The 115,343-nt window shown below is 71.7% G+C and carries 90 protein-coding genes and 1 riboswitch (1 of these 91 running past the window's edge); of the genes, 57 read left to right on the top strand and 33 right to left on the bottom strand.

Annotated elements, in window-relative coordinates:
* The 4 genes from glgB to ACIRQ7_RS01395 form a co-directional block, all read right to left on the bottom strand.
* Positions 1-991, bottom strand: partial view of a 1,4-alpha-glucan branching enzyme gene (glgB, locus tag ACIRQ7_RS01410; protein ID WP_404259039.1) — the 5' portion only. Its footprint begins 1,463 nt before the window's first position; only the first 991 of its 2,454 coding nucleotides appear in the window; its start codon is at positions 989-991; its stop codon lies beyond the left edge, outside the window.
* Between the two features lie 224 nt (positions 992-1,215).
* On the bottom strand, positions 1,216-2,697 hold the full coding sequence (locus ACIRQ7_RS01405; RefSeq protein WP_404259038.1) for a maltokinase: 1,482 nt from the start codon (positions 2,695-2,697) through the stop codon (positions 1,216-1,218).
* 321 nt (positions 2,698-3,018) lie between these two features.
* Positions 3,019-4,740, bottom strand: a complete 1,722-nt coding sequence (gene treS, locus ACIRQ7_RS01400) for a maltose alpha-D-glucosyltransferase (protein ID WP_403666639.1) — start codon at positions 4,738-4,740, stop codon at positions 3,019-3,021.
* Positions 4,737-6,740, bottom strand: coding sequence for an alpha-1,4-glucan--maltose-1-phosphate maltosyltransferase (locus ACIRQ7_RS01395; protein ID WP_404259036.1), 2,004 nt, complete (start codon positions 6,738-6,740; stop codon positions 4,737-4,739). The genes treS and ACIRQ7_RS01395 overlap by 4 nt, the downstream gene beginning before the upstream one ends.
* A gap of 534 nt (positions 6,741-7,274) precedes the next feature.
* Here ACIRQ7_RS01395 and glgP point away from each other — a divergent pair.
* Positions 7,275-9,971 (top strand): alpha-glucan family phosphorylase, encoded by a 2,697-nt coding sequence (glgP, locus tag ACIRQ7_RS01390; RefSeq protein WP_404259034.1) that lies wholly within the window; start codon positions 7,275-7,277, stop codon positions 9,969-9,971.
* A 149-nt stretch (positions 9,972-10,120) separates the two neighbouring features.
* On the opposite strand, the gene ACIRQ7_RS01385 is transcribed toward glgP, so the two are convergent.
* The 5 genes from ACIRQ7_RS01385 to glgX form a co-directional block, all read right to left on the bottom strand.
* Positions 10,121-11,755, bottom strand: coding sequence for a M4 family metallopeptidase (locus ACIRQ7_RS01385; protein ID WP_401463182.1), 1,635 nt, complete (start codon positions 11,753-11,755; stop codon positions 10,121-10,123).
* 276 nt (positions 11,756-12,031) lie between these two features.
* Positions 12,032-14,302 (bottom strand): M4 family metallopeptidase, encoded by a 2,271-nt coding sequence (locus ACIRQ7_RS01380; RefSeq protein ID WP_404259032.1) that lies wholly within the window; start codon positions 14,300-14,302, stop codon positions 12,032-12,034.
* 747 nt (positions 14,303-15,049) lie between these two features.
* Positions 15,050-16,963, bottom strand: a complete 1,914-nt coding sequence (locus tag ACIRQ7_RS01375; protein WP_404259030.1) for an ABC transporter ATP-binding protein — start codon at positions 16,961-16,963, stop codon at positions 15,050-15,052.
* Positions 16,960-19,092, bottom strand: a complete 2,133-nt coding sequence (locus ACIRQ7_RS01370; protein ID WP_404259029.1) for an ABC transporter transmembrane domain-containing protein — start codon at positions 19,090-19,092, stop codon at positions 16,960-16,962. The genes ACIRQ7_RS01375 and ACIRQ7_RS01370 overlap by 4 nt, the downstream gene beginning before the upstream one ends.
* A 130-nt stretch (positions 19,093-19,222) precedes the next feature.
* Positions 19,223-21,583, bottom strand: coding sequence for a glycogen debranching protein GlgX (gene glgX, locus ACIRQ7_RS01365; protein ID WP_404260044.1), 2,361 nt, complete (start codon positions 21,581-21,583; stop codon positions 19,223-19,225).
* Between the two features lie 296 nt (positions 21,584-21,879).
* Between glgX and ACIRQ7_RS01360 the strand changes: the two genes are divergently transcribed.
* The 7 genes from ACIRQ7_RS01360 to ACIRQ7_RS01330 all read left to right on the top strand — a co-directional run bounded on the left by ACIRQ7_RS01360 (position 21,880) and on the right by ACIRQ7_RS01330 (position 28,953).
* Positions 21,880-23,199, top strand: coding sequence for an Ig-like domain-containing protein (locus ACIRQ7_RS01360; protein WP_404259027.1), 1,320 nt, complete (start codon positions 21,880-21,882; stop codon positions 23,197-23,199).
* 215 nt (positions 23,200-23,414) lie between these two features.
* A complete protein-coding gene (locus tag ACIRQ7_RS01355) occupies positions 23,415-24,656 on the top strand; it encodes an Ig-like domain-containing protein (protein WP_404259026.1) in 1,242 nt (413 codons plus the stop codon).
* A gap of 89 nt (positions 24,657-24,745) precedes the next feature.
* The gene (locus ACIRQ7_RS01350) at positions 24,746-25,513 is read left to right on the top strand and encodes an enoyl-CoA hydratase/isomerase family protein (protein WP_404259024.1); all 768 of its coding nucleotides are present in this window, start codon (positions 24,746-24,748) and stop codon (positions 25,511-25,513) included.
* A 274-nt stretch (positions 25,514-25,787) separates the two neighbouring features.
* The gene (locus ACIRQ7_RS01345; RefSeq protein WP_404259022.1) at positions 25,788-26,327 is read left to right on the top strand and encodes an ATP-binding protein; all 540 of its coding nucleotides are present in this window, start codon (positions 25,788-25,790) and stop codon (positions 26,325-26,327) included.
* A 518-nt stretch (positions 26,328-26,845) separates the two neighbouring features.
* Entirely contained in the window at positions 26,846-27,256 is a 411-nt protein-coding gene (locus ACIRQ7_RS01340) for a hypothetical protein (RefSeq protein ID WP_404259020.1), read from the top strand.
* Between the two features lie 54 nt (positions 27,257-27,310).
* On the top strand, positions 27,311-28,102 hold the full coding sequence (locus tag ACIRQ7_RS01335) for a DsbA family protein (protein ID WP_404259019.1): 792 nt from the start codon (positions 27,311-27,313) through the stop codon (positions 28,100-28,102).
* Positions 28,099-28,953 (top strand): cytochrome c biogenesis CcdA family protein, encoded by an 855-nt coding sequence (locus ACIRQ7_RS01330; protein WP_404259018.1) that lies wholly within the window; start codon positions 28,099-28,101, stop codon positions 28,951-28,953. Before ACIRQ7_RS01335 ends, ACIRQ7_RS01330 begins: the two co-directional genes overlap by 4 nt.
* A 127-nt stretch (positions 28,954-29,080) precedes the next feature.
* On the opposite strand, the gene ACIRQ7_RS01325 is transcribed toward ACIRQ7_RS01330, so the two are convergent.
* From ACIRQ7_RS01325 to ACIRQ7_RS01305, 5 genes are all read right to left on the bottom strand, one after another.
* Entirely contained in the window at positions 29,081-30,406 is a 1,326-nt protein-coding gene (locus ACIRQ7_RS01325; RefSeq protein WP_404259017.1) for a deoxyguanosinetriphosphate triphosphohydrolase family protein, read from the bottom strand.
* 94 nt (positions 30,407-30,500) lie between these two features.
* Positions 30,501-30,854, bottom strand: coding sequence for a hypothetical protein (locus tag ACIRQ7_RS01320; RefSeq protein ID WP_404259016.1), 354 nt, complete (start codon positions 30,852-30,854; stop codon positions 30,501-30,503).
* Positions 30,855-31,021: 167 nt separating this feature from the next.
* The gene (gene nadE, locus ACIRQ7_RS01315; RefSeq protein WP_404259015.1) at positions 31,022-31,852 is read right to left on the bottom strand and encodes an ammonia-dependent NAD(+) synthetase; all 831 of its coding nucleotides are present in this window, start codon (positions 31,850-31,852) and stop codon (positions 31,022-31,024) included.
* A 95-nt stretch (positions 31,853-31,947) separates the two neighbouring features.
* A complete protein-coding gene (locus ACIRQ7_RS01310; RefSeq protein WP_401463210.1) occupies positions 31,948-32,502 on the bottom strand; it encodes a GH25 family lysozyme in 555 nt (184 codons plus the stop codon).
* 305 nt (positions 32,503-32,807) lie between these two features.
* Positions 32,808-34,034 (bottom strand): glycosyltransferase family 4 protein, encoded by a 1,227-nt coding sequence (locus ACIRQ7_RS01305; RefSeq protein WP_404260042.1) that lies wholly within the window; start codon positions 34,032-34,034, stop codon positions 32,808-32,810.
* 289 nt (positions 34,035-34,323) lie between these two features.
* On the opposite strand from ACIRQ7_RS01305, the gene ACIRQ7_RS01300 reads away from it, so the two are divergent.
* Both ACIRQ7_RS01300 and ACIRQ7_RS01295 read left to right on the top strand, forming a co-directional pair.
* Positions 34,324-35,109 (top strand): response regulator transcription factor, encoded by a 786-nt coding sequence (locus tag ACIRQ7_RS01300; RefSeq protein WP_404259013.1) that lies wholly within the window; start codon positions 34,324-34,326, stop codon positions 35,107-35,109.
* Position 35,110: 1 nt separating this feature from the next.
* Positions 35,111-36,691 (top strand): sensor histidine kinase, encoded by a 1,581-nt coding sequence (locus tag ACIRQ7_RS01295; protein ID WP_404259012.1) that lies wholly within the window; start codon positions 35,111-35,113, stop codon positions 36,689-36,691.
* Between the two features lie 388 nt (positions 36,692-37,079).
* On the opposite strand, the gene ACIRQ7_RS01290 is transcribed toward ACIRQ7_RS01295, so the two are convergent.
* Entirely contained in the window at positions 37,080-38,075 is a 996-nt protein-coding gene (locus tag ACIRQ7_RS01290) for a M56 family metallopeptidase (protein ID WP_404259010.1), read from the bottom strand.
* Positions 38,072-38,536 carry a BlaI/MecI/CopY family transcriptional regulator gene (locus ACIRQ7_RS01285; protein WP_404259008.1) on the bottom strand — a complete coding sequence of 155 codons (465 nt, stop codon included), beginning with the start codon at positions 38,534-38,536 and terminating at the stop codon, positions 38,072-38,074. The genes ACIRQ7_RS01290 and ACIRQ7_RS01285 overlap by 4 nt, the downstream gene beginning before the upstream one ends.
* Positions 38,537-38,769: 233 nt before the next feature.
* Between ACIRQ7_RS01285 and ACIRQ7_RS01280 the strand changes: the two genes are divergently transcribed.
* From ACIRQ7_RS01280 to ACIRQ7_RS01270, 3 genes are all read left to right on the top strand, one after another.
* Positions 38,770-39,381, top strand: a complete 612-nt coding sequence (locus ACIRQ7_RS01280) for a phosphatase PAP2 family protein (RefSeq protein ID WP_404259006.1) — start codon at positions 38,770-38,772, stop codon at positions 39,379-39,381.
* Positions 39,382-39,416: 35 nt separating this feature from the next.
* Entirely contained in the window at positions 39,417-40,127 is a 711-nt protein-coding gene (locus ACIRQ7_RS01275; RefSeq protein ID WP_404259004.1) for a phosphatase PAP2 family protein, read from the top strand.
* Positions 40,128-40,337: 210 nt separating this feature from the next.
* Positions 40,338-40,628: a hypothetical protein gene (locus ACIRQ7_RS01270; RefSeq protein ID WP_404259002.1), complete on the top strand. Its 291-nt coding sequence runs from the start codon at positions 40,338-40,340 to the stop codon at positions 40,626-40,628.
* A gap of 56 nt (positions 40,629-40,684) precedes the next feature.
* On the opposite strand, the gene ACIRQ7_RS01265 is transcribed toward ACIRQ7_RS01270, so the two are convergent.
* The 4 genes from ACIRQ7_RS01265 to gcvT all read right to left on the bottom strand — a co-directional run bounded on the left by ACIRQ7_RS01265 (position 40,685) and on the right by gcvT (position 45,598).
* Entirely contained in the window at positions 40,685-42,067 is a 1,383-nt protein-coding gene (locus ACIRQ7_RS01265; RefSeq protein WP_404259000.1) for an L-serine ammonia-lyase, read from the bottom strand.
* Between the two features lie 594 nt (positions 42,068-42,661).
* Entirely contained in the window at positions 42,662-43,921 is a 1,260-nt protein-coding gene (glyA, locus tag ACIRQ7_RS01260) for a serine hydroxymethyltransferase (RefSeq protein ID WP_401463228.1), read from the bottom strand.
* A gap of 73 nt (positions 43,922-43,994) precedes the next feature.
* On the bottom strand, positions 43,995-44,372 hold the full coding sequence (gcvH, locus tag ACIRQ7_RS01255; RefSeq protein WP_401463230.1) for a glycine cleavage system protein GcvH: 378 nt from the start codon (positions 44,370-44,372) through the stop codon (positions 43,995-43,997).
* Positions 44,373-44,470: 98 nt separating this feature from the next.
* On the bottom strand, positions 44,471-45,598 hold the full coding sequence (gcvT, locus tag ACIRQ7_RS01250; protein ID WP_404258998.1) for a glycine cleavage system aminomethyltransferase GcvT: 1,128 nt from the start codon (positions 45,596-45,598) through the stop codon (positions 44,471-44,473).
* 157 nt (positions 45,599-45,755) lie between these two features.
* A riboswitch (glycine riboswitch) is annotated at positions 45,756-45,851 on the bottom strand.
* 544 nt (positions 45,852-46,395) lie between these two features.
* On the opposite strand from gcvT, the gene ACIRQ7_RS01245 reads away from it, so the two are divergent.
* The 9 genes from ACIRQ7_RS01245 (at position 46,396) to ACIRQ7_RS01205 (ending at position 56,909) form a co-directional block, all read left to right on the top strand.
* Positions 46,396-46,983 (top strand): AAA family ATPase, encoded by a 588-nt coding sequence (locus tag ACIRQ7_RS01245; RefSeq protein ID WP_404258996.1) that lies wholly within the window; start codon positions 46,396-46,398, stop codon positions 46,981-46,983.
* 149 nt (positions 46,984-47,132) lie between these two features.
* Positions 47,133-47,942, top strand: a complete 810-nt coding sequence (locus ACIRQ7_RS01240; RefSeq protein WP_401463236.1) for an enhanced serine sensitivity protein SseB — start codon at positions 47,133-47,135, stop codon at positions 47,940-47,942.
* 60 nt (positions 47,943-48,002) lie between these two features.
* Positions 48,003-48,800: an enhanced serine sensitivity protein SseB C-terminal domain-containing protein gene (locus ACIRQ7_RS01235; RefSeq protein WP_401463238.1), complete on the top strand. Its 798-nt coding sequence runs from the start codon at positions 48,003-48,005 to the stop codon at positions 48,798-48,800.
* A gap of 384 nt (positions 48,801-49,184) precedes the next feature.
* Positions 49,185-50,183, top strand: a complete 999-nt coding sequence (locus tag ACIRQ7_RS01230) for an ABC transporter permease (protein WP_401463240.1) — start codon at positions 49,185-49,187, stop codon at positions 50,181-50,183.
* 42 nt (positions 50,184-50,225) lie between these two features.
* Positions 50,226-51,974 carry an ABC transporter substrate-binding protein gene (locus ACIRQ7_RS01225; protein WP_401463242.1) on the top strand — a complete coding sequence of 583 codons (1,749 nt, stop codon included), beginning with the start codon at positions 50,226-50,228 and terminating at the stop codon, positions 51,972-51,974.
* 95 nt (positions 51,975-52,069) lie between these two features.
* Complete coding sequence (locus ACIRQ7_RS01220) at positions 52,070-53,080, top strand: ABC transporter permease (protein ID WP_401463244.1); 1,011 nt, start codon at positions 52,070-52,072, stop codon at positions 53,078-53,080.
* Positions 53,077-54,255 (top strand): ABC transporter ATP-binding protein, encoded by a 1,179-nt coding sequence (locus tag ACIRQ7_RS01215; RefSeq protein ID WP_404258993.1) that lies wholly within the window; start codon positions 53,077-53,079, stop codon positions 54,253-54,255. The genes ACIRQ7_RS01220 and ACIRQ7_RS01215 overlap by 4 nt, the downstream gene beginning before the upstream one ends.
* A complete protein-coding gene (locus ACIRQ7_RS01210) occupies positions 54,252-55,400 on the top strand; it encodes an ABC transporter ATP-binding protein (protein WP_404258992.1) in 1,149 nt (382 codons plus the stop codon). The genes ACIRQ7_RS01215 and ACIRQ7_RS01210 overlap by 4 nt, the downstream gene beginning before the upstream one ends.
* Positions 55,401-55,499: 99 nt before the next feature.
* Positions 55,500-56,909: a M1 family metallopeptidase gene (locus ACIRQ7_RS01205; RefSeq protein ID WP_404258990.1), complete on the top strand. Its 1,410-nt coding sequence runs from the start codon at positions 55,500-55,502 to the stop codon at positions 56,907-56,909.
* A gap of 28 nt (positions 56,910-56,937) precedes the next feature.
* Here the strand turns inward: ACIRQ7_RS01205 and ACIRQ7_RS01200 are convergent, their stop codons facing one another.
* Complete coding sequence (locus tag ACIRQ7_RS01200) at positions 56,938-57,564, bottom strand: trimeric intracellular cation channel family protein (protein WP_404258988.1); 627 nt, start codon at positions 57,562-57,564, stop codon at positions 56,938-56,940.
* A gap of 95 nt (positions 57,565-57,659) precedes the next feature.
* Between ACIRQ7_RS01200 and ACIRQ7_RS01195 the strand changes: the two genes are divergently transcribed.
* On the top strand, positions 57,660-58,508 hold the full coding sequence (locus ACIRQ7_RS01195) for a thioesterase family protein (protein ID WP_401463254.1): 849 nt from the start codon (positions 57,660-57,662) through the stop codon (positions 58,506-58,508).
* 24 nt (positions 58,509-58,532) lie between these two features.
* Here ACIRQ7_RS01195 and ACIRQ7_RS01190 read toward each other — a convergent pair whose 3' ends face one another.
* Positions 58,533-59,369, bottom strand: a complete 837-nt coding sequence (locus ACIRQ7_RS01190) for an alpha/beta fold hydrolase (protein ID WP_401463799.1) — start codon at positions 59,367-59,369, stop codon at positions 58,533-58,535.
* 229 nt (positions 59,370-59,598) lie between these two features.
* On the opposite strand from ACIRQ7_RS01190, the gene ACIRQ7_RS01185 reads away from it, so the two are divergent.
* Together ACIRQ7_RS01185 and ACIRQ7_RS01180 are read left to right on the top strand one after the other, a co-directional pair.
* Complete coding sequence (locus tag ACIRQ7_RS01185; protein WP_404258986.1) at positions 59,599-60,768, top strand: cysteine desulfurase family protein; 1,170 nt, start codon at positions 59,599-59,601, stop codon at positions 60,766-60,768.
* Between the two features lie 80 nt (positions 60,769-60,848).
* Entirely contained in the window at positions 60,849-61,628 is a 780-nt protein-coding gene (locus tag ACIRQ7_RS01180; RefSeq protein WP_404258985.1) for a GIDE domain-containing protein, read from the top strand.
* A 12-nt stretch (positions 61,629-61,640) separates the two neighbouring features.
* Here the strand turns inward: ACIRQ7_RS01180 and ACIRQ7_RS01175 are convergent, their stop codons facing one another.
* Positions 61,641-62,369, bottom strand: a complete 729-nt coding sequence (locus ACIRQ7_RS01175; protein WP_404258983.1) for an N-acetylmuramoyl-L-alanine amidase — start codon at positions 62,367-62,369, stop codon at positions 61,641-61,643.
* A 54-nt stretch (positions 62,370-62,423) separates the two neighbouring features.
* On the opposite strand from ACIRQ7_RS01175, the gene mnmA reads away from it, so the two are divergent.
* Complete coding sequence (gene mnmA / locus ACIRQ7_RS01170; protein ID WP_401463262.1) at positions 62,424-63,560, top strand: tRNA 2-thiouridine(34) synthase MnmA; 1,137 nt, start codon at positions 62,424-62,426, stop codon at positions 63,558-63,560.
* Between the two features lie 52 nt (positions 63,561-63,612).
* On the opposite strand, the gene ACIRQ7_RS01165 is transcribed toward mnmA, so the two are convergent.
* The 5 genes from ACIRQ7_RS01165 to ACIRQ7_RS01145 form a co-directional block, all read right to left on the bottom strand.
* Positions 63,613-63,771 carry a hypothetical protein gene (locus tag ACIRQ7_RS01165; RefSeq protein WP_404258981.1) on the bottom strand — a complete coding sequence of 53 codons (159 nt, stop codon included), beginning with the start codon at positions 63,769-63,771 and terminating at the stop codon, positions 63,613-63,615.
* A 102-nt stretch (positions 63,772-63,873) separates the two neighbouring features.
* Complete coding sequence (locus tag ACIRQ7_RS01160; RefSeq protein ID WP_404258979.1) at positions 63,874-64,176, bottom strand: hypothetical protein; 303 nt, start codon at positions 64,174-64,176, stop codon at positions 63,874-63,876.
* 235 nt (positions 64,177-64,411) lie between these two features.
* A complete protein-coding gene (locus ACIRQ7_RS01155) occupies positions 64,412-65,218 on the bottom strand; it encodes a hypothetical protein (RefSeq protein WP_404258977.1) in 807 nt (268 codons plus the stop codon).
* 287 nt (positions 65,219-65,505) lie between these two features.
* Positions 65,506-65,760 carry a DUF397 domain-containing protein gene (locus tag ACIRQ7_RS01150; RefSeq protein WP_404258975.1) on the bottom strand — a complete coding sequence of 85 codons (255 nt, stop codon included), beginning with the start codon at positions 65,758-65,760 and terminating at the stop codon, positions 65,506-65,508.
* Positions 65,757-66,572 (bottom strand): Scr1 family TA system antitoxin-like transcriptional regulator, encoded by an 816-nt coding sequence (locus ACIRQ7_RS01145; protein ID WP_404258973.1) that lies wholly within the window; start codon positions 66,570-66,572, stop codon positions 65,757-65,759. The genes ACIRQ7_RS01150 and ACIRQ7_RS01145 overlap by 4 nt, the downstream gene beginning before the upstream one ends.
* An 87-nt stretch (positions 66,573-66,659) precedes the next feature.
* Between ACIRQ7_RS01145 and ACIRQ7_RS01140 the strand changes: the two genes are divergently transcribed.
* The 3 genes from ACIRQ7_RS01140 (at position 66,660) to ACIRQ7_RS01130 (ending at position 68,755) form a co-directional block, all read left to right on the top strand.
* Positions 66,660-66,947, top strand: a complete 288-nt coding sequence (locus tag ACIRQ7_RS01140; RefSeq protein ID WP_403666562.1) for a hypothetical protein — start codon at positions 66,660-66,662, stop codon at positions 66,945-66,947.
* A 147-nt stretch (positions 66,948-67,094) separates the two neighbouring features.
* A complete protein-coding gene (locus tag ACIRQ7_RS01135) occupies positions 67,095-67,919 on the top strand; it encodes a VC0807 family protein (protein WP_404258971.1) in 825 nt (274 codons plus the stop codon).
* A 113-nt stretch (positions 67,920-68,032) separates the two neighbouring features.
* Positions 68,033-68,755 (top strand): Clp protease N-terminal domain-containing protein, encoded by a 723-nt coding sequence (locus tag ACIRQ7_RS01130; protein WP_404258969.1) that lies wholly within the window; start codon positions 68,033-68,035, stop codon positions 68,753-68,755.
* Between the two features lie 81 nt (positions 68,756-68,836).
* Here ACIRQ7_RS01130 and ACIRQ7_RS01125 read toward each other — a convergent pair whose 3' ends face one another.
* Positions 68,837-69,565, bottom strand: coding sequence for a hypothetical protein (locus ACIRQ7_RS01125; RefSeq protein WP_404258967.1), 729 nt, complete (start codon positions 69,563-69,565; stop codon positions 68,837-68,839).
* Between the two features lie 248 nt (positions 69,566-69,813).
* Between ACIRQ7_RS01125 and gdhA the strand changes: the two genes are divergently transcribed.
* The 18 genes from gdhA (at position 69,814) to ACIRQ7_RS01035 (ending at position 95,485) form a co-directional block, all read left to right on the top strand.
* Complete coding sequence (gene gdhA, locus ACIRQ7_RS01120) at positions 69,814-71,190, top strand: NADP-specific glutamate dehydrogenase (RefSeq protein WP_404258966.1); 1,377 nt, start codon at positions 69,814-69,816, stop codon at positions 71,188-71,190.
* A gap of 489 nt (positions 71,191-71,679) precedes the next feature.
* Positions 71,680-72,222 carry a TIGR00730 family Rossman fold protein gene (locus ACIRQ7_RS01115; RefSeq protein ID WP_401463284.1) on the top strand — a complete coding sequence of 181 codons (543 nt, stop codon included), beginning with the start codon at positions 71,680-71,682 and terminating at the stop codon, positions 72,220-72,222.
* A 131-nt stretch (positions 72,223-72,353) separates the two neighbouring features.
* Positions 72,354-73,043, top strand: a complete 690-nt coding sequence (locus tag ACIRQ7_RS01110; protein ID WP_401463286.1) for an SDR family oxidoreductase — start codon at positions 72,354-72,356, stop codon at positions 73,041-73,043.
* A gap of 69 nt (positions 73,044-73,112) precedes the next feature.
* Positions 73,113-73,565, top strand: coding sequence for a MarR family winged helix-turn-helix transcriptional regulator (locus tag ACIRQ7_RS01105; protein ID WP_404258963.1), 453 nt, complete (start codon positions 73,113-73,115; stop codon positions 73,563-73,565).
* A gap of 185 nt (positions 73,566-73,750) precedes the next feature.
* On the top strand, positions 73,751-75,184 hold the full coding sequence (locus tag ACIRQ7_RS01100) for an MFS transporter (RefSeq protein ID WP_404258961.1): 1,434 nt from the start codon (positions 73,751-73,753) through the stop codon (positions 75,182-75,184).
* Positions 75,185-75,374: 190 nt separating this feature from the next.
* Positions 75,375-76,388, top strand: a complete 1,014-nt coding sequence (locus ACIRQ7_RS01095) for a methionine synthase (RefSeq protein ID WP_404258959.1) — start codon at positions 75,375-75,377, stop codon at positions 76,386-76,388.
* Positions 76,389-76,419: 31 nt separating this feature from the next.
* Complete coding sequence (gene ligA / locus ACIRQ7_RS01090) at positions 76,420-78,636, top strand: NAD-dependent DNA ligase LigA (RefSeq protein WP_404260040.1); 2,217 nt, start codon at positions 76,420-76,422, stop codon at positions 78,634-78,636.
* Between the two features lie 156 nt (positions 78,637-78,792).
* Positions 78,793-80,910, top strand: a complete 2,118-nt coding sequence (locus ACIRQ7_RS01085; RefSeq protein ID WP_401463294.1) for a putative bifunctional diguanylate cyclase/phosphodiesterase — start codon at positions 78,793-78,795, stop codon at positions 80,908-80,910.
* A gap of 350 nt (positions 80,911-81,260) precedes the next feature.
* Positions 81,261-81,557, top strand: coding sequence for an Asp-tRNA(Asn)/Glu-tRNA(Gln) amidotransferase subunit GatC (gatC, locus tag ACIRQ7_RS01080; RefSeq protein ID WP_030258164.1), 297 nt, complete (start codon positions 81,261-81,263; stop codon positions 81,555-81,557).
* A 98-nt stretch (positions 81,558-81,655) separates the two neighbouring features.
* Positions 81,656-83,149: an Asp-tRNA(Asn)/Glu-tRNA(Gln) amidotransferase subunit GatA gene (gatA, locus tag ACIRQ7_RS01075; protein ID WP_401463297.1), complete on the top strand. Its 1,494-nt coding sequence runs from the start codon at positions 81,656-81,658 to the stop codon at positions 83,147-83,149.
* A gap of 5 nt (positions 83,150-83,154) precedes the next feature.
* Positions 83,155-83,388: a hypothetical protein gene (locus tag ACIRQ7_RS01070; RefSeq protein WP_401463803.1), complete on the top strand. Its 234-nt coding sequence runs from the start codon at positions 83,155-83,157 to the stop codon at positions 83,386-83,388.
* A gap of 16 nt (positions 83,389-83,404) precedes the next feature.
* Positions 83,405-84,913 (top strand): Asp-tRNA(Asn)/Glu-tRNA(Gln) amidotransferase subunit GatB, encoded by a 1,509-nt coding sequence (gatB, locus tag ACIRQ7_RS01065; protein WP_404258957.1) that lies wholly within the window; start codon positions 83,405-83,407, stop codon positions 84,911-84,913.
* Positions 84,914-85,093: 180 nt separating this feature from the next.
* Positions 85,094-85,993, top strand: coding sequence for an LLM class F420-dependent oxidoreductase (locus ACIRQ7_RS01060; protein WP_404258955.1), 900 nt, complete (start codon positions 85,094-85,096; stop codon positions 85,991-85,993).
* 276 nt (positions 85,994-86,269) lie between these two features.
* Positions 86,270-88,384 carry a phosphocholine-specific phospholipase C gene (locus tag ACIRQ7_RS01055; protein ID WP_404258954.1) on the top strand — a complete coding sequence of 705 codons (2,115 nt, stop codon included), beginning with the start codon at positions 86,270-86,272 and terminating at the stop codon, positions 88,382-88,384.
* A gap of 232 nt (positions 88,385-88,616) precedes the next feature.
* On the top strand, positions 88,617-90,896 hold the full coding sequence (locus ACIRQ7_RS01050) for an MMPL family transporter (protein ID WP_404258953.1): 2,280 nt from the start codon (positions 88,617-88,619) through the stop codon (positions 90,894-90,896).
* A 106-nt stretch (positions 90,897-91,002) separates the two neighbouring features.
* Positions 91,003-91,668, top strand: a complete 666-nt coding sequence (locus ACIRQ7_RS01045; RefSeq protein ID WP_404258951.1) for a hypothetical protein — start codon at positions 91,003-91,005, stop codon at positions 91,666-91,668.
* Positions 91,669-92,049: 381 nt separating this feature from the next.
* Entirely contained in the window at positions 92,050-92,241 is a 192-nt protein-coding gene (locus ACIRQ7_RS01040; protein ID WP_404258949.1) for a hypothetical protein, read from the top strand.
* A 124-nt stretch (positions 92,242-92,365) separates the two neighbouring features.
* Positions 92,366-95,485, top strand: coding sequence for a helix-turn-helix transcriptional regulator (locus ACIRQ7_RS01035; RefSeq protein ID WP_404258947.1), 3,120 nt, complete (start codon positions 92,366-92,368; stop codon positions 95,483-95,485).
* Positions 95,486-95,504: 19 nt separating this feature from the next.
* On the opposite strand, the gene ACIRQ7_RS01030 is transcribed toward ACIRQ7_RS01035, so the two are convergent.
* The 3 genes from ACIRQ7_RS01030 to ACIRQ7_RS01020 form a co-directional block, all read right to left on the bottom strand.
* Positions 95,505-95,693 carry a DUF6191 domain-containing protein gene (locus tag ACIRQ7_RS01030; RefSeq protein WP_404258945.1) on the bottom strand — a complete coding sequence of 63 codons (189 nt, stop codon included), beginning with the start codon at positions 95,691-95,693 and terminating at the stop codon, positions 95,505-95,507.
* Positions 95,694-95,759: 66 nt separating this feature from the next.
* Positions 95,760-96,947, bottom strand: a complete 1,188-nt coding sequence (locus ACIRQ7_RS01025) for a PQQ-dependent sugar dehydrogenase (RefSeq protein ID WP_404258943.1) — start codon at positions 96,945-96,947, stop codon at positions 95,760-95,762.
* Positions 96,948-97,216: 269 nt separating this feature from the next.
* Positions 97,217-98,254 carry an aldo/keto reductase gene (locus ACIRQ7_RS01020; RefSeq protein WP_404258941.1) on the bottom strand — a complete coding sequence of 346 codons (1,038 nt, stop codon included), beginning with the start codon at positions 98,252-98,254 and terminating at the stop codon, positions 97,217-97,219.
* An 89-nt stretch (positions 98,255-98,343) separates the two neighbouring features.
* Between ACIRQ7_RS01020 and ACIRQ7_RS01015 the strand changes: the two genes are divergently transcribed.
* The 8 genes from ACIRQ7_RS01015 to ACIRQ7_RS00980 all read left to right on the top strand — a co-directional run bounded on the left by ACIRQ7_RS01015 (position 98,344) and on the right by ACIRQ7_RS00980 (position 110,498).
* Positions 98,344-99,306 carry a 2-hydroxyacid dehydrogenase gene (locus tag ACIRQ7_RS01015; protein ID WP_401463319.1) on the top strand — a complete coding sequence of 321 codons (963 nt, stop codon included), beginning with the start codon at positions 98,344-98,346 and terminating at the stop codon, positions 99,304-99,306.
* 304 nt (positions 99,307-99,610) lie between these two features.
* A complete protein-coding gene (locus ACIRQ7_RS01010; RefSeq protein WP_404258939.1) occupies positions 99,611-102,553 on the top strand; it encodes a putative bifunctional diguanylate cyclase/phosphodiesterase in 2,943 nt (980 codons plus the stop codon).
* A 210-nt stretch (positions 102,554-102,763) separates the two neighbouring features.
* Positions 102,764-104,632 carry an acetolactate synthase large subunit gene (locus ACIRQ7_RS01005; protein ID WP_404258937.1) on the top strand — a complete coding sequence of 623 codons (1,869 nt, stop codon included), beginning with the start codon at positions 102,764-102,766 and terminating at the stop codon, positions 104,630-104,632.
* Between the two features lie 44 nt (positions 104,633-104,676).
* Positions 104,677-105,201, top strand: a complete 525-nt coding sequence (gene ilvN, locus ACIRQ7_RS01000; protein WP_401463325.1) for an acetolactate synthase small subunit — start codon at positions 104,677-104,679, stop codon at positions 105,199-105,201.
* Between the two features lie 149 nt (positions 105,202-105,350).
* Positions 105,351-106,349 carry a ketol-acid reductoisomerase gene (gene ilvC / locus ACIRQ7_RS00995; protein WP_401463327.1) on the top strand — a complete coding sequence of 333 codons (999 nt, stop codon included), beginning with the start codon at positions 105,351-105,353 and terminating at the stop codon, positions 106,347-106,349.
* A gap of 233 nt (positions 106,350-106,582) precedes the next feature.
* The gene (serA, locus tag ACIRQ7_RS00990) at positions 106,583-108,175 is read left to right on the top strand and encodes a phosphoglycerate dehydrogenase (RefSeq protein ID WP_401463329.1); all 1,593 of its coding nucleotides are present in this window, start codon (positions 106,583-106,585) and stop codon (positions 108,173-108,175) included.
* 290 nt (positions 108,176-108,465) lie between these two features.
* A complete protein-coding gene (locus ACIRQ7_RS00985) occupies positions 108,466-109,506 on the top strand; it encodes a PRC and DUF2382 domain-containing protein (RefSeq protein ID WP_404258936.1) in 1,041 nt (346 codons plus the stop codon).
* Between the two features lie 380 nt (positions 109,507-109,886).
* Complete coding sequence (locus ACIRQ7_RS00980; RefSeq protein ID WP_404258935.1) at positions 109,887-110,498, top strand: TetR/AcrR family transcriptional regulator; 612 nt, start codon at positions 109,887-109,889, stop codon at positions 110,496-110,498.
* 448 nt (positions 110,499-110,946) lie between these two features.
* Here ACIRQ7_RS00980 and ACIRQ7_RS00975 read toward each other — a convergent pair whose 3' ends face one another.
* Positions 110,947-112,329, bottom strand: a complete 1,383-nt coding sequence (locus tag ACIRQ7_RS00975) for a PucR family transcriptional regulator (RefSeq protein WP_404260037.1) — start codon at positions 112,327-112,329, stop codon at positions 110,947-110,949.
* 258 nt (positions 112,330-112,587) lie between these two features.
* Here ACIRQ7_RS00975 and ACIRQ7_RS00970 point away from each other — a divergent pair, with 258 nt between their 5' ends.
* Together ACIRQ7_RS00970 and pruA are read left to right on the top strand one after the other, a co-directional pair.
* Positions 112,588-113,514: a proline dehydrogenase family protein gene (locus tag ACIRQ7_RS00970; RefSeq protein ID WP_404258933.1), complete on the top strand. Its 927-nt coding sequence runs from the start codon at positions 112,588-112,590 to the stop codon at positions 113,512-113,514.
* Between the two features lie 50 nt (positions 113,515-113,564).
* Positions 113,565-115,196, top strand: coding sequence for an L-glutamate gamma-semialdehyde dehydrogenase (gene pruA, locus ACIRQ7_RS00965; protein WP_401463337.1), 1,632 nt, complete (start codon positions 113,565-113,567; stop codon positions 115,194-115,196).
* Positions 115,197-115,343 lie beyond the last annotated feature (147 nt).

Genomic DNA, 115,343 nt, shown 5'->3' with positions numbered 1-115,343 from the left:
AGAACGGCGCCTCGTGCACCGGGCGTTGGGCACGCCCCGCCATCCATTCGGCGTCCTGCCACCGGTAGTGCGTCTCGTGCACGATCGAGGCATTGGCGGGCGGGCACTCCGTACGCCGCGCCATCGGGTCGGCGCGCACGCTGTGCGAGCCGTCCGGCCGGGTGATCTCGAACTTGTACAGCTCGCCCTCGCCGACGGCGGGAAGGAAGAGCTCCCAGACGCCGGACGAGCCCAGCGAACGCATCGGATGCCCGGTGCCGTCCCAGTAGTTGAAGTTCCCGACGACCCGGACACCTTGCGCGTTGGGCGCCCAGAGGGTGAAGCGGGTGCCCGTCACCCCTTGGTGGTCCATGGTCCGGGCACCGAGCGCGTGCCACAGCTGCTCGTGCCGGCCCTCCGCCAGCAGATGCAGATCCAGTTCGCCCAGCGCGGGCAGGAAGCGGTAGGGGTCGCGCACGGTGACGGTGGTGTCGTCGTACTCGACCTGCAGCTCGTACTCCGGGATCGTGCGCAGCGGCAGCACCCCGGCGAACAGCCCGTCGCCCTCCGCGTGCAGGCCCGCGCTCAGCCCCTTGGCCAGCACCGTCACGCTCCTCGCACAGGGCCGCAGCACCCGGATGAGCAGCCCGCCGCGTACGGGATGGGCGCCGAGCAGTCCGTGCGGATCGTGGTGCGCCCCGCCGAGCAGCCGCCCGCGGTCCTCGGCGCTGAGCGGCGGCGCGGCCCGCACCCCGCGACTGCCGCCCTTCGGCTGCGCCGCCCGGGGCCGGGCCTGCTCGGCCGTGCGCGCGGGGGCGGCGGCCGCGGCCCGCGGCGCGGGCGGCCGTGGGGACGACGCCGCGGGGGCGGCGGCCGTGGTGTCCACCACCGTCTCGGCCCCCGTCGGCGCGGGCGGGTCCGGGACGGCAGCTCCCGCCGTGGGTTCGTCGGTCGTGTCCGGGGCGGGCACGGGATCGGGGGTGGTGCGGCGGGACGGCGGACGGGCGGTCACGAGAGGAGCCTCCTCGGGGCGGCGGGCATCGGTCGGTTCGGTCGGATCGAAGCGGGCGGTGCGGGACGGTGCGGAGGTGCGGCGTCGGCATCACAGGGCCGTGCGCCGGCGTCGGTATCAGGGCTCCGTGCGCGGTGCGGGCCGGGGGCAGAAATGCCGGTGCCCACGGCCGCGCCGGGACGGCGGCACCCTCGGTGACGCGAACGGCCCCCGGCCGCGCGCCCTCACCGGCCATCGGCCCCGGGGCCCCCCGGGTCCCCGCCGGCGGGCCCCGCGGCCAGCCGGCGGATCGCGGCCATCGGGACCGGCAGCCAGTCCGGCCGGTGCCGGGCCTCGTAGAGCACCTCGTAGACGGCCTTGTCGGTCTCGTACGCGCGCATCAGCTCCGGAGCCGAGCGCGGGTCGAGACCGCCGGCCTCGGCGTAGCCCAGGCAGTAGGCGGCGCGGGTGCGCCGGGCCCACTCCAGCGACCAGGGGTCACCGCCGGCCGGGCCGCTGCGCGCCGCGTAGTCGAAGGACCGCAGCATCGCGGCGACATCGCGCACCGCGGGCTGCGGCTGCCGCCGTTCGGCCAGCGGCCGGGCCGGTTCGCCCTCGAAGTCGATCAGCGACCAGCGGCCCTCGCCGGCGGAGCGCAGCGTCTGGCCCAGGTGCAGATCGCCGTGGATGCGCTGGGCGGCCCAGCTGCGGCCGTCATGGCCGACCGCGGCGAGCGCGTCGAAGGCGGACCGCAGCCGGGAACGGTAGGGCTGGAGTACGGGCACGGCGCGGGCGGTGGCGTCCAGCCGTTCGTTCATCTGCCCGGCGATGGCCTCCAGCTGCGGGCGGCGCAGCGCGGTGACCGGCAGGGTCTGCGCGAGCGCGGTGTGCACCTCCGCGGTGGCGTGGCCGAGGGCCCGCGCCGAGCCGGTGAAGTCGGCGCGTACGGCCAGCGCGTTGAGGGCCAGCTGCCAGCCGTCCGCCGAGCCCGGCAGGAAGGGCTGGAGGACGCCCAGCGTGCTCGCCTCACCGCCGCTGTCGGGGGCCGCCGACTCGAACCACGCGGCGGGCGCAGGCACCCGCGCGCACTTGGCGTCGGCGAGTGCGCGCGGCAGCTCCAGGTCCGGGTTGACGCCGGGTTCGATCCGCCGGAAGACCTTCAGAATGAACGTATCTCCATAGACGATGGAGGAGTTCGACTGCTCGACGGCGATCGGCCGGGCGGGCAGCCCGGAGGGGATGTCGAGGTCGCCGTCGCGGCGGAAGCGCAGCGTGCCGAGCCGGCCCGGCATCCGCAGCCGCTCCAGCAGCAGCCCGCACAGCCGGCCGTCCAGCAGCGCGTCGTAGACGGTGCGGCCGCGCAGCGGGCCGCCTGTCGGCCGGCCGATCGCGGCGGGCGCCAGCTGCGGGGGGAGCGCGGGGTGCACTCCGAGCAGGAGTTGGTAGCAGTCGCCCGCACCCGCCTCGCGGCCCGCCGGCGCGGACTGCTGGGCGCGTACCAGCAGGTGCAGCAGGCCGGGTGTGCTGCCGTCGGAGGTGCAGGGCAGCAGTTCGGTCGCCGCGACCAGGCCGAAGCCGGTGATCAGCCGCCCCTTGCCGGCGAACCAGCGTTGGCGTGGCACCCATTCGGCGAGCAGGGGTGCCAGCGAGGACAGCAGGTCGGGTGCGGTGACGAGCGGGCGGTCGGGGGTGTTTCGGGTGGCACGGGTCGAGGCGGTGTCCGACATGGCGTCGCGTCCTTTCCCCGGGCACACGACAGGTTGCGCAAGTGTCCCGGAATGCGGCCTTGACTGTGCGGCGGCGCGGTGGGGGTACCCCCGGACGGAGTCCGGGGAGCGGCGGGCGAGTTCGTCCGTACGGCAGCGCCGTCGACGTGCGCGCTGCGCGGCCGTCCCCCGTGCCGGGCTCATCCCGCCCGTGTGCAGTAGGGAGACTGCCCGAGCGAAAGGTCGAAAAACGCCCGTACGCGCCCTGCGGCCGCGTACGGGCGGATTTCTTGCGGCCCGCGCCCGGGGTCGGGCGCGACGACGTGCCGGTGGCCGGCGTCTCTACGTGGCGTTCCGGCGCAGCCGGAACCAGTAGAAGCCGTGGCCGGCGAGCGTCAGCAGATACGGCAGTTCGCCGATGGCCGGGAAGCGGACACCGCCGATCAGCTCCACCGGATGGCGGCCGCTGAACGACTGGAGGTCCAACTCCGTGGGCTGGGCGAAGCGCGAGAAGTTGTGCACGCACAGCACCAGATCGTCGTCCGCGCCCTCGCCGGTCGCCGGTGCCTCCCGCAGGAAGGCCAGCACCGCCGGGTTGCTGGAGGGGAGTTCGGTGTAGCTGCCGAGCCCGAACGCCGGGTTCTGCTTGCGGATCTCGATCATCCGGCGGGTCCAGTGCAGCAGCGACGAGGGGGAACTCATCGCCGCTTCGACATTGGTGACCTGATATCCGTAGACGGGATCCATGATGGTCGGCAGCGAGAGTCGGCCGGGATCGCAGGAGGAGAAACCGGCGTTGCGGTCCGGCGTCCACTGCATCGGGGTGCGCACCGCGTCACGGTCGCCGAGCCAGATGTTGTCGCCCATACCGATCTCGTCGCCGTAATAGAGGATCGGCGAGCCGGGGAGGGAGAGCAGCAGGGCCGTGAAGAGTTCGATCTGATTGCGGTCGTTGTCCAGCAGGGGTGCCAGCCGCCGGCGGATGCCGATGTTCGCGCGCATCCGCGGGTCCTTGGCGTATTCCGCGTACATGTAGTCGCGTTCTTCGTCCGTGACCATTTCGAGGGTGAGCTCGTCGTGGTTCCGCAGGAAGATGCCCCACTGGCAGCCGGAGGGGATCGCGGGGGTCTTGGCGAGGATTTCCGAGACCGGATAGCGCGATTCGCGGCGCACCGCCATGAAGATCCGTGGCATGACCGGGAAATGAAAAGCCATATGGCATTCGTCGCCGCCGACGCCGTAGTCACCGAAGTAGTCGACGACGTCCTCGGGCCATTGGTTGGCCTCGGCGAGCAGCACGGTGTCCGGATAGTGCGCGTCGACCTCGGCCCGGACCCGCTTGAGGAATCCGTGCGAGCGTGGCAGGTTCTCGCAGTTGGTGCCCTCCTCGGCGTAGAGGTACGGCACCGCGTCCAGCCGGAAGCCGTCGATTCCCAGGTCGAGCCAGAAGCGCAGGGCGGAGATCATCTCCTCCTGCACCGTGGGGTTCTCGTAGTTGAGATCCGGCTGGTGGGAGAAGAAGCGGTGCCAGTAGTACTGCTTGCGCACCGGGTCGAAGGTCCAGTTGGAGGCCTCGGTGTCGACGAAGATGATCCGGGCGTCCGGATACTGCTTGTCGTCGTCGGCCCAGACGTAATAGTCGCCGTACGGCCCTTCGGGGTCCGTGCGGGATTCCTGGAACCACGGGTGCTGGTCGCTGGTGTGGTTCATCACCATGTCGATGATGACCCGCATGCCGCGTTGGTGGGCGGCGTCGACGAATTCCACGAAATCGGCCAGATCGCCGAATTCGGGGAGTACCGAGGTGTAGTCGGAGACGTCGTATCCGCCGTCCCTCAGGGGTGATTTGAAGAACGGCGGGAGCCAGAGGCAGTCCACCCCCAGCCATTGCAGATAGTCGAGTTTGGCGGTGATGCCCTTGAGGTCGCCGACGCCGTCGCCGTTGCTGTCCTGGAAGGAGCGCACCAGGACTTCGTAGAAGACGGCCCGTTTGAACCAGTCGGGATCGCGGTCCTTTGCCGGAGTGTCCTCGAACTTGTCGGGAACCGGCTCATTGACGATCAATTGGGTGACCCTCCGATCGGTGAGGACGGTCGCAGCGACAGCACATGAGCGGGCGCGGGGGAGCGGCCCGGCTCAAGGCGCACATAGTTGTCCCTGCCCCAGTGGTAGGTGTCGCCGGTGAGCTCGTCGCGCACCGGCAAGGAATCGTGCCGGCCGAGGCCGAGTTCCGGCATGTCCAACGACACCGTCGCTTCCTGGGTGTGGTGCGGGTCGAGGTTGACCACGGTGAGGACGACGTCGGCCGCGGGGCCGTGACCCGCGCGTTTGGAGTACGCGAGCACGGCGTCGTTGTCGGTGGGGTGGAAGTGCAGCGACCGCAGCTGCTGCAGGGCGGGGTGCCGGCGGCGGACCCGGTTGAGCGTGGTGATCAGCGGCGCGATGGTGCGGCCCTCGCGCGCCGCGGCGTCCCAGTCGCGGGGCTTGAGCTGGTACTTCTCGGAGTCCGCGTACTCCTCGCTGCCGTGCTGTACGGGTGTCGACTCGCACAGCTCGTATCCGGCGTAGACGCCCCACGTCGGGGAGAGGGTCGCGGCGAGGACGGCGCGAACCTCGAAAGCGGTGCGGCCGCCCGTCTGGAGGTAGTCGTGCAGGATGTCCGGGGTGTTCACGAAGAAGTTCGGCCGCAGGTGGGCGGCGCCGTCACCGGACAGCTCGGTGAGGTACTCGGTGAGTTCCTCCTTGGTGTTGCGCCAGGTGAAGTAGGTGTACGACTGCTGGAAGCCGACCTGGGCGAGGGTGTGCACCATCGCGGGGCGGGTGAACGCCTCGGCGAGGAAGAGCACGTCGGGGTCGGTGCGGTTGATGTCGCCGATCACCTTCTCCCAGAAGAACAACGGCTTGGTGTGCGGGTTGTCGACGCGGAAGATCCGTACGCCCTTGGCCATCCAGAAGCGCAGCAGCCGTTCCGTCTCCCGGATCAGGCCGCGCGGGTCGGCGTCGAAGGAAAGCGGATAGATGTCCTGGTACTTCTTCGGCGGGTTCTCGGCGTAGGCGATGGAGCCGTCCGCGCGGTGGTGGAACCACTGAGGGTGCTCGGTGACCCAGGGATGGTCGGGGGAGCACTGCAGCGCGAAGTCCAGGGCGACCTCCATGCGCAGGTCGCGGGCGGTCCTGACGAAGTGTGCGAAGTCGTCGAAGGTGCCCAGGTCCGGGTGCAGGGCGTCGTGGCCGCCGTCGGCGGAGCCGATCGCCCAGGGGGAGCCGACATCGCCGGGGCCGGCGGACAGCGCGTTGTTGGGGCCCTTGCGAAAGGCGGTGCCGATGGGGTGGACGGGTGGGAGGTAGACGACGTCGAAGCCCATGGCGGCGACGGCGGGCAGCCGTTCGGCTGCGGTGCGCAGGGTGCCGCTGACGGGGGTGCCGTCGTCGGCGGTGGTGGCGCCCTCGGAGCGCGGGAAGAGTTCGTACCACGAGCCGTAGAGGGCGCGGCGGCGCTCGACGTTCAGCGGCATCGGGCGGGAGACGGTGAGCAGTTCGCGCAGCGGATGGCGCGACAGCGCGTCGGTGACCTCGGGGGACAGGGCCACGGCCAGACGGGTGGCGGCGGGCAGCTGGGCGTCGCGCAGCGCGTCGACGGCGCTGAGCACCGACTCGCGGCCGTCGTTCTTGGGGACGTCGCCGGCCGCCCGTTCGTGCAGCGCCGCGCCCTCGGCGAGCACCAGCTCGGTGTCGATACCGGCCGGGATCTTGATGGCGGCGTGCCGTCGCCAGGTGGCGACGGGGTCGGACCAGGCCTCGACGGTGTACGTCCAGCGGCCCTCCACGTCCGGGGTGACCTCGGCGCTCCAGCGGTCGGTGCCGGGCCGCTGCTCCCGCATGGGGGTCCAGGGGCCGCAGCGGCCGGCGGGATTGCGCAGCACCACATTGGCGGCGACCGCGTCGTGCCCTTCGCGGAAGACGGTGGCCGAGACTTCGAAGGTCTCGTCCACCACCGCCTTCGCCGGGCGGCGGCCGCAATCGATCTGCGGGCGGATGTCCAGAACAGGGATGCGACCGATCATGGGCTCACCAAGGGCTTGAACAGCTTTGCGGCATTTGTCTGCTTTGCAGGGTTTGTCCTTTGTATCCGTTCCACGGCTGGGGGGCAGGGTGCGGGCATGGGGGCTCCTGTCCGCTTTCACTCGGTTGGCGGGATGCGGAGGGCCGAGTCGGGCGCGTACGGATCCGGTACGGGGTGCGGCGTGCGCAAGAGGCTTCCCTCGGGCGGGCGCCCGGAAATCCGGCGCCCGGTGAACTACCGGTGCGTCACCACGGCCCCGCCGTGATCTGCCGGACACACCGTCGAACACCCGTGGGCGAGGGCCGCGCTGCGGTGCCACGGTCGGCGTACACCTCCTCAACCCGGTTCGATCACAGCGGAGTTGTGGTGTGCGGTGGCTCCCGTGCCGTCGCCGGCCGAGCGGCGGCACACCGCAGCCTCTCGCCAGGAGGGAGTCCGTACAAGAGCGCATGAGGGGGTGGAATCAGCCATATCGCCCGACGCGTCGGTACGGCGTTCCCGGGCGACCGGGGCGCGGCGCCGCTACCGTCGAGGAGTGAAGGCCATCCGTCGTTTCACCGTGCGCCCCGTCCTTCCCGAATCCCTACGACCCCTCGGCGACCTGGCGCACAATCTGCGCTGGTCATGGCACCCCGAGACGCGTGAGCTGTTCCGGGCCGTCGACCCCGGGGGCCGTTCGCCCGCAGGCGACGACCCCGTACGGCTGCTCGCCGAGGTCAGCGCCGAACGGCTCGCCGAGCTGGCCGCGGACCCCGGCTTCCTGGCCCGGCTCACCACCGCCGCCGACGATCTGCGCGACTACCTCGACGGCCCGCGCTGGTACCAGAGCGAGGACCCGGCCGCCGGCGAGGGCGCCGGCCGGCCCGGGGCCATCGCCTACTTCTCGCCCGAATTCGGCATCACCGCCGCCCTGCCGCAGTACTCCGGCGGCCTCGGCATCCTCGCCGGCGACCACCTCAAGGCCGCCAGCGACCTCGGCGTTCCCCTGATCGGCGTAGGCCTCCTCTACCGGCACGGCTACTTCCGCCAGTCGCTGTCCCTGGAGGGCTGGCAGCAGGAGCACTACCCCGTCCTCGACCCGCACGAGCTGCCGCTCACGATGCTGCGCGAGGACGACGGCGCGCCCGCCCGGATGGTCCTCACCCTGCCGGGCGGCCGCCGGCTGCACGCCGCCGTCTGGCAGGCCCAGGTCGGCCGGGTCCCGCTGCTGCTGCTGGACTCCGACGTGGAGGAGAACGGCCCCGTGGAGCGCGAGGTCACCGACCGGCTCTACGGCGGCGGCAGCGAACACCGGCTGCTCCAGGAAATGCTGCTCGGCATCGGCGGCGTACGCGCCGTGCGCGCCTACTGCCGGATCAGCGGGCACCCCGCGCCCGAGGTCTTCCACACCAACGAGGGGCACGCCGGATTCCTCGGCCTGGAGCGGATCCGCGAACTGACCGACGGTGGAACGGAGTTCGGCGCCGCGCTGGAGTCCGTACGCGCCGGCACCGTCTTCACCACGCACACCCCCGTCCCGGCCGGTATCGACCGCTTCGAGCGCGAGCTGATCGCCCGCCACTTCGGCCCGGACGGCGAGCTGCCCGGCGTCGAGGCGGAACGCGTCCTCGCGCTCGGCACCGAGCCCACCGCCGACGACGAGGAGCCGGGCCTGTTCAACATGGCGGTGATGGGGCTGCGGCTGGCCCAGCGCGCCAACGGCGTGTCCACGCTGCACGGGCAGGTCAGCCGGGAGATGTTCGCCGGCCTGTGGCCCGGATTCGACGCCGACGAGGTGCCGATCACCTCCGTCACCAACGGGGTGCACGAGCCGACCTGGGTGGCGCCCGAGGTGCTGCGGCTCGGCGCGGGGCGGACCGGCGGCGGCCGCACCGACGGGTCAGGGCCGGGAATCCGCGACGCGGTGGCCCGGATCCCGGACTCGGCCCTCTGGGAACTGCGCCGCACGCTGCGCGAACAGCTGGTGACCGAGGTCCGCGAACGGCTCCGCGCCTCCTGGCTGCAGCGCGGGGCCGGCAGCGCGGAGCTCGGCTGGATCGACGGGGTGCTGTCCCCCGACGTCCTGACGATCGGGTTCGCCCGCCGGGTCCCCTCCTACAAGCGCCTCACCCTGATGCTGCGCGATCCCGACCGGCTGCGGGCGCTGCTGCTGCACCCGGAGCGGCCGGTCCAGATCGTGGTCGCCGGCAAGGCGCACCCCGCCGACGACGGCGGCAAGGGCCTCATCCAGGAGCTGGTCCGCTTCTCCGACGATCCCCGGGTCCGGCACCGCCTGGTCTTCCTGCCCGACTACGGCATGGCGATGGCCCGAAAGCTCTACCCCGGCTGCGACGTCTGGCTCAACAACCCGCTGCGGCCCCTGGAGGCCTGCGGCACGTCCGGCATGAAGGCGGCGCTGAACGGCGCGCTGAACCTGTCGGTACGGGACGGCTGGTGGGACGAGTGGTACGAGCCGGACTTCGGCTGGGTCATCCCCACCGCCGACGGCTCCGCCACCGACGAGGACCGGCGTGACGAACTGGAGGCGAACGCCCTCTACACCCTGCTGGAGCAGCAGATCGCGCCGCGCTTCTACGACCGCAGCGGCGGCGTCGTCGCTGCCGGGCCGGGGCGCGGCGGGCCGGGCCGGGGCGGTGGGTCCGCCGTGGCGACGCTGCCGCGCAGCTGGGTCGAGATGGTCCGCCGCACGCTGCTCACCCTGGGGCCCAAGGTCCTCGCGGGGCGCATGGTGCGGGAGTACGTCGAGCGGCTCTACACCCCGGCCGCACACGCCCATCGCGCGCTGACCCCGGACGCGGCGGCCGAACTGGCCGGATTCAAGGCGCGGTTGCGCGACGCCTGGCCGCAGGTCTCCGTCGGCCGTGTGGAGACCGGCGCCACGGAACCGGCCGGCGGCAGCGGCGAACTCGGCACCTCGTTGACGCTGCGGGTGCGGGTGACGCTCGGCGACCTCACCCCGGATGACGTCGAGGTGCAGGTCGTCGCGGGCCGGGTCGACGGCTCGGACCGGATCACCGACGCCACGGCCGTACCCCTCAAGCCGGCCGCCGGACCCGACCTCGCGGGCGCCCACCTCTACGAGGGCCCGCTCGCCCTGGACCGCACCGGCTCCTTCGGCTACACCGTCCGTGTCCTGCCCGCCCACCACCTGCTGGCCTCCGGGGCCGAACCGGGCCTGGTCGCGGTCCCGGCGGACGTGAGCGCACAGGCGCCGGGGGTGCTCTTGCGGTGACCCGTGGCGACCGTGCCCGCGCGGTGGGGTACAGCCGCGCCGCGGCCCGGGAGCACGAAAAGGGACGGTGCCCGGAGGAAAACCTCCGGGCACCGCCCTGTGTGGGGTGACGTCACCCCGTAGCGCTCACTGTGCTGCCGTGCCGGGTGTCACTTGACGGCGACGCCGGTCCACGCGGCCTCGACGCCCTTGACCTCGGGGCTGCCGGCCTTGTAGAGGTCGGTCGCGGCCTTGACGGTCGCCTCGCGGGCGGCCTTGTAGTCCGTGTCCGAGGTCATGTACTCGGTCAGGGCCTTGAACCAGATCTTCTCGGCCTTGTCCCGGCCGATGCCCTCGACCTTCTTGCCGTCAGCCGTCGGGCTGTCGTACTTCACGCCACCGATCTCCTTCGCGCCGCTGCCCTCGGACAGCAGGTAGAAGAAGTGGTTGGCGACACCCGAGGAGTAGTGCGGGTCGAGACCACCGGTGCTGGAGTCCCAGTTGTCCTGCGACTGGCCGTCCTTGCTGGGCTTGTCCATGTAGCGCAGCGGGGTGCCGTCACCGTTGATGTCGATCTTCTCGCCGATGAGGTAGTCGCCCGGGTCCTTGTCGTTCTTGGCGTAGAACTCGACCGAGGTACCGAAGATGTCCGAGGTGGCCTCGTTCAGGCCGCCGGACTCACCGCTGTAGGTGAGGTTGGCGGTGGCGGAGGTGACACCGTGCGACATCTCGTGCGCCGCGACGTCGATGGCGGTGAGCGGAGCCTTGTTGCCCTCACCGTCGCCGTACGTCATGCAGAAGCAGCTGTCGTCCCAGAAGGCGTTGACGTAGCTGTCGCCGTAGTGGACGCGCGAGGAGGCACCCTTGCCGTCGCCCTTGATGCCGCTGCGACCGTGCACCTCCTTGTAGTAGTCCCAGGTCTCGGCGGCACCGTAGTGGGCGTCGACGGCCGCGGTCTGCGGGTCGTCGGGCTTGCCGGTGCCCCACTTGTCGTCCTCGTCCGTGAAGGCCTTGCCGTCGCCGGACTCGCCGTTCTCCAGGTTGGTGGTCTTGTGACCACCGCGCTCCTTGTCGGTCAGCGTGTAACCGCTGCCCTCCTTGGTGGTGCCCAGGTCGACGGAGCCGCTGAACTCGCTCTCGCCCTTGCCGGTACGGATCTCGTCGTACTGGAAGAGCTTCTTGCCGCTGTTGGCGTCGGTGATGACGTGCAGCCGGCTGGGGGTGCCGTCCTTCTTGACGCCCTTGACGACGGTGTCGTACGCGAGCACCGGCTTGCCGGAGGCGGCCCAGACGACCTTCTTGGGCGCCTGTGCGTCGGCCTTCTTCGCGCCGATGGTCTTCGTCGCGGTGCCCTGCGCGGACGCCGAGGCGGCCTTCGGGGCGATCTTCGCGCTGGTGGAGGCGACCTTGATGCCCTGGTCCGCCGCCTTGGTGGTGCTCTTGATGGCGCCGCCCTTGGCGGTGTGCACGATCAAGTCGCCGCCCAGGACCGGGAGTCCGGCGTAGGTGCGGTCGTAGCGGGTGTGCGTGGTGCCGTTGGCGTCCTTGATGACGTCCTTGACGACCAGCTTCTCCTGCGAGCCGAGACCCAGCTCCTTGGCGGTCTGCGCCTTGGTGGCGCTCGCGTCGCGCAGCAGTTCCGCGCGGTGCGAGGCGCTGAGCTTCAGCGGCGTGCCGCTCTGCGCGGACGGCTGGTTGGTGGAGGCGCCTGCGGTGCTCGCCGTGATGCCGGCGGCCAGCATGGCTGCAGCGGCGACGACGACGGTTCCGGTGACGCGGGTCTTACGGGATATGCGGGGGGTCACGCGAGCTCCTTCAACTTTGCCAAGTGGTGGGGGTGCAAAGCGATGCGGGTGTGACGTGCGTCGGGAAGACTGCCATTCGAACGCGTGCATGTCAGGAGGGTGTTCACAGGTTGGCTGAAAATCGTCCGTAGAGAGAAGATCGTTGTTCGTTAAACGGAGTGGGGCGCCGCCCCCGAAGATCCGGGGACGACGCCCAACTCGCTATCTCAGCAGGTCAGTTGTGACAGGTGACCCGCCGCCTGCACACGCGGGTGACGCTTCGGTGCCGCCGTGGGCTCAGAAGGTGAGCTTCCAGCCGTTGATGTAGCCCGTGTCGCCCGAGTAGACATCCTGCACCCGCAGCTTCCAGGTGCCGCTCGCCGCCTTCGTCGAGGCATTGACCGTGTAGGTCGCCTTCACGTTGGCCGCGGAGTCGAAGGCGCTGGCGCCCTTCAGCCGGTAGGCCGTGCCGTCCGGGGCGAGCAGGTCCACCACCAGGTCACCGCGGTAGGTGTGGACGATGTCCACCGCCACCTTCAGCGCGCTCGGCGCATTGCCGCTGCGGCTGACGGTGACCGGCGAGGTGACCGCCGCGCCCGCGTCCGGGACCGGCACATCGTCGGCGTTCTCGAAGACACTGCCGCCGCCGGCCGGGTTGACCGTCCAGGTGAAGGTGGCGGTGCCGGTCTTCTTCGCCGCGTCCGTGACGGTGACCGTGACGCTCTTGCTACCGGTCGCCGTCGGCGTACCGGATATCAGGCCGGTGCTCGCGTTGACCGAAAGCCCCGCCGGCAGCCCGCTCGCCGCGTAGGACAGGGCGCCCGCCGTGCCGCTGCTCGCCTTGATCTGCAGGCTCGCCGGCTGGTTCACGGTGCTGGTCTGGCTGCCCGGGTTGGTGACGCTGACCGCACCGCTGTCCGGCACGCGGGAGCCGACGTTCACCGCCGCCCAGGTGTTGGCGACCGTGTTGTACGTCGCGCTGCCCTGACCGAAGAGGTCGGCCGCGGCCGACAGCGTGGCGGTGCGTGCCGCCGCGTAGTTGGTGTTGGCGCTCATGTACTGGCTGAGCGCCTTGAACCACACCTTCTCGGCGTTGGCCCGGCCGATGCCCGGGACGGGCAGGTTGTCGTAGGTCGGGCTGTCGTAGTGGACGCCGCCGATGTCCTTCGCGCCGCTGCCCTCGGACAGCAGGTAGAAGAAGTGGTTGGCGACACCCGAGGAGTAGTGGACGTCGACATTGCCGATGCCGGAGTACCAGTAGTCCTTGGACGCGCCGTCCTTGCTGGGCTTGTCCATGTAGCGCAGCGGGGTGCCGTCGCCGTTGATGTCGATCTTCTCGCCGATGAGGTAGTCACCCGCATCGGTGGCGTTGCCGGCGTTGAACTCCACGGCGCTGGCGAAGATGTCGCTGGTGCCCTCGTTGAGGCCGCCGGACTCACCGCTGTAGGTGAGGTTGGCGGTGGCGGAGGTGACGCCGTGCGTCATCTCGTGCGCCGCGACGTCGATGGACGTCAGCGGCGCCGCGTTGCCGCTGCCGTCGCCGTACGTCATGCAGAAGCAGCTGTCGTCCCAGAAGGCGTTGACGTAGTTGTTGCCGTAGTGCACCCGGCTGTAGGCGCCCACGCCGTCGCCCCTGATGCCGCTGCGACCGTGCACGTTCTTGTAGTAGTCCCAGGTCAGCGCCGCGCCGTAGTGGGCGTCCACGCCGGCCGTCTGGACGTTCTGCGGGGTGCCGTCGCCCCACACGTCGTCCGGGTCGGAGAACAGCGTCCCGGTACCGGACGAACCGTGGTTGAGGTTGTACGTCTTGTGGTTGCCGCGCCCGGTGTCGGTCAGCGTGTACGACGGCGCGGTGCCCAGCGTCACCTTGCCGCTGTACTCGCTGTTGCCGGTGCCGTTCTCGATCCCCTGGTACTCGAAGATCTTGGCGCCGGTCGTGGCGTCCGTGATGACGTGCAGCTCGTTGGGCGTGCCGTCCTTCTGCAGCCCCCCGACCACCGTCTCGTAGGCGAGCACCGGCTTGCCGTCGGCGACCCAGACCACCTTGCGGGGGGCCTTGTCGGCCTCGGTCTTCTTCGAGCCCTGCGCCTGGGCCGACTTGAGGGCCTTCGCCTCGGCCGCGGCGGGCTTGATCTTCGCGGTGGTGCCCGCGACCTTGAGCTGCGAGCGCACGGCCTTGGTGACGCCCCGGAGGGTGCCGGCCTTGCTCTCGTGCACCACGAGGTCGCCGCCGAGGACGGGCAGTCCGTCGTAGGTGCGCTCGTAGCGGGTGTGCGTACTGCCGTCGGCGTCCTTGGCGACGTCCTTGACGACGAGCTTCTCCTTGGCGCCGAGCCCCAGCCGTTGGGCGGTGGCGGCGGTGGTGGCGCCGGCCTTCCGTATCAGCTCCGCACGCTGGGACGGGGACAGCTTGGCCGGCAGCGCGCCGGGGTCGGGCGTGGCGTGCGTGGTGCCCGGCCGCGGGGCGGCGGCCGTGCCGGTGCCGGCCTGTACGCCGACTGCCAGCATCGCCGTGACGGCGACAAGTGCGCCGGTCGCTACGGCGCGTCTATGGGGGGTGCGTCTCACACTGGCTCCTTCTGCGGTGGCCGCGGGAGTGCTCGTGCGGCCGAGGGGGACCGGAAGGCGAAGTGCCGTCCGGGCAGAGCGAGGCAGAACACGGAACGTGTGGGGGGAGACGTACGCGGTGGAACGGTGGCGCGGATGGATCCGGCTGTCGCGGGGAGCGGTGCTGTGGGGTCCCAGCGGCGACTGCGGGGAAGAGTCCCACCATGGGCGGGCTGTTGTCAGGCTCCCTTCAACGAAATGGCCGGAATCCGTCCGTTGCGCGAAATCCGTGTCCGGAAGACGGACGAAATGGGGGTTTCAGGAGGGCTTCGGGGCCATCGGTGGAGAAGTGACGCGGCGGGGCGGGCGCGCGGCCGCCGGGAGACTCCGCGACGCCGTGGACACCGCGCACGGCCGAAGTGCTCCGGCCCACGCGCTGGATGAGACGCCGCGTAGGTGACGCGCCACCCGTATGTGACACGCCACCTGTGGGTGACGCGGGCCGCCCCGGTGGTCCGCTGACGGTGAGGGGCCCCTCCCGGCCGGGCTCGTGACAGCGCGCAGGACGCACGCGGCGACCGGGCCGATGCGGAGCGGGCGCCGGGCACCCGGCTGCCGGACGGGACGACCACCGGCAGCCGGTGGAGCTGGACGTGGAGCTGGACGTGGAGCTGGACGTGGAGTTGGATCTGCCCTGGCCCTCGCCCTGTCCCTGCCTCTGGCCCTGAACCCTGGACCTGCCGCCGGCATCGCGCACGCCGGACGGCGTCACCCCACGCTGGACCGCCACGCCTGATGTAGTTCGGCGAACCGCCCGCGGTCCGCGATGAGTTCGGCCGGCGGGCCGTCCTCGACCACCCGGCCGTCCGCCATCACCACGACCCGGTCGGCGATCTCGACCGTCGACAGGCGGTGTGCGATCACCACGGCCGTACGCCCGCGCAGCACGGTGTCCATGGCGCGCTGCACGGCACGCTCGCCGGGGATGTCCAGCGAGCTGGTCGCCTCGTCCAGGATGAGCACGGCGGGGTCGGCGAGCAGCGCCCTGGCGAAACCGACCAACTGGCGCTGACCCGCCGAGATCCGTCCGCCGCGCTTGCGGACATCGGTGTCGTAGCCGTCCGGCAGTGCCGCGATGAAGTCATGGGCGCCGATGGCCTTCGCGGCGCGCTCGATGTCCTCACGGGTGGCGGCCGGGCTGCCGAGGGCGATGTTCTCGGCGACGGTGCCGGAGAACAGGAACGCCTCCTGGGTGACCATCACGACGCCACGGCGCAGCTCGGCGGTGGACAGTGCCCGCAGATCGACGCCGTCGAGGAGGACCTCGCCCTCGGTCGGGTCGTAGAAGCGGGCCAGCAGCTTGGCGAGAGTGGACTTGCCGGCGCCGGTGGCGCCCACCACCGCGACCGTCGACCCGGCGGCGAGCCGCAGATCGAAGCGGGGCAGCACCTCGCCGCCCGTGCGGTAGGCGAAGCGGACGCCGCGGAAGTCGACCGCACGCCCCGGCCGCCCCGCGGCCACCGCCGGCAAGGCGAGCGGCTCGGCGGGCTCGGGGACGGTGGGCCGCTGGGCCAGCAGCCCGGCGATCTTCTCCAGTGAAGCGGCCGCGGACTCGTAGGAGTTGAGGAACATCCCCAGCCGGTCGATGGGGTCGTAGAGCCGGCGCAGATAGAGCACCGACGCGGCCAGCACGCCGAGCGCGAGCCCGCCGGAGGCCACGCGGTAGGCACCCCACAGCACGATCGCCGCGACCGCCGCATTGGCCACCAGGCGGGAGGAGACGACATAGCGCGCCATCTCCAGGGTGGCGTCGCCGTTGACCCGCTCGTGCCGGTGGTTCAGCCGGCCGAACGCCGCGTCGTTCGACCGCTCCCGGCGGAACGCCTGCACCGGGCGGATGCCGTTGACCGTCTCGGTGAACTTCACGATGACGGCGGCGATCGCCGTCGACTTCAGGCTGTAGACACGCGCGGAGCGGCGCCGGAAGGAGCGTACGAGCAGCGAGAGCGGGCCTGCGGAGACGATCGCGGCGGCGCCGAAGCCCCAGTCGAGATACATCAGGGTCGCAGTGATGTAGAGCATCGACAGCACGATCGTGATCAGCTCCTGCAGCCCCTCGTCGAGGAGTTCGCGCAGCGACTCCACGTCGGTGGTGGCCCGGGAGATCAGCCGGCCGGAGGTGTAGCGCTCGTGGAAGTCGAGGCTCAGCGCCTGCGCATGGCGGAAGATCCGGCCGCGGAGGTCGAGCAGGGTGTCCTGGCTGATCCGCGCCGCGTGGTGGATGAAGACGGCCTGCAGCCCGCCGGATGCCACGGCGCACAGCGCGGCCGCCGCCGCCACCGCGAGCAGCGGGCCGTGATCGCCGGCCCGCAGCGCCGGCACCGCCCGGTCGAGCGCGAACGCGACCAGCAGCGGACCTGCCTGGACGGCGGCCTGCTGGAGCAGCAGGACGACTGCCACCCGCCACACGCGCCGCCGGTGCGGAGACAGCAGCGAACGCAGGAGGGTGCCCGAGGCGCCCTTGGGGGTGGGCAGCACATCGCGGGCGAACGCCGTGTCCTCCGGCGGCTGCTCCTCGTCCGGCCGCGGGGAGGCCTGGGAGGCCTGGGAGGCCGGCCGGCCGCCGCCCGGCGCGCCGTGATCCTCGTCGTCGGCCGGCCGGCCGGTCGCGGTGGTGGTCACCGGGCGCCTCCTTCCTCGCCGGACATCAGTGCGGCGTATTCCGGGTTGTCCCGCAGCAGTTCGTGATGGGTGCCGACGGCCGCGATCCGGCCGCCGGACAGCAGCGCCACCCGGTCGGCGAGCAGGACGGTGGACGGCCGGTGGGCGACGACCAGGGCGGTGGTCGTCGCCAGCACCCGGCGCAGCGCGGCCTCCACCAGGGCCTCGGTGTGGACGTCCAGGGCGGAGAGCGGATCGTCGAGGATCAGGAAGCGCGGTCGGCCCACCACGGCGCGGGCCAGCGCGAGCCGCTGCCGCTGCCCGCCGGACAGGCTCAGGCCCTGCTCACCGACCTGGGTGGCGGCCCCGTCCGGCAGTGACGCCACGAAACCGTCGGCCTGCGCGATCTTCAACGCCCGCCGCAGATCGTCCTCCTGGGCCCGCTCGCGGCCCATCAGGACGTTCTCCGCCGCGGTGGCGGAGAACAGCGTCGGCTCCTCGAAGGCCACCGACACCAGCGCACGGGCCTCGTCCCGGCCCAGCGTCGCCAGATCCCGGCCGTCGAGGGTGATCCGGCCCGCGGTCGGGTCGTACAGCCGCGGGACCAGCGCGGTCAGGGTGGTCTTCCCGCTGCCCGTCGCGCCGACCAGGGCCATGGTCTCGCCGGCCCGGATCCGCAGATCGACGCCCCGCAGGGTCGGCACGGAGCCCTCGGCGGCATCGGGATAACGGAACTCGACGCCCTCGAAGACCAGGCCCGCTCCGTCGGGGGCGTCGTCGACAGCGCCGCCGGTGGCCGGCGCCCGCGCGATCGGTCCACTTGCGATCGGCTCGCCCGCGATCGGTCCACTTGCGATCGGCTCGCCCGCGATCGGTCCACTTGCGATCGGCTCACCCGTGACCGGACCTCTTGCGATCGGTTCACCCGTGACCGGTTCACCCGTGACCGGTTCACCCGTGACCGGTTCACCCGTGACCGGTTCACTCGCGATCGGCGCACCCGCGGCCGATGCGTCCGCGGCCGATGCGTCCGCGACAGATACGTCCCCGTCGGATGCGCTGTCCCTGTCCTTGTCCCGGTCCCCGTCCCGGTCCCCGGCCCGGTCCCCGTCCGTGTCCCTGTCCGTGTCGCGCAGCGCCGCTTCGTCCATGACCTCGAAGTAGCGGTCGGTGGCGGTCGCCGCGTCGTTGCTCATCGCCAGCAGGAAGCCGATCGAGTCCACCGGCCAGCGCAGCGCCAGCGCCGTCGACAGGAACGCGACAAGGGTGCCCGCGGACAGCCCGCCGTCGGCCACCTGGAGGGTGCCGAGCACCAGGGCCGCGGCGATGGCGATCTCCGGCAGGGCGGTCATCACGGCCCAGATCGCGGCCAGCAGCCGCGCCTTGCGCAGCTCGGTCGTGCGCAGCCGGTGCGTCAGCTCCTTGAAGGCGCGGGCCTGGCTGCGATGGCGCCCGAAGCCCTTGATGATGCGGATGCCGAGCACCGACTCCTCGACCACGGTCGTCAGATCGCCGACCTGGTCCTGGGCCCGCCGCGCCGCGACCGCGTACTTCGCCTCGAACACCGAGCACATCACCATCAACGGCAGCACCGGTGCCAGCATTACCAGCCCCAGGGACCACTCCTGGGCCAGCAGAATCCCGCAGCCCACCAGAATCGTCGTGCCGTTGACCAGCAGGAACGTCAGTGGAAAGGCGAGGAACATGCGCAGCAGCTGAAGGTCGGTGGTGGCGCGGGACAGCAACTGGCCGGAGGCCCAGCGGTCGTGGAAGGCGACGGGCAGCCGCTGGATGTGCCGATACAGCGCCTCGCGCATCGCCGCCTCGACACCCGCCAGCGGCCGCGCCACCAGCCAGCGCCGCAGCCCGAACAGCCCCGCCTCGGCGATCCCGAGCAGCAGCAGATATCCACCGCCCCGCCACACCCCGCCCGGATCGCGGTGCGCCACCGGGCCGTCCACCAGCCACTTGAGGACCAGCGGGATGACCAGCCCGATGCACGACGCGAGGACCGCCACGAACGCGGCCGTGGACAGCCGCGCCCGCACCGGGCGGACGAACGGCCACAGGCGCAACAGCGAGCGCACTGCGGAGTGTTGGGGCGGATCGGAGCGGTCGGTCGGTGTCGTCAGCTGCGCGGTATCGGCCATCACTCGCGAGCGTACGGCGCACCACTGACAATGCTCACGCGGTTTTCCCGAGCCGGGCCCGGCAGGGAGGGGCGGAGGCCGGAAAGCACCCCCGGCAGGCCGCTGCGGACCGCTCTCCGGCGGCCCCCGGTCACCCCGGCACCACGCGGAACAGCAGCACCGACCGCCCCGGCACGGTGATCGTGGCGCCGGCCGCGTGCCGCGCCACGGCCGCCTCGCGCGCCCCGTCCCGCCGCCCCAGCCCCTCCACGCCCTCCTCCAGGCTTTCGTTCAAGTGGCCTTCACCCAAGTCCCCTTCGCCCAAGCCGCTTTCCGTCGGTTCCCCCTCCCGCGAGGTGTCGATGAGGAGTTCGTACTCCCGCGCCCAGGGCGGGCCCGGGAGGGTGACGGGGCGGGGCCCGGCGTCGGCGTGCAGGACCGCGAGGAAGCTGTCGTCGACGATGCGGACGCCCTGCGCGTCGCGCTGGGAGATGTCGTTCCCGGAGAGGTACATGCCCAGGGTGGCGCCCGGGGCGTACCAGTCCGCCTCGGTCATCTCCGTCCCGCCCGCGGTGAACCAGGCCAGATCGCGCAGCCCGCCCTGTTCCTGCGGGCGGCCGGAGAAGAAGGCGCGGCGGCGCAGTACGGGGTGGGCGCGGCGCAGCGCGATGAGGCGGGTGGTGAGGTCGGCCAGCGGCCGCCACCGCGGGTCGTCCAGGAGCGACCAGTCGAGCCAACTGGTGTGGTTGTCCTGGCAGTAGGCGTTGTTGTTGCCGTGCTGGGTGCGGCCCATCTCGTCGCCGGCGACCAGCATCGGGACGCCGGTGGACAGCAGCAGGGTGGTGAGCAGGTTGCGGAGCTGGCGCCGGCGCAGCGCTCCGACGGCCGGGTCGTCGCTCTCTCCCTCGGCGCCGCAGTTCCAGGCGCGGTTGTCGTGCGTGCCGTCGCGGTTGTCCTCGCCGTTGTCGGTGTTCCGCTTGTTCTCGTAGGAGACCAGGTCGCGCAGCGTGAAGCCGTCATGGGCGGTGATGAAGTTGACGGAGGCGTACGGGCGGCGGCCGCCCCAGGCGTACAGGTCGCTCGATCCGGAGAGGCGGTAGCCGAGGTCGCGGACGTCGGGCTGGGCGCCGCGCCAGAAATCGCGCACGGTGTCGCGGTAGCGGTCGTTCCACTCCGTCCACAACGGCGGGAAGGCGCCGACCTGATAGCCCCCGGCGCCCACGTCCCAGGGTTCGGCGATCAGCTTCACGCGGCGCAGCACCGGGTCCTGGGCGATGACGGCGAGGAAGGGGGAGAGCATGTCGACGTCGTGCAGGGAGCGCGCGAGGGCGGCCGCGAGGTCGAAGCGGAAGCCGTCCACCCCCATTTCGGTGACCCAGTAGCGCAGGGAGTCGGTGATCAGGCGCAGCACCTGGGGCTGGACGACGTGCAGGGTGTTGCCGCACCCGGTGTAGTCGGCATAGCGGCGGGGGTCGTTCTGGAGGCGGTAGTAGCCGCGGTTGTCGATGCCCCTCAGGGAGAGGGTCGGTCCGAGTTCCCCGGCCTCGGCGGTGTGGTTGTAGACGACGTCGAGGATCACCTCGATGCCGGCGGCGTGCAGCGCCCGCACCATCCGTTTGAACTCGCCGACCTGCTGGCCCCGGGTGCCGGTGGCGGCGTATCCGGCGTGTGGCGCGAAGTAGCCGATGGAGTTGTAGCCCCAGTAGTTGCGCAGCCCCCGGCGTACGAGGTGGTCCTCGTGCGCGAACTGGTGGACGGGCAGCAGCTCGACGGCGGTGACGCCGAGCCGGGTGAGATGTTCCAGCGCGGCGGGGTGGGCCAGGCCGGCGTAGGTGCCGCGCAGCCGTTCGGGGATACCGGGGTGCCGCATCGTGAAGCCGCGCACATGGAGTTCGTAGAGGACGGAATCCGGCCAGGGGGTTTTGGGCCGGCGGTCGTCCCGCCATTCATCGTCGGCGTCCTCGCCGGCGCGGCCCCCGGGGCTCTGCCCGACGACGACGCCCTTGGGGACGTACGGCGCGGAGTCGCGGTCGTCGCGCACGGTGTCGGCGACCTGCTGATGCGGCCAGTCGCGGACATGCCCGTAGACCTCGGCGGGCAGTGCGGGCCCGCCGGCACCCTGCTGCGTGCCGCCGGTGCCGCCGGTGCCGCCGAAGTCGCCGTCCACCGCCCTGGCGTACGGGTCGAGCAGCAGCTTCGCCGGGTTCCAGCGGGCGCCGGTCCACGGGTCCCAGCGGCCGTGCACCCGGTAGCCGTAGCGCTGTCCCGGGCGTACGCCGGGCAGGAAGCCGTGCCAGATCTCATGGGTCAGTTCGGTCAGCTGATGGCGCGTCTCCCGTTCCTCGTCGTCGAACAGACAGATCTCGACGGCCTCGGCGCCGCCCGCCCACAGGGCGAAGTTGGTTCCGGCGGTGCCGTCGGGTCCGGTGCGGTACCGGGCCCCCAGGGGTGTCGGACTGCCGGGGCGGACGGCGGCGGGCGGGACGGGCATGCGCGGTGTCGTGGCGGGCATGCCGCTGCGGCCCGCCTGTCCGCTCCGGCCGTCCGGTCCGTCGGGCCCGTCCTGTACTGCCTCCTGCTCGGGTGCGCTCGACACCTGCCGGCCTCCTGCGGCTCATGGCTCGGTCGGGCGGCGGCCCGTGCGCACGGCGTCCCGGCCGTACGGATGTCCCCGCCCTCCCCGTTGTTCTTCCCGCAACCGGGGGCCGCCGCACGTTTCTGTCCGTGTGGGCGTGCACCGGCACTCCCAAGACATTCCGAGTCCTGACATACACCCTTACTGACGCACCATCAGTCACAATTCGGTGCATGACCGTCGATGAGAAGGACCCAGCGGGAGGCCGCGGACAAGGTGGCGCGGGCAACGGCGCCCACGGCGCGGCCGGCGGCCCGGCGGGCCCGGTGGCGTCCCGGGCACCGCGGCGGGCCCGCGCCGCCGTCGTGGCCGTCGCCGCACTCGCCCTGGCGGCTTCACTGGCCGGCTGCGGTTCCTCGGACGACTTCATGGGGGACAAGGCACCCTCCTCGGACGACGCGATCCAGGTCGTCCCGCGCGACGGCGCGCACGGCGTACGGCTGGGGGAGCGGTTCGAGGTCCGGGTCCCGGACGGCCGGCTGGAGCGGGTCGACGTCAGACGCTCAGGGGACAGCGGTCAGGAGCCCGTCGCCGGCCGGATCTCCCAGGACGGGATGAGCTGGCGCCCGGCGGCCGGCCCGCTCGAATTCGGTGCGAAATACACCGTGGACGCGGTGGCGCTGGACGGCTCGGGCAGCCGTTCCGCCCGCCACACCACCTTCACCACCCTCGTGCCCTCGGAACGCTTCATCGGGTACTTCACGCCGGAGAGCAACGCCACGGTCGGCACCGGCATGATCGTTTCGCTGGAGTTCAACCGCCCGATCGCCGACCGCGCGGCCGTCGAGCGCGGGATCTCGGTCACCGCCGACCCCGGCGTGGAGATCGCCCCCCACTGGTTCGGCCGCCGGCGGCTGGACTTCCGGCCCCGCGAACGCTGGAAGCCGGGCACCCACATCGCGGTGGACCTGCGGCTGCGCGATGTGAAGGCCGGCCCCCGCTCCTACGGGACCCAGCGCAAGACCGTCCACTACCGGGTCGGCCGGGACCAGGTCAGCACCATCGACGCCGCGGCGCACACCATGACCGTGGTCCGGGAGGGGAAGGCGCTGGCGACGCTGCCGGTCACCGCGGGCAACGCGGGCAACCCCACCTACAACGGGAGGATGGTCATCCTGGAGCGGCACTCGGTGACGCGGATGAACGGCTCCACCGTCGGCTTCACGAACAAGGCGGGCAAGGGCGAGTACGACATCCCGGATGTGCCGCACGCGATGCGCCTCACCGGGACGGGCACCTTCGTGCACGGCAACTACTGGGCGCAGCCGGAGATTTTCGGCGCCACCAACACCAGCCACGGCTGCGTCGGCCTGGAGGACGTCAAGGGCGGCCGCAATCCGCACACCCCGGCGAGCTGGCTGTTCCACCAGTCGATCGTCGGTGACACCGTGGAGGTGCGGAACTCGCCGGAGCGTGTGGTCGCAGCGGACAACGGCCTGGGTGGCTGGAACATGACGTGGCAGGCGTGGAAGAACGGCTCCGCGCTGAAGTGACCCGGCCGCCGGAAAGCTTCTATTCCTGGATATCCACGGGCGAACCGGCCTTCCTCCCCGGAGCCGTCCGCACGCCCCCCGCACTTGGGACTGAACGGTGACATCGGTGGGGAGTTCACTGTCACCGCGGTGTGGTTATCTAACGGCAAGCGCGCGGCCGTACGCGTCCGCGCGCGGGGGACCGCGGGCCGTTGCGAGGGGAAAAGGGGCCAGTCGTGAAGGTGCAGCCGATATCGGGGGAGCCGGTTCGCCGGCGGCGGTGGCCACGCGGCGGAGGACCGCTCGCGGTGCTGCTCGGCTCCATGCTTCTGCTGGTGACCGCGTGCGGTGGCGGTGACTCCGGGGACGGAAAGAAACCGGCCGGAAAGGCGGGGGCGGGCAAGTCCGCCTCGCAGGCCGCCGTGACGATAGCGCCCAAGCAGGGCGCGGACGACGTCGCCACCAGTGGCGCGCTGAAGGTGACCGCCCGCAAGGGCAAGCTCACGTCCGTCAAGGTCAAGGACGACAAGGGCAACGAGATCGGCGGGAAGATATCCGGTGACGGCGCGCTGTGGCAGCCGAGCGGCCACCTCGGCGCCTCGACGGAGTACAGCGTCGACGCCGTGGCGGTGGACGGTCAGGGCCGGGAGGCCGCCGAGCACTCCACCTTCACCACCCTCGTCCCCAAGAACACCTTCATCGGCCAGTACTCCCCGGAGAACGGCCAGAAGGTCGGCGTCGGGATGCCGGTCTCGATCCGCTTCACCCGTGGGATCACCGACCCCAAGGCCGTCGAGAAGGCCGTCAAGGTCACGGCGAAGCCGTCGGTCCCGATCGAGGGCCACTGGTTCGGCAACGACCGCCTCGACTTCCGCCCCGAGAAGTACTGGGCGGCGGGCACCAAGGTCACCCTCAAGCTCGATCTGAACGGCGTCCAGGGCCGCCCCGGCGTCTACGGCACGCAGACCAAGCAGGTCTCGTTCACCGTCGGCCGCAGCCAGGTGAGCACGGTCGACGCCCGGTCGAAGAAGATGACCGTCGTCCGGGACGGCAAGACGCTCAAGACCATCCCGATCACGGCCGGCGCCCCGGGCACCGAGACGTACAACGGCCGGATGGTGATCAGCGAGAAGCACCCGGTGACGCGGATGAACGGCGACACCGTCGGCTTCGGCGGCGAGTACGACATCAAGGACGTCCCGCACGCGATGCGGCTGAGTACCTCCGGCACGTTCATCCACGGCAACTACTGGTCGGGCAAACCGGCGTTCGGCGCGCAGAACGCCAGCCACGGCTGCGTCGGCCTGTTCGACCAGCGCGGCGGCGGCGACAGCTCCACCCCCGCGGCCTGGTTCTTCAACAACTCGCTGATCGGCGATGTCGTGATCGTCAAGAACTCGCACGACGAGACGATCCAGCCCGACAACGGCTTCAGCGACTGGAACCTCTCCTGGGACAGCTGGCGGGCCGACCAGTAGGGCGAGCGGAACCGGCAGGGCAGTGGGCCCGGTGCACTGTGACCAAGTGCACCGGGCCCCGGTCGTTAACGCGGACTAACCTTCCTGCCATGACTGTGAACTTCGAGGTCGCCGACGGCGTCGGCACCATCCGCCTGGACCGCCCGCCGATGAACGCGCTCGACATCGCCACCCAGGACCGGCTGCGCGAGCTCGCCGAGGAAGCCACCCGCCGCGACGACGTGCGCGCCGTCGTCATCTGGGGCGGCGAGAAGGTGTTCGCGGCCGGCGCGGACATCAAGGAAATGCAGGCCATGGACCACCCGGCCATGATCGTCCGCTCCAAGGCGCTGCAGGACTCGTTCACCGCCGTGGCCCGGATCCCCAAGCCGGTGGTTGCCGCGATCACCGGCTACGCGCTCGGTGGCGGCTGCGAGTTGGCGCTCTGCGCCGACTTCCGGATCGCGGCCGACAACGCCAAGCTCGGGCAGCCCGAGATCCTGCTCGGCCTCATCCCGGGCGCCGGCGGCACCCAGCGGCTGGCCCGCCTGGTGGGCCCGTCCAAGGCCAAGGACCTGATCTTCACCGGCCGCCATGTGAAGGCCGAGGAGGCGCTCTCCCTCGGTCTGGTCGACCGGGTGGTTCCGGCCGCCGAGGTGTACGAGCAGGCGCATGCGTGGGCGGCGCGGCTGGCGGCCGGTCCCGCGCTGGCGCTGCGTGCCGCGAAGGAGTCGGTCGACGCGGGCCTGGAGACGGACATCGACACCGGGCTGACGATTGAACGCAACTGGTTCGCGGGGCTGTTCGCGACCGAGGACCGGGAGACCGGGATGCGCAGCTTCGTCGAGGAGGGGCCGGGCAAGGCCAAGTTCCGCTGAAACAACTGGTGTTGACGGGGCGTATGGGGTTTGGTCGGTTGTCCATGCCCCGTGTGGGCGAATTGCGGAAAACTTCATCGCGCCTTAAGGCCACCTTGGCGCCCGCCTGTTCACGACGCCCGGTGATGCTTTATGAGCGGGAGGTCATCGCAGGTCAGGAGCGGGTTGCCGGAGGCCTGGCCACCTTTGGCAGGCCTCCGGCAGGGGGGCGGGAACCGCCGATTCCGGACGATGGATTCCGTTGGTCCGCCCCCGTGGGCGTCAAGTAGCGGCCATGATGGGGGGCATGGCGGGCCTCGAAGGAATGGAGCAGCCGTGGCCGCGGAGCGGCTCGGCCGCCGCACGCTGGGGGCTCCCGGGTGCGGACAGGGATGTGGTGCCGGCTCCGGCCGGACCGGTCTCAGCGGCACTCGATCTGATCGGTGACCCGACCCTCGACGAGGTCCTGCTGCCCTCGCGCCCCGAGTCCGCCGGCACCGCCCGCAGGCTGACCGCTTCGGTGCTGCTGCACCAGTGGGCCCTGTCCCCCCAGCTCGCCGAACACGCCGTACTGCTGGTCTCGGAGCTGGTGGGCAACGCCGTACGGCACACCGGCGCCCGGACGTTCGGGCTGCGGATGCTCCGCCGCCGCGGCTGGATCCGTATCGAGGTGCGCGATCCGTCGCGCGGCCTGCCGTGCCTGATGCCGGTTCAGGAGATGGACACCAGCGGGCGCGGCCTGTTCCTCGTGGACAAGCTCTCCGACCGCTGGGGCGTGGATCTGCTGCCGCGCGGCAAGACGACCTGGTTCGAGATGCGCATCACGGACCGCTGAACCGCCGACCGCTGATCCGCCGGCTGCTGATCCGCCGGCCAGCGGTCCGCCGCCCGCTTCTCCCGCCCTCGCCGCGCTTGCCGCGCGGCTCCGGAAACGGCACTGGGGCCCTCCCGCGGATGCGCGGGTCGGGCCCCATGGCCGACCACCGGCGGACGGAAGGGGTGTGTCCGCGGGGTCTGTACGACCTGGCCCGGGTCAATGGGGGGTCGATGGGTCCGACTATGGCAGGTCGGGTGGTCCACTGCCAAAGCGGCAAATACGGGCAGAGCGGCAGATAAGTCAATGAACCCGGTCGCGATCAAAGGTGAGCTGCGCCACCGACCTTACAAAGGTCGGTTAGCTACGCGATTCCTGTGATGGATGTGTGGGCTGGGTAAGGACACGGTGATCGTTCCCCGAAGGTGGGGGAGGGGCCCGCCGGCGCCCTGCGCACGGCAGGTCCGCGCCGCGCCCGCGCGCCCGGCGGTCCGTAGGATGGCGGGCGATGCTCGTGCCCGGGACCGAGGGGGAGGGAAATGCACCACGTGCGCCGGTCGGCCGCGATGACGCTGCTGCTGCTCCTCGCGGTCACCTTCGGGCCGATGCTGTGCCGGATCGGCGGCGATCAGGCATGGCTGGCGGGCCGCGCGGCGGCGACCGCCGCGGCCGCGCCCACGGCTTCCGCCTCCGACGGCCCGCCCCGTGCCGCCGCGGCGCCCCTCGCCGTGGCCGAGGCGCCGAAGAAGTGCTCGGGCCGGCACGCCCCCGGGCCCGGCGAATCCGTCCCGGTGCCCACCCCGCACCGCGGTGAACTGCTCGCCCCCGCCGACACCGGGCCCGCGCCGCTCGCCACCCACCTGGCGGGGCGGTTCGCGCTCGCCCGGCCACCGACGGGCAGCGCACCCGCCACCGACCACACCGCGCTCCTCCCCGTACTGCGGATTTAGGCCGGCCCCGTACCACCGGTCCGACCTTCCTCTCCGTACGTCTGGAGCTCCCGCATGCCCGTTTCCGCATCCCCCACCCGCAAACTGGCCGCCATCGGTGCGGTCATCGCCCTGGTCATCGCCGTGATCGCGATCGGCATCGCCGTCGGGAAGGCCGTCGAGGGCGGCCGTGGCACCGACGCGCCCGAGGCCGCCGCCTCCGTCCGGCCCGACGAGGACCCCGCCCAGCAGAAGATGTACGACGACCTCGCCCAGCAGACCTCCCGGCGCAAGGACGGCGACCCGCTGGCCATCGGCAAGAAGGACGCCCCGGTCGTGCTCGTCGAATACGCCGACTACCAGTGCTCGTTCTGCGGGCGCTTCACCCGGGAGACCCAACCGGCACTGATCAAGAAGTACGTCGACGCGGGCACCCTGCGCATCGAGTTCCGTAACTTCACCCTCTACGGCGCCGACTCCGAGCGGGCCGCCCGCGCCTCCTGGGCCGCAGGGCAGCAGGGCCGGTTCTGGCAGCTGCACGACGAGCTGTACGCCACGACCCGCAAGGGCGACGCGCTGGCCGAGGACAAGCTCGTCGGTATGGCGCGCACCAGTGGCGTCAAGGACATCGAGAAGTTCCGCAGTGAGATGAACGGCGCGGACGCCGGACGGGCGCTCAAGGAGGACCAGGGCGAGGGCTACCAGCTGGGTGTGCAGTCCACCCCGTCGTTCCTGGTCAACGGGCGGCCGGTGGCCGGCGCCCAGCCCACCGAGGTCTTCGAACAGGCCATCAGGGACGCGGCGGCGACCGCGGGCAAGAACGGCGGCGGCAAGGGCGGCGACGGCGGCAAGGGGGCCGGGAAGTGACCGACATCGGCTACCTCGCGGCCTTCCTCGGCGGTGCCCTCGCCCTGCTCAGCCCGTGCAGCGCACTGCTGCTGCCCGCGTTCTTCGCGTACTCCCTGGCCGACCCCGGCCGGCTGCTCGCCCGCACCGGCGTCTTCTACCTCGGGCTCGCCACCACGCTCGTCCCGCTCGGTGCGGCCAGTACGGCGGCCAGCCGGCTGTTCAACGGCCATCGCGAGCTGCTGATCGCGGTCGGCGGCTGGGTCGTCATCGCGATGGGCCTGGCGCAGATCCTGGGCCTGGGCTTCGCCTCCCGGCGCGCACAGGCCGCCGCGGCCCGGATCACCCCGCGCTCGGCCGTCTCCACCTTCCTGCTCGGCTGCGTCTACGGCCTCGCCGGCTTCTGCGCGGGCCCGATCCTCGGCGCGGTACTGACGGTGACGGCGGTCAGCGGCTCACCGGCGTACGGCGCCTCGATGCTCGCCGTCTACGCGCTGGGCATGGCGCTGCCGCTGTTCGTGCTGGCGCTGCTGTGGGACCGCTGCAAGCTCGGCACGCGGGGCTGGCTGCGGGGCCGTGAATTCACCCTCGGCATGCTGCGGCTGCACACCACCTCGGTGCTGTCCGGGGTGTTCTTCATCGGCATCGGGGTTCTCTTCCTGCTCTTCAACGGGACGAGCGCGCTGCCCGGAATCCTGGACGCGGACGCCGAGTTCCGGGTCGAGGAATGGGCGAAGCGGATAGGGAACGGCGTACCCGACTACGTCCTCATCGCGCTCGCGGCACTCGCGGTCGCCGTGGTGCTGGGCCGGATCGCCCTGCGGCCGGAGAAGAAGCCGCGGGACGAGCCGACGGGGCAGCCGCAGGACTGACGCGGGGAACTGACACGGAGAACTGACACGGAGAACTGACGCGGGGCGGGCGAGCGGGCAGGTGACGGGGCGGGCAGCGGCCGAGGAGGCTGTGCCCGGCCCGGCCCGGCCCCGCCCCGCCCCGCTCTCACAGCCACACGTTGTCGCTGACCGAGCCGAGGCCCGTACCGGACAGCCGGCGGTGCAGGGCCAGCGCCTGGTCCTCGGTGAGCGAGGCGACATGGTCGGCGGCGGCCCGTAGCCGGTCGCCGTGCAGCGCCAGCTCCTCGGCCCGGTCCGGCGGCAGCAGCTCGGGTGCGTCATGGCTCCAGCGCAGCAGCTCGCCGACCACCCGCCGGCTGCCGTGCTGCTGGGTGGCGAGCGCCGGGCGGTCGATGACGTAGCACCACACCAGCTCCTTGAGCAGATCGCAGGCGGCCCGCCGCTCGTCGGGGATCACCAGCCGCGCCCCGTAGCGGATCGCCGCGGCGCCGCCCACCTCCAGCTCGATGCCGCGGGTGAAGTACGAGATCAGGTCGGCGGTGCGGCGGTTGACCGCGACCGCGTCCTCATGGCTCCCGCTGTACGGGGCGTGCACCGCCAGCCGCTTGCCGATGTCCGCCATCAGCAGCAGCGCCGCCGCCCGGTCGAAGCTCTCGCCCGACCGCCCCCGCTTGGCCTCCACATAGTCCAGGAAGCGGCGGATCTCGCGTTCGGTGTCACCGCCCGCGGCGCCGGCCGGGGGGAACAGCGCGGCCAGCGGGATCAGGCCCGTACGGTAGAAGTCCTCCACGTCATGGCAGGCGTAGGTGACATCGTCCGCCCAGTCCATGACCTGCTCCTCGACGGGCACGGCGGTGTCGTCACGGCCGGCCCGCACCCAGGCGAACGCCTCGCGGTCGGCGACGTAGACGCCCCACTTCACATGCCGCGCCGGATCCTGGTCGACCGGCGCCCGCTCCCACGGGTACTTCGTGGAGGCGTCCAGGCAGGCGCGGGTCAGGTGCAGCCCGCGGTGGCCGGGGTATTTGTGGGCGGCGAGGAAGGTCAGCACCCGTAGGGTCTGCGCGTTGCCCTCGAAACTGTCCAGCACACCGTCGGCGAAATGCAGCTCGTCCATGGTGGCGCGCAGGGCCAGCTCGCCCGCGTGCCCGAAAGGCGGATGCCCGATGTCGTGGGCCATGCACGCCGCCTCGACGAGGGCCGGATTCGGGCCGCCGTATTTGCGCTCCAGCCGCTCCGCCATCCGCCGCCCGAGCTGGGCGACCTTCATGGAGTGGGTCAGCCGGGTGTGGTACGCGCCCAGCTCGGCGCTCGCCACCACCTGGCTCTTGCCGGCCAGCGCCCGCCACTGCGTCGAGTAGAGGATCCGGTCGACGTCGTGCTCGAAGCCGGACCGCTGCCCGTCGTCGGGCACCCGCCGCCGCAGGGAGTGCTGTTCGAGGTCCTCATCGCTGTATGTGGCAGGTCGCATGCGCGGATGCTACGTCCTGACGGGCGGACCCGGCCCCTGCGGACGGGTGCACTGGACCGCCGCCCCGCCCGCCACCGCCGCCCCGGCCGCCCGGCTACGCGCTCAGCCGGCGGCGGAGGTGCGGATGCAGGCGGGGGCGAGGATGCGGATGGGGGTGGTGGGCGTCCGCCCGGCGCCGGCGGTCGTTGCAGAGCAGGCACTTGCCGTAGCCCGGCGGCAGCGGGTCCTCCGGGTCGCCGTAGAGGGGGTCGACGGCGCCGTGCGGATGGTCGGCGCAGCCGGTCGGGCCGGTCTGTGCCCCCAGCGAACTGGCAGCGGTCAGCGCCTGCCGGAGGACGTCGACGAGCTGGTCTGCGTCCCGCCGGGTCGGCGCGGACTGCAGGGAGGAGGCAATGTCGGAGGCGGTGGTCAGCGCGGTCTGGAGTTCGCGCAGGCTTGCGTAACCCATGCCTCGGAGCGTAGGCGGCCCCACTGACAGTTGATCTTCCGATCGGACTTCGCGGCTTCCCATGGCCGCATGCATGCCCCCTCCCGCCCACGATGTAGCACCCGGAGGGTGACCGTCCCCTTGCCGGCGCATGACATGTCCGTGGGGAGGGGGCTGCACGGCCCGGCTCAGGGAGCGATCGGCAGGGCGCGCTTGTGGTCGGTGAGGCGGTAGCGGCGGACGATCGCCTCGAAGGCGGCCTCGCCGACCGGCTTGCCCTCCAGGAAGTCGTCGATCTGGTCGTAGCTCACGCCGAGCGCGTCCTCGTCGGGCTTGCCCGGGTCAAGCGTCTCCAGGTCGGCCGTCGGAACCTTCCCCACCAGCTCCGCCGGGGCGCCGAGCGCCGCGGAGACGGCCCGTACCCGGCGCTTGGTCAGGCCGGTGAGCGGCACGACATCGGCCGCGCCGTCGCCGAACTTCGTGAAGAAGCCGGAGACGGCCTCGGCGGCGTGGTCGGTGCCCACCACCAGACCCTCATGGGCGCCCGCGACCGCGTACTGCGCGATCATGCGCTGGCGGGCCTTGATGTTTCCCTGGACGAAATCCTGGTGATGGTCGTCGCGGAAGGTGACATCGGCGTCCATCGCCGCCTTGAGCGCCGCATCGCTCGCCGGGCGGATGTCGACGGTCAGCAGTCGGTCGGCGCGGATGAAGTCCACCGCCAGCTGCGCGTCCTTCTCGTCCGCCTGGACGCCGTACGGCAGCCGCATCGCGAAGAACGTCGCGTCGTGCCCGGCGGCGCGGGCCCGCTCCACGGCGAGCTGGCAGAGCCGGCCCGCGGTCGTGGAGTCGACGCCGCCGCTGATCCCGAGGACCAGGGCGCGCAGGCCCGTCGACGTCAGGCGCTCCGCGAGGAAGGCCACCCGGCGCTCGATCTCCTGCTCGGCGTCGAAGGACGCGGTCACCTGGAGATCCCGGGCGATCTCCTGCTGCAGGGCCTTGGACGCCGGGTCGGTCACGGCTGCTCCTTATGTCAGGTGTTCCGCACGCGGTCGTACCGTCGGGCTGACGGGCCGGGCGCACTGGTGATGCGGATGATGCTGGTGGGGAAACCTTATGACGGGTGCGCCCACTTCTTGAGGGCGGCCTTGCTCGCGAAGTCCGCCACGTTCTTGTCCAGGGGCGTCGAGGTGTACTGATGGATGCGCCACTTCGCCTTGATCCGCGGGTGCCCGGCGGAGACGTAGTCGGCGATCCACAGCCCGTCGGCGGCGTAGGACGTCGTGTCGTGGTTGAGCCAGAAATCGCGGTTGCAGTAGAGCATCACGCGGTGCGTGGGCCGCAGCTTCTTGACCTCCAGCAGGAACTGGTCCTTCTGCGCGTTGCTCGCGTACGTGCCGTCGCCGGTGCGCTCCCAGTCGGCGGCCAGGATGTCGCCCTGGACGGAGGCGCACTTCTCGACGAAGTACTTGGCCTGCGCGGCGATGTTCCCCGGCCACAGGAAGTGGTAGAAACCGACCACGCATCCCGCCTTGCGGGCCTTCGCCGCCTGCGCGGACTGGTGGGGGTTGATGTAGGAACGGCCCTCGGTCGCCTTGACGATCACGAAGTCCAACCCCGCCGTGGAGAACGAGGTGTTGTAGGAGCTGACATCGACACCATGCAGCATGCGCGGCCTCCTGCCGATCGGGCCTTTCGAAGTAGAAGCGTCATCTGCGTTCCAGCAGTTCAGCACGTTCACGTCCTGGGACGCCAGATCAGGGCGGTGAAGTTCCCTACGCCGAGGGCGTGTTGGTGACAGGAGGGGCCTGCGGGGTGCGGCCGTACGGCCGGTGCTGGTGCGGCGGGTGTGGCGCGTCGAGGGCCGTCTCTCAGGGCCTGCCGCGACGTCCTTTCGGCCGCCCGGAGCGCCGTGAGGGACGTCGCGGACACGCCTCGGCCAACCGCTTCACCGGCCTCTGCGAACGACAGCCCCTAGCCCAGCCTGCGGCGGCACCGTCGGAGCAGGCCCCGGGCGCCGGCGCGGGCCCGTCCGAGGGCGCGCCGCCAGGCCCTCCTCCGGCGCGTCGACCGCAGCTCCTGGAACAGGCGCGCGTAGCGCTCCGCGATCGGCTCCGGATCGTAGCGATGGGAGCTCTCCAGGGCGGTCTTGGCCATCAGCCGGCGGCCTTCGGGGTCCTCGATGAGGTCGATCAGGGCGCCGGCCAGCGCCCGCCCGTCCCCGCGCGGCACCAGCCGACCGTCCCTGCCGTCGTGGATGATCTCGGCCGGGCCGAGCGGGCAGTCGGTGCTGACGACCGGGACGCCGCAGCGCATCGCCTCGACGATCGTCATGCCGAACGATTCGGCGTCGGAGGCCGAGGCGACGATCGACGCCTTGGCGAACTCCGCCTCGATCGGCGAACGCGGCCCGGTCAGCTCGGCCTGTCCGGTGAGCCCGAGCCCGTCGATCAGCCCTTGGAGCCGGGCGCGCTCGGTGCCGCCGCCGTGGATGCGCAGCCGCCAGTCCGGATGCTTGGTGGCGACCGCCGAGAAGGCCTCGATGAGCAGGTCGAAGCGCTTGCCGCGGACCAGCCGCCCGGCCGCGGCGATCACCTTCGCGCTGCCGTCGGAGGGCGGGCCGTCCGCCGGCGGCACGATGTTGGGCACGGACAGCACCCGTACGCCGGGCAGCGGCATCCGGGCGCGGTAGACGGCGGCGTCCGCCTCGGTGGTCGTGACCAGTGCGTCCAACCCTCGGTAGTGGCCTGCGAGTTCGGCCCTCAGGCGCTTGCTGTGCGCATCGTGCCGCAGATGCTCCTGGGCGATCCGCAGGGCCCGGTGGCGGCCGAACCGCGCGAGGTAGGCATTGATGCCGGGCCGGGTCCCGATCAGCACATCCGCGTCGCTGGCCCGCAGGAACTCCGCGGCCCGGACGTCGACCAGGCGGCTGTACTGGTCGTGCCGCTTCTCGGCGGCGGGGAAGTCCAGCGCGGGCTCGCCGAAGCGCGGGTCCGCCATGTCGTCGCTGCCGACCCGGGTGTCGACCAGCGGCACCAGCCGGACCCGGGGGTCCATGGTGAAACGCGGGACCTCGCGATGCCGGAGCATCGAGACGATCTCCACGTCGTGCCGGTCGGCGAGCGCCGCGGCGAGGTTGAGGGTGGTGCGGATGGTGCCGCCGATGGCGTAGGCGTTGTGCAGCAGGAGGGTGATCTTCAGACGGGGCGTCCGGACGCGGTCCCCGCCCCTGCCCGTGCCCCCGCTCCCGTCGCCGTTCCCGTCCCCGTGCTTCGTGTCCCGCATGCTGGGTCTCCCCCTTGCCGTGCCAAGTCGTCGGTGCCGAGGGCCCCTTGCCGCGGTGATCGCCGCGGCCGGAACGTCCGGCACGGGGCAACGCTGTCGGCAAGGGGTAAGCCGAGGGCGTGCGCCGGGTGAGAGCCCGGTAAGAAAGCCACCGGCGAACCGCCCGCCCGCGCTCCCGCCGTCGTGACCTTGGCAGACTTGCCGGGTGACCTATGCCGTACTGCTCGCCGAGGACGACCGCCCCATCCGCACCGCCCTGGAGCGTGCGCTGACCTTGGAGGGGTACCGCGTCACGGCGGTGGCCGACGGGATCCAGGCGCTCGCCGCCGCACACCGCGAGCGGCCGGATGTGATCCTGCTGGACGTGATGATGCCGGGCATCGACGGTCTCCAGGTGTGCCAGGTGCTGCGTGCCGAGGAGGACCGCACCCCGATCCTCATGCTGACCGCCCGGGTCGGGACGGCGGACCGGATCGCCGGGCTGGACGCCGGGGCCGACGACTACGTCGTCAAGCCCTTCGAGGTCGAAGAGGTCTTCGCCCGGTTGCGGGCGCTGCTGCGGCGTACGGCGCCGGAGGCGGCGGCGGACGGCACGGGTGGCGCGGACGGCACGGAGGACGGCCTCGGGGCCGGCCCAGGGACCGGGGCCGGTGAGACGGGTGAGGAGTACGACGCGCGGCTGGCCGACAGCGGGGTCGTCGAGGCGGCCGATCTGCGGATCGACGGCCCCTCCCGCCGGGCCTGGCGCGGTACGCGTGAGCTGGAGCTGACCCGTACCGAATTCGAGTTGCTGGAACTCCTGGCGCGGAACGCCGGGATCGTCCTGGACCACTCGACGATCTACGACCGGATCTGGGGCTACGACTTCGGCCCCGGCTCGAAGAACCTCGCCGTGTACGTCGGCTACCTGCGGCGCAAGGTCGATGTGCCGGGCAGCCGGCCGCTGATCCACACGGTGCGCGGCATCGGCTACGTCCTCCGGGAGGACTGAGGTGTCCGGGCCCCGCGGCCGGTTCGGATCCTGGGCACGCCGGTGCGGCGGCCGGCCGGTCGCCTGGCTGCGGACCCGCAAGCCGGCCAGCCTGCGTACCGCCTTCGCGGTCACCTTCGCCACCTTGGCGGCGGCGGTGACCGTACTGGTCGGGTTCCTCAGTTATGACGCGGCGGCCAGGCTGGTCAGGGTGGATGAGAAGTCGGTGTTCTCGCAGGTCGTACGGGATCTGCGGACCCAGGTGCGGGAGAAGCCGTTCGGGCCGGCCGACTACGTGACGTCCGACCCCGACCACGACGGCCCCCGCGACGACCTCACCCGGCCCACCCGTACCAACGTCCAGGTGCTGGGCACCGGCGGCCGGATCGAAGACCCCGGGCGCCCGGCGCTCCCGGTGGGCGCCGAGGAACGCGGGACCGCGTCGGCGGCAGAGGCGGGCCGGGAGGCACAGCGGGAGGCCGAGGTCGGCGACGAGGAGTACCACGTCGCGACCGTGTCGCTCGGCGGCGGACGCGGCGCCGTCCAGGTCGCCCAGAAATTCAGCGAGACCGAGGACCTGCTCTCCGCCCTCCAGCAGCGCACCGCCCTGCTGGCGGCCGCGGTCATCGCCCTGTCCGGAGGCGCCGGCTGGTGGCTGGCGCGCCGGATCACCGGCCGGCTGGTCCGGCTCACCTCGGTCGCCGAGAGCGTGGCGGAGCACGGCCGGCTGGACGTCCCCGTCCCGGTCGCGGGCCGCGACGAGGTCGCCCGGCTGGGGCGGGCCTTCGACGACATGCTCGGCCGGCTGGCGAACTCCGTGCAGGACCAGCAGCGGCTCGTCCAGGACGCGGGCCACGAGCTGCGCACCCCGCTGACCTCGCTGCGGACGAACATCTCGCTGCTCAAGCGGTTCGAGGAACTGCCGCCGGACGCCCGCGAGGAACTCCTCGCCGACCTGGCGGGCGAGGCCAGGGAACTCACCGACCTGGTCAACGAGCTGGTCGACCTGGCGGCCGGACAGCGCGACGACGACCCGCTGGCCGAGGTGAACCTGGCCGACGTGGCGGAGAAGGCAGCGGCGTCGGCGCGGCGCCGCACGGGCCGGGAGATCGCCGTACGGACCGTCCGGCCGGCGGTGGTCGAGGGCCGCCCCGCCGCACTGCACCGGGCGCTGTCCAACCTCCTGGAGAACGCCGCCAAATTCGACGCGGGCGGCACGGAGCCGATCGAGGTCGTCGTCACCCGCGTCCGGGTGGAAGTCCTCGACCGGGGGCCCGGCATCGCTGACACGGACCTGACCCGGGTCTTCGACCGCTTCTACCGCGCCCCGGCCGCCCGCGGCCTGCCGGGCTCCGGGCTCGGCCTCGCCATCGTCCGCGAGATCGCCACCGCCCACGGCGGCCACGCCTTCGCCGCCCACCGGCCGGGCGGCGGCGCCACCCTCGGCTTCACCGTCGGCACGGGCAACGGCGCGGGCACGGCACCGGGGCCGACACCGGGGACGGCTCCGGGAGCGGAAACCGGCCCCGGACCGGCACCGGGATCAGGCCCCGGCGGAACGGACACGGGTGCGGGTACGGGCGGGGGCACGGGGAGGGGCTGACGGGGCGACGGGGTGACGGGTGACGGGTGGGGCGAGTTGGACGCGTGGGACGACTTGGACGCGTGGGACGGGCGCGGCGGTTGGGGATCGCCTGGGTCACACGGATCGCCTGGACCGTCTGGACCGTCTGGACCGTCTGGACCGCCGGATCGGGCGGGCCGGGGGCCGATTCGGTGGCCGTGGCCGCCCGGGTTGCGCCTCCACCTCGCCACGCGCGTCGCTCTGAGAGGCCTCACCCGGCCACGCGCGTCACCCGGCCACGCGTGGGACCTGCAAAGCCCGGCCACGCGCGGGACCTGGACGGGCTTCATCCGGCCACGCGTGGAACTGCACGCGCCTCCCCCGGCCACCCGTGGGACCTACGCCCGCCTCACCCGGGCGCTGTGCATCATCCGGGTACCTGCGTCACCCGGGCGCCTTGGGCGGACTCCACGTTGTCGTGCAGGTCGGCTGCGGCGTCCACGGCGGCGGCCGCGGAGAACGCGACACAGGCGAGCAGGGCGGCCGCGATCACCCGTCGGCCCTGGGAGCGGGCGCGTGTCGGCGGGTGGCTGTGGCCGTGGCCGGGGGGCGGGGCCAGGAGGGCCGCGACGCGGCGGGGGACGGGGCCGGCGGTCGCGGCGAGGACGCTGCCGGGGCGGTTCGGCGTCATGGCATGCGGAGCGGCGGCGAGGGCCGCGCGGCCGATGGCGCGGGCGGTGAGCCGCCGGTCGCCGACCCGCGACGCGGCCGATTCGTCGGCCCAGCGCTCCAGGGCGTACGCCAGCGGCTCGTGCAGGACGCGCAGGAGCGGATGGCAGGCGGCGGCCAGCGAGGCGGTGAGCAGGAAGAGGTGGTGCCGGCCCGCGAGATGGGCGCGCTCATGGGCGAACAGCGCCTCCCGCTCGGCGGCCGACAGCGCCCGCAGCATCCCGGCGGTGACCACCACCCGGCCGCCGCTGCCGGTGCGTCCCGGGAGGGCGTACGCGTCGGGGGCGGAGTGGGGGAGGACGCAGAGGCCGCCCGCCGTGGGGTGGGCGTCGGCGGCACGCCGGGCGCGGCGCAGCTCGGTGTGGTGGCGGTGGGTGCGCCGGGCGACGGTGGCGGCGCAGGCCGCCAGCAGGGCGCCCGCGGCGCACGCCACCGGGACCGTCACGGCCTGATAGCCGCCGGTGCCGCCGAGCAGCGCAAGGGAGAGGTGGCCGAGCGCGGCGACCGGGGGCAGCCGCAGCGCTCCGGCGGCCAGCAGCAGCCCGAGTGCCGCGGCCGTGCACCCGGCCAGGACGGCGGCGCAGCCCGTCAGCAGCCAGGCGGCGGCGTGCGGCGGCAGCGACTGCGCCAGCCGCCGCGCGGCGGGCACGGCGAGCAGCGGCATCAGCAGCGGGATCCACACGGCGAAGATCATGGGGCGGCATCCGGATCGGGCGGCGCGGCACCACCGGCGGGGCCCGAGCCGGCTCCGGCCGGACTCCCTGCCGCGCCCGCCCCGGCCTCCGCCTCCGCGCCGTCCAGCAGCGAGCGGAGCAGCCGCTCGTCCTCGGTCGAGAGCTGGGAGACGAAGCGGGCCAGCGCCGTGCCGCGGTCGTCCTGCTTGTCGAGTTCGCTGCGCATCCGGCGGGCGGTCAGCCCTGCCGAGTCCTGTATGGGGGAGTAGGCGAAGCCGCGGCCTGCCCGGGAGCGGGAGACGGCCCCTTTGTCGTGCAGCCGGGTGAGGATCGTCGTCACGGTCGTGCGGGCGAGCCGGCCGCCCAGGGCGTGCTGCACCCCGGCGGGGCTCAGCGGTTCCCCGGCCGCCCAGAGCGCCGCGAGGACGCTCGCCTCCAGCTCGCCCGCGGGGCGCCGCTGCACGGGTGGTGTGTCCGTCATCGAACGCCCTCCGCCGTTCCGTCGTCTACAGTTTCGTAGACCGTCTACGGGACTGTAGTCGGTAGGGCCGTCCGAGCGACAGGCCCGGAGTCCATTATGGGAGCGCCCGCCGACAGAGCTTGAGCCGCCGCAGAACCGCAGGTGAGGGCGCCCCCACCACACCGCCGCAGCACCCACCGACCTCGTCCACCCGCCCGGCACAGCCGCCGCACCCACCGCCTAGGAGAACCACAGTGAGCGTCCCAGCCTTCGGCGGAGCCTCGATCGACGGCGGCCTGTACACCTGGATCACCGGTCTCGCGCAGCACACCCCGCACACCCTCAACACCGTCATCTCCTACTGGACCGACTACGGACTGGTGCTCTTCGCGGCCCTGATGGTGCTCGGGTGGTGGCGGGCCCGGCGCTCCGGCGCGGGCGCCGGCGCGATGGCGATGGTGCTGGCCGTTCCCGTGGTCGTGGTGGTCGCGTACCTGGCCAACGACGTCATCAAGAGCTTCTTCGACGAACAGCGGCCCTGCCAGACGCTGCACACGGTCACCGTCGAGGCCTGCCCGGGCCTCGGCGACTGGTCGTTCCCGAGCAACCACTCGGCCATCGCGGCCGCCGCCGCCGTGGCCCTCGTCCTGTGCGGCAGCGGGCTCGGCCGGATCGCCGTGCCCGCCGCGCTCCTGATGGCCGCCTCCCGCATCTGGGTCGGCGCCCACTACCCCCACGACGTGCTCGTCGGCCTGCTCGTCGGCGTGGTCGTCGGATGGCCGCTGACCCTCCTCGCCCGCCGCGCCGCCCCCGCCGTCGAACGCGCCCGCGCCACGCGACTGCGCCCCCTGGTGGCTTCCAGGTGACGCCGACCGGACGGGGGGAGCGGTCCCGGCCGGCGGTGGCACCCCACCCGGCGGCACCGCCACGGGGCGGCCCCCGGCCCGCGCTGCTCGTCGCCCTCGCGGCCGTCTGCGCGGCGCTCTTCGCCGCCGCGGCCGTCGTCGTGGCCGTACGCCACGGCGCGCCCCTCGCCCCCGAACAGGCCGCCCACGACTGGTCGGCGGCACACCACGGTGAGCCGCTGCGCTCGCTGGCCCGTGCGCTCACCGCGACCGGCAGCGGCCCCGTTCCGTACGCGATGGCGGTGCTCGCCGGGCTGCTGGCCGCGCGCGGCACCCTCGGCCGGCTCCGCGCGGTGGCCTGCGCCGTGGTCGTTCTCGCGGTCGGCCAGGCGATCCGCTACGGCCTGATGGAACTGCTCGCCCGCCCCCGCCCGCCACAGGCCGACTGGGCGGGGCGGGCCTCCGGCTACTCCTTCCCCTCCGGCCACGCCACCACCGCCGCCCTGGCGGCCGGGCTGCTGGCCTGGGGTGTGCTGCACCGCGCCCGCCCCGGCACCGCCCGCACCTGGTGCGCGGTGCTCGCCCTGTGGGCCCTCGGCGTCGGCGTCACCCGCGTCTATCTGGGCGTCCACTGGCCGGGCGATGTGCTGGCCGGCTGGCTGCTGGCCACCGCGCTGCTCGCTCTGGCGCTGCTCGCGGAGCCGTTCGCCTTCCGCCACCCGGGGCCGCCCCGATCCCCCGACTCGCCCTCCACGCCCACCAGTTGACCCGACGCGCACCGCGCGTCCCCCGCCACACGCCCCCCTCACGGCGCACCCCGCCCCGCAGCGCGCCATGAATGGTTGACGATCGGACCAGGTCTTCCCCAAGTCCGCATGGACGCGGGTCGCACCGAGCAGCACTGTCCTGGACACCGGGGGCGGGCCGGCACAACGGGCGGCGCCACCGGTCGGCACACGCGCCACCAGGGGGACTCCATGGATCAACCGCTCGGCAACCCACGCATCCCACTCGCCCCACCGGGCCCGCACAGCCGCTGCGCCGCCGCCGTCGCCGAGGACCCGGTGCCCTGTGAGGGCCCGCACGACACCGCCACCATCGTGGACCGCCTCGGCAGGGAGGTGGCCGGCTGCGTCCAGCACTGCGCGCGTCTGCTGGCCGGTCTCGACGGGGCCCGCGTGCACCCCTTCGTCCCGGCGCACCATGCCCTGGACATCTACTCCCGGGCCCGCGAACTCCCGCCCTCCGCCTGGGAGATCGGCAGATAGCGCGAACGCCGGACGGGTGCGCCGGGGCCCGGCCCCGGGCGCACCCGTCCGCCTGCTCAGCACTCGATGATGTTCACGGCCAGTCCGCCGCGCGCCGTCTCCTTGTACTTGACGCTCATGTCGGCGCCGGTCTCCTTCATGGTCTTGATGACCTTGTCGAGGGAGACGTGGTGGCGGCCGTCGCCACGCAGCGCCATGCGGGCGGCGGTGATGGCCTTGACCGCCGCCATGCCGTTGCGCTCGATGCACGGGATCTGGACGAGTCCGCCGACGGGGTCGCAGGTCAGACCGAGGTTGTGCTCCATGCCGATCTCGGCGGCGTTCTCGACCTGCTCCGGGGAGCCGCCGAGCACTTCGGCCAGGCCGCCGGCCGCCATGGAGCAGGCGGAGCCGACCTCGCCCTGGCAGCCGACCTCCGCGCCGGAGATGGAGGCGTTCTCCTTGAAGAGCATGCCGATGGCGCCGGCGGCGAGCAGGAAGCGGACGACGCCTTCCTCGTCCGCGCCGGGCACGAAGTTGATGTAGTAGTGCAGGACGGCGGGGATGATGCCGGCCGCGCCGTTGGTGGGCGCGGTGACGACCCGGCCGCCGGCCGCGTTCTCCTCGTTGACGGACATCGCGTAGAGGGTGACCCACTCCATGGCGTGCGCGAGCGGGTCGCCGTCGGAGCGCAGCTGGCGGGCGGAGTTCGCGGCCCGGCGGCGCACCTTGAGGCCGCCGGGGAGGATGCCCTCCTGGGACATGCCGCGGCTCACACAGGCCTGCATGACCTGCCAGATCTCCAGCAGGCCGTCGTGGATCTCCTCTTCCGTACGCCAGGCCTTCTCGTTCTCCAGCATCAGCGCGGCGATGGACAGGCCGGTGTCCTGGGAGAGCCGCATCAGCTCGTCGCCGGTGCGGAAGGGGTACTTCAGGACGGTGTCGTCGAGGACGATGCGGTCCTCACCGACCGCGTCCTCGTCGACGACGAAGCCGCCGCCGACCGAGTAGTAGGTCTTCTCCAGGAGCGGGGCGCCGGTGCCGTCGTACGCGAAGAGGGTCATGCCGTTGGCGTGGTAGGGCAGGGCGCGGCGGCGGTGCAGGATCAGCTCGGTCGACTCGTCGAAGTCGATCTCGTGGGCGTCCCCTATTTCGGCGCCCATCAGCCGCAGCCGCTTGGCCGTGCGGATCCGCTCGACCTCGGCGTCCGCGTTCTCGACGTCGACGGTGCGGGGGGAGTGGCCCTCCAGGCCGAGGAGTACGGCCTTGGGGGTGCCGTGGCCGTGGCCGGTGGCACCGAGCGAGCCGAACAGTTCGGCGCGTACCGAGACCGTCTGCGCGAGGAGACCGTCCTTCTTGAGGCGTCCGACGAACATGCGGGCGGCACGCATCGGACCGACCGTGTGCGAGCTGGAGGGGCCGATGCCGATGGAGAAGAGGTCGAAGACGGAGATGGCCACGGTGGCGGACTCCCTTGTCTGCTCGTGGTGGACGGTGGAGCAATGGGGCAGGAGGTACGTTTCTGCGCCGACTGTCGAGCGTAACGCGGACCCGGCGCTGTGCCGTCGGACGGGAACCGTCGGGCGGCCGTCGTCGGGCGTAAGGGCAGGTGACGGCAGGGCTTCGGCTGCCGGGGTGTGGGGGCGGGTGACCCTTGGGGCCGGTGCGGCACGGGGCCGGACCCGGTCGGTCCCGGCCCGGCCCGGTGGGCGTCGTCACCGGCCCGTAGGGCCCGGAGGGAGCGGTCCCGGACGGCGGCCGGAGCGATGTCCGGGCCGCCGGGAAGGATGCCACGGCCGCCGGAATCGGGGCTGCCGGGCGCGGTGACCGGCGCCGTCCCGAGCCGGAAGGCGCTCGTCCACCGGGCGGGGGCGGCCTGCCGGCGCAGGCCGCCCCCGCCCTTCGAAGGGGAAAGGGACGGGGGTGCGGGCGGCAGGCCCGGAACCCACGGCCCCGGGCCCGCTCGTCCCCGGTCCGCCGGATGTCCGGCGGACCGGGCCCTCACGTCGTGCATCGCGTCACGTGACCCGGCTCACGCCGGACCGCGTCCCGTCTCAGAGCGACGGGTAGAGCGGGTGCTTGTCCGCCAGCGCGCTGACCCGGGCCTTGAGCGACTCGGTGTCGTAGGACGGCTTCAGCGCCTCGGCGATGATGTCGGCGACCTCGCGGAAGTCCTCCTCCTGGAAGCCGCGGGTGGCCAGCGCCGGGGTGCCGATCCGCAGGCCCGAGGTGACCATCGGGGGCCGCGGGTCGTTCGGGATGGCGTTGCGGTTGACCGTGATGCCGACCTCGTGGAGGCGGTCCTCGGCCTGCTGGCCGTCCAGCTCGCTGTTGCGCAGGTCCACCAGGACCAGGTGCACGTCGGTGCCGCCGGACAGGACGGACACGCCGACCTCGGTGACGTCCGGCTGGACGAGGCGCTCGGCGAGGATGCGGGCGCCGTCCAGGGTGCGCTGCTGGCGCTCCTTGAAGTCGTCGGACGCCGCGACCTTGAAGGACACCGCCTTCGCCGCGATGACGTGCTCCAGGGGGCCGCCCTGCTGGCCCGGGAAGACCGCCGAGTTGATCTTCTTGGCGAGTTCCTGGGTCGACAGGATCACACCGCCGCGCGGACCGCCGAGGGTCTTGTGCGTGGTGGTGGTGACGACGTGCGCGTGCGGCACGGGGGAGGGGTGCAGACCCGCGGCGACCAGACCGGCGAAGTGCGCCATGTCGACCATCAGGTAGGCGCCGACCTCGTCCGCGATCCGGCGGAACTCGGCGAAGTCCAGCTGGCGCGGGTACGCGGACCAGCCGGCCACGATCAGCTTCGGGCGGTGCTCCTTGGCGAGGCGCTCGACCTCTTCCATGTCGACCAGGTTCGACTTCTCGTCGACGTGGTAGGGCACCACGTTGTAGAGCTTGCCCGAGAAGTTGATCTTCATGCCGTGGGTCAGGTGCCCGCCGTGCGCGAGGTTCAGGCCCAGGATGGTGTCGCCCGGCTTGATCAGCGCGAACATCGCGGCGGCGTTGGCCTGCGCACCGGAGTGCGGCTGGACGTTCGCGGCCTCGGCGCCGAAGAGCGCCTTGATCCGGTCGATGGCGATCTGCTCGACGACGTCGACGTGCTCACAGCCGCCGTAGTAACGGCGGCCGGGGTAGCCCTCGGCGTACTTGTTGGTCAGGACCGAGCCCTGGGCCTCCATGACGGCGACCGGAGCGAAGTTCTCCGACGCGATCATTTCGAGGGTGGACTGCTGACGGTGGAGCTCGGCATCGACGGCGGCGGCGACGTCGGGGTCGAGATCATGGAGGGAGCTGTTGAGAAGCGACATGAGTCTTCCTGGAGAGGTCAGGGGGCGCGAAGCACTTCCCCGCGGGCGGTGGCGGGACGGCGGGCCGGGTGGCTCAGCCGGTGACGAAGGCGGCGTACTCGTCGGCCGAGAGCAGTTCGCCCGGCTCGCCCGAGATCTTCACCTTGAAGAGCCAACCGCCCTCGAACGGGGCGGAGTTCACCAGCGAGGGGTCGTTGCTGACGTCCTCGTTGATCTCGGTGATCTCGCCGTCCACAGGCGCGTAGAGATCACTGACCGACTTGGTCGACTCCAGCTCACCGCAGGTCTCGCCCGCGGTGACCGTGGTGCCGACCTCAGGAAGCTGCACGTAGACGACATCGCCGAGCGCGTTCGCCGCGTGCTCCGTGATGCCGACCGTCGAGACGCCGTCCTCGGCGACCGACAGCCACTCGTGCTCCTTGCTGTAGCGCAGCTGCTGGGGGTTGCTCATGGCTCGATTCTCCTGTACGCGAAGGGGTGATCGTGAAGGGGGTCTTGCACAGTGAGACGCGCGGTGCGTGCCGGGGCACGCCTGCCGCCCGTGTGGCGCTACTTCTGTCGCTTGTAGAACGGCAGCGCCACGACCTCGTACGGCTCATGGCTTCCACGGATGTCCACCGCGACACCCTCGGTGCCCGGTGTGGCGTAGGCGGCGTCGACGTACGCGATGGCGAGCGGCTTGCCGAGGGTGGGGGAGGGCGCACCGGAGGTGACCTCGCCGATGACGGTGCCGTCGGCGGCGACGACCGGGTAGCCGGCGCGCGGGACACGACGGCCCTCGGCGATCAGGCCGACCAGCTTGCGCGGCGGGGCGCTCTCGGCGCGCTCGGCGGCCGCGGCCAGCGCGGTACGGCCGACGAAGTCGCCGTTGTTGGAGGTCTTCTCGAATTTCACGACCCGGCCCAGGCCCGCGTCGAAGGGGGTGGTGGCGGAGGTCAGCTCGTGGCCGTAGAGCGGCATGCCCGCCTCCAGGCGCAGCGTGTCGCGGCAGGACAGCCCGCAGGGGATGAGCCCGGCGTCCTTGCCGGCCTCGGACAGCGCCTCCCAGAGGGCGACCGCGTCGGCGGGCCGTACGAACAGCTCGAAGCCGTCCTCGCCGGTGTAGCCGGTGCGGGCGATCAGTGCGTCGATGCCGGCGACCGTGCCGGGCAGCCCCGCGTAGTACTTGAGGCCGTCGAGGTCGGCGTCCGTGAGGCCCTTGAGGATGCCCGGGGACTGAGGCCCCTGCACCGCGAGCAGCGCGTAGGCGTCCCGGTCGTCGCGGATCGCGGCGTCGAAGCCCCCCGCCCGCTCGGTCAGCGCGTCCAGTACCACCTGGGCGTTGGAGGCGTTGGCGACGACCATGAACTCCTGGTCGGCGAGCCGGTAGACGATCAGGTCGTCGAGGATGCCGCCGGCGGCCTCGCAGATCATGGTGTAGCGGGCGCGACCGGTCTTGACGCCGCCGATGTTGCCGACCAGCGCGTAGTCGAGGAGGTCGGCGGCCTGCGGGCCGGTGACGGTGATCTCGCCCATGTGGGAGAGGTCGAAGAGGCCGGCGCGGGTGCGGACGGCGACGTGTTCGTCGCGTTCGCTGCTGTAGCGCAGCGGCATGTCCCAGCCGGCGAAGTCGGTCATGGTCGCGCCGAGCGCGCGGTGCGTGGCGTCGAGCGCGGTGAGGCGGGGGGCATCTGTCATGGTTCTGGGCTCCCAGGCATGGGTGACAGGACGTTCTCCCCATCTGTCATCGGAACCTGAGAGGTTCACCGGGAGTCCGTCCGCGAAGAACGACCCGGTTTGCACCTTGGGTGGAGCCGCCCCCTGAAACCGGGCACTGCTCGCTTTTCAGATCTGCCTCGCCCGCGCGGTATCGGGGCCTGAGAGATTCAAGGGAGGACTTGCTCCTTCGGCGCCCCGCCGTGGCGGCCGGGGACTCTCCCGCGCGGATTCAAGCGGCCGGTATGGAGTTGGCCGTGCACGGTCGAACGAAGGTGTGCACGTGGCGCCGACATCATTGCACGGGATCGCCTGATGCAGGAGCCCTGGCCGCCGGGCCGCCCCGCGCCCCGCCCGCACCCGGGTCCCGTCCGGCGGACCGGGCCCGGCGCGCGGCGTCCGGCAGACACTTCCCGTACGCCTCGGGGCCCGGCGGACCCCGTCGCGCTGCCTCGCTCCTCCGCCCGGCGGCTGCCCGCACACCGGCCCCGCGCCCTGATCCGCCCCGATCCGGGCTGCTCCGCACGGCAGGCACCGGGGGACGGATCGGACAATCGCCTTGATGCGCATTACCTTTTCTTGACACTCTGCGGGTAGGGGACGGGCTCGAACCGGAACCGAACCGGACCGGGAGGGCGATCACGGTGCACAGCGAAGCGGCATTCGCGGCAACTTCAGGGGTCGCGCCCACGGAACCCATCACTCCCGCGGCACCGCCGGAGCTGCCCCGGCCCAGACGCGCGCCCGCCGCCGTCCGGCCCGGACGCGGCGCCACGACCATGGACCTGCGCGGCGCCCGGGGCGATCGCCCCGCGGCCGAGCTGCGCTTCCCCGCGGGCGATCTGGTGGTCGTCTCCGGTCTGCCGGGCAGCGGCAAGAGCACCCTCATGCACCGCATCGTGCCGCCGCTGGACGGCCGGGGCGCCGCGGTGCACCGCATCGATTCGCAGGACGTCCGCGTCCGCTGGGAGCGCGGCCGGCTGCGCCGCCTGCCGTACGCCCTCTACCGCCCGCTGGTCCGGGCCTCTCACTACCTCGGCCTGCGCCGGGCGCTGCGCTCCGGCGACAGCGTGGTCGTGCACGACTGCGGGACGCTCGCCTGGGTGCGCCGCTGGATCGCCCGGTCGGCCGGGCGGGGCGGGCGCGGGCTGCATCTGGTGCTGCTCGATGTGCCGCCGGAGGTGGCGCTGTCCGGCCAGGAGTCGCGCGGGCGCGGGGTGTCGGGGTACGCCTTCGCCCGGCACCGCAGGGCGGTGGGCCGGCTGGTCGGCGAGGCCGAGGCGGCCCGCCTGCCCAGGGGCTTCGCGTCGGCGGTGCTGCTGGACCGGGCGGCGGCGACCGCGCTGGAGACCGTCCGCTTCGACTGACTTCGACCGGAGCGGTACGCCGCCGGGCCCGGTCCGCGCCCGAGCGGACCGGCCGGCCGTACCTGCCCGCGCCCAACCCCTTTCGAACACCCCGTCGTCTCCCGCTAGGGTCGTTTGCCAGACAGTGCGGTTCGGAACGGGTGGGCACGATGACTTTTCAGGGGAACGTCCCCGAGCAGGGGATACCGCAGCTGGCATGGCCTGCGAACGAGCTCGAAGAGGTGCTCTCCGCCTCGGTGGGGCATCCGGGCGCCGGTGGCCGGATCGTTGAGGTCCTGGGCCGCAGCCGGGTCTGGGTGCCGCTGCCCAACGGCGGCGGTCCGGAGAGCGCGGGGATGGGTGCCGGCGGGCTCGACCTGCCGACGGTGGAGATCGGCGGCGCGGCGTTCGTCCCGGTCTTCAGCTCCGAGCAGGAGTTCCTGCGGGTGGTCGGCACCCATATGTCCTTCACCGTCGCGCCGGCCCGGGAGTTCGCCCGCGGCCTGCCGCCGCAGATCGGTATCGCCGTCAATCCTGACGGGACGGTCGGTGTCCCGCTGGGGCCGCCCGCGGTGGCCGAACTGTGCCGGGTGGGGCGTACGGAGGCGGACGGTCCGGCGAGCGGCGGACGGGTGCGGCTCTTCGAGCCGGACTGGCAGGACGAGCCGGTGGACTTCCTGGCCGCTGCCGGACTGGAGTTCTCCGGTGCCGGATTTGTCCTGACTGCCCGGCGTGCCCTGGCAAGTGTCGAGGCCGACACGCCCGCGCTGTTCGTCGGTGTTCAGGTCGAGGCGACCGCCGCCGCACTGCACGACGGCACCGCCCGGGAGGCGGCGCTGGCAGCCCTGGGACGTGCGCTCGGCGCCGTGCCGGTGCGCTGGCCCGTACAGCTCGTCATGCTGGACATCGCCATGGGCGACCCGGTCGCCGACTGGATGCTGCAGCGCGTGCGGCCCTTCTACTCTCGGGACCACTCGTAAGCTGGTTGGATGACGGCGGGCGCACCCCAACGTGCCCTGCAGAGTGAAGGGACGGACCACGTGAGCGCGGGTGCGCAACAGGGAGCGGCCGCGGCCGGACAGGTCGAGCAGATGCTGCAACAGGTCTCGCCCGGTCGCTATGACGCCTATGAGGCGTTGCTGCACGCACTCGCCGCCGGACAGGTCTGGATGCTGCTGTGGCAGGGCCGGGCCGGAATGCCCGACGCGCAGTACGGAAACATGGAGGTCGAGGGCCTCGGCTACGCGCCGTGTGTGACCTCGGCCCCCGAGCTCGCCGCGTCCGGCTGGAACCGCGATCACGAACTCGTCACCGGCCTCGACATCGCCACCACCCTCTTCCCCGACCGCTGGGGCCTGTGGCTGAATCCGCACGCCGTCGGCGGCGGGGTGGGTATCCCGTGGCTGGATCTCCGCCGGATCGCCGGCGGCCTCGACCGGCTGCCCGCCGGCCCGCTGCGGATCTCCGAACCGGCCATCGACATTCCGCAGTTCTATGCACTGCTCTCGCAGAATGCCCACCGGACGCCCGCTGTGCGGTCCTTGCGCAGGGCCTGGGTGCAACCGGCCCTCGGTGCCCCTTATCTGGCGATCGGGCTGGATCTGTACGACACCGGCCAGCACGCCGTGGATTCGGTGCGGTTGATGATCCAGCAGTCGATCGGTGCGGTGCCGGACGGTCTGCCCGTCTCGACCGTCGCGATGAACGACGACTACGACCCCGTCGGGATGTGGATGCGGGCCTCCGCGCGCCCCTTCTTCGACCGCGACGGCTACGGGCGGCCGCCCGGCCAGGCCCCGGCCCCCGCGCCCTCCTACGGCTACCCCCGCCCGTACTGACCGCACCCCGAGGCGGGCGCCGCACCGCCGTCCTGGCCTGAATTCGCCCCATGTGCCCCGCGGTTGAGCCGCGCTTCCGGGGCTGATCCTTCCGCTCAGCCGGGCCGTCTGTCCGTATAACGGAAGCCCGTGGGCCACATCACAGTTACGCATCCATTCACCGCCAGGGCTGGTGAGTGATCGCGAATCGGATGAAGACTCCCGGCATCAGAGGGCGTCGCCCCTTGTACGAGCGTCATCTCCACCGGCGTCGTGTGAACCTCCGAGCTGTCGTGCCGGGCGCTTCGGCGATGTCCGAGCGACATGCACCAGTGATCTGAATCAGGCCGCTTCAGCGGCGGGCGTGGGCCGAACCACCGTCGGCCGAGAGGGGTCAAAAGCACCGTGACCGCACCGATCGAGACCACCGCGGCGGCTGCTCAGGCGCAGCCGGAAGCGGTGCTGAAAGGCGTGGCGAGCAAGCGCATCGAGGGGCGCTCGCTCGGGCAGATCGCGTGGCTGCGCTTCCGGCGCGACAAGGTCGCGGTGGCGGGTGCCATCGTTGTCATCCTGCTCGTCCTGACGGCCGTGCTCTCGCAGCCCATCCAGGCGGTGTTCGGGCTGGACCCCAACGCCTTCAACCAGAAGCTCATCGATCCCGAACTGCTCTCCCCCAAGGGAGCCCTGGGCGGCATCAGTTGGGAGCACCCGCTGGGCGTCGAGCCGCAGACCGGCCGCGACATCCTGGCCCGCATCATCGAGGGCTCCTGGGTGTCGCTGGTGGTCGCGGCCGGTTCCACCCTGCTGTCGGTGGCCATCGGCGTGGTGATGGGAGTGGTGGCCGGCTTCTACGGCGGCTGGGTCGACAGCGTCATCAGCCGGCTCATGGACACCTTCCTCGCCTTCCCGCTGCTGCTGTTCGCGATCTCCATTTCCGCGTCCCTGCAGAACGGCGCGTTCGGGCTGGAGGGGCTGCCGCTGCGGATCGCCGTCCTGGTCTTCGTGATCGGCTTCTTCAGCTGGCCCTACATCGGGCGCATCGTGCGGGCCCAGACGCTGAGCCTGCGCGAGCGGGAGTTCGTCGCGGCGGCCAAGTCCCTCGGTGCGCGCGGACCGTTCATCCTCTTCCGGGAACTGCTGCCGAACCTGGTCGCGCCGATCCTCGTCTACGCCACGCTGCTGATCCCGACGAACATCCTCTTCGAGGCGGCGCTGAGTTTCCTCGGCGTCGGCATCGCGCCGCCGCAGGCGTCCTGGGGCGGCATGCTCACCACGGCCGTGGACCTCTACCAGGTCGACCCGATGTTCATGGTGATCCCCGGTATGGCGATCTTCATCACCGTGCTGGCCTTCAACTTGCTGGGTGACGGGCTGCGTGACGCGCTCGATCCCCGCAGTAAATAACTGCGGCTGCGCCGCATCGACCGAGCGAGGGGTGTGCTCAGGATGAATACCAGGAAGACGGCCGCGGTGATAGCGGTGGCCGTGGCGACCGCGGTGGGCGCTTCGGCCTGCAGTGGTGGCGGCGGCGCCACCGGCAGCGGTGGGGGCAAGGCCGACGCGGGCATGTCCAGCATCGTCAACAAGTCGGACAAGAAGGGAGGGACGGTCACCTACGAGCACTCCAGCGGCCCCGACTCGCTCGACCCGGGCAACACGTATTACGGCTGGGTGCAGAACTTCTCCCGGCTGTACGGGCGTTCGCTGGTGACGTTCAAGCCCGCCCCCGGCAAGAAGAGCCTGGAGATCGTCCCTGACCTGGCCACCTCGCTCGGCAAGGCCAGCAAGGACGCCAAGACCTGGACGTACACCCTGCGCAAGGGCGTGACGTACCAGGACGGTTCGAAGATCACGTCCAAGGACGTCAAGTACGCCATCGAGCGCAGTAACTTCGCGCCCGAGGCCCTCTCCAACGGCCCGACGTACTTCAAGTCGTACCTGGAGGGTGGCGACAAGTACAAAGGCCCCTACAAGGACAAGTCGGCCGAGGGTCTGAAGTCCATCGAGACGCCGGACGACCAGACGATCGTCTTCCACCTCAGCAAGCCGTTCGCGGACATGGACTACCTCGCCTCCTTCTCGCAGACGGCTCCGGTGCCGCAGAAGTCGGACAAGGGCGCGGAGTACGTGAAGAACATCGTTTCTTCCGGCCCGTACAAGTTCCAGTCCTACAACGAGAGCCGCGGCGCCACGCTGGTCCGCAACCCGAAGTGGGACCAGAAGTCGGACCCGATCCGCAAGGCGCTGCCGGACAAGATCGAGCTGAAGTTCAACGTGAACGTCACCACGCGTGACGAGCACCTGCTGAACGACACCATCACCGCCGACATCGCCGGTACCGGGCTGGAGGCCAAGACCCAGCCGAAGGTGCTGCCCAAGCCGGCGGAGAAGGCGAAGACGGACAACCCGTACGCCGGCGCCACCTCGTACCTGGCGATGAACCTGCACGTGAAGCCGTTCGACAAGATCGAGTGCCGCAAGGCCGTGCAGCTCGCCATCGACAAGGCCGGTGTGGTCGACTCCATCGGCGGCCGGCCGAAGGGCGACCCGGCGAGCACCCTGATCCCGCCGTCGGTCAGCGGCTACAAGAAGTTCGACCTGTACAAGACGCCCGGCAACAAGGGTGATCTGGCGAAGGCCAAGGACCAGCTGAAGCAGTGCGATCTGCCGAAGGGCTTCAAGACCACGCTGACGGCGCGTTCGGACCGTCCCGACGAGGTCACCGCCGCCACCCAGATCCAGGGCACGCTGAAGAAGATCGGCATTGACGCCGAGATCAAGACCTTCCCGGCGGACAAGTACTTCACCGACTACGTCGGCGTCCCCGAGTACGTCCACAAGAACAAGATCGGCATGATGATGATGGCCTGGGGTGCCGACTGGCCCACCGGCTACGGCTACCTCGAGTCGATCATCAACGGTGCCGCCATCAAGCCCTCCGGCGGCAACAACCTGATGGAACTCGACGACCCCAAGATCAACAAGGCGATGGCCGAGGGAATCGGCACGCTGGACGACGCCAAGCGCGAGAAGATCTGGGGCGACGTCGACCAGATGGTGGCCGAGAACGCCTCCGCGGTGCCGCTCTTCTACCGCAAGAACCTGCTGTACCGGCCCAACTCCGCAGCCAATGTCACCGTCACCGAGGCCTACCTCGGCATGTACGACTACGTGCTGATGAGTTCCACCAAGTAGGCCCGAATTCCAGAGCATTCAGCACCTTGAAAGGCAGGTGAAGGCACCGGGTCCGGCGGGCGCACCCCGCCCGCCGGACCCGGCGCCGCACGGCTGTGGCTGCGTACATCATCCGACGCGTGTTCGCCGCGGTACTGCTGCTGTTGGTGGTCAGCGCAGTCACGTTCGCGATCTTCTTTCTCGTGCCGCGACTGGGCGGACAGACGACTGATTCGCTGGCCGCCCAGTACATCGGCAAAAACCCCGACGCGGCCTCCATCGCCGCGGTCAAAAAGAACCTGGGCCTGGACCAGCCCCTCTATCTTCAGTACTGGCATTTCATCAAGGGCATTGTGGTCGGCGCGAATTACAATTTCGGCCCCAACCCCTCGGTGTGCAACGCCCCGTGCTTCGGCTATTCCTTCAAGACCCATGTCGAGGTCTGGCCGGAAATCGTCCAGAGAGTTCCGGTGACCTTCTCCCTCGCGGTCGGCGCGGCGGTCATCTGGGTCATCTCCGGTGTCGCCACGGGCGTGGTGTCCGCGCTCCGCCCCGGTTCGTTCTTCGACCGACTGGCAATGGGCATCGCCCTGGCCGGGGTCTCGCTGCCGATGTTCTTCACCGGCCTGGTCTCGCTGGCCCTGTTCAGCTTCAACTGGCCGATCTGGACGAATCTGCATTTCGTCCCCTTCGGTGAGAGTCCCGGCCAATGGGCCTGGAACCTGGTACTCCCGTGGTGTTCGCTGGCCTTCCTGTATTCCGCGCTCTACGCACGGCTGACCAGGGCCGGAATGCTGGAGACGATGGGCGAGGACTACATCCGTACCGCGCGCGCCAAGGGCCTGCGGGAGCGGACCGTCGTCGTCAAGCACGGTCTGCGCTCCGCGCTCACCCCGCTGATCACCATCTTCGGTATGGACTTCGCGCTGCTTCTGGGCGGCGCCGTCATCACCGAACGGGTCTTCTCCTTCCAGGGGATGGGCGCCTACGCCATTGAGGGCGTCACCCGCAGCGACCTGCCCATCGTCATGGGCGTGACGCTGGTCGCCGCCTTCTTCATCGTTCTGTGCAATCTGCTGGTGGACCTGGTGTACGCCGCGATCGACCCCCGCGTGAGGCTGTCATGACCGAGCCGAACAAACCGCCCACGTCCGAGCCGGCACCGGAGGGCGCGGACCGGGACGCCCCGGCCGCGTCCGCCGCCGCCCCGGCCGCGACGGCCGAGGCCCCGGCCGCGACGGCCGAGGCCCCCGTCGCGCAGGAGCACGAACCGCCCGCCGCGGACAGCTTCCTCTCCGTCCGCGACCTCAAGATCCACTTCGATACCGACGACGGCCTGGTGAAGTCCGTCAACGGCGTCAGCTTCGACCTCCAGGCCGGAGAGACGCTGGGCATCGTCGGCGAGTCCGGCTCGGGCAAGTCCGTCACCTCGCTCGGCATCATGGGGCTGCACCGCTCCCACCGGGCCCGGATCTCGGGGGAGGTGTACCTGGAGGGCGAGGAGCTGATCGGTGCGGACCCGGAGCGGGTGCGCAGGCTCCGCGGCCGCAAGATGGCCATGATCTTCCAGGACCCGCTGTCGGCACTGCACCCGTACTACACCGTCGGCGCGCAGATCTCCGAGGCGTACCGGGTCCACAACCAGGCCGACCGGAAGACGGCGCGCAAGCGGTCGGTGGAGATGCTCGACCGGGTCGGCATTCCCGAGCCCGGCAAGCGCTTCGGCGACTATCCGCACCAGTTCTCCGGCGGCATGCGCCAGCGCGCCATGATCGCGATGGCGCTGGTCAACAACCCCGAGCTGCTGATCGCCGACGAGCCGACCACCGCGCTCGACGTCACCGTCCAGGCGCAGATCCTGGACCTGATCCGCGATCTGCAGAAGGAGTTCGGCTCCGCCGTCATCATCATCACCCACGACCTCGGAGTGGTCGCCGAACTCGCCGACCGGCTCCTGGTGATGTACGCCGGCCGGTGTGTGGAGAGGGGCCCCGCGGAGAAGGTGTTCTCCAGTCCCCAGCACCCCTACACCTGGGGCCTGCTCGGATCCATGCCGCGGATCGACCGTGACCAGACCGACCGGCTGATCCCGGTCAAGGGCTCGCCGCCCAGCCTGATCAACGTGCCGTCCGGCTGTGCCTTCAATCCCCGTTGCCCGTACGCGGACGTCCCCAAGGACAACGTCACCCGCACGGTGCGCCCCGAACTGCGGCAGGTCGTGGGCGGGCATTACTCCGCCTGCCACATGTCGCAGGAGGAGCGGGAGCGTATCTGGACCGAAGAGATTGCGCCGAAGCTGTGACCGAGACGACTGACGACGAGAGCAAGAAGATCCCGCTCCAGAAGAAGTCCGCGGACGGGGGCGCGCCGGACAGCCACCGGCGGAACTCCGCGCAGGACTCCGACGCCGAGCCGCTGCTGCGGGTCCGCGGTCTGGTCCGGCACTTCCCGATCACCAAGGGCCTGCTCAAGCGGAAGGCCGGGGCGGTGCAGGCGGTCGACGGCATCGATTTCGACGTCCGCCCCGGCGAGACGCTCGGCGTGGTCGGCGAGTCCGGCTGCGGCAAGTCGACGATGGGCCGGCTGATCACCCGGCTCGACGAACCGACCGGCGGCTCCATCGAGTTCGAGGGCCGGGACATCACCCACCTGTCCGCGGGCCGGATGCGGCCGATGCGCCGCGACGTCCAGATGATCTTCCAGGATCCGTACGGTTCGCTGAACCCGCGGCACACCATCGGCGGCATCATCGGCACCCCCTTCCGCCTCCAGGGCGTCGAGCCCGAGGGCGGCGTCAAGAAGGAGGTGCAGCGGCTGCTGGAGCTGGTGGGCCTGAGCCCCGAGCACTACAACCGCTATCCGCACGAATTCTCCGGCGGCCAGCGCCAACGCATCGGTATCGCGCGGGCGTTGGCGCTCAAGCCGAAGCTGGTGGTCGCCGACGAGCCGGTCTCGGCCCTAGATGTCTCCATCCAGGCGCAGGTCGTCAACCTCATGGACGACCTCCAGCAGGAGCTGGGCCTGACCTACGTCATCATCGCCCACGACCTCTCGGTCATCCGGCACGTCTCGGACCGGATCGCGGTCATGTACCTCGGAAAGATCGTGGAGTTGAGCGACCGTAAGTCGCTCTACGAGTCGCCGATGCATCCGTACACCAAGGCGCTGATGTCCGCGGTGCCGGTGCCCGATCCCAAGCGGCGGACCGAGCGGGACCGGATCCTGCTCAAGGGCGATGTGCCCTCGCCGATCAACCCGCCCTCCGGCTGCCGGTTCCGTACCCGCTGCTGGAAGGCGACCGAGGTGTGCTCGACCACGGAACCGCCGCTCGTCGCGCTGCGCAGCGGCCACCAGGTGGCCTGCCACCACCCGGAGAACACCCCGGACCGGGGCGCGGAGCCGCCGGCCGAGCCGGGTCCCGTGAAAGAGGCACCAACTGATCACTAATTCCTGAGGAGTTGGCAAAGTCCCGGGAAACACGGGGCGGGAGAGCGCAGAGTCGGCGCGGTTGTGCAGTCTTCATCCGTGTGTTCGAAGGGACGGCTCATGGCACTCTCCCGCTTCGCGCGTGGCACCTCCCGCTGGCTCGCGCTCGCCACGGCGGTGGCATCGGCCGCCACCATCGCCGCGGCACCGGGCGCCTCGCCGGGCGCCCCCGGCGCCGGTGACCCGTACTTCCCCCAGCTGGGCAACGGCGGCTTCGACGCCCTGCACTACGACCTCGGCGTGAGCTACGACCCCGACAGCGGCCGTCTCACCGGCCGCACGACCCTGACCGCCAGGGCCACCGCCAGCCTCTCCTCCTTCGATCTCGATCTGCACAAGCTGACGGTCGACTCGGTCCGGGTCAACGGCCGCCGGGCGCACTTCGGCAGATCCGGCGACGAGATACGCATCCGCCCCGACTCCCGCTTGCGGCGTGGCCGGACGTTCACCGTCACCGTCTCCTACGGCGGCGTTCCCAAGCCGCTGAGCGGCCCGATCGTCTTCGGCTCCGACTACGGCTGGATGAAGACCAAGGACGGCGTCTTCGTCGCCTGCGAGCCGAACGCCGCCTCGACGTGGTTCCCCTCCAGCGACCACCCCGGTGACAAGGCGACGTACGACATCCGCATCGACGCCCCCAAGGGCCTGACCGGCGTCTCCAACGGCCGGCTCGTCAGCTCCGGCGAGGCGCACGGCCGCTCCTACGCCCACTGGCGGGAGAAGCGCCCGATGGCGACGTACCTCGCCACCGCCACCATCGGGAAGTTCGACGTCCGTACGGGCACCACGCCCGGCGGCACGCCCGTCTACGTCGCCACCGACCCGACCCTCCCCACCGGCAAGGTCGACGTCTACGGCATCACGTCCGAGGCCACCGACTACTGGTCGAAGGTCTTCGGCCCCTACCCCTTCGAGGAGACCGGGGCGATCGTCGACGACATGCCGCAGGCGGGTTTCTCGCTGGAGGTGCAGTCCAAGCCGGTCTACTCCGCGGTGCGCAGCGAGACGACCATCGTCCACGAGCTGGCTCACCAGTGGTTCGGCGACTCGGTCTCGGTCAAGCAGTGGAAGGACATCTGGCTCAACGAGGGCTTCGCCAGTTACGCGCAGTGGCTGTGGGCCGAGCACCGCGGCACCCAGAGCGCCCACGACGCGTTCCGTGAGGAGTACGACGCGCTGCCCGCCGGGGACGACTTCTGGAAGGTGAAGGTCGCCGACCCCCAGCGGGACACCATGTTCTCCGGGGCGGTCTACGAGCGGGGCGCGATGACGCTCCAGGTGCTGCGCGAGCGGATCGGCGACAAGGCGTTCTTCAAGCTGCTGCCCGCCTGGACGGCGCAGCACCGCTACGGCAACGCGCGGACCTCGCAGTTCATCGCGCTGGCCGAGAAGATCTCCGGGCAGCAGCTGGACGATCTCTTCGACGCCTGGCTGAGGACCGGCAGCAAGCCGGCCCTGCCGGGCGCGTAAAAGGCCCCGGCCCCGGCGCGGGACGCGGTCAGTCCGCGTCCCGCCTGCTGCGCAGCTGCTGCGGGCGCGGCAGATGCAGCCCGAGGTAGACGGCCCCCATCCGCAGCGCGAACACCACCCCCGCCGAGATCGCCGCGGCGGGGGTGGCCCCGAAGCCGAGCGAGTACAGCGCGAGATAGCAGCAGGCGCCGGCCAGCGCGGCGATCGCGTAGACGTCCTCGCGCAGCAGCAGCGGGGGGAATTCCCCGCACAGCACATCGCGGATGACCTCGCCGGCCACTCCCGTGAGCACCGCGAGGATGATCACGGCGAGCGGGGTGGCGCCCGCGTCGATGGCGGCGCGGGCCCCGATGACCGTGACGACGGAGAGCCCGACGGCGTCGACCACCAGTAGCGATTTGTGCGGCAGCACCCAGAACCGCAGGTAGATCATGGTGCCGACCCCGACGCAGATGATCAGCGTCAGCAGCACCCAGTCGTGGGTCCAGTACAGCGGCTCGCGGTTCAGGATGAGATCGCGCAGCGTGCCGCCGGAGATGGAGGCGGCGAAGGCGAGCACGAGGCCGCCGAACGGGTCCATGTTGGCCCGGTATGCGGCCAGCACCCCGCTCGCCGCGAAGGCGGCGACGCCGACCAGGTAGAGGACGTGAAGCATGGCGACATGATGGCAGGCGCGGTATCCGGCGGTCCGCTTGCGGCCAGGGAAATTGACACTACCGGTCGGTAACCATCCGGTGTAGCGTGCACGCCATGGCACAGGCGACCATAGGTAACAGCGAGTTCGACCGTGACACGGCGGTCACCCGTCGGGCCGAGGGCGTCTACGACGCACACCTCTCCGCGGGCTGGACGATCATCCGCGCCGTCAACGGCGGCTATCTGCTCGCCCTCATGGGCCGCGCCCTGGGCGACGCCCTGCCGCACCCGGACCCGCTCTCGATCACCGCGCACTACCTCCGCGCCTCGGTGCCCGGCCCCGCCGTCATCCGCACCGAAGTGGTCCGCACCGGCCGCACGATGTCCACCGGCACCGCCTCCCTCATCCAGTTCGCCGAGGACGGCACCGAGGTCGAGCGGCTGCGCGTGCTCGCCTCCTACGGCGACCTCGACGCGCTGCCCGAGGACGTCCGCACCACCGCCAAGCCGCCGGCCATCCCGCCGATCGAGCACTGCCTGGGCACCGACAGTGCGCCCGACGACGCACCCGCCATCCCCGGCAGCACCGCCATCGCCGACCGGCTCGCCATCCGCCTGGACCCGGCCACCGCGGGCTGGGCGGTCGGCGCGCCCTCCGGCAAGGGCGAGATGCGCGCCTGGTTCGGCCTCGCCGACGGCCGCGAGCCCGACCCGCTCTCCCTCCTGCTGACCGTCGACGCCCTCCCGCCGACCGCCTTCGACATGGGCCTGACCGGCTGGGTCCCCACCGTCGAACTCACCACCCACGTGCGCCGCCGCCCGGCCCCCGGCCCGCTCCGCGTCGCCATCACCACCCGCAATCTGGCCGGCGGCTTCCTGGAGGAGGACGCCGAGATCTGGGACTCCGAGGACCATCTGGTCGCCCAGTCCCGGCAGTTGGCCCGCGCCCTGCTGGAGGGATGAGGGCCGCGCCCCTCGGCGCGCTCCTCACCCGAAGAACCGCTCCAGCTCCGCCGTCAGCAGCTCCGGCGCGTCCTCCTGCACGAGATGCCCGGCATCCTCGATGAGGCGGAGCTCGGCGCCCGGGATGGCGGCGGCCAGCTCGCGCCCCTTGGCGGCCGGGATCCAGCTGTCGTGCGTGCCCCAGCAGACCAGCGTGGGCACGGCGATCTCGCCGTAGCGCCCCTGGATGTCGTCGGTGAACCGCTGGTCGTTCTGCTCGATCTGCCGGTAGAACGCCGCCTGCCCCTCCTCGGTGGTCCACGGGGCGACCAGCCGGTCGAGGACCTCCGCGGAGAGCCCCTGCCGGCTGCCGTTGGTGATGAACTCCCGCACCAGCGCCCGGTGCAGATGCGGCTGGAGCTGCGCGAAGACCTCGGGATGCGCGTGCATCAGCCGGTAGGTCGGTGAGCCCCACGGCGCCAGCGCCACCGCGTCGACGAGCGCCAGCCGGTCGTAGCGCACGCCGTGCACCAGATGCGCCCGCAGCGCCACGCACCCGCCGAAGTCGTGCGCGACGACGGCCGGTTCGGTCAGCCCCCAGTGCGCCAGCAGCTCGCCGAACACGACGGCCTGGGAGTCGAGGGTGACGTCCTGTCCCGCGTGCTTCTCCGAGGCGCCGTACCCCGGCATGTCCCACACGAAGACCCGGCGGCGCTCGGCGAGGGCGCGGGCCACGGTGCGCCAGGCGTACGACGAGAACGGCGTGCCGTGCAGCAGGACGACCGGCGGGGCGTCGCCGGCCGCCGCGTCCTCGCCGAGCACGGCCCAGCGCACCTCCCCCGCCTGACTGCGGAACGTGCGGTCCAGATGCCACGGCGTCATGAGCGTCTCGGTCCTCTGCGTCTGTGTCATGAGTGTCAGGCTAGTGACTCCTTACATGGGTGTCGAGAGGCCGGACGGCATCGTGCGCCGGCGCGACGAAGAGGGCAGGTCCCCTCACCCAACGGGCAGCGGGAAACGGGCCGGTCACGGCAGGTGGACGCGGGCCGCACCCGCGCGCCGGACACGCGCCCCCACGGCCCGCGGCGGCTGCTCGTAGAATCGGCGCACCATGGTTTACCTCGACCACGCCGCCACCACTCCGATGCTTCCGGAGGCGGTCCAGGCGATGAACGCCCAGCTGACCGTCACCGGCAATGCCTCCTCCCTGCATGCCGCCGGACGGCGGGCCCGTCGTGCCGTGGAGGAGGCGCGGGAATCCCTCGCCGTCTCGCTCGGCGCCCGCCCCAGCGAAGTCGTCTTCACCGCGGGCGGCACCGAGGCCGACAACCTCGCGGTCAAGGGCCTGTACTGGTCCCGCCGCGACGCCGACCCCGCCCGCACCCGCGTCCTCGCCAGCCCCGTCGAGCACCACGCCGTCCTGGACGCCGTGGAATGGCTCGCCGAGCACGAAGGCGCGCACGTCGAATGGCTGCCGGTCGACAGCTACGGCCGGGTGCCCGCCGACGCGCTGCGCGAGGCGATCGCCCGCAACCCCGCCGACGTCGCGCTCGCCACCGTCATGTGGGCCAACAACGAGATCGGCACCCTCCAGCCGGTGCACGAACTCGCACGGGCGGCAGCGGAGTTCGAGGTCCCGCTGCACGCGGACGCGGTCCAGGCCTTCGGACAGCTGGACGTCGACTTCGCAGCCTCCGGACTCGCCGCGATGACGGTCTCCGCCCACAAGATCGGCGGCCCCTACGGCATCGGCGCACTGCTGCTGGGCCGCGAACACACCCCGGTGCCCGTGCTGCACGGCGGCGGCCAGGAACGGCACGTCCGCTCCGGCACCCTCGACACCCCCGCCATCGCCGCGTTCGCCGCCGCCGGACGGCACGCCGTCGCGCACCGCGAGGACTTCGCCCGCGACATCGGCGCGCTGCGCGACGACCTGATCAAGGCGGTCCGCGCCGCCGCACCGGACGCCGTCCTCGGCGGCGACCCCGACCCCGCCGGCCGGCTCCCCGCCAACGCCCACTTCTCCTTCCCCGGCTGCGAGGGCGACTCCCTGCTCCTCCTCCTGGACGCCCAGGGCATCGAGTGCTCCACGGGCTCCGCCTGCACCGCCGGTGTCGCCCAGCCCAGCCACGTCCTGCTGGCCACCGGCATGGCCCAGGACCTGGCCCGGGGCACCCTGCGCTTCTCCCTGGGCCACACCTCCACCGCCGCGGACGTCGCGGCCCTCGCGGACGCCATCGGCCCGGTGGTCGAGCGGGCCCGCAGCGCGGGACTGAGCTGACGGCGCGCCCGGCCCGGGACCCGGCAGCCGGCCTCGGGTAGGGTCGCGGCGCCGAGCGGGCCGCACCACGAGGAGATGCCGTGATCTGGACAGGTCTGATCGCTTTGGTCGTGGCGGTGGCCTGCGGGTGGCTGGCCCGCCACTCCAACAACCGCGCCCAGGTGATGGAGCGCACCGAGACCCTGCCCGTGGCGGAGCTGCGGGCACTGCACTCGGCAGCCACCCAGGCCGCGGGCGACGGCGTCTTCCGCTACCGCTGCGAGATCGTCGGCCGGGCACTCCCGCACAAGGACGGCGCGCTCCGCTCACAGCTCGGCGGCCTGGAGTGCGTCTGGCACCAGCACAAGATCACGCGGCGGTACGAGGAGACGTACCGCGACGGCCGCGGCAGCCGCAAGCGCCGTACCAGCAACGAAGTGGTCTCCCGGCACACCAGCAGCACGGCGTTCTTCGTGGAGGACGCCACCGGCAAGATGGTGATCCACCCCGGTGAGCACCCCGTCACCGGCGCGGAGAAGACCGTCGACCGCTTCGACCCGCACACCTCGTCCGGCGGCAAACGCCTCCAGATCGGCCCGATCGGCCTCGACCTGGGCGGCGGCGACGGAACCATCGGCTACCGGCACGAGGAGTGGATAGTGCGCCCCGGCAGCCGCTTCTACGTCAACGGCGAAGCCGGCGACGGCAACGGCAGGCTGGCGATCGGCGCCCCCGCCGAGGGCGGCGTCTTCGTCATGTCGCCCAAGTCGGAGGAGGAGCTGCTGCGCGGCGAGAACCGCAACGTCATGCTCTTCGGCAGCGGCGCGGGCGTCCTCGCCCTGACCGGGATCGTCCTCCTGGTCCTCGGCATCATCCGCTGAGCCCCCACCGGCCTACGGGCCCGGCTTCTCCTTCTTCTCCGCGCGCCGCATCTCCGCCCGTATGAGCTTCAGATAGCGGTCCCAGTCCCAGTGCGGCCCGGGATCGGTGTGGTCGGCGCCCGGCACCTCCGTGTGCCCGATGATGTGCTCCCGGTCGGCCGGGAAGCCGTACCGCCGGCAGATCCCGGCCGTCAGCCGCGCCGACGACGCGTACATCGCGGCCGTGAAGGACTCCGGGCGGTCCACGAACCCCTCGTGCTCGATGCCGATGCTGCGCTCGTTGTAGGAGCGGTTCGCCGCATGGAAGGCCACGTCCAGTTCGCGCACCGTCTGCGCCACGTGTCCGTCCTTGCGCAGCACGTAATGCGCGGCGGCGGCGTGTCCCGGATCCTTAAAGACCCGCAGCGCGTCCCCGAAGCTCCCCTGCACGACGTGTATGACCACCCGGTCGATTCCGTAGTCGGCCGGCCGGTCCGCGCGCCGCCAGTTCTCCGGGGACGCCGCGACCCACGCGGCGCCCCGGTAGTCGACCGCGCCCGGCGTGCGCGGCTTGTCATGGCCCGGGACCCGCCACCACCAGCGCGCCAGATCCTCCCGCGCACCGAGCGCGGCCGCCCCGGCGGCCAGCACCCCGCCGCCCCCGATCCACAGCGCCCGACGCCGCGTGACACCGCCCCCGGAGCCCTTGTCCGCGCTCCCGGAGCCCTGCTCCTGCCCGCCTTCTCGGCCGCTCTTCCCCATGCGCTGCATAACGCTTTCGGGACTGTCGGTGGTTCCGTCTACCCTGGGGTGGTTATGACTGATGCTCCCCGCCGCCTCCGCGTGCTCGCCGCCATGTCCGGCGGTGTCGACTCCGCCGTCGCCGCCGCCCGCGCCGCCGAGGCCGGCCATGACGTGACCGGTGTGCACCTCGCCCTCTCCGAGAATCCGAAGTCGTTCCGTACGGGCGCCCGCGGCTGCTGCACCATCGAGGATTCGCACGACGCGCGCCGTGCCGCCGACGTCATCGGCATCCCCTTCTACGTCTGGGACCTCGCCGAGCGCTTCCGCGAGGACGTCGTCGACGACTTCATCGCGGAGTACGAAGCCGGCCGCACCCCCAACCCCTGCCTGCGCTGCAACGAAAAGATCAAGTTCGCCGCGCTGCTCGACAAGGCCCTCGCCCTCGGCTTCGACGCCGTCTGCACCGGCCACTACGCCACCGTGGTGCTGCGCGAGGACGGCTCCCGCGAGCTGCACCGCGCCTCCGACATGGCCAAGGACCAGTCCTACGTCCTCGGCGTGCTGGACGACCGCCAGCTGGCGCACGCGATGTTCCCGCTCGGCGACACCCTCACCACCAAGCCCGAGATCCGCGAAGAGGCAGCCCGCCGCGGCCTGTTCGTCGCCAAGAAGCCCGACAGCCACGACATCTGCTTCATCGCCGACGGCGACACCCAGGGCTTCCTCGCCAAGCGGCTGGGCACCGCCGAGGGCGACATCGTCGACGAGTCCGGCACCCGACTCGGCTCCCACGACGGCGCGTACGGCTTCACCATCGGCCAGCGCAAGGGCCTGCGCATCGGCCATCCGGCGGCCGACGGCAAGCCGCGCTACGTCCTCGACATCTCCCCGGTGGACAACACCGTCACCGTCGGCCCCGTCGAATCCCTCGACGTCACGGCCCTGACGGCCATCCGCCCCCGCTGGTGCGGCCGCCCGCCGGCCCCGGGCCGCGCGACCTACACCGCCCAGCTCCGCGCCCACGGCGGCGAGACGGAGGTGACGGCCGAGGTCATCGACGACACCGAACTCCAGGTGACCTTCACCGAACCGGTCCGCGGCGTGGCCCCCGGCCAGGCGATCGTCCTCTACGACGACACCCGGGTCGTCGGCTCGGCGACGATCGCGACGACGGAGCGCAGGGCGCGGGCGGAGGCCCCTGCCGGCTGACGCCGCCGTTCGTACGGATCGGCCGAGGGCCGGCCGGCGGGGCTCGGTCGGTTCAGAAGGGGAAAATCCGCGTCAGCAGGACGCTGTGCTCCTCGGTCTTGATCAAATATTCGGCGATTCCACCGCCATCGGGGAGGGGAACTGTCCGCCAGGCTCCGCCTTGGAGAGCGGGCTCGCTGCTGTCCAGCCACGGGTCCTCGGCGATGGCCACGGTGAGGGCGACGATCTTCGAGAAGAGTTCGACGGGGAGCGCTGGATCGGCGAGCGTTTCTGCTACGGCGGTGGAAGGCTCGACCGGCCAGAGATCTCCGCGTCACTCACCCGGCATCTCCCCGCCGTTCGCACGGCGGCGGCGCGAGATCTCTTCCCAGGTCGTAGTCGGCAGAGTGCCCGCTTCGGCAGCTGCGACGAGCTGTTCACGTGACGGGTCGGATTCGAGCATGGCTTGCCCCCACCAGGTGGCGATGGCGTGCTCAAGCTCGGGCCCGGCCTCTGCTTCCCCGATGGCCCGGTAGAACTCCATGCGCCGGCTGCCGCTCAACGCGTCGGCGATCCCATTGATCGTCCGAGGGACCCTCGGCGTCGGGTCGTGCGGGTGTAGCGGCTGTGCGCTCATGTGCCCCTCCCGGGCTTTCCTGGCTGCCGCGTTCACAGTACGCCGGGGCGGTAGCGGGTGGTTCAGGGTCGGGCCGGCGGTGAGATCGGCTGTGCCTTCCTCCTGCCCGTCCGGAGGTGGTGGAGACGTCATGGGCCGACTCATCTCAGCGAGTGCGGAACTCATTTTCTGTCCTTTCAGGTTACGGCGTTCAGTGCGGGTAGGGACGGCGGTGACGGGGCGAGGTGCCGCCCCTTCAGGCGGCTCTTCGTGCTGTGGCCGAGCCGCTGCGGCAGTCGCGGCAGAGGCCGGGGGAGGGGCTCCGGAAGGCGCGGTCGCAGCCGTCGCAGTTCCGGAGCGGGACGGCGGCGGGCCGGTCGGGCGCCGCATCCGGCAGGAGGCCCGTACGGGCCGGTGGCCGCAGGACGGCCAGGCGATGGGCGAGCAGGCGGGCCGGGCGGCGGGTGAGGCGCGCGGGGAGGTTGCCGGTGAGCGCGGCGCTGATCTCCTGCGGGGAAACCCCCCGGTCGAGCCACTCGGTGACCGCCGGCGCGAGCCCGCCGATCTCCCGCTCGGAGAGCAGCAGCCGCCGGTCACGCTCCGGGAGCGCGGCGAGCAGGGCCACGGCTTGTGGAGCCGTGGGGGCGGGTGCGTCGTCCGCGGTGCCGGGTTCGGATTCCGGCTCCGGTTCGGGGCTGCCGGTGGGGGCCGGGGAGGCGCCCGGCAGGTCGTACGCGAAGGTGCGCGTCACGATCCGGCCGTGCGGCCCGCGCTCGACCCGGCGCTCCAGCCAGCCCTCGGCCTCCAGCTCGCGTAACGCCCGCGCGATGGCGATCTTGCCTTCGGTGAAGTGCGTACACAGCGCGCCGATGGTGATCGGTGCGCCATCGGGGAGCGAGAGGACGTACGCCGCGACCCCGACCGTGATCGCGCTACCGGCGCGCTGTGCAAGGCGGTTGGCGAGGACGGTGAAGCGGGAGGTCTGTCGCGTACGGATGTGGATGACGCCACCGGCGCCGCGCGGGGACGCGGACGAGGGCGCGCTAGACTGCGCTGAAGTCATGGGGAAGGGTTCTTCTTCCTGGTGATCAGGCCCTCGGACCGGGATTGCCGTCCCGCCGGGGGCCGTTCTGTGTCCTGTTGTGGCGCGCCGATCGGTTGTGCGACGTCGACGCCGAACTGCGGCGAGCGTAACCGCATTCCGGACGGATTCGCCTCCAAGTCACCCGATGGGGTGATGAGTTGGGGGGCGGTAGGTGGGTGGGAGTTCTCCGCCCCGGTCCTTTGGTGATCGTCCGACGCGCCGCCGGACGGTGGGGCGGAACCTGGCGCCGCCCCACCGGTATCCGCTCAGACGGCTTCCGGCGCGACCTGCGCATACGCGACGAAGGACGCCCAGGAGGCGGGAGCGACGGCCAGGGACGGCAGCGAGATGTCCTTGGAGTCGCGGATGTGGACGGTGTGCGGGCAGGCGGCAACCTCGACGCAGGCCTCGCCCTGGCCGCCGCTGTAGCTCGACTTCCGCCAAGCGACCGCTATTTCGACGCAGGATTCGTCCTGTCCGCCGCTGTAGCTGCTCTTGAACCATGCCAGTTCGGTGTTCATGCCTCTCCTACCAGCAGACGCTGAATGAGGCCGCGCGACGCCTCGGCGTCGAGGGCTTGGGATCGAATTGTGCCGTAGCGGTGGCTCATCGCGCTGATGTCGTCCGGCTTTGTGAGGAAGTAGCTGCCCTGTTGGCCCTCCACGTAACCGACGGTGTGGTGCTTCGGCGTCTCCAGCAGCGTCATCGGGCCATCCATGCCCGCATGCGTCTCCCGGCTGAGCGGCATGATCTGGAGCTGGAGATTGTGCAGCCCGGAGAGCTTGAGCAGGTTGTGCAACTCGCCCTCCCAGACGGCCTGTCCGCCCATCCTCCGGGACAGCACGGGCTCCTCCAGGACGAAGGTCATGCGGCAGGCCGGTTTGCGGGTGAGCAGCTTCTGTGTTGCCAGGCGGGCCTGGACGGAGCGCTCGATCTCGTCGTCCTCCATGCTCGGCCGTACGCACCGGAAGACCGCCCGCGCATACTCCTCCGTCTGTAAGAGGCCGTGCAGGAAGTGGGTGGAGTAGGAGTGCAGCGCCAACGCCTCCGCCTGCAGTTTCACGTACTCCTCGGCCCACGCCGGATGGTGTTTCTCCGCCACCTCCTCGATGAGTACGAGGAGCACGCCGCCCGCGCCGAGCGCCGCGTCCACCGCCTCGACGTATCCCGGCTTGGGTGGCCGTTCGCCGCGTTCGACCATCGCGATGAAGGATTCGGAGTACGGGACGAGCGCGCTGAGTTCGCGGCGCGTCATCCCGTGCCGTTCGCGCAGGAAACGGGACTGTTTCCCGAAGATCCTGAGGCTGGTGGGTGGTTCGTTGTTCTGGGGCATCGCACACCTCGCACAGTTGCGGAGTGGTAGCGCACAGTAGGCGCCGTTCTGTGGCCAGGCTAGACGCGGGCGGGAAGGCTTGTCCGCATGACGAACGAACCACCACGATCCGAACCTTCCGCCCCTCGTATGCGGTTGCTGCCATGGAGTACTCCCGATGACCGCCCCTGTTTTCTGCTCACCGACGGTGAGGGCGGCATGGTGTCCGATCTCGCCGACAGCATCGAGTCGATGCAGCTGGACATCGGCGAGGAACTGCTGCGTCATGCGCGGGCGATGCACGCCGATCCGAAGGTTCCGGACCGCGAGTTCCGCTTCCTCTCGCGCCGGCTGGCCGAGGCCCTGAGTGACGCGCTGCGGGTGGCCCGGAACTGACGGCCCCCGGGGCCGGCGGCCGCCGGGACCTGACAAATGTCATGGGGATCCCGGGACGTACGCGACTGTTGCGGGCCGGGGGTGTGCCGGAGGCTGGGTGTGTGGAAGAAAGACGCAGTCCAGCGTCCCAACTCGGGGGAGTCCGCCGTGAGTCAGAGCAAGGCCAAGGCCCGCAATCCGCTCCTGGAGGGCCTTCTGCCGCTGATCGTGGACGTCGGCGTCCCGCTGGCGTCGTACTACCTCCTCAGCGGCGCCTTCGGGCTGAGCGAGGTGGCCGCGCTGGGGTGGAGCAGCGTCGTGCCCGCGCTGCGTACGGTCTGGGGGCCGGCCAGGGGCCGCGGGGTGAACGGCCTGGCGCTGGTCATGCTCGTCGTCAATGGCGTGGGGCTGGGGCTCAGTGCCGTGGCCGGTGACCCGCGGCTGATGCTGGCCAAGGACAGCGGGGTGAGCAGCGTCGTCGCGATCTCGATCCTGCTCTCCCTGAGGACGGGGCGGCCGCTGATGTCCGCGGGGCTCAAGCCGTGGGTGACGAAGGGGACCGGGGCCGGGGCGGCTGCCTGGGACCGGCTCTCGGCCGGGTCAAAACCCTTCCGGCGGGCCGAGCGGAGGTTCACGGCGATATGGGGGAGCACGCTGGTGGCCGAGTGCGTGCTGAAGGTGATCGGCGCGTACACCCTGCCGGTGGCCACGATGGTCTGGCTGGGCACGGTGCTGACGGTGGTGGCCATTCTGGTGGTGATGGTGGTCGCCGGGGGGAGTTGCGCCGAGCCGATGCAGAAGCTGGTCAACGCCGAGGTCGCTGCCATGGGGGCCTCGGGGGGCGCCTCCGAGGCCCTCGCCGAGGGCGCCTCCGGGGTGGCCTCGGCGGTGCCGGGCGCGGGCGGTGTGCGCCGGGACGCAGTGGAGAGGGGCGGGGCTGACGCGCCCGCCAGGCCCGCTGGAGTCGGGGCCTCGTCGTCGAACCGGTCGTGACGGCAGCCGAGGAGATGATCGTCAACGCATGGTTGACGAGGGAAGGTGCGTCAACTTATGGTTGACGCATGGCGAATCCTGGAAATTCCGAAAGTCCGGCGGACCCCGTCCGCATGACGCATCCCGTCCGGCTCGACGACCTGATCGCGGCCATCAAGAAGGTGCACCCCGAGGCTCATCTCGACCAGCTGTCGGACGCGGTCCTCGCCGCCGACCATCTCGGTGAGGTGGCCGACCACCTGATCGGCCACTTCGTGGACCAAGCGCGGCGCGCGGGCGCCTCCTGGACCGAGATCGGGCGCAGCATGGGGGTCACCAAGCAGGCGGCCCAGAAGCGGTTCGTGCCGAAGGCCGGGGAGTCCTCGGACCTCGACCCCGGCCAGGGGTTCGGTCGCTTCACTCCACGGGCGCGGAGCATCGTGGTGACCTCGCAGAACGAGGCCCGCGAGAGGGGCCACGCCGAAATCGGCCCCGAGCACCTGGTGTTGGGGCTGCTGGGCGAGCCGGAAGGGCTCGGCGCCCGTGCGCTCGTCGCGCAGGGCGTGTCACCGGAGGCCGTGCGGCGCGCCGTCACCGGGTCCCTGCCCGAGGCGTCCGGTGAGCTGCCCGCGCTGATCCCGTTCGACGCGCGGGCGCGCAAGGCGCTGGAGCTGACCTTCCGCGAGGCGCTGCGGATGGGGCACAACTACGTCGGCACCGAGCACGTCCTCCTCGCGCTGCTGGAGCTGGAGGACGGCGCGGGCCTCCTCACGAGCCTGGGCGTGGACAAGGCCGCCGCCGAGGCCTGGGTCGCCGAGGCGGTGGACCGGGCAGCCGCGGCCGTCAAGGAGGGCTGAGGCGGAGTCGCGCGCGGACCTCTCGCCCACCCGGGCAACCGAGTGGGCGAGAGGTCCGTGGCCGTTGGCGGGGGCGCGTGATCAGCCGGCGGAGCCGCCGCGCATGGCCTTGCGCAGGTCCCGCGCCTGCCGGGCGAGCGCGTCGAGGTCGACCTTCGCGGGGGAGGCGGCGGGCTCGCCCACGGGGATCACGTCACCGACCGAGGTGCTGTCGGCCCATACGCACAGACCGATATGGTCCCCGCCGGCCGTGACGACGCCGCAGCGCAGCAGGCTGCCGGGTGCGCCGGGGTCTTTGAGGGCGAAGTCCTTCGGCTCCTTGGACATGGTGTTGGGGGCGAACGCGTCCTTCACCCGCTGGGCGGGGTCGGACACGCTGCCGGCGCCGGTGTGCACCGCCAGCGGGCCGGCGCTGCCGCCCGTCGGGACGTAGACGGAGTCGGTCTGCGTCAGGCCCTTGAGCTCCGGGTAGTCCGCGGCGTCGCGCTTGGCCGCCGGATACATCCGCGCGGTGGCTTCCTTGTCGTAACGAAGCGCGCCCGAGGCCGACTTGACGCTCGCGGGTGTACTCAGTCCGCCCGAGGCCGCGCTGTCCGCCTTGTCCCCGAGCTGCGACCAGGCCAGGTAGCCCGCGCCGGCAAGCAGGGCGACGGCGACCGCGACCGCGGCCAGGATCAGGCCGGAGCGGCGCTTCGGGGGAGCGGGCGGCTGCGGGGAGAAGCCGCCTCCGTAGGCGGGCAGTCCGTTGGGCGGGATCTGGCCGTGCGGCGATGCCGGGCCGGGCGGCGGCGCCTGCGGAGCGTGCGGCATCGGGGGTGTCTGCGGTGTCTGCGGCGGGCGCGGCGGCTGCTGGGTCACGGTTCCGGGCCTTACATGATCGATTCCAGGGAGCGGCTCATCCTGCCGTACTTCATGAACATGCCACAGCTTCGGGGTGCGGGGGCCGGGGCAAGTAGGGTCGGCGCAGCGACGGGACGAGTCAGGCCGCTGCGTCCGCGATTTCTTCCGGAATCCGGACCGTGGGCGGCTTTTCATCGGTCACGAAGGGAACGGAAGTCATGTCGACTGTTCAGTCTGAGGTCAAGCCCGGGGTCCATTCGGCCGGGCCGGCATCCCTGCACGCGGAGCTGGTCCGGCGGAATCCCGGGGAGCCGGAATTCCACCAGGCGGCCCTGGAGGTACTGGAAACGCTGGCCCCGGCGCTGGCCGCACGTCCGGAATTCGCCGAGGCGAAGATCCTGGAGCGGCTCTGCGAACCGGAACGGCAGATCATGTTCCGGGTGCCCTGGCAGGACGACTCCGGGGCGATTCACGTCAATCGCGGCTTCCGGGTGGAATTCAACAGCGCGCTCGGCCCGTACAAGGGCGGCCTGCGATTCCACTCGTCCGTCAACCTCGGAATTGTGAAGTTCCTGGGCTTCGAGCAGATCTTCAAGAATTCCCTGACCGGCCTGAACATCGGCGGCGGCAAGGGCGGCAGCGACTTCGACCCGCACGGCAGGTCGGACGCCGAGGTCATGCGGTTCTGCCAGTCGTTCATGACCGAACTCCACCGCCATCTGGGCGAGCACACCGACGTACCGGCCGGTGACATCGGCGTCGGCGGCCGTGAGATCGGCTTCCTCTTCGGACAGTACCGGCGGATCACCAACCGCTGGGAGGCCGGCGTGCTGACCGGCAAGGGCCTCGAATGGGGCGGCTCCAAGGCCCGTACGGAGGCCACCGGCTACGGCAACGTCCTGTTCACCGAGGAGATGCTCAAGCGGCGCGGCGAGGAGCTCGACGGCCAGCAGGTCGTGGTCTCCGGTTCCGGCAATGTCGCGATCTACACGATCGAGAAGGCCCAGGCACTCGGCGCCAACGTGCTGACCTGCTCGGACTCCGGCGGCTACGTCGTCGACGAGAAGGGCATCGACCTGCCCCTCCTGAAGCAGGTCAAGGAGGTCGAGCGCGGCCGCCTCACGGAGTACGCCGCGCGGCGCGGGGCGTCCGCCACGTACGTGCCCGGTGGGCGGGTGTGGGACGTCGCGTGCGATGTGGCACTGCCGTCGGCGACGCAGAACGAGCTGGACGCGGACGCCGCCCGGACCCTCATCCGCAACGGCGTCAAGGCGGTCTCCGAGGGCGCCAACATGCCGACCACCCCGGAGGCGGTGACGCTCCTGAAGGAGGCCGGCGTGGCCTTCGGCCCGGGGAAGGCCGCCAACGCGGGCGGTGTCGCGACCAGCGCGCTGGAGATGCGGCAGAACTCCGCGCGGGAGGCATGGGCCTTCGAGCGTACGGAGGGCGAACTCGCCACGATCATGCGCGGGATCCACGACACCTGCTACGAGACCGCCGAACGGTTCGGCCTGCCGGGCGACTACGTCGCGGGCGCCAACATCGCCGGCTTCGAACGGGTCGCGGACGCGATGCTGGACCAGGGCCTGATCTGAGCGGCGGGGCGCGGGGCGCTGATGGATGGGGGTCTGATCTGGCGCCGGGGCGCGGGGGGTTGCCGTGTCGGGGCTTGTCCTGAGCCCGGTGCGGCTCTGCTCCCACAGTCGGCGCTGAGCCTGGTGTGGCTGTCCCCGCACCCCGGCTTTCCGGCTCCGAGCCCGGTGCGGCTGATCGCGCACCAGCGCGGTGTGGCTGCCCGCGCGCCGGGTTCCGAGCGCGGTGCGGTTGTCCCCGTCGCCCGGCTCGGAGTCGCGTGAGACTGCCCCCCCACCCCCGAACCCACCCCCCGCCCCCTCCCCCGAAGGGGGAGAGGGGGGAGGGGCCGGGGGCGCCAGAGCGTGCCGCCCATCGCCCTCCCCCCCCGCTCCCGTGGGTCCCTCCCGAGCCGGATGCCGGTCCCCGCTTCCGCGTGGCCTCCCCGGCCGGGATGCCGGTCCCGGAACTCGCGGGCCGGGATGTCAGTCCCGGCTCGTACAGTGAGGCGCATGAACATCTGTGTCTTCTGCTCCGCCGCCGACCTCGACGACCGCTATGTCACGCCCGCCCGCCAGTTCGCCGAGCTGATCGGCAAGGGCGGGCACGCACTGGTCTGGGGCGGTTCGGACACCGGCCTGATGAAGGTCATGGCCGACGGCGTGCAGGGGGCCGGCGGGAAGCTGATCGGCGTCTCCGTGGAGTTCCTTGCGCACAAGGTGCGTGCGGGCGCCGACGAGATGCTCGTCACCGCGGACCTGGCCGAGCGGAAGGCGCAGCTGCTGGCGCGGGCCGACGCCATCGTCATCATGGTCGGCGGTACGGGCACCCTGGACGAGGCGACCGAGATCCTGGAGCTGCGCAAGCACGGGCTGCACACCAAGCCGGTGGTGCTGCTGAACACCGCCGGTTTCTACGACGGGTTGAAGGAGCAGTTCCAGCGGATGGAGTCGGAGGGCTTCCTGCCGATTCCGCTCACCGAGCTGGTCTTCTTCGCCGAGGACGGTGTGGGCGCCCTCGCCTACCTGGAGGAGAAGGCGGGCGTGCAGGGCTGAGCTGCCTGCCCGCCCCGCCTGGTGCCCGCCGTGCCCCTGCCCGGCCTTGCGCCCGTCCTCGTGCCTGTCCTCCCGGGCCCGGCTGTCAGCCGCCCGGTCGTGCCCGGTAACGCCTGGTTAGGATCGGTCTCATGGGTACCCACTTGATCACAGGCGCAGGGTCCGGCATCGGAGCGGCGGTCGCGCGGCGGCTCGCGGAGCGCGGGGAGGACCTGTGGCTGCTGGCACGGGACGCCGTACGCGCGAAGGAGTTGGCCGCGCAGTTCCCGGGCGCCCGCACCCTGGTGGGCGATCTCGCGAACCCGGAGAAGCTCTCCTGGGGCTTCGGCAAGCAGCCGCTGCCGGAGCGTATCGACTCCCTCCAGCACATCGCGGGCGTCATCGAACTGGGCGCGGTCGGTGACCTGCCGGCCAAGGCGTGGCAGCGGCAGCTCGCCGCCAACCTCGTCTCGCCGGCCGAGATCACCCGGCTGCTGCTGCCGCTGGTGCGCGTCTCCCAGGGGCACATCGTCTTCGTCAACTCCGGTGCGGGGCTGCACGCCCACGCCGAATGGGGCGCGTACGCCGCGAGCAAGCACGGCCTGAAGGCGCTCGCCGACTCGCTGCGGGCGGAGGAGCACGGCAACGGCGTCCGCGTGACGTCGGTCTATCCGGGCCGTACGGCCACGCCCATGCAGGAGAGCACGCACCGCCAGGAGGGCAAGGAGTACGACCCGTCGCGCTGGATCGACCCGGAGTCGGTGGCCACGGCCATCCTCACCGCCATCGACCTGCCGCGGGACGCGGAGATCAACGACGTTTCGGTGCGGCCGGGCCGCTGAGCCGCTGCCCGAGCCCGGCGCCGTCCCGTCTCCCCGCTCGGTTCCGCCGGGGCGACGTACGCTGCAAGGGTGACCACTGAAGTGAAGTCGACCGCGGCGGCGGGGTGCGGGTTCCGGGAGATCCGGGGGCTCGTCACCGAACTGAGCCGTCGGCTGGACGCCCATCAGCGTGAACGGATCGCCGAGCTGGAGCTGACGCCGACGCAGGCGAAGGCGCTGGAGGAGCTCGGCGAGCCGAAGACGGCGCGGGAGCTGGCCGGAGTGCTGTGCTGCGAGCCGCCGAACGTCACGTACGTCATCTCCAAACTGGAGAAGCAGGGCATGGTGGAGCGGCAGCCGCACCCGTTGGACGGGCGGGCCAAGCAGCTCGTACTGACCGAGGCGGGGCGGGAGTTGCGGCTCGATCTGCTGAGCCGGATGGGCACCGCTTCGCCGCTCGACCACCTTTCGCACGCCGAGCGGGCGGCGTTGCGCGATGACCTGCTGAAGGCGCTGGGGCGGGGCGGCACCCCGGAGGGCTGACCTCCCGCAGGCTGCCGCACCGCCGGACGGCAGCCGTGCCGCATGCCGAGCCGTGCCGCATACCGAGCCGTGCCGCATGCCGTTCGTGAAAGGCCCCGGGGTGTCCCGGGGCCTTTCGTATGGGTTCAGTAAAGTTATAGCTGTAATCATTGCCGACGGAGATAGGTACAGCTTTAACTAATGCCATGATCACTAAGACGGCGGCGCCACGGGTGCCGGAGCGCGGAACACGGCAGGCACGGATACCGGCGCAGCTCCCGGAGGCGCCGCGCCCCGCGGCCCGCGGCGGGGTCCAACTCCTGGTGCTGGCCCTCGGGTTCGTGATGGCGAGCCTGGACACCGGCATCATGAACGTCGCCTCCCACGACCTGCGCGCCCGGCTCGGTCTGACCATGTCCGGCCTCACCTGGGTCGTCGACGGCTACGTCCTCGCCTTCGCCGCGCTCCTGCTGCTGGCCGGTGCGCTCGCCCAACGCTTCGGTGCCCGCCGGATCTACCTCATCGGCCTGGCCGTCTTCACCGCGGCGTCCCTGCTGGGCGCCGCCGCGCCGAACGGCACCGCCCTGGTGGCGGCCCGCTTCGCCCAAGGGGCGGGCGCGGCCCTCTTCATGCCCAGCTCGCTCTCCCTGCTGATGAACGCCTTCCCCGAACCGGCCCGCCGGGCGAAGATCCTCGGCATCTGGTCGGCGATCGTCTCCACGTCCGTGGGGCTCGCGCCGACCATCGGCGGCCTCCTGGTCGGCACTCTGGGCTGGCGCAGCATCTTCCTCGTCAACCTCCCCATCGGGATCGCCGGGCTGCTGCTCACCCGGCGGGTCATCGAGGCCGTCCCGGGGCGCCGCTCCGCGGTCGGCGGCAGCGGTCACGTCCTGGGCCTGCTCGCCCTCGGATCGCTCAGCTACGCGCTCATCGAGGGCCCCGCCGAGGGCTGGGGCGCGCCCCGGGTGCTGGCCGCGCTCGTCGTCACACTGCTCGCCGCGGCCGGATTCGTCGTACGCGAGCGGGCCGCCCACACGCCGGTCCTGCCGGTCGCGCTCTTCGCGGACAGTAGCTTCTCCGCGGCCAACATGGTCGGCTTTCTCTTCAACTTCGCCTTCTACGGGGCGCTGTTCGTGCTCGGGCTCTTCCTCCAGACGGCGCGCGGTGCGAGCCCGGTGACGGCGGGGCTGCAGATGCTGCCGGCCGTCCTGGTCATCCCGTTCGGCAATGTGCTCTACGCCCGCATCGGGCAGCGCATCGGCAACCGGACGGCCCTCGCCGCCTCGCTGGCGCTCTCCGCCACCGGCTACCTCGTGCTCTTCCTGCTCCTCGGGCCCGGCCTGCCGTACTGGGCGATCGCGGCGATCCTCGCCCTCGCCAACCTCGGCAGCGGCATCAGCTCCCCGGCGATGACCGGGGTCCTGATGGCGGCCGCCGGGCGTGCGCACGCCGACATCGGCAGCGCCACGCTGAACGCCAACCGCCAGATCGGCTCGCTGGTGGGGATCGCCGGCATGGGCGCGGTGCTCGCGGGTACGGGCGGCGGCTATCAGGGCGCGGGGCACGCCTTCGCACTGACGGCGGGCGCCCTGGCCGTCGCCGCGGTGGTGGCGTGGCTGGGCGTACGCACCCGGCGGTGAGCTCCCGCTTCCGCACCTCCACCGGGGCCGTCCCCGCGCCCGCCCGGCGGACCGCTTCCGCGCCCGCCCGGCGGGTCGGCTCCGTGCCCGCCCGGCGGACCGCTTCCGCGCCCGCCCCGGCGGATCGGCTCCGCGCCCGCCCGTCGGACCGCTTCCGCACCCGCCCCGGCCTGCCGCATACCCTTCCCGGGTGAGCGAGAACAGCACGCAGAAGTGGGCCGCGGGCGCGGCGACCGGTATCGGGTCGATGCCGGGCGGTGACGCGCGGGAAGCGGCGAAGACGGTGACCGGGTCGGTGGAGGGCTTCCCGTATCTGCCGGAACTGCCGGCCCGGGGGCCCGGGGCCGACATGATCGGGCGGACCATCGGGATGCTCGTCGAGGTGTACGCCCATGTGGAGCCCAGCGGTTGGCGGATCAGTGACCGGCCGGGCCGGGACACCCGCCGGGCCCGTTCCTGGCTCGGTGAAGACCTGGACGCCCTGGAGGAGTTCACCCAGGGCTACGAGGGGCCGCTGAAGGTCTCGGCCGTCGGCCCGTGGACGCTGGCCGCCTCCCTGGAGCTGCGCAACGGCGAGGCCGCCCTCAGTGACCCGGGTGCCTGCCGGGATCTCGCGGCATCGCTGGCGGAGGGGCTGCGCGGCCATCTCGCGGACGTGCGGCGGCGGATGCCGGGCGCGCAGGTCGTGCTGCAGCTGGACGAGCCGTCGCTGACGTCGGTGCTGCAGGGGCGGGTGAGGTCGGCGAGCGGCTACCGCACGCACCGCGCGGTGGACCGGGTGGTCGTCGAAGGCGCGCTGCGTGATCTTGTCGGGGTGGCGGACGGCGGTCCCGTCGTCGTGCATTCGTGCGCGCCCGAGGTGCCGTTCGGGCTGCTGCGGCGGTCCGGTGTCGCGGGCGTTTCGTTCGATTTCTCGCTGCTCACCGAGCGTGAGGAGGAGGCGATCGGCGAGGCCGTCGAAGGCGGTACGACCCTGTTCGTCGGCACGGTGCCGGGTGTGGACGGCCCATTGTCAGACCCTGCCGGTAGCGTCATGGGTGTCAGGACGCTGTGGCGCAGGCTGGGGCTGACACCGGGGTCTCTCGCGGAGTCCGTGGTCGTCACCCCGTCATGCGGGCTGGCGGGCGCTTCGCCCGCATATGCCCGCTCGGCCCTCGCTCATTGTGTCCGGGCGGCGAGGTCGCTCGCAGACAACCCTGAGTGACGGCACTCAAGGACAACGGGAGGACATGACGGTGGCTGGCGAACAGCACGCAGCGGCATCCGGGGTGCCCGCGGAGGCGCGGGAGAAGCACGCGCAGCTCGCTGAGCAGATCGAGGAGCACCGCTTCCGGTATTACGTGAAGGACGCCCCGGTCGTCAGTGACGCGGAGTTCGACAAGCTGCTGCGCGGCCTGGAGGCCCTGGAGGCCGACCATCCGGAGCTGCGCACTCCCGATTCCCCGACCCAGAAGGTCGCCGGCGCGTACGCCACGGAGTTCACCGAGGTCGAGCACCGCGAGCGGATGCTCTCGCTCGACAACGCCTTCGACGACGCGGAGTTGGCGGCCTGGGCCGAGCGCCTGGCCGGGGAGCTGGGCGGCGACCCGAAGACCGCCGGGTACCACTTCCTGTGCGAGCCGAAGGTCGACGGCCTCGCCGTCAACCTCACCTACGAACACGGCCGGCTGACCCGCGCCGCCACCCGCGGCGACGGCCGCACCGGCGAGGACATCACCCCCAACGTCCGTACGATCGCCGAGATCCCGCACCGCCTCAAGGGCGAGCGGATCCCCGCGCTGGTGGAGGTCCGCGGGGAGGTCTTCTTCCCGATGGCGAGGTTCCTGGAGCTCAATGAGCGCCTGGTGGCGGAGGGCAAGCCGCCGTTCGCCAACCCCCGTAACGCCGCGGCGGGTTCACTGCGCCAGAAGGACCCGAAGGTCACCGCGAGCCGCCCGCTGCACATGGTCGTGCACGGCATCGGCGCCCGCGAGGGCTTCGACATCGACCGGCAGTCGCAGGCCTACGCCCTCCTGGAGGAGTGGGGCCTGCCGACCGCCACACACAACCAGGTCGTCGACTCCCTCGAAGCGGTCCGCGCGTTCATCGCGCACTTCGGCGACGCCGAGAACCGCCGCACCGCCGTCGAGCACGAGATCGACGGCGCGGTCGTCAAGCTGGACGAGATCCGGCTCCAGGGGCGGCTGGGCTCCACCTCGCGCGCCCCGCGCTGGGCGATCGCCTGGAAGTACCCGCCGGAGGAGGTCAACACCAAGCTGGTCGACATCCGCGTCGGCGTCGGCCGCACCGGCCGGGTCACGCCGTATGCCGTGGTCGAGCCGGTGACGGTGGCCGGCTCCGAGGTCGAGTTCGCGACGCTGCACAACCAGGACGTCGTCAAGGCCAAGGGCGTCTTCATCGGCGACACCGTCGTCCTGCGCAAGGCCGGCGATGTCATCCCCGAGATCCTGGGCCCGGTCGTCGACCTCCGGGACGGCAGCGAGCGGGAGTTCGCGATGCCGGCCGACTGCCCCGAGTGCGGGACGGCGCTGCAGCCCGCCAAGGAGGGGGACATCGACCTCCGGTGCCCCAACGCCCGTTCCTGCCCCGCCCAGATCCGCGAGCGGCTGTTCTACCTGGCCGGCCGCAAGTGCCTGGACATCGAGAACTTCGGGTACGTCGCCGCCACCGCGCTCAGTCAGCCGCTGGAGCCCGCGGAGCCGCCGCTGAAGGACGAGGGAGATCTTTTCGGCCTCTCGATCGAGCAGCTGCTGCCCATCAAGTCGTATGTTCTCGACCCCGATTCGGGGCTGCCCAAGCGCGACCCGAAGACGGGCGAGGAGAAGGTCGTCACCTTCTTCGCCAACCAGAAGGGCGAGCCGAAGAAGAACGCCCTGGCGATGCTGGAGAACATCCAGGCGGCCAAGGAGCGCCCGCTGGCCCGGATCATCACCGGCCTGTCCATCCGGCATGTGGGACCGGTGGCCGCGGAGGCGCTGGCCCGGGAGTTCCGTTCGCTGGACCGCATCCGGGACGCGAGCGAGGAGGAACTCGCCGCCGTCGACGGGGTCGGAGGGACCATCGCCGCCTCGCTGAAGAGGTGGTTCGCCGAGGATTGGCACCAGCAAATCATCGAGAGCTGGCGGGCGGCCGGCGTCCGAATGGAGGAGGAGCAGTCGGGTGACGAAGGCCCGCGTCCTCTGGAAGGCGTCACCGTCGTGGTAACGGGCACACTTCAATCACACACAAGAGATGGCGCGAAAGAGGCTCTCCAGGGCCTTGGAGCGAAGGTGACCGGTTCCGTTTCGAAGAAGACCGGTTTCGTGGTGGTGGGAGAAAGTCCGGGTTCGAAGTACGACAAGGCCATGCAGCTGAAGGTGCCTGTGCTGGACGATGACGGCTTCGCGGTGCTGCTGGAGCAGGGTCCCGACGCAGCAAGAGCGGTAGCCGTCACTCCGCCTGAGGAGGAGTGAGGTGTCACCCCATCGGCGCATACCAGATTGATCCGGGATGCCAGGTCGCATTCGGGCAACCGCTGCCGATCGCTGCCCGTGGCGGCCATCCGCGGCCTACTGTTGACGTGTGCGCCTGCCGTGGCGCGGGCACAGCCGGCTGTGAGAGGGATCGGAATGAAACCGACCGACAGCGCCGCTCCGGCGTCGCGGCTCCGCCGGCTCGTCGTGCCCGCGCTGCCCGCGGTGCCCGCGATCCTCGTCGTCGTGGCGGGCCTCGCGCTCGCCACGGGCGTGATCCGGACCCTCGGCCAAGGTGAGGCGCTGTTCCCGTCGGGCCAGGTCGGCTGGTCGCTGGCGATCCTCACCGGCGTCATCGTCGGCCATCTCGTCGCCCTGGGCCGCGACCGCGGCTGGGGTGGCACGGGATCCGGCGCCGCCCTCGCCCTCGCCGTCCTGGTCCTCTACGGCTGGATGCCCGCCACCCTGGTCAGCCTGGCCGTCGTTGTCCTCGTCGGCGCCGCCCGCCGGCACCGCTGGCGGCAGGCCGTGGTCCACGGCGCCGTGGACATCCTCGGCATCGGCGCGGCCGCCCTCGCCCTCGCCGGATTCGGTGTGGTCCCCAGCGTCCGGCACCCCTGGACCCCGGACGCCTGGGACCTCTCCGTCCTCCCGGACGTGATCGCGGCGGCCGCCGGCTATCTCCTCGTCAGCCGCGCCCTGCTCTGGTGCAGCCTGGCCTCGCGGGGCGGCGGCCTGCCCACCATCGCCCGCACGGCCGTGTGGCGGCAGGCCCTCGTCGGCGTCGCGCTGCTCGGCATCTCCCCGCTGCTCGCCGTCTGCGCCGTCCACGCGCCCCTGCTGCTCCCGCTGTTCGCCGTCCCGCTGATCGCGCTGGACTCCACCCTGTGGATCGCCCGCGCCCGCGCCGAGGAGCAACTGCGCGACCCGCTCACCGGCCTGCCGAACCGTCAGTGGCTGCTGGAGCGCACCTGGACCGCGCTGGACGAAGCCGAGCGCATCGGTGCCCGCTCCGCCCTCGTCCTGATCGACCTCGACCGCTTCCGCTCCGTCAACGACACCCTCGGCCACCTCGCCGGCGACCGCCTGCTGCTGCAGATCGCCGACCGGCTGCGGCACGCCCTGCCGCGCGGCGCCGAGGCGGCCCGGCTCGGCGGCGACGAATTCGCCGTCCTGCTGCCGACCACCGACTCCCTCACCAGCTCCCAGCGCGTCGCCCGTAACCTCGTCGCCGCCCTCGGATCGCCCCTCGACCTCGACGGCCTGACGCTCGTGCTGGAAGCCAGCGCGGGCGTCGCCGTCTTCCCCGACCACGCCCTCGACGCCGAAGGGCTGCTGCGCCGCGCCGATGTGGCGATGTACCAGGCCAAGCGGGACCGCAGCGGCGTCGAGCTCTACGAGGCCAAGCGCGACGGCAACACACCCGACCGCCTGGGGCTGTTGGGCGACCTGCGCCGCGCCCTGGACGCCGGTGACGTCGAACTGCACTACCAGCCCAAGGTCGGCTTCGACGGACACGTCGCCGGTCTTGAGGCGCTGGTCCGCTGGGTGCATCCGGACCGCGGCAGAGTGCCACCGGACGAGTTCATCGCCATAGCGGAGTCCTCCGGGCTGATGCCGAGGCTGACGGAGTACGTCCTGGAGACGGCCCTCGCCCAGGTGGCGCGCTGGCGCGCGATGGGACTGGAGGTCCCGGTCGCCGTCAATGTCTCCCCGCGCGATGTGCACTCCCCGGGCTTCGCCGGCGCGGTCGCCGCCCGCCTCGCCCGCCACCGCGTGCCACCGGGCGCCCTTCAACTGGAGATAACCGAGCACGTCCTGCTGGAGGACCCGCAGCGGGCCGCCGACACCCTCGCCGGGCTGACCGCCCACGGCGTCAAGATGTCCCTCGACGACTTCGGCACCGGCTACTCCTCCCTCGTCCACCTCCGCCGGCTCCCGGTCAGCGAGCTGAAGATCGACCGTTCCTTCGTGGCCCGGCTGGCCGTCGACAACGAGGACGCCGAGATCGTCCGCTGCACCCTCGACCTCGCCCACTCCCTCGGCCTGCTGGTCGTCGCCGAGGGCGTCGAGGACGACGAGACCTGGGAGCGGCTGCGCGACCTGGGCTGTGACGCCGTACAGGGCTGGCTGGTGGCCGCCGCGATGCCACCGGACGAGACCACCGCATGGCTGCGGGCCCGCGGCGAGCACGGCTGGCACCGCGAATCGGAGACGGCCGCCCTGGCGGCGGAGAAGGCGTCCGAACGCCCTTCGGGACAGGTCCTGAACTGACCCGGCCACCGGCCGTCCCGTGTCCCCGCTCCGAAGAAGCACCCGCGGCGCCTCCTGGCGACACCCCCGCGGAGCCCTCCGGCGATCCCTCCGCCGCGCCCGGATCCGCCACCCCGGAAACCCCGGAGCGCTCTGCTCCGCATGCCCCGGAACCCCGGCCCGGACCGCCGCCCGCCGACGGCCCCGCACCGGGCTGACCCGCCCGCCGCGCGCCCGCGCCGGCGGCCCGCGGCACACAGTTTCGCGGGAGCTCTCCCGTACGCCATAGGATTGGCCGAGAAACGAGACCCTTCAAAGGTCACCGCACACTCCGCCCGAGAACATCACCCAGAACACCAGAGGATCGCTGCATGCCTGGCATCACGCGCGAGGAGGTCGCCCACCTCGCCCGGCTGGCACGTCTGGAGCTGAAGGACGAAGAGCTCGACCACTTCGCCGGACAGCTCGACGACATCATCGGCGCGGTCGCCCGCGTCTCCGAGGTCGCCGACCAAGACGTACCGCCGACCTCCCACCCGCTGCCCCTGACCAACGTCATGCGCGCGGACGAGGTCCGTCCCTCGCTGACCCCCGAGCAGGCGCTCTCCGGCGCCCCGGCCCAGGAGCAGCAGCGTTTCAAGGTGCCGCAGATCCTGGGGGAGGAGTGACGGTGAGCGACGCACGCGCAGCCGCCGGGCCGCACCCGACCACGAACGCCGCACCTCTGCGCCGCGCGGGCGGAGAAGCGAACAATGAGGCAGAGGGCATGGCTGACCTGATCAAGCTCACCGCCGCCGAGATCGCGGCGAAGATCGCCTCCGGCGAGGTCACCGCTGTCGCGGTGACCGAGGCCCACCTGGCCCGCATCGAGGCCGTCGACGAGAAGGTGCACGCCTTCCTGCACGTCGACCGCGAGGGCGCGCTCGCGCAGGCCCGCGCCGTGGACGAGAAGAAGGCCCGCGGCGAGAAGCTCGGCCCGCTGGCCGGTGTGCCGCTCGCGCTGAAGGACATCTTCACGACGCAGGACATGCCCACCACCGTCGGCTCGAAGATCCTCGAAGGCTGGATCCCGCCCTACGACGCGACGCTGACCAAGAAGCTCAAGGCCGCCGACGTCGTCATCCTCGGCAAGACCAACATGGACGAATTCGCCATGGGGTCCTCGACCGAGAACAGCGCCTACGGCCCGACCGGCAACCCCTGGGACCTCACCAAGATCCCCGGCGGCTCCGGTGGCGGTTCCTCCGCCGCGCTCGCCTCCTTCCAGTCCCCGCTGGCCATCGGCACGGACACCGGCGGCTCCATCCGCCAGCCCGCCGCCGTCACCGGCACCGTCGGCGTCAAGCCCACCTACGGCGGCGTCTCCCGCTACGGCATGGTCGCCTTCTCGTCCTCCCTCGACCAGGGCGGGCCCTGCGCCCGTACGGTCCTGGACGCGGCGCTGCTCCACGAGGCCATCGCCGGCCACGACGAGCTGGACTCCACCTCCATCGACGCGCCCGTCCCGGCCGTCGTCGAGGCGGCCCGCAACGGCACCGTCCAGGGCATGCGGGTGGGTGTCGTCAAGCAGTTCCGCGGTGAGGGCTACCAGGCGGGCGTGCTCCAGCGGTTCGACGAGTCCGTCGCGCTGATGAAGGAGCTGGGCGCCGAGATCGTCGAACTGGACTGCCCGTCCTTCGACCTCGCGCTCGCCGCCTACTACCTGATCGCGCCGTCCGAGTGCTCGTCCAACCTCGCCCGCTTCGACGCCATGCGCTACGGCCTGCGGGTCGGCGACGACGGCACGAAGTCCGCCGAGGACGTCACCGCGCTGACCCGCGAGGCCGGCTTCGGTGACGAGGTCAAGCGCCGCATCATCCTCGGGACGTACGCGCTCAGCTCCGGCTACTACGACGCGTACTACGGCTCCGCCCAGAAGGTGCGGACGCTGATCACGCAGGAATTCGAGAGGGCCTTCGAGCAGGTCGACGTGGTCGTTTCGCCGACGACGCCGACCACCGCCTTCCCGATCGGCGAGCGTGCCGACGACCCGATGGCGATGTACCTCGCCGACGTGTGCACGCTCCCCACCAACCTGGCAGGCAACGCAGCCATGTCGCTGCCCTGTGGACTGGCGCCCGAGGACGGGCTGCCGGTGGGTCTGCAGATCATCGCCCCTGCCATGGCCGACGACCGGCTCTACAAGGTCGGTGCCGCGGTCGAGGCCGCGTTCACCGCCCGCTGGGGGCACCCGCTGCTTGAGGAGGCACCGTCACTGTGAGCGCAATGACCAAGAAGGCCAAGAACTTCAAGAAGTCCAAGTCCGGCGTGTACCTGTCGCTCGGCACCACCGCGTTCGGCGCCCTCAGCGTCTTCAAGCAGGCCAAGCTGGCCCGCGCGGAGAACGACACGCTCCGCCTGGTCGACGCCGCCGTCTCGGCCGCAGCGATCGTCACCGGTATGGCGATCCTCTACCGCGAACTGAAGCGCCTGGGCGACGACGACGTCCTGCTGGGCTGAGAGGGAAAGTTTCACCGTGACCGTCACTGAACTGGTGCCGTACGAGGACGCGCTTGCGACCTATGACCCCGTGATGGGGCTCGAGGTGCACGTCGAACTCGGTACCAAGACCAAGATGTTCTGCGGGTGCTCCACCACCCTGGGTGCCGACGCCAACTCGCAGACCTGCCCCACCTGTCTGGGCCTGCCCGGCTCGCTGCCGGTCGTCAACGCGATCGGTGTCGAGTCCGCCATCAAGATCGGCCTGGCCCTCAACTGCTCCATCGCGTCCTGGTGCCGCTTCGCCCGGAAGAACTACTTCTATCCGGACATGCCGAAGAACTTCCAGACCTCCCAGTACGACGAGCCGATCGCCTTCGACGGCTACCTCGACGTACAGCTGGAGGACGGCGAGGTCTTCCGCGTCCAGATCGAGCGCGCCCACATGGAGGAGGACACCGGCAAGTCCCTCCACGTCGGCGGCGCGACGGGCCGTATCCACGGCGCCTCGCACTCCCTGCTGGACTACAACCGCGCCGGCATCCCGCTCATCGAGATCGTCACCAAGCCGATCGAGGGAGCCGGCGCGCGCGCCCCCGAGGTCGCCAAGGCGTACGTCGCCGAGCTCCGCGAGCTCATCAAGGCGCTGGGCGTCTCCGAGGCCCGCATGGAGCAGGGCCAGATGCGCTGCGACGTGAACCTGTCGCTGCGCCCGAACGGCACCGAGAAGCTCGGCACCCGCTCGGAGACCAAGAACGTCAACTCCCTGCGTTCCGTGGAGCGGGCGGCGCGGTTCGAGATCCAGCGGCACGCCGCGGTGCTCTCCTCCGGCGGCTCCATCGTCCAGGAGACCCGGCACTTCCATGAGGAGGACGGCTCCACCACGGCCGGCCGCATCAAGGACAACGCCGAGGACTACCGCTACTTCCCCGAGCCGGACCTGGTGCCGGTGGCCCCTGAGAGCGCCTGGGTCGAGGAACTGCGGGCGGCACTGCCCGAGCTGCCGCGGCTGCGCCGCAACCGGCTGCGCGAGGAGTGGGGCATCTCCGAGCACGACATGCAGTCGATCCTCAACGCCGGCGCCGTCGACCTGATCACCGCCACCGTCGACGCCGGCGCGGACTCCGCCTCGGCCCGTAAGTGGTGGATGGGCGAGCTGGCCCGCCGGGCCAACGAGGACGGCGCGGAACTCGCCGCCCTGCCGATCACCCCCGCGCAGGTCGCCCGGGTCACCGCGCTGGTCACCGAGGGCTCCCTCAACGACAAGCTGGCCCGCCAGACCATCGAGGGCGTGCTCGCCGGCGAGGGCGACCCGGACACGGTCGTCGACAAGCGCGGCCTGAAGGTCGTCTCCGACGAGGGTGCCCTGGGCACCGCCGTCGACGAGGCGATCGCCGCCAACGCCGCCATCGCTGACAAGATCCGCGGCGGCAAGGTCGCCGCGGCCGGCGCCCTCGTCGGCGCCGTCATGAAGGCCACCCGTGGCCAGGCGGACGCGGCGCGGGTACGCGAACTGATCCTGGAACGGCTGGGCGTCGAGGGCTGACGCGCGCCGTCCCGCGGACGACGTGAGCGGCCGTCCTTCTCCGGAAGGGCGGCCGCTTCGCTGTTCCCGCGGCCGGTCGGAGCGCCGCGGAATGCCCCGGTGCGCCGGCGTGCTGAGATCGGTAGCGGCGCCGCCGTCAAGGACATGGCGGGGCCACCACTCTGGTCACTGGAGGAAAACGTGCAGCAGCGGGCTCTCGCGTCAAGGCTCGGCCGCGTCGGTGTCTGGCACGGCGGGATCGGCCGGGTGCCGTCCGGGACGGCACGTCAGGCGGCGGCCGAGATCGAGCGGTTGGGGTACGGCGCCCTCTGGTTCGGCGAAGGACCGGGGTCGGAGGCGGTCGCGCATGCCTCGCTGATGCTCTCCGCCACCGAGCGCATCACGGTGGCCACCGGCATCGCCAACATCTGGGTCCGGGACGCCTCCGCCGCGCACGCCGCCGCGCACATCCTCGCCGAGGCGTACGACGGCCGCTTCCTGCTGGGCCTGGGCGCCAGCCACGCACCGCTGGTCGACATGCGGGGGCACACCTACGCCAAGCCGCTCGCGGCGGTGCGGGATTATCTCGACGCCATGGACGCGGCCCCGTATGGCGGGCCGGCCGCCGAGTCCGCGCCGGCCCGGGTGCTGGCGGCGCTCGGCCCGAAGATGCTGGAGCTGGCGAGGGACCGGACCGCGGGCGCCCATCCGTACTTCGTGACCCCCGAGCACACCGCCCGTGCCCGTGAGATCCTCGGTGCCGACCCCGTGCTCGCCCCCGAACAGGCCGTACTCCTGGAGTCCGACCCCGCGACGGCCCGCTCCCTGGCCCGCGAACACCACACGCGCTTCTATCTGGAGCTGCCGAACTACACCGCCAATCTGCGCCGGCTCGGTTTCGGTGACGACGACTTCGCGGGCGGGGGGAGCGACCGGCTGGTGGACGCGATCGTGGCGTGGGGAGACGTCGACGCCATCGCGCGCCGTATCGCGGAACATCACGACGCCGGTGCGGATCATGTCGCCGTCCAGCCGCTGGCGGTCGGAGGGGACCTCGGCCTCGACCAACTGCGGGAGCTTGCCCCGGTGTTGCTGGGCTAGAGCGCGCGCCCGGCCCGCCACTCCGCCGATGCGGGCCCAGGGCCCGGCCCTTGGCCCCCGCCCCCGGGCCTGCCCCCGGCCCCGGGAAGGGACCGCCGAAGCACGTTCAACGGGGCGCCAGGGCCGGGCCAACCGTTCCCAAAGTTGTCACCCCGATACCTATCGCCCGACACAGAGGTCCACTAGCGTCCCCGTCGCACCATCTCAATGGGCTGACCGCAGACCAATGGTGCCGTTGTGTCGGTGGGTTGACGGTGGCGACTGGGAGGTCGGGGCGTGGCACCTGAGGTATCGCGTAGACGGGTTTTGGGCGTGGGCGCCGCCGCGGCGGGGCTGGCGGCGGCCGGTTCGCTGCTGCCGCCGTCGTTGCAGCAGGCGCTGGCCGATGAGCCGGCGCGCCCGAATCCCGGCCGGGGCGGGCTCGGCGACATCCGGCACGTCGTCGTGCTCATGCAGGAGAACCGCTCCTTCGACCACTACTTCGGCATGCTGCGCGGCGTACGCGGCTACGCCGACCGCAATGCCGTCGAACTGCCCGGCGGCGACAGCGTCTACGAGCAGCCGGGACTGCTGGGCATCGGCACCGTCCTGCCCTTCTCGGTGCGTGCGGCGGCCGCCGAGCAGAAGAAGGACCTGCAGTACATCGGCGCGCTCAACCACGAGTGGGACGGCGGGTCCAAGGCCTGGAACGGCGGGTGGATGAACAACTGGGTCACCGCCAAGACCGCCGCCACCATGGCGCACTACGACCGGCAGGACGTCCCGCTGCACTACGAACTCGCGGACACCTTCACCGTCTGCGACGCCTACCACTCCGCCATCCACTCCTCCACCAGCCCCAACCGCAACCACCTCGTCAGCGGCTGGACCGGCTTCGAACCGGGCAGCGGCGACCGCGCGGTGGGCAACGACGCGTACGCCGAGGACACCCACACCGGATACACCTGGACGACGTACCCGGAGCGGCTGGAGAAGGCCGGGCACAGCTGGCGCGTCTACCAGGAGTGGGACAACTTCACCGACAACAACCTGGAGTTCTACGCGAGCTTCAAGGCGGTGGCGAAGAAGGCGCTGGCCAAGGTGGACGGCGCGGCGAACATGACCGCCTTCTACGGGAAGGTCGCGGCCGCCGACGAGGCCGGACGCACGCGGCTCCAGGGGCTGTTGGAGGAGGGCGTCAAGGGCCTCACCCGCGCCGACCGCAGCCTGTTCGAGCGGGCGCTGCGGCGCGGCGAGCCGGACACCACGGCGACCGCCTTCGCCGCCGACGTGGCGAGCGGCAAGCTGCCCGAGGTGTCGTACATCGTGCCGTCCGCCGCGGACTCCGAGCACCCCGGATCCTCGTCGCCGGTCGAGAGCGCCACCATCGTCTACAAGGTGCTGGACGCCCTGGGCAAGAACCCGGACGTCTGGCGGCACACCGCGCTCTTCCTGACGTACGACGAGAACGACGGGTTCTTCGACCATGTGCCGCCGCCGGTGCCGCCGTCCGGGACGGACGGGGAATTCTGGGACGGCAGGCCCACCGGTCTGGGCATCCGGGTCCCGATGATCGTCATCTCGCCGTGGACGGTGGGCGGTTACGCCTGCTCCGAGGTCTTCGACCACACCTCGCTCACCCGCTTCCTGGAGAAGTGGACGGGCGTGCGGGAGCCCAACATCAGCGCCTGGCGGCGGACCGTGTGCGGCGATCTGACCGGCGCGTTCGACTTCTCGCGCGGGCGCCGCCGGCCGTCCCTGGAGCAGCCGGGCGCGATCCCGGAGTTCAGCGGCCGCTGGGCGCCGCGGCCGCCGGCCGAGCAGGCGATACCGCAGCAGGAGCCCGGCAGCCGCCCGGCCCGCCCGCTGCCCTACCGGCCGGACGCCGACGGCGGGCTCGACGCGGGCGCCTCGGTCTTCCGGATGGCGGTGCGCAACGGCGGCCGCGCCTCGGCGCACCTGGCGCTCTACCCGTACGCGAAGGAGTACGACGTGCCGCAGCACCGCGAGGTGGCGGGCACGGCGCAGTGGGACGTCCCGGTCAAGGACGGTGCCTACCGCTTCACGGTGACCGGCCCGAACGGCTTCCGGCGCGAATTCGCCGGCACGGCCGACGGCGCCGCCGCGGCCGTCAAGATCGGCAGCTGGATCGACGAGCGGCGGCGGGAGATCCATCTGACGGTCGTGAACGGCGGCACCACCGACCTCACCCTCACGCTCGAACCGCTCGCGTACTCGGTCGCCGCGCCCCGCAGGGTGAAGGTGAAGGCCGGCAGTACCCGCACCGTCGCGCATCCGGCGGCGTCCGCGCACGGCTGGTACGACCTGGCGCTCACGGCCGCCGAGGACGCGGGCTTCCGCCGCCGGCTGATGGGCCATGTGGAGAACGGGAAGGAATCGGTCACCGGCTGACAGCGGAGCCGAGTTCCCCTTTGGCCCCTTTGTGGTGAAGTCCACAAAGGGGCCAAAGGATCTTTTCGGGCTGTCACCCTGCTCGCAGAAGTGGGCCGCCGCCCCTCCGTACGCCGGGCATTCCGGCCGGCCGGAGTCCGGTACCGTGCCTGCCACCTCCACGTACATTCGCGCTCGGCACCACCCGCACCCGGGAGTTATCGACGCACGACCCGGGAAGCAGACGAGGTCCGTGACCGCTCTGGCTCGGTGGTGTCTCCGGCGCCGCATCGTGGTGATCGTCCTGTGGCTCGCCACCTTCGCGGGGGTCGCCGTCGCCGCGGGCCTGATGGGCTCCGCGTACTCCGACAACTACGAGGTCCCCGGCACCGAGTCCGGGCAGGCGTCCGCCCTGCTGGCGAAGGGCTTCCCGGGACAGTCCGGCGACAGCGACACCATCGTGTGGCACACCGGATCCGCGACCGTGCGCTCCGGCCCGGTCGAGAAGACGATGACGCGCACCCTGGAGGAGATCTCCCGCCTCCCCGGCGTCGCCGGGATCCACAGCCCCTACGACCGGCGGGGCGCAGGCGGGATCAGCGAGGACGGGCACACCGCCTACGCCTCCCTGGGCTTCGACGCCCCCACCGACCAGCTGGACGCGGGCGAGGTCCGGCGGGTCGTCGACACCGCGCAGGCCGCCGCCGGCGACGGTCTGCAGGTCGAACTGGGCGGCGCCGGGATCGCGCTGACCGAGGCCCCACGCGCCCAGCTGCCGGAAATCATCGGGCTCTGCGCCGCCGCCGTCGTCCTCTTCCTCGCCTTCGGGTCGCTCGCCGCGACCTTCCTGCCGATCATCACCGCGCTCGCCGCCGTGGGCACCGCGTCCGCCGGCATCACCCTGCTCGGCCACGTCATGACCGTCGCCGACTTCGCGCCGATGCTCGGCATGCTCATCGGCCTCGGCGTCGGCATCGACTACGCGCTGTTCATCGTGACCCGGCACCGCAAGGGCCTGCGAGCCGGGCTGCCGGTCCAGGAGGCCGCGGAACGCGCCGTCGCGGTGTCCGGGCGCGCGGTCGTCTTCGCCGGCGCCACGGTCTGCATCGCCCTTCTCGGCATGCTGATCCTGCGGCTGGACTTCCTCAACGGCGTGGCCCTCGCGGCGTCGCTCACCGTGGTCCTGACCGTCGCCGCCTCCATCACCCTGCTGCCCGCACTCCTCGGGCTGATCGGCACGCGGGCGCTGAGCCGCCGCGAGCGCCACCGGCTCGCCACGAGCGGGCCGCGTCCCGAGTCGCCCACCGGCATCGCCGCCCGCTGGTCGGGCTTCGTCGAACGCCACCCCAAGCTGCTCGGCCTGACCGCCGCCGCCGTCATGCTCGTCCTCGCGCTGCCCACCCTCGGCCTGCACCTGGGCACCTCCGACCAGGGCAACAACCCGGCCACCTCCACGACCCGGAAGGCGTACGACCTGCTGGCCGGAAGCGGTGACACGGGCGGCGGCCGGGGCGACGGCAGCGAACCGTCCGGAGCCGGGTTCGGGCCCGGCTCCAACGGCCCGCTGACGCTCGTCGGGAGCCCGGACAACGCCCGCGAACGGCGCGCCTTCGACGCGCTCCCGCACACCCTGCGAAGCGTCTTTGGCGTCGCCCGGGTCAGCGGGCCGCAGATCAACAAGAGCCGCGACACGGGGGTGATCACGGTCGTCCCGACCAGTTCCCCGCAGTCCCAGCAGACCTCCGACCTGGTGCGACGCCTCCGCCACGACGTGCTGCCACCGGCCACCGCCGGCACGGGGCCGGACGTGCACGTCGGCGGGATCACCGCCGGCTACGACGACTTCGCCTCCGTCATCGTCGGCAAACTCCCGCTCTTCGTCGGCGTCGTCATCGCCCTGGGCTCCGTCCTGCTGCTGCTCGCCTTCCGCAGCATCGGCATCCCGCTCAAGGCCGCGGTGATGAACGTCGCGGCCGTCGCCTCGTCCTTCGGAATCGTCATCGCGATCTTCCAGTGGGGGTGGGGGAGCGAGCTGCTGGGGCTGGGCAGCGCGGGCCCGATCGAACCGTTCCTGCCGGTCATCATGGTGTCGGTGCTCTTCGGCCTCTCCATGGACTACCAGGTCTTCCTGGTCAGCCGGATGTACGAGGAGTGGCAGCTGACGCACGACAACCGCCGGTCGGTCCGGGTCGGTCTCGCCGAGACCGGCCGCGTGATCAACTCCGCGGCCGTCATCATGATCGCGGTGTTCGCCGCCTTCATCCTCAGCGGCGACCGGATCATCGCGATGTTCGGCATCGGCCTGGCAGCCGCCGTCGCCCTGGACGCCTTCGTCCTGCGGACGCTCCTGGTGCCCGCCCTGATGCACCTGCTCGGCGGCGCCAACTGGTGGCTGCCGGCCCGGCTGGACCGCCTGCTGCCCCGGATCAGCATCGAACCGCCGCCGGACGAAGTGGTTCCGCACCGCCCGGACGTGTCCCCGCACGGCCTGCCCGGCCCGCGCGACGAGGACAAACCGCTGGTCAACGCCTAGAGAGCAGGATGCGCCGGTGCGCGGAGGGCCGACGCCGAGAGGCCTGCCTCATGGCTCTCATCCGACTCTCATCGGACTCTCATCCGGGGCACCTACGGTCGCGACCATGGGAACCAGGACGACCGAAAAGCGAACCGACGACGAGAAGGTGCCGGCCCAGGCCGACGCCGAGGGCGCAACGAAGGTGGACGCGACCACCAAGGCCGATCCGGGCACCACGTCCGCCGGGTCCGCCGGGCCGGAGGACACGGCCCCCGCCGGCGACACGAAGAGCGCCACGACGGACGCCCGCGACGAGACCGCCGACCTCGATGACGACGCCGTCGACGACGCCGACGCCGAGGGCCCCGACCAGGACGTGGCCGCACGCTCCACCGGCGCGGTCGCCGCGGGCGCCGGCGCCGTCGTCGCCGCGGGACTGGGCCTCGCCTCCGTCACCGGCACCTGGCTGGGCACGCTGATGGCCGAACGGCAGACCCTGATGGGTCAGATCAAGCTCCAGTCGGGCAAGGCCACCGATCAGATCTCCGCCGTCTACGGCACCCCCTGGCACACCACCGCCCTGGTCAACGGCACCTTCGCGCTGCTCGCCGTGATCGTCTCCGCGGTGGTCCTGACCAAGCCGCGCGCCACCTGGGTGCGCGCCGTGGCCTGGGGCGCGCTGGCGCTCGGCGTGCTCGGCATCCTCATCTCCGCGGGCATGTACCTCGACCTCTTCGGCAGCCTGCCCAGCATCCCCAAGGGAGCCGGCGCCGGCGGACCGGCCGCCTGAGGCGGCCGACCGCACGCCTGAAGCCAGGGCCTGTCCGCAAAGTCCCGTCGTTCGTCCGTAGAGGCGGACGGGGCTTTGCGGACAGGCCCTTGGGGCGTCGGCACCGGAACCTGAGTACTCAGCGGCCGGGCCGGCGCCCCACCTACTGATCCGAAGGACCCGCCCTAAGGCGTTCACGAGCAGCCGTCCCCTCCCTGAGGCATGCCCGCCGGTATTTCTAAGGCACCGCGGCCGCGAAGATCGGGCACTCTCCCGATGTGGCACACCCCCCTCGGCGACGAGGCTTGAGCCCATCGACACACCGTCGAGTCACCAAGCCGTCGAGTCAGCACGCAGCACGTCACTGACTCGTCACGTCATTGCCGACAGGGAAGAGACACCGTGTACACCTCCGAGATCGAGATGCGGATCCGCTACGAAGAACTGCGCCGTGAGGCCGACCGCCGGCGCCTGGTGCGCGAGGCGACCGCCGGAGCGCGCACCCGCCGCCACGCCGAGGCCCGCTCCGGGGCGGACGAACCGGGAGGGCGGGTGAGGAGCCGGTGGACGCGGGCGCGGCGCGCCACCGCCTGAGCCGGGGGCCCGCATGCCACCCCCGCAGTCCGTACCACCCGTCGCCCGGCCGCAGGTGCTCCCCGCACCGGGCCGGGCGTTTCGCCTGCTGAAATCGGGTGCCGGATTGTCAGACGCCTGTGCGATGCTCACCAGCGTGGAGACCAGGTCCGTCAGTCCCGTGTTCGTCGGCCGCGCGGCCGAACTCACCGCGCTGCGTGACGCGCTCGCGCGTGTCACCGCGTCCGGCGCCCCGCAGGCGCTGCTGATCGGGGGCGAGGCCGGTGTCGGCAAGACCCGGCTCATCGAGGAGTTCACCGAAGCCGCCCGCGCCGAAGGCGCGTTGGTCGCCCTCGGCGGCTGCATCGAGATCGGGTCCGAAGGCCTGCCCTTCGCGCCCTTCTCCGCGATCCTGCACACCCTGAACTGGCACCTGCGCGACGAACTCGCCGCAGCCGTGGCCGGCCAGGAGGGCGAACTCGCCCGCATCCTGCCCGAATTGGGCGAGACGGCCGGCGAGTCGCACGGCGAGGAGACCGGCCGCGCCCGGCTCTTCGAGCTGACCGCCCGCCTCCTGGAGCGGCTCGCCGCCCACCGCAGCGGCGGCCCCCGCGTCATCGTCGTCGTCATCGAGGACCTGCACTGGGCCGACCGCTCCACCCGTGAACTGCTCGCCTACCTCCTGCGCTCACTGCACGACGCCAACGTCCTCCTCGTCGCCACCTACCGCTCCGACGACATCCACCGCCGCCATCCGCTCCGCCCCTTCCTCGCCGAGATCGACCGGATGCGTACGGTCCAGCGCGTCGAGCTGGACCGCTTCAACCGCGCCGAGGTCCGCTCCCAGATCGCCGGGATCAATGGCGCCGACCCCGAAGAAGCCACCGTCGACCGCGTCTTCGACCGCTCCGAGGGCAACGCCTTCTTCGTCGAGGAGCTGGCCCGCAGCCTCTCCGACGGCTGCCTGCACGGCCTCAGCGACCCGCTGCGCGACCTCCTGCTGGTGCGGGTCGAGGCGCTGCCCGAGGACGCCCAGCGCGTGGTGCGCACCGCCGCCGAGGGCGGCTCCACCGTCGAACACGAACTCCTCGCCGCCGTCTGCCGGATGCCCGAGGACGACCTCATCGAGGCCCTGCGGGCAGCCGTCGGCAGCAACGCCCTGGTGCCGACCCAGGACGGCACGGGCTACCGCTTCCGGCACGCCCTCGTCCGCGAGGCCGTCGTCGACGACCTGCTGCCCGGCGAGCGCACCCGCCTCAACCGCCGTTACGCCCAGGCCCTGGAGGCCGAGCCGGGCCTGGTCCGCTCCGACGTCTGCGCCGCCCGCCTGGCGAGCTACTGGTACAAGGCCCATGACGCCGCCAAGGCGCTGCCCGCCGTCCTCGCCGCCTCCGTCAAGGCCCGCCGCCGCCACGCCTACGCCGAACAGCTGCGGCTGCTCGACCGCGCCCTGGAACTGTGGGACGACGCCCCCAAGGAGGTCCGCCATGGCGTGCGCCCGGTCGATCTCACCGAGGCGTATCCGGCCTGCGGCGACGACGACACCGGCGAGGCGCTGCGCTTCCTCGACCTGCTCGCCGAGATCACCGTCGCCGCCCGCCTCTCCGGCGACAGCGAGCGGGCCTTCACGATCACCAAGCGCGCCCTGCGGGCCCTGCGCGAGGAGAGCGACCCCCTGCGCACCGCCTGGTTCCTGGTGCAGCGCTCCCGCATCGTCCAGGGCACCGGCCGCGGCGACGGCTGGGAGGACCTGGGCAAGGCGCAGGAGCTGATGCGCGGCCTGCCGCCGTCCCCCGTGCACGCCACGGTCCTGGCCACCGTCGCCAGCTGGGCGGTGCTGCACGAACCGGGCCCCGGCACCTTCGCGACCGCCGAACGCGCCGTGGAACTCGCCAAGTTGGTGGGCGATGAGGAGGCCGAGCTGAACTCCCGGGTGACCCTGGCAGGCCTGCGCGTCGACGCCGGCGAGGTCGAGGCGGGCATCACGGACCTGCGGGCCGCGCTGGACCTCGCCCTCGACCGCGGCTACCACGCCGTCATCGCCCGCGGTTACGTCAACCTCCCCTCCACCCTGGAGGGCGTCGGCCGCTCCCGCGAGGCCGTCGAGGCCGCCGAGCGCGGTGTCGAGCTGACCACCCGCTACGGCCTCAAGACCAGCACCTGCTGGGTGCAGGGCAACCGCGCCGAATCGCTGCAGTCGCTCGGCCTCTGGGACCAGGCCGCGGAGGCCGCCGCCGACGCCCGACGCCTCGCGCAGAACACCCGGTCCATCGCGCTGGCCACCAACCGCCTCATCGACCTCGCCATCGGCAAGGGAGAAATCGCCCTCGCCGAGCAGCAGTTGGCCGTCGCCCAGCAGCACTACGGCACCCACGACCCGCAGCCGCAGCACGCCATCCCGATGTCCCGGCACGCCCTGTGCATCGCCGCCGCGCAGGGCCGGATCCTGGACGCCCGCAGCATCCTCCAGCAGAGTCTGGACTCCGGCTTCCCGCCCGGCACCCAGCGCTACGCCTGGCCGCTCCTGTGGTCGGCCACCACCGCCGAAGCCGATGCCCGTGGCCTGCCCGCCGCCGGACCGGGCCGTGCGGCAGTCCTGACCCGCATCAGGGAAGCCGCCAAGTGCCTGCCCCGGCTCTCCCCGGTCTGGGATGCCTACGGCCTCGCCGTCGACGCCGAACTCCTGCGCGCCGAAGGCCGGGAGACCCCGGACGCCTGGGCCCGCGCCGTCGCCGCCTTCGACCCCCTCCAGCGCCCGCACGAACTCGCCCGCGCCTGCTACCGCTGGGCCGAATCCCTGCTGCACGGCACCGAGCGCGCCACCACCGGCCTGGGCGGCCGCACCCCGCGCGAGGCCGCCGTACTCCTCCTCGCGCAGGCCCACACCGCCGCCGCGCGCATGGGCGCCCACCCCCTGACCGGCGAACTCGAACTCCTCGCCCGGCGGGCCCGCGTCCCGCTCCCGGGCCTCTCGGCGACCACCGTCCCCGTGGCGTCCGGTGACCCGACCCCGGCCGACGCCCCGGGCGGCTCACCGGCCGCCCCCGCCGAGGAGCTGGGCCTGACCCCGCGCGAGCGGGACGTCCTGCGCCTGGTCGCCGAGGGCCACAGCAACCGCCAGATAGCCGACACCCTGTTCATCTCGCCGAAGACGGCCAGCGTCCACGTCTCGCACATCCTCGCCAAGCTGGGCGTCTCCGGCCGTGGTGAGGCGGGCGCCGTCGCCCACCGGCTGCGCCTGTTCGGCGAGCCGACGGTCGGCTGACGGCGCGGGCGGCCGGGCCTCAGCCCGCGTCGTCCGGGGCGTCCCTGGCCGGGCGCGCCTTGACGACGACCGTGCCCGAGGACAGGTCGATCGGGCCGGTGCCGGGATCGGCGTCCCCCACATCGTCGACGACGAGCGACATCTTCTGCCGCTCCTCCTCCGTGTGCTGACGGCCGGGTGCGAACAGTTCTTCGGCAACGTTGAACATCAAGCCCCCAATCGAGTGACCTGCCCCCCTGGTACCCGAGTGTAGGCAGGCCACGCGAAAGAGGGATCAGGTCACCTTGAGCCGGAGAATCCGGTCATCTCCGCCGCGCACCTCGCCCCGGCCGTCCGTATTGCTGGTGACCAGCCACAACACGCCGCCACCCGCCGAGACGACCGTCCGCAGCCGCCCGTACTTCCCGTTCAGGAAGGCCTGCGGGGCCGCCACCGGCTTCGTCCCGTCCAGCGGGATCCGCCACAGCCGCTCGCCCCGCAGCCCCGCCATCCAGAGCGAACCCTTGGCGTACGCGATTCCGCTCGGCGAGGCGTCCGCGGTCTTCCACTGCGCGACCGGGTTCACGAACCCCGCGTCCGCGGCGCTCCCCTTGCCCTCGACCTCCGGCCAGCCGTAGTTCTTCCCCGGCTCGATCAGATTCAGCTCGTCCCAGGTGTCCTGCCCGAACTCCGAGGCCCACAGCCGCTTGGCGCCGTCCCAGGCCAGGCCCTGCACATTACGGTGGCCGTAGTCGTAGATCACCGAATCCGCCGACGGATTGCCGTGCACCGGTTCGCCGTCCGGCGTCATCCGCAGGATCTTGCCGCCCAGCGACTTCTTGTCCTGCGCCAGCCCGGTGTCCGAGGTCTCGCCCGTCCCGGCGTAGAGCATCTTGTCCGGGCCGAACGCGATCCGGCCGCCGTTGTGGATCTGCCCCTTGGGAATGCCCTTGAAGACCGTGTCGGGCTGGCCGAGCTGCACCCCCTTCGGCCGCTGCTCGTCGTAGAGCATCCGCGCGATGCGGTTGTCGGTCTCGGTGGTGAAGTACGCGTAGATCAAGTGGTCGGTGCCGAACGTCGGGGACACCGCGAGTCCCAGCAGCCCGCCCTCGCCGCCCGGCTTCACACCCGGCACCGAACCCAGCACCGTCTTCTTCCCGCCATCGGCGGCGACCCGGATGATCTCCCCGGTGTCGCGGGAGGCGACCAGCAGATCACCGCCCGGCAGCACCGCCACGCCCCACGGCGACTTCAGGCCGGTGGTGAGGGTGGCGGTCACCTTCACCGACCCCTTGGCGGGCGGCGCCGGTGACGCCGTCGACGACGGGGCGGCGCTCCCCGAGCCGGGTGAGACACCCTCGCCGGGGCGCTCGGCCGTGGCCGCGGCCCCGCCGTTCGACGTCGGCGCGCCGCCGGAGGAGCAGCCGGCCGCCAGAAGCAGCGAAGCGGCGGCCAACACGGCGGTCCGGGAACGGTGTTGCACGGCAGGGTCCTCTCGTCGGCAGGCGTGGACAAGGACACCACATCGCACCGCCCGGCGCCGCGCCTTCCCCGGTCCCCGGGGGGTGTCGGCAACGTCCCGTCGGCGCCCACGGGCGGGCTCGCGGCAGTGGTCCTCCGCGTTCACGGCGCTCACCCCGTCCCGGCGCGTCATCTGACGACATCACCGGGCCTGGCCACCGCCACCCGCCATGATCCGGCGCGGGGCGGCCGGCCGCGAGCCGGACGGCGGGCCCCGGCGGCATCACGCGTTCAGTACCAGGACCCCAGGGCCGGCGGCAGCGCCGCGATCTCCGCCAGGTCCGCGCCGTCCAGCCGCAGCTGAGCCGCTTGCGCGTTCTGCACCGCCCAGCGTTCCTTCTTCGTCCCGGGCACCGCGACCACGTGCCGCCCCTGCGCCAGCACCCAGGCCAGGGCCACCTGCCCCGGCGTCGCGCCGTGCCGGGCGCCGACCCGCCGCAGCCCCGCCACCACCGGCTGGTTCGCCGCCATCATCTCGGCGGTGAAACGGGGATGCCGGGCCCGTAGGTCCTCCGGTTCGAAGCCCTGCCCCGGGGTGAGGGTGCCGGTCAGATAGCCGTTCCCCAGCGGCATCGCCGCCAGGAAGCCCACCCCGCGCGAATCGCACCACGGCAGCAGCTCCTCCAGCGCGTGCGCCGACCACACCGACAGCTCGGCCTCCACACTGCTGACCGGGAACACCTGCTGGATACGCTCCAGTTGGCGCAGCGTCCCGTCATGCATCCGCGACCGGGGACGCGCCCCACCGGCCGGCTGCCGCTCCGTACGGGCGGCCCGCGGCGGCCGGACCGCCCGTGCGCCCACCGCGCACAGGCCCAGCGACCGCACCTTCCCGGCCGCCACCAGCTCCGCCATCGCGCCCCACGTCTCCTCGATGGGCACCTCGGGGTCCGCGCGGTGCAGCTGGTAGAGATCGATGCAGTCGGTCTGCAGCCGGCGCAGCGACGCGTCACAGGCCCGCTTCACATAGCCGGGCCGCCCGTTGGCGACGATGTGCTGCTCGCCCACCAGCAGCCCGCACTTGGTCGAGACGAAGGCGTCCCGCCGCCGTTCCTTCAACGCCCGGCCCACCAGCAGTTCGTTGGTGAAAGGGCCGTACATGTCGGCGGTGTCCAGCAGGCTGCAACCCTGGTCGAGCGCGGTGTGCACGGCCCGCAGCGAGGTGTCCAGGCTCCGCTGCGAGGCGGTGTAGCCCCAGCTCATCGGCATGCAGCCGAGTCCGATGGCGCCCACTTCGAGCGCTGCCGCACCGATTGTCCTGCGCTCCACCTGATTGTGCCTCCGTCCCCTCGCCCCCGATCAAGGGCCGCACCCAAACTAACGTCTGAACCGAACGCCACTTCGCATAGCCTCTGACCATGGCTTCTTCAGACCCGCGCGCAGACGTGCCCGACGTGTGGCTGCCCATCCCGCCCGACGAGATCGACGGTCTGCCCGACGGACTCCACTACGTCCACTGGGACGCGGGGCCGGAGTATCCCGCCGACCCCGAGCGCTGCGTCTTCTACGGCGTCCCCTACATGAAGAGCCCGGAGACCTGCCTGCGCCCGCTGTCGCGGATGAGCCGGGTGCGGGTCGTACAGACCCTGACCGCCGGCATCGAGCACATGCTGCCCGCACTGCCGGAGCTGCCGTCCGGTGCCGAACTGTGCAACGCTCGGGGGCTGCACGACGCCAGCACCGCCGAACTCGCGCTCACCCTGACCCTGTCGGCGCTGCGCGGCATCCCCGACTTCGTCCGCGGCCAGGATGCGGGGGAGTGGCGGCAGGGCTTCCAGCCGGCACTCGCCGACAAGTCGGTGCTCATTGTGGGCTACGGTTCGATCGGCAGTGCCATCGAGGACCGGCTCACTCCCTTCGAGTGCGCGCGGGTGGCGCGCATCGCGCGCACCGCTCGTGAGACTGTGCGCGGTCCCGTGCATCCACTCTCCTCCCTGTCCGCCCTCCTGCCCGATGCCGACGTCGTCGTCCTGGCCACCCCGCTCACCGAAGACACTCATGGCCTGGTGGGACGGGATTTCCTGGCGCGCATGAAGGACGGCGCACTCCTCGTCAACATCGCGCGCGGCAAAATCGTCGACACCCAGGCGCTGCTCGCCGAGTTGGAAGCGGGACGGCTGCGCGCGGCACTCGATGTGACCGACCCGGAACCCCTGCCGGCCGGTCACCCGTTGTGGCACGCTCCGGGCGTGCTCATCACTCCACACGTCGGCGGCCCCAGCTCTGCCTTCCTGCCCCGCGCGAAGCGGCTGCTGCGTGATCAGTTGGCGCTTTTCGCGGCCGGCGAGCCCCTGCGGAACGTGGTCGCCACGGCCCGCTGAAACGCTTGCGGGTAGCGCTACGAGGCCGTACGACTGCATGGGGTGTTCGCAATCCCGCAGGTAGTCACGCTCCGTAGAGAGACTATGTCCCTGAGTGACGGAACTGGTGTATCGTCCCGATCGGGGGCCGCGCCACGCTGCAAGCGACGCGGTGCGAAGGATCCGGAACTCGAGGGGGGCGACGGGCGATGTACGGCCGATGGACGAATCGCGAGACGCGCGATCCACGAGCGCCCGCGGGAATACCGTTGGACCCCAAGGTGCGCCGACCACGATCGCGCGCATCGACGAGCGGGAGAGAACGGTGAGCGCCCCGGGGGCGGTGCTCTCACGGTCACCCGCGCCGACCGGCGGCCCGGCCGGCGCGCTGCCCCAGATCGCGCTGGCCGGCATCTGCGGCGGCTATGCCGTCGGCGCCGCTTTCGGCTGGGGATCCGCCGAAGTGGCGCTGTTCATGGGGGACTTCGGTCTCAGTGTCGCGGCCCTCGTGGCGGCCGTCTCCTGCGGTCTGTACGCCCGCAGGCACCACAGCCGCTTCCGTCCGGCGTGGATACTGTTCGCCGCCTCGTCCGCGATGGCAGGCATCGGCAACGGCATCTGGGGCTGGTACGAAGTGGTCCGGCGGACCGCCGTGCCCAGCCCTTCCCTCGCCGACTTCTGCTTCCTGCTCTTCGCGCCGCCCGCCATCGTCGGCCTCCTGGTGCTGGCCAAGCGGCCGGTGACACGGGCCGGCTGGATCTGCCTCGGGCTGGACGCCTGGCTGATCGGCGGCTCGCTGCTCACCCTCTCCTGGAGCCTGGCGCTCGCGCACACCAGCCACCTCCAGGGCCGCAGCGTGGCCCAGGCGGCCTTGTCGCTCGCCTACCCGCTGCTGGACATCGTGCTGGTGAGCATGGTCCTCGCGCTGCACTTCAAACGCTCCTCCGTGCACCGCTCCGCCGTCAACACCGCCATCGCCGCACTGGCGTTGACCGTGTTGTGCGACGCCCTGTTCAGCTCGCCGCTGCTGCGCGAGCACTACCGCTCCGGCCAGATCCTGGACGCCGGCTGGTTCGCCGGTTCGATACTCCTCGCGTACGCCCCCTGGGTGGCCCGCCGCACGGCCCCCGGCGACGAGGACGTCCAGCGCGTCGGCGACGACTTCGAGCGCGCCGCGCGCCGCGCCCAGCCGCACGGCAGCCGCCCCATCGCGGGCTCGCTCGCCGCCCTGACCCCGTATCTCGCCGCCGCCGTCTGCACGTTGGGCATCCTGACCAACGTCCTGGACGGCCGGCGCCTGGACCGCGTGGTGCTCTTCACCGGCTGCACGGTCGTGCTCGCCCTCGTCATCCGCCAGGGCATCATGCTCCTCGACAACATCACCCTGACCCAGGAACTCGCCCAGAAGGAGAACCACTTCAGGTCCCTGGTCCAGGGGTCGAGCGACGTCATCATGATCGCCGCCCCGACCGGCGTGCTGCGCTACGTCAGCCCCGCCGCCGCCGGCGTCTACGGCCGCGACGCCGAGGAGCTGGTCGGGTCCGAGCTGGCGACCCTGATCCACCCCGAGGACCTGGGGCGGGTCGTCCATGAGGTCCGCAGGTTCCTCGCGGCCTCGCCCGAAACCGAACCGACCACCCGCATCGAATGCCGCTTCCGGGCCGGCGAGCAGCGCTCCGGCGGCGACGGCTGGCTCAACGTCGAGTCCACCGTCAACCGCCACCACGGCGGCCTGATCTTCAACTCCCGGGACGTCACCGAACGCGTCCGCCTGCAGGCCCAGCTCCAGCACAACGCCTCGCACGACGCCCTCACCGACCTCCCCAACCGCGCGCTGTTCACCGAACGCGTCAGCAAGGCCGTCACCGGCCGCCGCTCCACCGACCACGACACCGCCGTGCTCTACATCGACCTCGACGGCTTCAAGCAGGTCAACGACACCATCGGGCACCAGGCCGGCGACGAACTGCTGGTGCAGGCCGCCCGCAGGCTCGGGGAGTCCGTGCGCTCGGGTGACATAGCGGCCCGGCTGGGCGGCGACGAATTCGCCGCGCTGATCACCGGTGACGGCACCCGCGACCAGGCCGCCCGCGAGTTCCGCATCCACGAGATCGCCGACCGGCTGCGCATCAAGCTCTCCGAGCCGTACCCCATCGACGGCCGGCAGGTCCGGGTCGCGGCCAGCATCGGCGTCGCCTTCGCCGAGCCCGGGGTGACCCCGGCCGGCCTCCTGCGCAACGCCGACGTCGCGATGTACCGCGCCAAGCAGGCCGGCAAGGGCCGGGTGGAGCTGTACGCCCCGCAGATGCAGGCCGAGGTGGCGCACCGCGCCGAACTCGCCACCAAGCTCCGTACGGCCCTGCACGAGGGTGAATTCGCCCTGCTGCACCAGCCGGTCGTGGAGCTCGCCAGCGGCCGCGTCACGGCCGTTGCCGCGCATGCCCGCTGGCGCTCCGCGCAGGGCATCCTGTTCACGCCCGCCGAGTTCCTCCGGGTCGGCGAGCGCGGCCGGCCGGGCGAGGAGGCCGACCGCACCGCCGAGCTGGGCCGCTGGCAGCTGGAGGAGGCCGTCGAGCAGGCCGCGCTGCGGCATCACGCCGGGCATCAGGCCCCGGTCGCCGTCCGGCTCTCCGCCCGCCGGCTGCTGGACGCCGACCGGAAGGGGATGTCTCCCAAGATGATCGAGACGCTCCTCGCCCGGCACGGCCTCCCCTCGGGCGCGCTCGTGCTGGAGCTGTCCGAAAGCGACCCCCGGATTCCGCTGGACGAGCTGGAGCGCCGGCTGGTCGCGCTGCGCCGGCTGGGCGTACGCATCGCCCTCGACGGTTTCGGCAGCGGTTACGCCGCCATCAGCGCGCTGCGCCGGCTCCCCATCGACGTGCTGCGGCTGGACCGCGGTCTCGTCGACGGCGTGGTGGAGTCCGCCCGGCTGCACAAGATCACCGCGGGGCTGCTGCGGATCGCCTCCGACCTCGGCATGAAGTCCGTCGCGGACGGTGTCGATCTGCCCGAACAGGTCCTCGCGCTGCGCTCCATGGGCTGCACCCACGGCCAGGGCATGGCCTTCTCCGGGCCGCTCGACGAACACCGGCTGCGGCGCGCCCTGACGCTCGGCGCGTACCCGGTGCCGGAGGCGGCGGGCGGGAGCCGGGCGGTGGTGCTCAGCGGCAGTGGCCTGCCCGTCCGGCACGGCGGCGCGGCGGGTCCGGATTCGCTCACCCATCCGCCATTGCGCTCAAATAGTGAGACCCCTGTCCCACCCACTTGACACTCATAGCGCGCCGGGGGGAAGGTCAGTGCCATGCGCACCCGAATTCTCGTACTTGGAAAGCGCGTCGGCTGAAGCCGGGCCCCTGACGAAGCCCAGCTCACTCCCCCCGACGCGCTCCCCTCGCTTGCCATACGGCACGAGGGGTTTTTTGTTGCACAGCAACCTCACAAATCCCGTCAAAACCCTCAGCTTCGAGAAGAGACGCAGATGACCGAGCAGGCCTCCGGGGCCCACCATCCGCAGCCGCGGGCCCGTAACTCCGGCGGAACGCAGGCGCCCGCCGCCGTCGAGCACGTCACGGGTGCGCAGTCCCTCATTCGTTCGCTCGAGGAGGTCGGGGCCGACACCGTGTTCGGCATCCCCGGCGGTGCGATCCTTCCCGCGTACGACCCGATGATGGACTCCTCGAAGGTCCGGCACGTGCTGGTGCGGCACGAGCAGGGCGCGGGGCACGCGGCCACCGGTTACGCCCAGGCCACCGGCAAGGTCGGGGTGTGCATGGCGACCTCCGGTCCCGGTGCCACGAACCTCGTCACCCCCATCGCCGACGCCCACATGGACTCCGTCCCGCTGGTCGCGATCACCGGTCAGGTCGCCTCCGCGTCGATCGGCACGGACGCCTTCCAGGAGGCGGACATCTGCGGCATCACGATGCCGATCACCAAGCACAACTTCCTCGTCACCGACCCGGCCGAGATCCCGCGGACGATCGCCGAGGCGTTCCACATCGCCTCCACCGGCCGTCCCGGCCCGGTCCTGGTCGACATCGCCAAGGACGCGCTGCAGGCCAAGACCACCTTCGTCTGGCCGCCGCACACCGAGCTGCCCGGCTACCGCCCGGTGACCAAGCCGCACGCCAAGCAGATCCGCGAGGCCGCCCGGCTGATCGTCGAGTCCAGGCGCCCGGTGCTCTACGTCGGCGGCGGCGTGATGAAGGCCGGCGCCACCGCCGAGCTGAAGGTGCTCGCGGAGCTGACCGGCGCGCCGGTCACCACGACCCTGATGGCGCTGGGATCGTTCCCCGACAGCCACCCGCAGCATGTCGGCATGCCCGGTATGCACGGCGCGGTCACGGCCGTCACCGCCCTGCAGAAGTCGGACCTGCTGATCACCCTCGGCGCCCGCTTCGACGACCGCGTGACCGGCAAGCTGGACTCCTTCGCGCCGTTCGCCAAGGTCGTGCACGCCGACATCGACCCGGCGGAGATCGGCAAGAACCGCGCCGCCGATGTGCCGATCGTCGGTGACGCCCGCGAGGTCATCGCCGACCTGATCGTCGCCGTCCAGGCCGAACACGAAGCGGGCCACCGCGGCGACTACAGCGCCTGGTGGAAGGACCTCAACCGCTGGCGCGACACCTACCCGCTGGGCTACGACCTGCCGGAGGACGGCAGCATCTCCCCGCAGCAGGTCATCGAGCGGATCGGCAAGCTCGCCCCCGCCGACACCATTTACGCCGCGGGCGTCGGCCAGCACCAGATGTGGGCCGCCCACTTCATCGACTACGAGCAGCCCTCGACCTGGCTGAACTCCGGCGGCGCCGGGACGATGGGCTACGCCGTTCCCGCCGCGATGGGCGCCAAGGCCGGTCAGCCCGACCGGATGGTCTGGGCGATCGACGGCGACGGCTGCTTCCAGATGACCAATCAGGAACTCGTCACCTGTGCGCTGAACAACATCCCGATCAAGGTCGCGATCATCAACAACGGCGCGCTGGGCATGGTCCGCCAGTGGCAGACGCTGTTCTACAACCAGCGTTACTCCAACACCGTGCTGCACAGCGGTCCCGAGGACGGCGTCGCCGCCCCGGGCAAGTCCAGCGGCGGCACCCGCGTCCCGGACTTCGTGAAGCTGTCCGAGGCCATGGGCTGCGTCGCGATGCGCTGCGAGGACCCGGCCGAGCTGGACGCGGTCATCGCCAAGGCCAACGCCATCAATGACCGCCCGGTCGTGGTCGACTTCATCGTCCACGAGGACGCGCAGGTGTGGCCGATGGTCGCCGCCGGCACCTCCAACGACGAGGTCATGGCCGCCCGGGGCGTGCGTCCCGACTTCGGCGACAACGAAGACGACTGAGCCCAGGACGTCACGGACGCACGGAAGAAGAGAGAAGACCGACCATGTCCAAGCACACCCTCTCCGTCCTGGTGGAGAACACGCCCGGCATCCTGGCCCGGATCGCCGCCCTGTTCTCCCGCCGCGGCTTCAACATCGACTCCCTCGCGGTCGGTGTCACCGAACACCCCGACATCTCCCGCATCACCATCGTGGTCAACGTCGAGTCGCTGCCGCTGGAGCAGGTCACCAAGCAACTCAACAAGCTCGTCAACGTCCTGAAGATCGTCGAGCTGGAGCCGGGCCACGCCATCCAGCGTGAGCTCGTCCTCGCCAAGGTCCGCGCCGACAACGAGACCCGGTCGCAGATCGTCGAGATCGTCCAGCTCTTCCGCGCCAAGACCGTGGACGTCTCCCCGGAGGCCGTCACCATCGAGGCCACCGGATCCAGTGACAAGCTGGAGGCGATGCTGAAGATGCTGGAGCCTTTCGGGATCAAGGAGTTGGTGCAGTCCGGCACCATCGCCATAGGGCGCGGCGCCCGGTCCATCACGGACCGTTCGCTGCGGGCCCTGGACCGTACGGCCTGATCCACCCCCCGGTCCCTTCCGGACCGCCCGGCGCCGTGCCCGGCCGGCACGGCGCCACCCCCCCGTTCGCATGGCGAGACCCGCGAACCTTCACCACCACGCCCGACGTACTGTGTGGGCAACCAGCTAGATCCAAGGAGATACCCGAAGTGGCCGAGCTGTTCTACGACGACGATGCCGACCTGTCCATCATCCAGAACCGCAAGGTCGCGGTCATCGGGTACGGAAGCCAGGGCCACGCCCACGCCCTGTCCCTGCGTGACTCGGGTGTCGATGTGCGCGTCGGTCTGCACGAGGGCTCCAAGTCCAAGGCGAAGGCCGAGGAGCAGGGCCTGCGCGTGGTGACGCCCGCCGAGGCTTCGGCCGAGGCCGACGTCATCATGATCCTGGTGCCGGACCCGATCCAGGCGAAGGTCTACGAGGAGTCCATCAAGGACAACCTCAAGGAGGGCGACGCGCTCTTCTTCGGCCACGGCCTGAATGTCCGCTACGGCTTCATCAAGGCCCCCGAGGGCGTCGATGTGTGCATGGTGGCCCCCAAGGGCCCCGGTCACCTCGTGCGCCGCCAGTACGAAGAGGGCCGCGGCGTGCCGTGCATCGCGGCCGTCGAGCAGGACGCCACCGGCAAGGGCTTCGCGCTGGCGCTCTCGTACGCCAAGGGCATCGGTGGCACCCGTGCGGGCGTCATCAAGACGACCTTCACCGAGGAGACCGAGACCGACCTGTTCGGTGAGCAGGCCGTGCTCTGCGGCGGCGCCTCCGCGCTGGTCAAGGCCGGCTTCGAGACGCTGGTCGAGGCGGGCTACCAGCCCGAGATCGCGTACTTCGAGTGCCTCCACGAGCTGAAGCTGATCGTGGACCTCATGTACGAGGGCGGCCTGGAGAAGATGCGCTGGTCGGTGTCGGAGACCGCCGAGTGGGGCGACTACATCACCGGTCCGCGGATCGTGAACGACAACACCAAGGCCGAGATGAAGAAGGTGCTCGCCGAGATCCAGGACGGCACCTTCGCCAACAACTGGATGGCCGAGTACAACGCCGGTCTGCCGAAGTACAACGAGTACAAGAAGGCCGACGAGAACCACCTCCTGGAGACCACCGGCAAGCAGCTGCGCAAGCTGATGAGCTGGGTCGACGACGAGGCCTGAGCCCAGGGGACGACGCGGCGCCGCCTCGTGCGGCGCCGCGTTGTCCACCGCGTAGAACACGCACGGGTGATCCTTACGCTTCGGCGCAGGACGCTCCCTGAACCGCCACTACACTCAACACCACAAGCGCGTCAGGCTCACAGCGTCGTGCGTCTTCCACGCGGCTGCCCCCTTCACCGCCTTCGGCCGTCGGGACGGCCGTCCGCGAAGGACTAGTGAGGACTGAAGACCACGTGAGCTCGAAACCTGTCGTACTGATCGCCGAAGAACTGTCGCCCGCCACCGTCGACGCTCTCGGTCCGGACTTCGAGATCCGGCACTGCAACGGCGCGGACCGCGCCGCCCTGCTCCCCGCCATCGCCGATGTCGATGCCATCCTCGTGCGCAGCGCGACGAAGGTCGACGCCGAGGCCATCGCCGCCGCGAAGAAGCTGAAGGTCGTCGCCCGTGCGGGCGTGGGCCTGGACAACGTCGACGTGCCCGCCGCCACCAAGGCCGGCGTGATGGTCGTCAACGCCCCGACCTCCAACATCGTCACCGCCGCCGAGCTCGCCTGCGGTCTGCTGGTCGCCACGGCCCGCAACATCCCGCAGGCCAACACCGCCCTGAAGAACGGCGAGTGGAAGCGCAGCAAGTACACCGGTGTCGAGCTGAGCGAGAAGACCCTCGGCGTGGTCGGCCTCGGCCGGATCGGCGTCCTGGTCGCGCAGCGGATGTCCGCCTTCGGCATGAAGGTCGTCGCGTACGACCCCTACATTCAGCCGGCCCGCGCGGCGCAGATGGGCGTCAAGCTCCTCACCCTCGACGAGCTGCTGGAGGTCGCGGACTTCATCACCGTCCACCTCCCCAAGACCCCCGAGACGGTCGGTCTGATCGGCGACGAGGCGCTGCACAAGGTCAAGCCCTCGGTCCGGATCGTGAACGCCGCGCGCGGCGGGATCGTGGACGAGGCGGCGCTGGCCACCGCGCTGAAGGAGGGCCGGGTCGCCGGCGCCGGCCTGGACGTCTACACCTCCGAGCCCTGCACCGACTCGCCGCTCTTCGAGTTCGACCAGGTCGTCGCCACCCCGCACCTCGGTGCCTCGACGGGTGAGGCGCAGGAGAAGGCCGGTATCTCGGTCGCCAGGTCGGTGCGCCTCGCGCTCGCCGGCGAGCTGGTGCCGGACGCGGTCAACGTCCAGGGCGGCGTCATCGCCGAGGACGTCAAGCCGGGTCTGCCGCTGGCCGAGCGGCTCGGCCGGATCTTCACGGCGCTGGCCGGCGAGGTCGCGCTGCGGCTCGACGTCGAGGTCTACGGCGAGATCACCCAGCACGACGTCAAGGTGCTCGAACTCTCCGCGCTCAAGGGCGTGTTCGAGGATGTCGTGGACGAGACGGTGTCCTACGTCAACGCCCCGCTGTTCGCGCAGGAGCGCGGCGTCGAGGTGCGGCTGACGACCAGCAGCGAGTCGCCCGAGCACCGCAACGTCGTAACCGTGCGCGGCACGCTCGCGGGCGGTGACGAGGTGTCGATCTCCGGCACGCTCTCCGGCCACAAGAACACCCAGAAGATCGTTGCGGTGGGCGAGCACTCCATCGACCTGGCGCTCGCCGACCACATGGCGTTCCTGCGCTACAGCGACCGTCCCGGTGTCGTCGGCACCGTCGGAAAGATCCTGGGCGAGGCGGGCATCAACATCGGCGGCATGCAGGTGTCGCGCGCCGATGTCGGTGGCGAGGCGCTGGTCGCGCTGACCGTCGACGACACGATTCCGCCGAGCGTGCTCACCGAGATCGCCGAGGAGATCGGCGCGACCTCTGTGCGCGCCGTGAACCTCGGCGACTGATTCTTCGGTTTTCGCAGGTCAACGGGCCCGTTCTCCGCTTCGGCGGGGTCCGGGCCCGTTTGCGTGCGCTCGTGGCGGTGGCGGTCGCGCCGCCCGGCGGAGTGGGTGAGCGGTCAACAATTCACCCGAATGGCGTAGTGACCGGTGAGGGCACGGAGCCCGCCATCACCCTAATGGCGGCGCCGGAGCCCGCTCGGCGCCTGTCTCCCGACTCGCTCAGGGGGTTTTCGCGGCGCGCAATGGGAACTGCGCGTGCCCCTGCCGGCGCGTGCGGAAGGAGAAAAGACGCCATGAATGCACCCCTGGGTGACACCCCTCAAGACCTGACAGGCATGAATGTGGTCGATGAGGACGGCGCGAAGGTGGGCTCGGTCCAGCAGGTCTACCGTGACGACGCCACCAACGCCCCCGAGTGGATCACCGTGCGCACCGGGCTGTTCGGGATGAAGGAAACCTTCGTACCGCTCGCCGGGGCGCGCCGGGCGGGCGACGAACTGCGCGTTCCGCACGCCAAGGACACGATCAAGGAAGCACCCCGGATCGATGCCGACGGACACCTCGACCCGTCCGAAGAGGCGCAGCTCTACCGCCACTACGGGCTGACCCGTCCGGGAACCACCGCCGGCGACACCACCACACGATCCGACACCGTCACCTCGACCGGCACGACCATGGCCGGCGGCGCGGCCGCCGGTGGTGCGGCGGGCCTCGCGGCGAGCGGCGCCGGCGGCAAGGGAGGCGCAATGGGAGACACCACACAGTCCGGCCGTATGCCGGAGGGCGAGCGGAACAAGCTGGTCACCGAGCGCACGGAACGCACGGACCGGCCGATGGCCGGGGCGGGTGCGGGCGCCGGAGCCGGGAAGATGGCCATGTCGCGCGGCCGGGACGAGGACGACGCCCGGACCAAGGAGCAGAACCCGGAGATCCTCCTCTCCGAGGAGCGGATGCAGATCGGCACCGAGGAGCACGAGAGCGGCCGGGCCCATCTGCGCAAGCACGTGGTCACCGAGGACGTGCACCGCACTGTCCCGGTCAGTCACGAGGAAGTGCGGATGGTCCGCGAGCGGATCACCGAGGACGAGCGGATGACGGGCCGTACCGCGCCGAAGCTCGGCGAGGGTGAGGTCGAGGTCGTCCTGCACGAGGAAGAGGCGGTGGTCAGCAAGAAGACCGTGCCGGTCGAGCGGGTGCGGCTGGAGACCGAGCGGGTGACCGAGCAGAAGGAGATCGACACCCAGATCCGCAAGGAGGAGCTGGAGTTCGACGACGGACTGCACACCGGCAAGGGCGACCTGAAGAAGGGGCAGGGGCCGGACCGGCGCCGGTGACCCGGGTGCGGCGTCCCACCCGGGGGAGCGGCGGAGGGCCCGGCTGAAGGGGCCGTCCGCCGCACGCCCCGCCCGGCCGCTGCGAGCGCCCTGTCCCGGCGCGGCCGGCCCGGTCCTCCCGGCGCATTCGCGCGAGGGCCGGGCCCCTTGGTTCCCGGGCCCGACGGGCGAGGGGCCGGCGGGTAGGCGTGCGGCGTGCGTGACACGTACGCCTCTGCGCGCTCCGCGCGGCTGCGCCATGCCGTGACGCTGCGCCATCCGTGATTCTGCGGTTCTGCGGTTCTGCGAATCCGGGATTCCGGGATCCGAGATTCTGGTTTACACGTACGTCTAAAACATCCGTCTGGTACGGGCGTATGGCGCGGCGCTAGTCTGGCCCCATGGGACACCGCGAAGATCTTCTGGCCGGCGCCAAGCAGTGCCTGCTGGAGAAGGGGTACGCGCGCACGACCGCCCGCGACATCGTCGCCGCATCCGGCGCCAACCTCGCCTCCATCGGATACCACTACGGCTCCAAGGACGCCCTGATGCGCAAGGCGCTCATCGCTTCCATCGAGGAGTGGGGCGCGGGCGTCGACCACGGCGGTGACCGGGCCGTCGCCGAGGCCGAACCACTGGACCGCTTCGCCGCCACCTGGGACCGGATCCTGCAACAGATCGCCTCCGAGCCGCAGTTCATCGCCGCCCAGCTTGAGGTGCTGGGTCTGCTGCCGCGTGACGCGGCACTGCGCGAGGCCATCGGTGAGGCGCATCCGCAGGGCGGCGAGGGGCTCGTCGCGGTCTTCGAAGGCGTCCCCGACACCGAGGTGGGTCCCGAGGCGGCGCGCGTCGTCGGGCCCTTCTACCAGGCCCTGCTCACCGGCTTGATGGTGCAGTCCCTGATCTCCCCTGACGCGATGCCCACCGGCCGCGACCTGGCCACCGCGCTGCGCCGGGTCACGGCGGGCGAGGTGCTGGGGCACGAGAAGGGGGCGGGCGAGGAGGTGCGGTGACGGCGGGCGGCACACCGGCTCCCGACCGGCCGCACGCCGGTTCCCGACCGGCGGATCCTGCCCCGCCGCAGGGCAGGCGGGGCCCGTCCCCTGCGGTGTGCGGCCGGGTGAGCGGCGCCAGGTGCCCACCGACCGGCTCACCGCGGAGTTCGGCCCACACCTGGGGGAGCGACGGACGGTCCGCACGGCACCTGGTCCACCGGGCGGTGCGCACGGCACCTGGTCCACCGGGCGGTGCGCACGGCACCTGGTCCACCGGGCGGTGCGACCACCTGGAGCGCCCGGGACGTACGGGGCGGACACCGGGCAGGGCGACGGCGGACCGGCCGGCCGGGCGCCGGATCACGGTTTCACCCTGACCGTGTGCCGCCTCGGGAACCCGGCCGTGCCGGTGGCCGCCGTCGCGTTCACCTGAGTCCTTCGGCGGGATGGCCGGACGCCGCCCGTCTCACAGTCGTGCGGCCTTCAATCCCATGTGCAGCAGCAGTCGGTCCTCGCCCTCGTTCAGGTCGAGGCCGGTCAGCTTCTCCACCCGGCCCAGGCGGTAGTAGAGGGTCTGGCGGTGGATGCCCAGCAGCTGTGCGGTGCGGCCCGCCTGGCCGGCGCAGTCGAGGAACGTCTCGGCGGTACGGGCGAGTTCGGCGTGCGCGGGCGCCAGCAACGGGGCGAGCGCCGCGTCGGGTTCGGTGTCCGGCAGCGCGGTCAGCAGGCGGTAGGAGCCGATCGTGTCCCACTGGGCGACGGTGCCCAGCCGCGGCTCGGCACGGGCCGCGCGTGCGGTGTCCAGGGCCTCCTGCCAGCTGTCCGGCAGCCCGGCCAACTCGCCCGTGGCGCTGCCGATTCCGGCGGCGCCGGGGCGGGGCGGGGCGGATCCGGTGGCCCCGCCGCCGGAACGCGACGCGGTGCGCGGCGGGCGGGTCCCGGCGGCGGCCGGTACGGCGCCGGCGCGCGGGGAGCGCAACAGTTGCTCGGCGACCGTATGGGCGGGGGCGAGCGAACCGGGCGACCGCAGCCGCACCAGCGCGGCCAGCGCGGGCGCGGGCTCCGGCGGATACGAGGTGCCGCTTGAGCCCTCCGCGCCGGCCCCGCCACCGGTACGGCCGTCGCGCCCGGGGCCGGCCCCTGCCGCCGCGTCCGGCGCGTCGTCGGGGAGGCCGCCGCCGGCCGGCAGGGCGCAGGCCGCGAGCAGGCCGGGCAGATTCGGCAGCGGCGCGGCGTCGGTGTCGGTGATGTCCCAGGGCAGCACCGCGACCACGGTGAGCGGCGAGCCCGGGGTGAAGCGCAGGCCCTCCCGCAGCGCGTCGCCGAGCGCGGCCGCGGCCGGCGGCCGGCCGGCCCGTCCGGCGAGCAGCAACTCCCGTAGCAGGTCGCCGAGTTCGGAACCGGCGCGGGCCTCGTCCGCCAGCTGCGCGCCGATCCGGGCGGCGGTCTCCATCGCCTGCGCGATCCGGGGGTCGGGCTCCGTGCCCTGGCCGCCCAGCGCCAGGTGCGTCAGGTGCCCGTCGTCCAGCAGCCAGACGTAGCCGTGCACGATGCCGCCATGGCGTACGGGCAGACAGATCCGGCCCTTGAAGACACCGGCCGCGGGGTCCGGCGGAATGCGCAGTGCCGTCTTGGCGCGGGCGATCCCGAACGCCTCGAACCAGGCGCGTACCGCCGCCGACGACCGCCGCTGCAGGATCGACCGGGTGCGTACCGGGTCCATGACCTCGTCGTCGTCACCCTCGTGCGCCCCGAACGCGATCAGCCCGAAATCCCGGTCCTCCAGGGTGGCCGGCGCGCCGAGCGCCGCCGAGATCTCGTCCACGAGCTGTTGGTAGTCGCCCCGCATCGCGTGCTCGGGCCCCTCTCCCTCTCGCACCACGGCTGACACCTGTGTCACGGGCGTCACTCACGCGGCTGCCGTCACTTCACTTCCGCCACTCTCCCTCATTCTCATACATCTGTCTGAGATCCCGGCCACGAAGGCGTGACAGCTGTCGATGGCAGGAAGATGGCGAGATCCTTAAGTTTCAGGTGGCTCACCTTGCCGTTGCGCCCGCCCCCGGCGCCCGCCCGGCATTCGTCATCCTGAATCGTGGAGGTGCCCATGCTGGGTCCCGTGCTCCTCGCCGCCGCGCGCAGCGACAGCATCCGCCGCCTTGTCGCGGCCGCTCCGGTCACCCGCCCCGTGGTGGACCGTTTCGTGGCCGGCGAGCGGCTCGACGAGTCCATGACCGCCGTACGGTCGCTGGCCGCACGCGGCATGGAGGTCACCCTCGACCACCTCGGCGAGGACATCACCGACCCGGCCGAGGCGCTGCGCAACCGCGACGCCTACCTCCAGCTGGCCGAGGGGCTGCGGGCCCAGGGCTTCGGCGAGCGGGCCGAGATGTCCGTCAAGCTCTCCGCCTTCGGGCAGGCGCTGCCCGGCGGCCACGAGCTGGCGCTGAAGAACGTCACCCCGGTGGTCGAGGCCGCGGCCGAGGCCGGCACGACCGTGACCCTCGACATGGAGGACCACACCGCGGTCGATTCCACCCTCGCGATCCTCGCCGAGCTGCGTGCCCGCTTCCCGCAGACCGGCGCGGTGCTGCAGTCCTACCTCTTCCGTACGGAGGACGACTGCCGGGCCCTCGCCGGGGAAGGCTCCAGGGTGCGGCTGGTCAAGGGCGCGTACAACGAGCCCGCGACCGTCGCCTACCAGGACAAGCGGGAGGTCGACAAGGCCTATGTGCGCTGCCTGAAGATCCTGATGGCCGGGCAGGGCTACCCCATGATCGGGTCCCACGACCCGCGGATGGTGGCCATCGGCCAGGAGCTGGCGCACCGCAACGGCCGCAAGCCCGCCGAGTTCGAGTTCCAGATGCTGTACGGCATCCGGGAGGCCGAGCAGGAGCGGCTGGTGGCCGAGGGGCACCGTATGCGGGTGTACGTCCCGTATGGGACAGACTGGTACGGGTACTTCATGCGGCGGCTCGCCGAGCGCCCCGCCAACCTCGCGTTCTTCCTGCGGTCGCTCGCCAGCCGCGGCTGACCGCACACGACAACCGACGATCGATCGAATTCGAAGGAGACACGGCCGCTATGGACGCTGTGACCCAGGTCCCCGTGCCGGTTAACGAGCCGGTCCACACCTACGCCCCCGGCACCCCGGAGCGTTCCCGTCTGGAGGCCAAGCTCAAGGAGCTGGCCGGCAACCCGATCGAGCTGCCGATGACCATTGGTGGCGAGCGTCGGCTGGGCGGTGGCGAGCGCTTCGACGTCGTGCAGCCCCACAACCACGCGGCCAAGCTCGGCACGTACGCCAACGCCACGGTGACCGACGCCCAGGAGGCGGTCGACGCCGCGCTGGCCGCCGCTCCCGCCTGGCGCGAGATGGCCTTCGACGACCGCGCCGCGATCATCCTCAAGGCCGCCGACCTGCTCTCCGGCCCCTGGCGCGAGACGCTGGCCGCGGCCACCATGCTCGGACAGTCCAAGACCGCGCAGCAGGCCGAGATCGACACTCCCTGTGAGCTGATCGACTTCTGGCGCTTCAATGTGCACTTCGCGCGCCAGATCCTTGCCGAGCAGCCCCCGGTGAACTCCCCCGGCGTCTGGAACCGCTCGGACCACCGCCCCCTTGAGGGCTTCGTCTATGCGATCACGCCCTTCAACTTCACCGCGATCGCCGGCAACCTCCCGACCGCGCCCGCTCTCATGGGCAACGTCGTCGTCTGGAAGCCGTCCCCGACCCAGACCCTCGCCGCCGTCCTGCTCATGCAGGTGCTGGAGGAGGCCGGGCTGCCCAAGGGCGTCATCAACCTCGTCACCGGCGACGGCAAGGACGTCTCGGAGGTGGCCCTGAACCACCCCGACCTGGCGGGCATCCACTTCACCGGTTCCACCAAGACCTTCCAGTACCTCTGGAAGACGGTCGGCACCAACATCGAGAAGTACAAGACCTACCCGCGTCTCGTCGGCGAGACCGGCGGCAAGGACTTCATCGTCGGCCACCCCTCGGCCGACCGCGCCGTGCTGAAGACCGCCATGACCCGTGGCGCCTTCGAATTCCAGGGCCAGAAGTGCTCCGCGGCCTCCCGCGCGTACGTCCCGGCCTCCCTCTGGAACGCCGGTCTCAAGGAAGAGTTCGCCGCCGAGGTCGACTCCCTCTCCATGGGTGACGTCAGCGACCTCACGAACTTCATGTCCGCCGTCATCGACGAGCGCTCCTTCGCCAAGAACAAGGCGGCGATCGACCGCGCCAAGGCCGACCCGACCGTCGAGGTCGTCGCCGGCGGCACGTACGACGACAGCGAGGGCTACTTCGTCCGCCCGACGGTCCTGGTCTCCACCGACCCGGAGAACGAGATCTTCAAGGACGAGTACTTCGGCCCGATCCTCGGCGTGTACGTCTACGAGGACGCCGAGTACGACGCGATGCTGGAGCAGATGGAGTCCGCGTCGGCCTACGGCCTGACCGGCTGCGTCATCGCCCAGGACCGCGCCGCCGCCGCCCGCACCTGCGAGAAGCTGCGCTTCGCGGCCGGCAACTTCTACATCAACGACAAGCCCACCGGCGCCGTCGTCGGCCAGCAGCCCTTCGGAGGCGGCCGCGCCTCCGGCACCAACGACAAGGCCGGTGCCAAGCAGAACCTGATGCGCTGGACCTCCACCCGCTCCATCAAGGAGACCCTGGTCCCGCCGACGGACTACCGCTACCCGCACATGGGCTGAGGCCCGCGCGGACGACGGCGGGGGGGGGGGGGGGGGGGGGGGGGGGGGGGGGGGGGGCGCCGGCCCGCGGGGGGGGCCGCCCCCCGCCCCCCCGCCCCCCCCCCCCACCACCGCCAAACAGCAAAGGAGGCGCGCGGGCGCCGCGGG

Origin of the sequence: Streptomyces sp. NPDC101393, from assembly GCF_044767385.1 — a bacterium.
Taxonomy (GTDB): domain Bacteria; phylum Actinomycetota; class Actinomycetes; order Streptomycetales; family Streptomycetaceae; genus Streptomyces.
Note: the sequence above shows the minus strand (reverse complement) of the source record. Positions and strands in the feature narration are given on the sequence as shown.

Excerpts from the sequence above, each read along its gene's own strand:
- ACIRQ7_RS01405 (WP_404259038.1), bottom strand. The coding sequence starts at position 2,697 with ATGTCGGACACCGCCTCGACCCGTGCCACCCGAAACACCCCCGACCGC.
- ACIRQ7_RS01395 (WP_404259036.1), bottom strand. The coding sequence starts at position 6,740 with ATGATCGGTCGCATCCCTGTTCTGGACATCCGCCCGCAGATCGATTGC.
- ACIRQ7_RS01370 (WP_404259029.1), bottom strand. The coding sequence starts at position 19,092 with ATGGCCGATACCGCGCAGCTGACGACACCGACCGACCGCTCCGATCCG.
- glgX (WP_404260044.1), bottom strand. The coding sequence starts at position 21,583 with ATGCCCGCCACGACACCGCGCATGCCCGTCCCGCCCGCCGCCGTCCGC.
- ACIRQ7_RS01360 (WP_404259027.1), top strand. The coding sequence starts at position 21,880 with ATGACCGTCGATGAGAAGGACCCAGCGGGAGGCCGCGGACAAGGTGGC.
- ACIRQ7_RS01350 (WP_404259024.1), top strand. The coding sequence starts at position 24,746 with ATGACTGTGAACTTCGAGGTCGCCGACGGCGTCGGCACCATCCGCCTG.
- ACIRQ7_RS01345 (WP_404259022.1), top strand. The coding sequence starts at position 25,788 with ATGATGGGGGGCATGGCGGGCCTCGAAGGAATGGAGCAGCCGTGGCCG.
- ACIRQ7_RS01340 (WP_404259020.1), top strand. The coding sequence starts at position 26,846 with ATGCACCACGTGCGCCGGTCGGCCGCGATGACGCTGCTGCTGCTCCTC.
- ACIRQ7_RS01335 (WP_404259019.1), top strand. The coding sequence starts at position 27,311 with ATGCCCGTTTCCGCATCCCCCACCCGCAAACTGGCCGCCATCGGTGCG.
- ACIRQ7_RS01325 (WP_404259017.1), bottom strand. The coding sequence starts at position 30,406 with ATGCGACCTGCCACATACAGCGATGAGGACCTCGAACAGCACTCCCTG.
- ACIRQ7_RS01320 (WP_404259016.1), bottom strand. The coding sequence starts at position 30,854 with ATGGGTTACGCAAGCCTGCGCGAACTCCAGACCGCGCTGACCACCGCC.
- ACIRQ7_RS01310 (WP_401463210.1), bottom strand. The coding sequence starts at position 32,502 with ATGCTGCATGGTGTCGATGTCAGCTCCTACAACACCTCGTTCTCCACG.
- ACIRQ7_RS01290 (WP_404259010.1), bottom strand. The coding sequence starts at position 38,075 with ATGATCTTCGCCGTGTGGATCCCGCTGCTGATGCCGCTGCTCGCCGTG.
- ACIRQ7_RS01285 (WP_404259008.1), bottom strand. The coding sequence starts at position 38,536 with ATGACGGACACACCACCCGTGCAGCGGCGCCCCGCGGGCGAGCTGGAG.
- ACIRQ7_RS01270 (WP_404259002.1), top strand. The coding sequence starts at position 40,338 with ATGGATCAACCGCTCGGCAACCCACGCATCCCACTCGCCCCACCGGGC.
- glyA (WP_401463228.1), bottom strand. The coding sequence starts at position 43,921 with ATGTCGCTTCTCAACAGCTCCCTCCATGATCTCGACCCCGACGTCGCC.
- gcvH (WP_401463230.1), bottom strand. The coding sequence starts at position 44,372 with ATGAGCAACCCCCAGCAGCTGCGCTACAGCAAGGAGCACGAGTGGCTG.
- gcvT (WP_404258998.1), bottom strand. The coding sequence starts at position 45,598 with ATGACAGATGCCCCCCGCCTCACCGCGCTCGACGCCACGCACCGCGCG.
- ACIRQ7_RS01245 (WP_404258996.1), top strand. The coding sequence starts at position 46,396 with ATGGACCTGCGCGGCGCCCGGGGCGATCGCCCCGCGGCCGAGCTGCGC.
- ACIRQ7_RS01240 (WP_401463236.1), top strand. The coding sequence starts at position 47,133 with ATGACTTTTCAGGGGAACGTCCCCGAGCAGGGGATACCGCAGCTGGCA.
- ACIRQ7_RS01225 (WP_401463242.1), top strand. The coding sequence starts at position 50,226 with ATGAATACCAGGAAGACGGCCGCGGTGATAGCGGTGGCCGTGGCGACC.
- ACIRQ7_RS01215 (WP_404258993.1), top strand. The coding sequence starts at position 53,077 with ATGACCGAGCCGAACAAACCGCCCACGTCCGAGCCGGCACCGGAGGGC.
- ACIRQ7_RS01205 (WP_404258990.1), top strand. The coding sequence starts at position 55,500 with ATGGCACTCTCCCGCTTCGCGCGTGGCACCTCCCGCTGGCTCGCGCTC.
- ACIRQ7_RS01200 (WP_404258988.1), bottom strand. The coding sequence starts at position 57,564 with ATGCTTCACGTCCTCTACCTGGTCGGCGTCGCCGCCTTCGCGGCGAGC.
- ACIRQ7_RS01195 (WP_401463254.1), top strand. The coding sequence starts at position 57,660 with ATGGCACAGGCGACCATAGGTAACAGCGAGTTCGACCGTGACACGGCG.
- ACIRQ7_RS01190 (WP_401463799.1), bottom strand. The coding sequence starts at position 59,369 with ATGACGCCGTGGCATCTGGACCGCACGTTCCGCAGTCAGGCGGGGGAG.
- ACIRQ7_RS01185 (WP_404258986.1), top strand. The coding sequence starts at position 59,599 with ATGGTTTACCTCGACCACGCCGCCACCACTCCGATGCTTCCGGAGGCG.
- ACIRQ7_RS01175 (WP_404258983.1), bottom strand. The coding sequence starts at position 62,369 with ATGGGGAAGAGCGGCCGAGAAGGCGGGCAGGAGCAGGGCTCCGGGAGC.
- mnmA (WP_401463262.1), top strand. The coding sequence starts at position 62,424 with ATGACTGATGCTCCCCGCCGCCTCCGCGTGCTCGCCGCCATGTCCGGC.
- ACIRQ7_RS01160 (WP_404258979.1), bottom strand. The coding sequence starts at position 64,176 with ATGAGCGCACAGCCGCTACACCCGCACGACCCGACGCCGAGGGTCCCT.
- ACIRQ7_RS01155 (WP_404258977.1), bottom strand. The coding sequence starts at position 65,218 with ATGACTTCAGCGCAGTCTAGCGCGCCCTCGTCCGCGTCCCCGCGCGGC.
- ACIRQ7_RS01150 (WP_404258975.1), bottom strand. The coding sequence starts at position 65,760 with ATGAACACCGAACTGGCATGGTTCAAGAGCAGCTACAGCGGCGGACAG.
- ACIRQ7_RS01145 (WP_404258973.1), bottom strand. The coding sequence starts at position 66,572 with ATGCCCCAGAACAACGAACCACCCACCAGCCTCAGGATCTTCGGGAAA.
- ACIRQ7_RS01140 (WP_403666562.1), top strand. The coding sequence starts at position 66,660 with ATGACGAACGAACCACCACGATCCGAACCTTCCGCCCCTCGTATGCGG.
- ACIRQ7_RS01130 (WP_404258969.1), top strand. The coding sequence starts at position 68,033 with ATGACGCATCCCGTCCGGCTCGACGACCTGATCGCGGCCATCAAGAAG.
- ACIRQ7_RS01125 (WP_404258967.1), bottom strand. The coding sequence starts at position 69,565 with ATGCCGCACGCTCCGCAGGCGCCGCCGCCCGGCCCGGCATCGCCGCAC.
- gdhA (WP_404258966.1), top strand. The coding sequence starts at position 69,814 with ATGTCGACTGTTCAGTCTGAGGTCAAGCCCGGGGTCCATTCGGCCGGG.
- ACIRQ7_RS01115 (WP_401463284.1), top strand. The coding sequence starts at position 71,680 with ATGAACATCTGTGTCTTCTGCTCCGCCGCCGACCTCGACGACCGCTAT.
- ACIRQ7_RS01110 (WP_401463286.1), top strand. The coding sequence starts at position 72,354 with ATGGGTACCCACTTGATCACAGGCGCAGGGTCCGGCATCGGAGCGGCG.
- ACIRQ7_RS01100 (WP_404258961.1), top strand. The coding sequence starts at position 73,751 with ATGATCACTAAGACGGCGGCGCCACGGGTGCCGGAGCGCGGAACACGG.
- ACIRQ7_RS01085 (WP_401463294.1), top strand. The coding sequence starts at position 78,793 with ATGAAACCGACCGACAGCGCCGCTCCGGCGTCGCGGCTCCGCCGGCTC.
- gatC (WP_030258164.1), top strand. The coding sequence starts at position 81,261 with ATGCCTGGCATCACGCGCGAGGAGGTCGCCCACCTCGCCCGGCTGGCA.
- gatA (WP_401463297.1), top strand. The coding sequence starts at position 81,656 with ATGGCTGACCTGATCAAGCTCACCGCCGCCGAGATCGCGGCGAAGATC.
- ACIRQ7_RS01070 (WP_401463803.1), top strand. The coding sequence starts at position 83,155 with ATGACCAAGAAGGCCAAGAACTTCAAGAAGTCCAAGTCCGGCGTGTAC.
- ACIRQ7_RS01045 (WP_404258951.1), top strand. The coding sequence starts at position 91,003 with ATGGGAACCAGGACGACCGAAAAGCGAACCGACGACGAGAAGGTGCCG.
- ACIRQ7_RS01035 (WP_404258947.1), top strand. The coding sequence starts at position 92,366 with ATGCTCACCAGCGTGGAGACCAGGTCCGTCAGTCCCGTGTTCGTCGGC.
- ACIRQ7_RS01030 (WP_404258945.1), bottom strand. The coding sequence starts at position 95,693 with ATGTTCAACGTTGCCGAAGAACTGTTCGCACCCGGCCGTCAGCACACG.
- ACIRQ7_RS01015 (WP_401463319.1), top strand. The coding sequence starts at position 98,344 with ATGGCTTCTTCAGACCCGCGCGCAGACGTGCCCGACGTGTGGCTGCCC.
- ACIRQ7_RS01005 (WP_404258937.1), top strand. The coding sequence starts at position 102,764 with ATGACCGAGCAGGCCTCCGGGGCCCACCATCCGCAGCCGCGGGCCCGT.
- ilvN (WP_401463325.1), top strand. The coding sequence starts at position 104,677 with ATGTCCAAGCACACCCTCTCCGTCCTGGTGGAGAACACGCCCGGCATC.
- ACIRQ7_RS00985 (WP_404258936.1), top strand. The coding sequence starts at position 108,466 with ATGAATGCACCCCTGGGTGACACCCCTCAAGACCTGACAGGCATGAAT.
- ACIRQ7_RS00980 (WP_404258935.1), top strand. The coding sequence starts at position 109,887 with ATGGGACACCGCGAAGATCTTCTGGCCGGCGCCAAGCAGTGCCTGCTG.
- ACIRQ7_RS00975 (WP_404260037.1), bottom strand. The coding sequence starts at position 112,329 with ATGCGGGGCGACTACCAACAGCTCGTGGACGAGATCTCGGCGGCGCTC.
- ACIRQ7_RS00970 (WP_404258933.1), top strand. The coding sequence starts at position 112,588 with ATGCTGGGTCCCGTGCTCCTCGCCGCCGCGCGCAGCGACAGCATCCGC.
- pruA (WP_401463337.1), top strand. The coding sequence starts at position 113,565 with ATGGACGCTGTGACCCAGGTCCCCGTGCCGGTTAACGAGCCGGTCCAC.